This is a genomic window from Sphingomonas sp. Ag1, from assembly GCF_000980895.1.
Taxonomy (GTDB): domain Bacteria; phylum Pseudomonadota; class Alphaproteobacteria; order Sphingomonadales; family Sphingomonadaceae; genus Sphingomonas; species Sphingomonas panaciterrae.
The window spans coordinates 55,204-155,260 of record NZ_LAZX01000089.1 but is presented as its reverse complement, the minus strand read 5'-3'; the positions used below and the strand labels follow the sequence as shown (position 1 = coordinate 155,260).

Below are 100,057 nucleotides of genomic sequence, written 5' to 3'. Positions count from 1 at the left end.
CGACAAACCCGGGGCGGTTCACCCTGGCAACGGATTTGAGTGCGATGCAGTCGCTCCCGGCAGTTGATGAAAGACTTCCCTAGGGATCGGCACGTACCAACTGACATGCCCGCCGGCGACCCCAATGGGCGACGCTCCCGGCCCGATCCTTCGCCGCGATGTGCCACACGGCACTTCAACTCGGGGCCAGGCTGCCCACTGGCACACGTCAGCGCCCACCTCCTTGATGCTCAACAAAGCGGAAAGCCGCTCAGAGCTCCGTCCTTGCGGGGGCAGACACGACTCGGACCTTAGACGCAGGCGATTCTAATCAGCCGTTATTTATCGAGGCAGCGCTTGACCGCCGCCTTTCTGAGGAAGCGCTGAGATTCACGATGCCGGCCTCAGGATGACCTGAACAGACGGACGTTGTTCGCGAATCTTGAGGTTAAAAAAGGGACGCCCTAGATTTATCTCCGTGACAAACGGACGTTATCACCAACTAAATCACGACTTCCAAATATAACTACTCTTCATGTCCGGTAACGTCCCATTTAATGATAATAACGTCCCAAAGACGTCATTTTTTTTATCAATCTCAGAATATATGGCACAGCGACTCGTTTGAATGGTCTATTGACTCTCCATCCGCTATCCACATATTTTTCTTTCTCTAACAATGTTTCTCTAAGTGCATCACTTGGTTTTTAGGAGTAGGAGGTCGATAGGTGCTGGCAAGACGCGGCCGAAAGCCAAAGAGCCTCAGCGTTGCGCCCTCCGTCGCCGCCTTTGACGCGCTAATGGCGCGGGGGCTGAGCAGATGGCAGCATCACCATCATGAGCGGGAACAGCCTATTGACTGGTCATTCATGAAATGTGCCCCATCGTTCGGGCGCCTGGTGCTCAAGACGGTATATTCGATGTCGGGGGTCGGCAACGTTATAGAGAGCGGATCCACTGCACAATCTTACCCCGCCTATTCGGCACCATTCTTCCGATGGTTGAAAGCTTATCAGAAAGATAAAGGCACGGATACAGGTATAGATACGACGATATTTTCGCCAGAACTATGGCTGGCATACAAACGGAGCCTCGACGCTCAAGTCGCTGCAAATAATATTCAAAGCAAAACCGCCTATCAGTACAAGGGTGCGATGGGGCGCATTCTTCGAACTATCTGGAATGCAGATCCTACTGCTCTTGGTCCTGGATGGCACTGGCGCTTGTTCATGAGGGAGGACTTTGAGGATGATACGAAGCAGCGGGAGCCTTATTCAGCAGCCGAGGCGCGAAGGATCCTAGATCTTTCGACCAAACTTCTAGCTGAGGCCGCTGCCGACGGACGAGCCGAAGACCCAACGAACCTCCTTGTCAACGTCGCGTCCTATACCTGTTTGTCGCTTCGACTTGGCATCGAGAGCGAGTGCCTCGATACGCTCAAGGTCGGCGAAGTAAAGCCGTCGGAAGACGGCACAGTAATGCACGTCACATACAGGAGGCGTCGGGTACGAAAGCGGCAGGGCCGCTCACGCACTACCGATCCGATCGACCCACCGCCGGCGGGGGAGAAGCTGGCGGAACAGATCGGCAGCTTCGGCACGGCCGGCGGTCTGCTTGCGCTCATGCTTCGTCGTGCACAGTTGCGCGGCAAGTTGCTTGGAGACAGGCTGTGGAGCCGGCGGATCGATGCCAAAGACTTTGCTTGGTACACGGGCATCCTCGCTGGTCGCGGTCTTCGGTGCGATTACGGCCGCGAACTGAAGATCGACCGGACGAAGTTCCGCGTCACCTACAAGACCGCGAAGAACGTCAAGAGCAGAGGAATGCTGCCGCTCGTCGCGGACGACAACACGCCGGCCGTGCGCGCCCGTCACTACGATGGCAGCGAGCGCATGAAGCCGCTGTACGAGCAGGCGATCGAGGACGCCGCTCTCGAAGCACTCGCCTACGCGCAGCAGGGGCCGAAGATCGTCGATCTGCCGAGCAACGCCGACGACGAGGCCGTTTCAGCCACGTCAGACGAACTCGATATTCCAGTCGAGCAGATCAAAGCCGCGCTTACGGGCGAAACCGACGTCTGGCTCTCCTCCTGTCGAGACTTCTACAACAGTCCGTTCGATGCGCCGGGACGGCCGTGCAGCAAGGCGTTCTTCAAATGCCTCGGCTGTGGCAACGCGCTGGTCACCCGGCGAAATCTTCCACGTGTCATACGCTTTCTGGGCCACATCGAGGAGAAGCGCGCCGAGATGTCGGAGCTCGACTGGCGGCTGAAATTCTCGAAGACCCACGCATCGATCCTGACTGAGATCCTGCCGAGATTCCCTCCCGCGATCGTCGCCGAAGCCCGGATCGTGGCGCAGGGGACCGACGGCGCCATCCACATCCCGCCGGAACTGCTGACGTGATCGACGAGATCCTGAAGCTGACACCGGCCGAGGCACTGAGTGCGACGGTTCCGCACGACCGGTCGGTATTTCCCGCCCACGCGGGCGTCACCTCGGTGTTCGCGGACGATGTATGGGACCTGGCAGCGACTGAACTTGGCTCGCGATCGGCAAATCAACTGACGATCGACTTCACCTTCATCAGCCACAACAAGCCAGCGTGGAAGCTCGCCGCGAAGGAACTCGCCTTCTATCGCCTCAACACGAAGCTCTCCTCGACGGTCGACAAGATCCAGCCATACACCTGCGCCCGGGAACAGACCCGGCTGAAGCGCTTCATCCGTTGGCTCGATCGCCACTATCCTGACATGACGTCGCCCGCGGGACTGACGCAGACAATCGTCCACGCCTACCGCAAGTGGCTCGAGAAGCACGACGCCGATCAGGCCATTGAGACCCTGGGAGGTGGGAATCGGCGATCCGGCGTGAAGGCAAGCGTCGAGACGGTTTGGGCGTATTTGTCACCCATCAAGTCGATGGACCTCTATCGCGAGTTCCTGACCGAGCCACTGAACTTCTCGCCCTATGGTGGGCAGCTGACGGCGAAGTTCGTCGGAGTCGATACTAAGAAGGGCAACAACAAGACGCCTGTCATCAGCGACGACGTCCTCCATCCGCTGATCACCGTCGGCCTTCGATACGTCGATCACTACTGGCGCGACGTCAAGGCGATGACGGAGGATCGCCTACAGATCTGGGCCAGATACCATAGCGATGGGTGGTCCAAGTTCGACGGCTGGACAGCGAGGATCAGCGACTGCCCCGACACCGCCCGCCCCTGGCGCGAACCGTTGGGCTCGGCAGGCCGTCATCCAAATCACGAATTTCGGGATGAGATGGGCCACTTCATAGCAGCCTGCTCCACCATCGCCCTCTACCTGTCCGGCATGCGACCTCGGGAATGGTGCGGGCTGCGGGTCGGTTGCCTGCGCAAGGTGCTTGATCCGCTTACGGGCAAGGTCGTCAGATGGCGCGTCCGCGGCTTGCCCGCGAAAAAGAAGAAGAAGAAGAACAGGACGGAGCCCGTCGAATGGGTCGTACCGGAGCCTGTTGCAAGGGCGATCCAGATGCTGGAAGAGGTGCTGGCCCCCTTCCGGGAACGGTTGGGTACGGATCTGCTCGTGCTTAACTTCGACGCATTCCAGCGGGAGACCACCACCAGGCCTGGGGCCAAGGCCGGAATGGATGAGCGGTCCTTGGGCAATCGCCTCAAGGCGCTTCTCCAGGCTTGTCGTGACCGATACGGGTTCGAGATCAAGTCCGGCATCGCGCCCGCGCAGTTCCGCCGGACGTTGGCGCGACACATCGCGCGACAACCGTTCGGGATCCTCGCCGGCAAGCTGCAGTACCATCACGTCGAAACTGCAATATTCGAGGGTTACGCCGGGAGCGAGGACGATGGTTTCCGGCTCGAAGTCGCGGACGAGAAGCTGCTCGCCAACATCGATCTTCTGGAGGAGATGCGCGAAGACGCCCGCAACGGGTGCCTGTTAGGACCAGGGGCTGCATCGCTCGTTCGGGAATACGACGCTGCCCTGCTCGCCTCGACATCCGACGTGATGATCGACAGGTCGCCGAACGAGGCGGCGTTAGGCGCAGCGATGAAGAGCTTGGCCAAGCGCGTGCACGTCGGCGCGATCAACTTCTGCATCTGGGGAACGGCGAAGGCGCTCTGCCTGACCGAGGAGGAAGCAGCCAGGAAGGACGCACAGCCGAACATAAACATGTGCTCGCCGGACAAGTGTGGAAATTCTACGATCGGCAGCTGTCATATCCCGCGCTGGCAAGGCCTCCTGGACGATGTGAACGCCCTCGCAGCAACGGCGAGAAGCGGACCACAGAAGGTCTCGCTTCGAAAGCAGGCTGAGCGCTACCAGCGAGTTCTCATGGGGGGCACCGGGAATGGACACGCCTGAGCCGACCTTCGATAGCCTCGTTTCGGCGAACGCGTCGATAGTCGCCACCTTGAAGGCACTGAAGCAGCCGACCGCGGCGAACCAGACCGAACTTCCGATCCGGACGGCGATCGAGCGTTTCGTCGAGAAGCGAACGACCGAAACTGAGGGCGAATGGACCGCCATCAGCCTGGTGAAGGAGTCCGGCGTCCCCCGCGCCACGCTCTACCGGTACGAAGCGGTCCTCTCCGACTTCAAGGCGCTTGCCAGAATGGCACCCGTCGGCAGCGTCGGACCGCACGAGGAGTTGCGACGTCTTCGCGCCGAACTGCGTGCCGAGAAACGCGCGCGTATCGACGACCAGAAGAAGTACGAACGCATACAGGCGGTGCTCGTGCAGCGGCTGCACGCTCTGACCTTGGCGCTCGCCCAGGCGTCGGGGAATGCGAAGGTCGTCTCGTTGCTCAAGGGCGAAGCGCCTTCTACGGGAGAGGTGGATGCCTAAGCGCAACCCGGCAGCGGAGATCCTCGACCGCCTCGATAGGTTCATCGAGGGCGAGCAGAAGCTGCCCACGACGCTGAACGGCAAGGTGAACGTGACCGGGCTTTGCCGGTTGCTCGGCCTCCGATCGTCGGACGCCCAGCACTTCCACAAGAACGATGACGTCAAGGACGCGGTCAACGCCGTCTGCGAGGAGCAGGGGATTCTGAAGATCGGGAACAGGACGGTCGACCAGGAACAGGCCGCTATCGAGGCGCGGAGCGAAAGGGTCCAGCGCCAGGCACGCTCCGACGCGCGGGCGGCCGCCGAACAGTCGGGCGCGTCCGAATACCTGCTCGCCCGTCTCCGCGAGGTGCAACGTGAGCTCGCCCAGGTTCGATTGGAGCGCGACGCCGCGCTCGCCAGGCTGGCCATCATCGAGAACGGCGGCGTCCCCCCTTGGTTGTGATCGAACGGCTGGCGGTCACCTCCATTCTCAGCGACAGCTGGGGCGGTACCATCTTCGCGGGAAGGAATCCTTCCGGCCAGATCGTTCGTATCCGCACATGGGAGGCGACCAGTATCGCGATCGGCGACGTGGTGGAGATCGAGGGCACCCAGACGACCTTCTCCGACCAGCATGGCCGGCACCGCCAGATCGACGCCACCACATTGTCGCGGACGCGGACCTCGGGGCGCTTGATCGTGCCTTGGCTCATGACCTTGAACGGCATCGGACGAGCGCGCGCCCAGATGCTGTTCGATCACTTTGGCGATGCCGTAGTGGAGCTGCTGGGCAAGCCGTCCAACCTTGCGGAGCTTGCGCACGTCCTGTCGCCAACAAGACCCTCGATCGGTCGCAAGCTTGCGGAATACGTCCTCGCTCAGTTCGCCGCCCGGAGCGCCGCTGAGGACATCGGCATTTCCGAGATCCATTTCCTGCGTCGCTTGGAGCAGGTCGGGATCGCCGATCGTCGGGCCGCACGCGCCTTGTGGCGCCTAATTGGTTCGCGTGCCGCCTACGCACGCCTGCTCGAGAGACCATACGCAGCTGCGGCCGTGATCCCCTGGCGCGAAGCGGATGCGCTGGGTCTGAAGCTACTAAGATCACGGGGGGTGCGCGAGCCCGCGAAGGACGAAGAGAGATACGTAGGTGCGGTTGACGCGGCTTGGCGACTCCTGCTGCGCGACGGACACACCGCGGCCGATCGTAACCGTCTCGAACTGCTCCTGAAACGTTGGGGGATACCCGGCATCGCCGTCGACGCGAGCCTAACGCGCCAACGAACCGTCAAGTCGAGGGTGGGACAGCTTCGCGCACCCGGGGCATCATTCCTCGAGAGATCCGTTGCGACCGCCGTCGTCCGCCTCCGGCGTGCCGCCCCTTACCTGGACTGGATCGCGCATCCTCCCACAGGCAACGTGGAGCTGACCACCGAACAATCAAGAGCGATCGCGAGCGTTCGCGCACGCGGGTTCACCGTGCTTCAGGGCGGCGCCGGTGTCGGCAAGACCACCGCGATGCGGGCTTTATGCGATTGGCACGTAGCTTCTGGGGGGACCGTCATCCAAACTGCTATTGCAGGCAAGGCTGCGCTTCGCCTTTCAAGAGCGACCGGACGCTTGGCCCTCACAGTGGCCAAGCTCCTTTCGGGCCTGGAGAAGCGCCGCAGCGTCGAAGCCGAAGGGGGCATCCCGTCCGAGCAGCTGCCGCGCATGGACATGAACACGCTGCTCGTGGTGGACGAGGCGAGCATGGTGGATCTGGTTTCCTGGCGTCGACTCCTGGAAGCCGTTCCCTCCGGGGCCCGGGTGGTGGCGGCGGGCGATGTCGCACAGCTGCCGCCCGTCGGCCTGGGGAGGGTGTTCCACGATCTGGTTGCAGACGGCGCAGACACGGAAACGTTGTCTATGGTTATGCGACAGGCCGCCGGCAGCCCGATTGTGAGCGCCGCTGGCCACATTCGTGACGGCTCCGCGCCCCCCCCTGCCCGCGTTTGGTGGATGTGAGCGCGGTCTACAGCATGCCGACTGCGAACCCGACCAACTCGTCGCTACCGGGCTCAGGGTTCACCGGGAACTCGCCCGCACGACTTCGATCCGAGACATCCTCATCCTAGCTGCCCGCCGGGACACATGTGGAAGAGTCTCCAAGGCCATGCAGGCGCAACGGCAGTCGGATGGCGAATTTGGCAGCCGTCTGGGCCCTCTGATGCCTTGGGTAGCGGTGGGCGATCCCGTGGTCGCGACCGTGAACCGGTATGACGAAGCGCTAATGAACGGCCAGCTCGGCTGGGTCGAGGGGCTCGATCCCCTTCGGGTTTGTTTCGACGGAGACGATGCCGGGCGGGAGATCAGCGCCGCCGCCCGGCTCGAGCTCGCAAGCGGTTGGTGCCTGACCGCTCACCGTGCACAGGGCAGCGAAGCCAAGTGTGTCGTGGTCCTGCTCGACGGGGCGACCCTAATCTCGCGGGAATGGCTCTACACGGCCGTCACTCGCGCGGTGGAGCAGGTGGTGCTGGTTGGCCCTCGCGCCGTAATTTCAGCGGGCGTTGCCCGACGTGAGGAGCGAACAACGTCCTTCCGTTCGGACCTGCACGAAGAGATGGGAACCTGCCCGGCCTCGTTTTGATCGAAACCGCACGTCCGCCAGTGGGGCGCAATGCAGACCAGCAACTTCTGACGGAACCAGATCGACAGTTCCTGGGCCGCTTGCCGACTGGCACCTTTAGGTGAGCGACACGCGATAGCGGCCATCGCCGATCGATAGCCGGCAACGGCCGCTAACCACCCAATCTCGGCAGTTCACGATGGCGCCCGTCTAGTTTGAAGCGGCCAGGCAGCAACCGCCCCAATGATGAGCTTTCGAGGAAACAAGATGAGCTGCCGAAGACGGCCGTTCGTTCAGCGCGAGATTGCCGGTTTCTCGGTCACCGATTGAAAACTCTAGGAACGAGCAATCGCGACCAGCTCCCAGGAAAACTGAACCAATCGACGGTTGTCAGCGGGTCGGCATGCGGCGTTCCCACAATCGGTTCGCTTATGGGAGGACGCGGCAGGTTCGCCTACCGCGTCCGTGACCATCAGAAAGCGTGGCGCATGCCGATGACAAAGTTGCGGCCCCGCAGTGGTGACTGGTCCTTGACGAACGAAGTATGCGCGAACGCCAACTCGTTGAGCAAGTTGGTGCCGCGTACGTAGAGTTCCACCGCCCTCGCCTGTCCAAGGTCAAACCGGTAGCTCACCGTGGCATTGAGCATGTCGTAACCGGGCGTGCGCATCTCATATGAAGCCACCTTGTCCTGCTCAAAGGTATGGTAATATTCCACGTCTCCCGACAGCGGACCGGCGCTATGCTCATAGCGTGCGCCAAGGCGCCCCGGTGGGATGCGGGGAAGGTTGTCGTTTTCGCTTTTCAGCTTCGCGTCGACATAGTCGCCGAACACCGTCACGCGCGATGCGGGCGTGACTTGATAGCTCAATTGCCCGTCGATGCCAGCGAAGCGCGCGTTCGCAGCGGTGTAGACCAGGAAATTGTGAGGAACGCCGGTCCCGTTTTCGGTCTCGATCAGCCGCGCAAAGACGTAGTCGCTGACATCCTGGTAGAACATGCCGATCTCGAACCCTAGCGCGCCATCCGTCTTGCGGAACGTCAGGTTGATCGCATCGGTGGACTCCAGGATGTCCTCTGCCGACACGCCCCTGTTCTCGAAACCCTCAACCTCGGCCACCAGCCCAAGTTCGTAGCTGTTGGTCGCCAGGTTGTTGCCGCGCGCATACAGCTCACGAACGCTCGGCGCCCGTTCGGTATGCCCGTAAGAAAGGGCCAGCGAATACCCCTGCCCGACGTTCCAAGTAGCACCGAGCGATGCCGAGAGCGGATCGTGCCGGACCGTCGGGTTCCTGGTGCGGAAGCGCTCGACGTCCTCGCCTTCGAGCACAGCTTGCCAATCGGCTCCGTACCATTCGACGAACAGCGCCGCGAGTTCCGGACCGACAGTGGACCGCCAGGTTGGCACCCCAACGTCCATCTTCCGCCAGTCCTTGCGCACGGCGGCTTCGACATCGATCGCGCCGAACGAGCGGCGCTCGCTCAGGAAGATGCCTACATTCTCGGTGGAGTAGTCCGGACTGCCATCAAAGCCATAGGCACCGTCGGGGAATGGCCGGTGCAGATCATTCACATTGATGCCGCCGAACTTGCCGTCTGTATATTGTACACCCAGCGTGCCCGTGAAGCCGAGAACCGGCTTGTGCGTCAGCTCGAAGCGGCCGTCGTAAACCTTGTTGGTGAAGCGTGAGAACAGAAGCTCGCCATCGATCTCGTCATGCGCATAGTCGGTGTAGGAAAGACGCAGCCGCGCGTAGGCGAAGCCCGGAAGCAGGTCGTCATAGTCGCCGCGGACATCGACGCGATCACTGCGCAACTTGATATAGGCAGTGTGGTCGTCCGACCCGCCGAACGGGTCCTCGAACCCGCCATGCGCTTCGCAATGCAGGTCGAGACCGTGGGTGTGGCAGACGCCATTGATGTGGCTGTGGCCGGGTAGGCCATATTCACTGCTCATGCGCGTGAAGGCGGCACCGAGATAGCCCCTCGATGTGATCCACGACGCACCGACGCTGTAGCTGGTACTCTCCGCAAAGGAGTCGCGCAGCTTGTCAGAGCCGTAGGCGTCCGGCACGTCATAGTCCTCGGCGCTGCGGCGCACAGCCTCGGCATGTACCGCGAACTGGCCGATGCCGGCGGTGACACGCCCGACGACCGTCTTCTCCTCGTCGCCGGTGCCGTAGCGCACCTCGGTCGCGCCGCTCAGTCCGCCTAGCGGCACCGCTTTGGGCACCTTGCCGTCGATCAGGTTGATCGCGCCATTGGTCGCGTTGCCGCCATAGCGGATCGCCGCTGGCCCGCGCTGAATCTCTATCGCGTCGAGCAGCAGCGGATCGGTAGTGATGGCGTGATCGGGCGAGATCGAAGAGGCGTCGAACAAATTGGCTCCGTCGGTCAGCACCTCGATGCGGGGCAGCGTCTGTCCACGGATCACCGGGCGCGAAGCGCCACCGCCAAAATTGTCGAGATGCACGCCAGGCAGGCCGGCGAGCGTCTCCCCGAGGCCACCTTGCCGACGATGCGCAAGGTCCTCGCCGGCGAGAACCTGAACCGGCAATGCTGTGCTTTCCTTGTCCAGCGAACGGCCGGTCACGATGATATCGCTTGTACGGGCACCTCCGCGCTCGTCACGTTCCGTCTCTTTATGCTCGGACACCTCTTGGCTCCACGCAATTCGCGGAACGCCCAACGTCCAAGCGGTCGCAGCTAAAAACGCTGCGGCTCGTCGTTTCCTCTTCGTGCTCAAGATTCTTCCCCAGCTGACCCCAGAAAGCTTCGCGTATGATATGCTATAACATATAATCAAGGTTCATAGGGAGAGCCGAGAGCAGGCAGTAGTCTTTAGGCACGGTACGTTCGCCGGCTCGGACTCGCCCGCGTCGCCCGGCTGTCGCGATCGATCGCCTGCGCGCTGATCGCCTTTCCCGTAACTCGATCGCTTTTGGGAAAGGCGGTGCCGCGCTTTGTCGGCGATCGGCATCGACGTTCCCGTAAGCGGACATCCCGCTTTCCACCCAATCTCAGCCATTCAGGGGCCCGCGGGTAATCATCCAACGCCGACATTCATGCGGCCTGCCAGCGGCCGAGCTGAGGGTATCGCGCGGGTATCTATCCGCATCAGCGTGCCGGGCTCCCAGCTATTCTGCCCCTTTCCCTATATGATGGCGGGGACAATCTCCGCCGTGCCGACATCGTAGCAAGTCGATCGATTAGCTCTTGGAATGCACGTGCTCGTTTGCAAGCATCTCGAGCGTTCGATCGCTAAAGGAGGGTTGTGATGCGATTAACGGTTTTCCCGATTGTTCTAGCATTCGCTGTTCCCGGGCACTCGCAGGAGGTCTCGGTGCCGTCCGTCGCAACCGCTTCTCCAGGCGGCTATGCCAATCCGCTTCAACTGGACACGGACAGGTATAAGCGCGCCAACTCCAAGACCCGGCGCTCCTCTGCCCCTTTTGGGCTTTGCAATGGAAAACCGCTGAGCAAGGCCAAGCGCGCTGCTTTGGAAAGCGCCTACGCAACCCGAGCCAAGACGAATGAGAGGCAGGCATCCAGGTGGCTGAGGACGCAATGCGGTCCGAACGAGGCCTGGACAATCTCACGGGCTGTCCAACGACGCGGAGCGGTCCGCTGAAGTCCAACGCCATATGCGGGACAATAGCCAGCGCAAAGTGGAAGAAGCCGCCGCCGTCATTTGCGGTAAGACGTTCCGGATCCCGGACGGAGGAGACGATATCAATCAGGATCGAGTTGCGAAGTGCTTGAATTAGCTTTTAGAACATGAGAAAGAAAAGATATTCTTTAGGAGAAGGCACAATGAAATTTGTTAGACCGCTTTCGTTAGGTTTAATTGCGCTGTCATCATTCTCTATTACTAGTGTAGCATCGGCAGAGAGTGCTTCTTGTAGAACCAAGCGCCTTAATTTCGAGAACGCTGTGGCTGCCGTCAATGCATCACGAGGACCATGGAGGGAGCCGCTCTATCAAGCTTATTTAAAAGCTGCTGCGAGCGACTATTTCAATCATTGTGGCCTAACGTAACAGCATCAGTTTCCTGCCAATCCGCTGTTCTTTAACGGTCCACCGCGCGCCTGAGATTTGACGTGCGGTTTGCCGTTAAGACACAAAGCGGACCAGCGACGTATGAGAATGTGCAGCGCGCCTGCTGCGGGCCCGCCCCCGCTCCGAAGGTGGCACGAAAGCAATCGCCCGGCTCAACTCGACACAGTTACGTCGCCTCTTGGCGAGTTGTACTGGTTCCGTTCAGCACTTGTGATCAGATTGAGAGGCGCTTGTTGGAGAACGTTATGTTGCGAGGACTAGGCCGCCTGATCACTGGCTCAATGATGTTTTATATCGCACCGGCAAGCGCCCAGTATGCTCCCGTTGATACCACGCCTATGGGGCAAACCGCGACAGGCGTGATGGCCAACAAAATTTCCGGCGACATCGCTAGCAGAAATGTGCGCTCCAATTCGGTCTCAAGTCGATGCCTGGCGGACTCCGGCCCGGGTGCGGAACGTCGAGCAATGGAAGCCCAATATGATAAATTGCTCCGGTCGAACGGCCGGCAGCGCGCCGATGCATGGAGGGCTGAGCACGGGCGTCGCTATCGCGCGAAACTCAAAGCGGAAGGGAAGTGCAGGTAAGCGTAATCGGTTTAGATCGACCGCTTGCCGCCCAATCTTGATCGTACAGCCCCCTGCTCGCGATTACGCAAAACGTGCATTGGTATATGCTGCTACCAAGCGGGTGCGAGAGGGTGCGGTACGGGTATAATCACCGGAACAGCGAGTGCCGCACCCGTAAAGTTTCGTGCGCTGAAGGGCTGCAGTGCCCGAGGCAAACTCCTCCATCAATCTCACTCTCCCGAGCCAGACGGCTTGGCTCGGCCCAGAAAGAAATTAACGGTCCGTGCCTGCCGTGCCACCAATCAGGACGATCTGAGTTAAGAAGGAATGAAGAATTATGTTCGCCAGCTTCGTTCCAAAGCTCAAAAAGCTCGTCACGCCGCCGATGAGTTCGCGGGTGACAAGTCGGCATGCAGTATGCGCTCGTTCGCCAACGAACTGGAACGTCGCGCCGACGCGATCGAGCTCGACGGAGATACTCATCTTCGGCAAGTGACATACCAGAGCGAAGCTCGCGCTCGAGTAGCTCGCGCCGATCTAGATGCGATCTTAGTTAAGTCTCGAAGATACAACGGGATCGATGGCATTTCTGGCCTACTGTGGAGTGACGGTGATCGGTTCACTCAGCTTCTCGAAGGCCCGCCGGATAGCGTCGCGTCGACGTTGAGGCGTATCATCGCGGACCAGCGCCATCGCAATATTCAAATTATCGTTGATCAACTCGTGGAGGAACGCGCCTTTGGCGATTGGTCGATGGCCCACCTGTCGGCAGATCGCGGAGAAGCACATCAAGAAAGGGTGGCGGTCCTGCTGGCAGGAGCCCCGGCAAACGTCCGGGAGGCGTTTGCACAGCTGATGGGCTCGGCTTAGCAATTCGACCAGCACGCAGTTTGAGAAGGCCGTCGCCATGGCGGAGGCAACCTCCACGTCGATCCGGAGGGGGCTCAGGCGGGACAGAAGACGGGCTCGTTGTGCGCAGTGTCCATCGGGGTATGGTGAGCCATGCCGCTGCGCGTAACCGTTCCTGACGAACCCTCCGAATCGCACCAGGACCTCGTCTTGGCGCTGCTACACGCCCACAATGTGAGCCGGGCCGGTGATCCGCGCATTAAGCCAGTGGCCGTCCTGCTGACGGACGAAGACGGAGCCCACGTGGGCGGGCTATGGGGGCAGTGCGCCTATAATTGGCTGTTTGTGGAGCTGATCGCCATTCCCGAGGAGCATCGCGGCCACAACCATGGAACGGCGCTCATGGAGCAAGCCGAGGCCATTGCGCGGGCCAACGACTGTATCGGGGTTTGGTTAGATACCTTCGAGTTCCAAGCACGTGGCTTCTACGAAAAGCTGGGCTACGAGGTTTTCGGCGCGATCGACGATCATCCTGCGGGCCAAAAGCGGTTCTTCCTCAGCAAACGATTGTAGGGCGGATCTCGTTCAGGTCTCAGCGGCGGAGGGTACCTCCGCTGCGATCTGCGTAAAGGCGGACGTTCAATTACGTCGCGCGCCCGGTCGATTAGGGTTCGCTCACAAGTGTTTCGAGAGCGGTCGCAGGTTTGCTGAAACCCGTGGTCGAAACTGGGCCGGTAGTGGAAAGGCGGCTTGTGGCTCGAGAGCTTGGAAAGCCGCCGGTGGCCAGCCGCTTGGACGAAATGACGGCTTACGCCCCGTTTGGGTCGAAAAACTCCTGAGCACCCGACAGCCAGACCTCATCACGAAACGACATGTCAATGCGACGCCAGTATTATGCAGTTTATACTTTGGCGCTGAGGTCTTTATTGAGACATTATTGCGCTCAGTTGTCGAGGTTCGACCCGCCTTCTTGTTTTTCAACACAATCCACCCAAAGTCGGACATTCTTAGAGTATCGTGCTGGTATCTAAACACGAGAGGTAACGCGCGGGGTACAGCTTTCCTGTGCTTCTCGCCGACTGTTGGAGAGGAGTCTCCGCTGTCGTGGGTGCCTTCACGTCCGTTAAACCTTGAATGGGCGACGCCTAGATGGCAGCGCAGCCACTCCCCAAGGAAAGTATGTACATAATGGCTAATATTCCCGAAGACGATCCGAACTTCGACACGATTGATTTTGCGGTGCAACTGACCCCCGCTTGGCTGTCTAACCCGAACACTCGAGCATCTGAGACCGACGTTCTCGCCTTTCTGAAGGATATGCACCGAGCTGTGGACCAGCTCTCGGGTGTTGAGCGAGACCTGAAGCCAGCAGACGTGGCGAATGAATACACGCCAGCGGTTTCGGTCAGGCAGTCTCTCGCTTCCAAGGACCACATCATATCGATGATCGACGGCAAGCCTTACAAGACGCTCCGGCGCCATCTTGCCGGTCACGGGCTCACGCCACAAGATTATCGCGATCGTTACCGGCAGAAATCAGACTATCCTATGGTTGCTGAAAGCTACTCGGAAGCGCGTCGAGCCATGGCAAAGAAGATCGGCCTAGGCCGCAAGCCAGGTATGACGCGGAGCCCCGGCGGTGCGAACGGCGCCCCAGCCAAGTCCAAGTCCAAGCGCAAGTCGGCCACTTCCGACGCTTGATTTTCGATTGGTCGGGCCCTTCTCAGCCCGACCGCCTTGCTGGGATACGATCCGAAGTCGGGCCGACCTATATCGCAACGAGGGTACTTGTCCGCGCCCCCTAAAGCCGCAGAAAATGCTGGGCTGCAGAGCAGCACGACTGCGGCAGCGACCACGCCCGGCGGGACCCCGAAGCAGAACGACATGCGGGATCATCAATGGCCATCCTTTCACGACGCGTTGAAGCCCAGCCATAGGTCTGCGGGCTCAGATCAGCAGCCACACGACCGCGATGATCATCGTGGCTGCGGTGACGAGGACGCCCGCCTTGGAGAATTCGGCACCGGAGATCTTCACCCCGCGATCCTTCGCCTGTTCGACCATGATGATCCCCGCAAGGCTGCCAAATACAACCAGGTTGCTGGAAAAGTGCGTGCCGAGCGACAGCGCGGCACCGAGACAATTCGCGTCGCCTCCGACACGGAGATAGGGCACGAGCATCATGACGGCGGGGTTGTTTCCCACCAGGTCGCTGACGACGCTGCTGATGAGGAAGAGTACAGTCGGGTTATTAAGGTTGATGCCCTCCGCCGCGAGGTACGTCACGAGCTGCTGCGGCACACCGGTTGCAGACAGGCCGGCATTGACGACGAACAGCCCCATAATGAGGAGGATGAGTTCGCCATCTACTTCGTGCAGCAGTGACTTAGACGAGACGCGCCTGCTGAGCAGCAGAACTCCCGCCGCGGTAAGAGCGACCGTTTCGCGGGGCCAGTCGCTAAAGACGAATGCCACCACAACTGCGAATGCGGTGACGGCCGCCTTCAGCGTTTCCCCCACGGAGAAAGGAGGAGGCTCCGTCTCGCCCGGCGCGCCGTTCCCATCGGTGGAGGGCATGGCCAGTTTCCACCGATCACGGTAGAGGTAGGTGATGACGAGCCAGATCACTGGCAATGACAGCAGGGCGGGAACGGCGGTGATCTCTGACACGGCCGCGAAGGAGAGGTTCAGCTTCTGCGCGGCGATTATGTTCTGCGGGCTGCCGATGATGGTGCCGGCCGCGCCGGTATTTGCGGCAAAGCAGAAGCCCAGCAGGAACGGCACAGGGTTCAACCCCCGCGCCATGGTGATCGACAGGAGCAGCGGGCACATCGACACCGCGACGACATCATTGGTAAGAAAGGCCGCCATGACCCCGCCGACAACGATAAGGATAGCCAGCAATGCGCGCTCCGACACGTTGGAGCTTGCGGCCTTTCTGGCTAGCCAGCCGTAAAAGCCCGACACCACAAAAGCGGCGGAGACCACCATCAGGCCGAACAGCATTCCCATCGTGGAATAATCGATGGCGTTCCACGCCTGCTGCGGCGTGATGCTGCCGATCGTCAACATCGCCATGCCGCCGATCACCGCGGCACCGGTGCGCCCCACCCTCAAGAACGGCAGCGAGCCCAGCCCCATGGCAAGGTAGACGAGGAAGAAGATGAAGAGCGTCAGTTCCATGGCAGAAGCGGTTCACCTCCGACGGAAGAATGGATAGCGCGGTGGGCGGTATCGCCGGACCACCCGCAGATCGTCGCATCAGTCCGGCTTCCCCGCCTTCATGCCCCACAGGCTGTAGGCGCTTTCTCCGTAGAACGGCTCGTCCAGGCCCTCGCGCTGGACCTCCACCGGCACGCGCAGCTTGCTCAGCTTGTCAAGCAGGAAGAGGATGATGGTGGTGACGATCACGGCGTAGATGACGACGACCGCCACCGCGATTGCTTGAACCGACAGCTGCCGGCCTCCTGCCGCGACGGCATTGATCGCGGGGCTCGCCAATACGCCAATCAACAGCGAGCCGGTGATTCCGCCAATTCCATGCGCGCGGAACACCTCCAGCGTGTCCTCCGCCTTCAACCACGATTGGATGTACTTGGCGAAATAACAGCAGGTAGCGCCGATCGCGCCGATCAGCAGCGCCGACATTGGCTCAACATATCCCGATGCGGGGGTGATCGTGGCAAGACCCGTCACTGACCCGACCAGCACACCGGAGAATGTCGGGTGCCCGGCTTCCCGCCACTCCCAGAACATCCACACCAGCATCGCCATCGATCCGGCAAGCATGGTGTTGGTGAAGGCATAAGCCGCAAGGCCATCGGCAGCGTAAGCGCCGCCTGCGTTGAAGCCGAACCAACCGAACCATAACAGGCCCGCCCCAAGAGCAACCAACGGCAGGCTCGCCGGAATCGGCCCGCTATCTCCCGTTGGCCGCCGCCCAAGATAGATCGCGGTCACCAGCGCCGATGCGCCGGCTGAGGCATGGATCACGATCCCGCCCGCGAAATCAACCACGCCCAGCCGGGACAGGAACCCGCCACCCCAGATCCAGTGCGCCACCGGCAGATAGACGAAGATCGTCCACAGCGCGACGAACCACATGAACGGCGCGAACCGCATCCGGCCGACAAAGGCACCCGTCATCAGCGCGGGCGTGATGATGGCGAACATCATCTGGTAACCGAACACCAGGATGAACGGCACGTTCGAGGCATAGGCAGGGTCGGCCCCGACACCCACGCCATGCATCCCGAAATAGGTGCGGATGTCGCCGATGAAGCCGCCGATCGACGGACCAAAGGCAAGGCTGAACCCGCCGAACACCCAGATGATGCCGACCACGCCGATACAGACGAAGTTCTGGATCATTACCGACAGGACGTTCCGTTCCCGGACCAGTCCCCCGTAGAACAGCGCCAGCGCCGGCGTCATCATGAGGACCAGCGCCGTGCAGACTAGCAGAAAGGCGGTATCGCCTGGTTCAATTCCTCTCATCAGCGCTTCCTCTCTATTTTTACATATTCGATCCTGAGGCCCGACTATAGTCGCGTAGCGGATTATATGACCTGTGAATTCTTCTTACTCTTGCAGGCTGGGCTATTTTTTACTGAGCTCGAACAGTTGTGTGTCTTCTGTGGCTAACCCGCCGTCCTGATCAGATGAGGCGCCGCAAAAGATCAATGCCGATGCCGATTAGCAGCAGCGCGTAGGTAAGCTGTAATGTTCGCTCGTTCATCTTGTGGCTGACACTCACGCCGATCGGCGCGGCAACCATGACTGTCGGAACCATCACCAGGAATATAATAACGTCGACATAGCCGAGTGAGTAAGACGGAAGCTCCTTGGCATTCCAACCGCTGATGATAGCTCCGATTGAGGCCGCCGTGCCGGTGATCAGACCGGTGGCGGCAGAAATCGCGAGCGCGCGTTCCAGACGCATATTGAAGGCCGAGAGGATCGGTGTCGTTAGCGTGCCGCCGCTGGTGCCGGTCATCGCAGCGACGAAGCCGACGACCGAAGAGAGGCCGACCATCTTTGCGCCCTTTGGCGGCTGCTGGCCGAAAAAAAAGCGCCCGTGATTGAACGCGATGTAGAGACCTACTAGGACGATATAGATCGAAAACAGGGCCTGCAAAATCTCGGTCGACCCGAATGGCAGCAGGATCGATCCGATCACAACGCCGACGAGAAGGCCGACGGCCCAGGTCTTAAAAAATCCGACATCTAAATCGCCGAGCTTGTAGTGCTTGCGGCTCGAACTGATGGCGCTCGGTATGACGAGTGCCATTGAGGTCGCGGTTGCTACATGCATCATCACCGGATGGGCCACGCCGAGCCAGGGGAACAGGTAGATGAAGATCGGCATGCGGATGGTGCCCCCGCCGATACCGAACAAGCCCGCGAAGAAGCCCGATATCAAACCAACCAGTATGAATATCACGATGCGTAGGAGAACGTCATCCATCCGGTGGTCTCCTCTGCTCTTGCTTTCGAGCGCTGGTGCGGGTGATGCCTGCCGGCCCATGCCGGAACGGGTGCCTTCGCAGAGAGGGGGTAAACCGGCGCGCAGCCATCACCCGCAATCGTTGAGCGCCAGATCGGTCGACAACCGCAACCAGCCTCGCCCGCTCTCTGCGCTCGGCTATTTTACGCCCAGGCGTATACCGCCAACCTCAGCAAGGCGCTCCAGCTCCGAACCGAATTATAGTCGAAGCAACGGCAGAGGCCGCATTCGTCATCGATCTACTCGTCTCTGAAGCATGCGATGTGAAATGACCGGGCCGCAGGCTTGCCGCTCACGTCAAATGTATGCACCTGCATCTGACTTGGATCTTGCGTCAGTCCAACGGTTATGAAGCCGGGTTGGACTTCCTCTTCCATCGCGCTGCCGATCGTGCCCGCGAAGTTAGTCTTGGCCTCGCCCTGCAGCGGGATCTTCCAGCTTATCAGATATTCGTTGTCGCCCTTCTTTTCGCATTTGTCGATCATGTACCCGCGGGCGATGGTGCCATCAGACTTGATCACACAGGCCAACCGGTTCTCGAACTTTGCCATGATGCTTCTCCTGCGTTACTCGCGTTTGTCGGGAAGGTAGAGTATCGCGACGCCGCCAGTGTCCGGCACCGGGCCAGCGCGCGGCGACCGTTCCGGCGATGAAGCGTGTGCTCCGTGCCGGAACGATGACGCGGCGACTCAACCAGCGCGCAGTTGGCGCGCGCCGCCGGCGATCAGAGGACGCCGGGGAACAGCACGCCCTCGATCTGCCCGGCGAACATCGCCAGCCCCATGCCGGCAACGACACCGCCCGCCAGCCGCACGCTCATCTGGCGCGACGGATGGCTGGTCATCACCCAGCGGGTGACGAGACCGGCGAACACCGCGATCGCCAGCTGGATCAGGGTGAAGCCGCTGAGATAGGCCACCAGCGGCATTTCCTGCGCGCCCAGGATCGACCCTCCATAGGCCCAGCCATGGAACAGCCCAGCGCCTGTGAACAGCGTACCGAGCATGATCACGGGAAGCTGCCGGTTGGTGGCGATGATCGCGCCGAGCAGCAGCACGGTCGCGGCGATGACCAGTTCGGCAACCGGCAGGTTGACGCCCGCGATATGTACCAGGCAGCCCGCCAGGGCACCGACGACGAACGAGATGGTCAGCGGCAACAGCCGCCCCGCCAGCGCCGCGGCAATGCCGACCGCCACGACAAAGGCGAAATGGTCGACCCCGATGATCGGGTGCCCGATGCCGGAAAGCAGCCCGTCGCCGAACGTCGTCGGCGTCTGGCCGCCCGTCGGGTGGTGGGCGAATGCCGGCGACGTGCCCGCCAGGAAAAGAGGCACCGCACAGGCGGCACGTATGGCGGAAGAGCGAAGATTGGCCATGATATGTCTACCTCCTTGGAACTTAGACGGCTTCGAGCCGGTCGCGGACGGTGCGGATCTGGCGAGCGAGTTCCTCCTCGGTCACCAGCCCGCGGCTGAGCATGATGTGCGCGAGCGTCAGGAGCTGGCGCTCCGGGTTCGGGATCTCGCTGTACACCTCCTCCAGCTCGTCCTCGGCGTGCCGGCGCTCGAGCGAGTCGAGCGCGCCGACCGCCGACAGGGCGTCGCAGGTCGCATCGAGGCACACCTTCCATGGCGGCTCCGGATTGGTCACTGACCAGCGCGCCGCCAGCCGCTCCCACGTCTGGTCCTCGTCCTGCAGTGCCTCGAGCAGCTCGACGCGATTGAGGTCGACATATTGCCCCCGGGGGTAGCCGTGACCGGCGGCCTCGGCGGCGCTCATCGTGTCGCCTCCTTGGGCCGGCCGCCGCTATGCACGGGCCGGCTAGCCTTGTGGATCGGCCGCGGGCCGTCGGTCGTCCGGCCGGGCTTCGGCTGGGCGATGCCGATCATGCAATCGCGCGTGACGATCTCCGCGAGCTGATCCTCCGACCAGCCCTCGGTACCCTCGGGCCGCACGGGAAGGACCATGAAGCGGCTCTTGGCATTGGAATCCTCGACCCGCACCTCGACCTCGGCCGGGATGACCAGGCCGAATTCCGCCAGGACCTGACGCGGCCAGCGCACGATCCGGCGACGGTAGTTGGGCGCGCGATACCAATAGGGCGAATGGCCCAGCAGCGGCCGCGGATAGCAGGAGCACAAGGTGCAGACGATCACGTGGTGCAGCGTCGGCGTGTTTTCGAGCACGGTCAGGTGCATGTAGTCGCTGGTGGTGCCAAAGCCGCTCGGCTCGGCCCAGTCGACGCCCACCTCCTTGCTGGCATTCAGCGGGTCGGAAAAAACCCGCGCCTTGTACTCGGGGTCCAGCCAGGCCTTGGCGACCATGCGTGATCCCGCGGCCGGCGACCGCGCGTCGTTCCATTCCGAGAACACGCGATGATCTTCGGCGGTGAACAGGCCCTTCTCGATCGCCAGTTCACGAACCGCCAACTCGAGCACTTCGAAGTCGGAAATCTCGTCGACCATCGGCGCTGCGCCCGGATGGTCGTCGTCGTGATCGTGCGAATGGTCGTGGCCATGATTATCTGTCGTCGCCATGCTTAGCTCCTATGGCTGGGGCGATTGCGTCAGTTACTTGACGGGTTCGAGCCACATGTCCGGATATTCACTCTGCAGCGTGTCGTTCGGGAACGGATATTCCGCCCAGAGTTCGGTCTGCGGGAAGCGGACAATATAATATTGCTGCTGCGGCTGATCGTAGCGCTCCCAGGCCTCATCGGCAGGAACCAGGTCGGGATAGGTCAGCGCAGCAATCGTACCCGTCATGTTGCGGGCATATAATTGCGTGCGGGTGTAGAAGATCGCCGGAAGATCCTTCACCCGCACCTTGTCGCCCACCTTGAAACGGCCCGGCAGCGTCTCACCCGTCGGCTCCCAGGGGGGCTTGGGCCCGTAATCGGGGCGTTGCCCGCTGCTGGCCTGGCTGGGATCGCCATTATGGGTGGCGATGTCGACATGAGCAGACGCGCCGATGTTCGACTTGGCGTGTCCGTCGCGGGTGGCGTTGACGCCCAGCCGCTCGCGGATCTCGGCAATCTTTTCCTGCAGTTCGAGCAGCCCGATGTATTTCTTGTCGACCAGCATCTTTGCTGCGCCCCAGATCCAGCGCGCATTGTACGGAAAGCCGTAATAGAGCGTCATGCCAATATCATTGGCATAAATGCGACGCCGCTCTTCGGCATTCCACATGCCGCGAAAGCCCAGTACTTCGCAGGTGATGTAGACGTTGTTCTCCCAATCCTCGTCCTCTTTTTCTTCAAAGATCTGAGGAGCGGCTGCCTGACCGCCAACATCATGCGTCGGCCAGATATAGGATTCATACTGGATATGCGGGACTTCGTATGGCCAATCCCTTTCCTGATGGATCGCCGGCATCAATTGGGAGCCGGTCTCGTAGATCTGGCGGGTTTCCTTGGGTGACGGCATCGCGCTATCTCCGTTGTTCCGGGTCGAAACGAGGAAGCTTTGGGTCAGTCGTGACTTGTGGCTTCGACGCGCGCTGTTGTGGCGCCGCCAGCCCCATCTTTCGTGAAGCAACCAAATTCGTACCAAAGCCTCTGTCGGCCCTTTGGTTGTAGGGGACGCAAACTGACCGCTAAATACGCATCTTCCCCTAAAGCTTACCAAAAGCAGCGGCCATTTTAGCGAGATCATCGATCCCTGATCGGTGCACGCGCTCACCCTGAACCGCCGCGCAGGCGTCCGCACGGAGCATCATTCGTCAGAATTCGGCGCGAACGCCCAGGCGCAACGTGCGCGGCTCGACTACCCGGCTCAGCCGCCCTTCGATCGGGCCGTCCACATCAACCGAGGGGATGTAGGACTCGTAGAAATAGACTATGTCCTTGTCCCGGCTGTTCAGGATGTTGAGCAGCTCGCCATAGACCTGGAACCGTCCGATCTTCCGCGCCGCGCGAAAGTTGAACACGGTGCTTCCGCCATCTCTGACGCTATTGTCCTCGATCAGCGGATAGGGCCCAAGGTGGCGCAGACGCAGGCTGGCCTCCCATGGGTCAAGCACAAGAGCGATGCCGGCAGACGCCGCATCCTCGAACGCATTGGGGATCCGGTCGCCATTGTCATACCGTGAGCGGCTGGCCGTGTAGTTGCCGTCAATCGCCAGCCAGCGCAGCGGCCGCCAGAACGCAATCAGTTCATAGCCGCGCCGCTTACTCGCGCCGGTCGGCTCGACGGCGTTGGAATCGCCGACGAAGCGCAGCTCGCTGTCCACGTCCAGCCACCAATACGTGGCGGTCAGCGTCAGCGAGGACAATTGCCAGCGCGCGCCCACTTCCTTGCCCTCGCCGCGCACCAGCACCGGCACGGGCGTTTCGGTATTCACCGCGCCGCGAACGTCGTTGGAGTGAAAACCCCGCCCCCAGTTGCCGTACAATTCCAGGTTCGGCGTCAGCGAATAGGCGACCGAGGCCTTGGGGGAGAGGATGGAATCATGCCCATTCCCCGTGCCGGCCTGCGCTGCGGCCTCGTCGCGTGCACGGACGGAATAATGGTAATAATCGCCGCGCAGGCCGCCGATCAGCCGAAGGCCCGCCAGCGGCTCCCACGTCGCCTCGCCATATAGCGCGGCCGACGCCTCCTCGACATGATATCGGCCGAGCGAAAACAGGAACCGTCGCTCGCTCGTGCGCGACACACCGACATTACCGATATGATCATATCGCGCCTCTGTGCCGAGCGTGAGCGTCAGCGCCTGGGACACCGTCCAGTGCTTCTCGCCGCGACCACCGATGATCCATCGCCGGTCGAACTGGCGGATCTGCGCACTTGTCCCGTCCGGGTCGGTATAGGTCGGGTTGGACGTCATCGCCCAGTCGTAGAACTGGCCATAGATGTTCGCGCGCCAGTCCGTCTGGCGGAACGCGATATTGCCGACCAGCCGTGTGGTGCGCCCGCGTGCGGACGGATCGGGCGAACAGAAGACATCGGGGCAGATCCGCGATCCGATGACTCGCTCGGGGATCTGCTCAGTTGGACGCCATGTCGCGTGATAGGCATTGAGCGACGCCTCGATCGTTCCCTCGCCAAGTGGCGCGACATATTTGGCAAAGCCGGACGCGTGGCGAAGATGCTCTGGCTCCTGCCACGGCCCGTCATAGATTTTCGCTTGGCCGGCGAGCGTCAGCTTGCCCGCGCCGAGCCCGTCGGTCGTCCCGCCCGCCGCCAGCCGAGCATAGCCATAGGAACCGCCTTCCAGCGACACCCACGGGGCATTGAAGCTCTCGATCGTCGTCATATAGGCCGCGCCGGCCAGCGCGAAGTCGCCGCCATCGGCGCGGTACGGCCCTTTGCGGAAATCCTCCCGCGCAATGATCTCCGGGATCAGGCCGTTGAGGTCGAGATAGCCCTGACCGTGACCATGGGTCCTCAGGTTCATCTGCACGCCATCGATGTAGGTGGTGAAGTCCGACCCGTGATCCAGGTTGAAGCCGCGCAGAAAGTACTGGTTGGCCTTGCCGCTGCCGGAATGCTGCGCGGCCACCATGCCGGGCACTGCTTCAAGCAGTTCCGAGACGCGCAGCAGCGGCCTCACCAGCAGGTCCGCACCAGCCACAGTCCCCTCGCTGGCGGCATGGGCAACGCCGATCTTCGCCTCCCCGCGACCAAAGACCACGATATCGGCACCCGCCGGCTCGGTCGACTCCGGCGTCGGCTTGGCTGCTGGCTGTCCGCTCAGCTGAGCCTCGGCCGGTACGGTGAAAGCGCAAGCCAACGCCGCCAGGCACCCCCTTAAAATGGTTTTCATCGACATTCCTTGGTGTGGGAAAGAGTTCGGCGATTGTGCCCCGCCGATCTCGTGCTTCGATGATTCGACAGGAGAGGAGAGAGGTTCCCAGCGACGATCGATGTAGTACGACCAAGGATGACTCCGCGCGCTAGGAGGAGAAATTCGGCGCTAGGCAGTATGTTCATCAACGCAGTGTGCCGTGCGTTAAGCTTAGTCTTCGAATACTTCTTAACGAGCATATGATACTCGTCGATTCGTGACTTTACGTATGATTACAGAGAGCCTTTCTGAAATACGCGCTCCTAAATCCCCCTATTGTTCTATTTGGAGGCTGGTGGGAGGGTTGAACCTCTTCAAAGATGCGGTTCACCTAGCAAGGCCAGCTCACGTCTTCATGTGAGTGCCGCTTTCCTTCCACCTGAAATGCTATCGCCACAAAAGCGGCATGAGGATGGGCATGCCGCAACCATTTCGCCATTGATCAAGAGGCGCGATCGTCGCGGCCTACTGCTTAGCAAGGGAAAGCTGCGACCCCGGGCCATTACAGCGTCTGTCAGGTCCCGCGCCGATGCGGAACTTTAGCGGCTATGCGGGATACCTTCATGAAGCTCGCGCGGCCCGACGCTTTTAGATTTACCCGCCGCCACCCGCCAAGACCGCTGCCCCACCGCCTTCTTCTCTGCCATCGCGCTCGCCGCCACGTTCATCAGTTGCTTTGATCAGCGAGTACGCTGATGGAAGCGACTGCCGCACCGACCCGCTAGAAGCCACAGGCCAAGCTGAAAACCGTATCGCTTCACCTTCGTCTTTCAGGAAGCCCTTTAGGGCCAAGAGCGCGCGCAGGAGCGCGTCATGCCTCCTTTACGCCTCGGTGCGGCTGGTTGGCGCCGGCCTGTGTGAGGGTGCGGTCGAGTAGCTGTTCGTAGATTGGCCTGCCTCCCAGCCCCCGCGCCACTAGGCTGGCGGACAAGCAGGTGGCAACGAGCGGCAGCGTGACTGCGTAGGCGCCGGTCAACTCTAGTGTCAGCACCACCCCGACCATCGGCGAGCGGACTGAAGCGGTGAACAGCCCGCCCATTGCAGCGATGGCAAATGCGCTGGAAACTGGAGTGCCTGATGGAACGATCATGTGAACCGCCCCGGCAAAAGCCAGTCCGATGCAGGCCGCCAGAGATAGGATGGGCGCGAAGATACCACCGGGCGCGCCGACCGAATAGCTAGCAATTGTGGTGCAGAAGCGGATTGCCGACAACACCAGCAGCGCGAATGTGCCGGGGTTCGCGCGGGCCCACCCAGGGATTAATGCCTCTCCACCGGTCACTGCGTCCGGCATCAGCGCCAGCAGCACACCGACCGTCAGTCCGACCGCAGCGGGGTAGAGATATGGTGCTGTCCTCGCCAACGCGCCCGCCAGGGCAAGGGCACGGAGAATGCCGGCGTTGAGCAGAACGCCGATCCCGCCCAGCAAGCATCCGAGCAGGACGAATAGCGGAAGGGTGCTGAGCGGCATCTCGGCCGCCGGCATGGAGAGATCTGCACCTGTGCCGCCGATCAGCTGGGTCATGACTGTCGCCAACAACGCCGCCAGGATGACCGCCATGTAGGTGTCAAATCGATAGGGAAACTGACGCCTCGTCTCCTCGATCACGAACAGAACCCCGGCAACGGGTGCATTGAAGGCACAGGCAAGGCCAGCCGCCGCTCCAGATGCGAGCAGGCCACTTTGCCTGGTAGCATCCAGTCTGAATCGCCCCGCAAGCATGGACGCGATCGATGCGCCGATGTGGATCGTTGGCCCTTCGCGCCCCAGCACTAGGCCCCCACCGATCGCGGCGATTCCGCCGAAGAACTTGACCGGCAGCACCCTTGCCCCATGCACTTGCCGGAGCCCAGCCATCGCCCCTTCCACTTCCTGAACGCCGCTGCCACCGGCTTCCGGCGCGAGATGGCGGACCAACGCCACTGCTGTGACCGTCGCGATCATCGTGAGGAGCGCAGCTGTCGTCACCAGCAGAAAGCCACCCAGCTGCGACCGAAGCAGCATTGGCCATTGCTGAAGCGAATTGAGCGAGAGGTGGAACAACGATCCGATGGTGCCGGTCACCACCCCCACTATCGTCGCGAGGACAAGATAGTGGAACAAAGCTCCACGAGCTTCGGCTGCCGATTTTGCCGGAATAGGGTCGTTCATGTGCCCACCCCATGAGTTCACATCGTTGCGGCAGCAGGCACCAACGTTGCTTAACTCCACTGGTTCATCGGGCGGGCCGATGCACGGTGAAGTGAATGCCCGCGCGCTGCCCGTTTCAAATGTCGTTGATCACAGCCAGAAGGTGAACGTGGCAGCGCGCGCGAAGGCAGAGAAGAAGACGGAGGCGGTAAGGGATCGCGTTAACGGAGCGATCCGCGCCGAACCTAAGCCGTTCTCGCCCCCTACTAGGCTCAGCTGCTCACAGCGCGCCTTGAGCGCAATGGATGAGTGGCGGCTTTCACAATGATTGTGGAGGGAAGCGGACGCCGTCCGAAGGGTCGTTCCGACTGAACTTCCTGCGTCGCCAATAGCCGAACCATACCGATCTCGCGCCGTGCAACGCGAGCTGAAGCGGCTGGAATAAGCGATAAGCGCTTCTTGTCTGCCCTCCAGTCCTCGGCCTAGATCGCTTTGCTGATGCGGTCGCGAGTGCTCCGGCGCGCTGTCGGCCGTCAGCCCCTAACCCGCCCGAAAACAGTCGGGCGGACGATGAGCCGCCGCGCCAGATGCAGGGCTTGGCGGGAGCGGGATAACTCCCGAGCCCCGGCTATCTTCGCTGTCATTTGCTCCTGGACCGGCAGCTCGAGGGGCTTTCGGCACCTCGGCCTGCAGACGCCGGAACCCCAGCGCATGGCGCGGTCAGTTGATGTACCTGTTCTTGCAGGTTCGAGGCACGAGCAGCGTGATGAACGACGCCGAAGGTGAGCGTTATCAATGCGGGCACCACGCCGGGAGTGCTGGGTGGAGAACGACCGTGCTCGACATGTCCAAACCTCCCGCGCTGAACCAAGGACCCCCTCACCCTCCGCTATGCGCATATCCTGCGGACAAGCTGGCCGGTCTGACCGAGTTCGGTCGGGCAACCCGCCCGGTCTCAACCTCCAGCGGGTTGAACTTGATCGCCGGGGTGACGAAACACCATCTCTTCGACGATCTGTTCCTCGAATAGCACCGCATCTTCAACCAGCAGGTATTCCTGACTGCAGGGATAAGCGCGTTCTTCCCAGGTGCCGGAATAAAGGCGGCGTCGCGGGGAAGGCACCGACTTGGACAGGAGAATTCTTCAATGTCGTGGTCAATTTTTAGGGCGTCGCGTCCGCTCGCCGCCTTCACTCTCGCATTGATGCTCGGCACCGCCGTGGCCGCTCAGGAACAGACGACCTCGCTCGGTGGTGGCTCGCAGAAGGCGCCTTTGTCGGCGGCGGCATCCGACCCGCGCGTGATGGGATGGATGCAGGGATTTCCCCCGCCCAAGGACAAGCTGATCATGCAACCGCAATCCGATTACTTCAGCTTTCCCAAGCTGCGCTGGTCGGTCTGCCACATTCGCCAGTTGCTGCCGACGGTGGAGATCAACCGTGGCCTGAAAAACGCCATTCCGCTGACGTATCTGCCGCCTGCGGAGCTTGCACGAACGGCAAAGACGATCAACGCGCTGACGTTCACCCCGCTCAATTCGAACAAGCCCATGACATGGGAGCAGTCGCTTGGCGTCAACTACACCGATGGCATGTTGATCTTCCACAAGGGGCGGGTTGTCTATGAGTGGTATTCCGGCTGCCTGGAGCCCGACGGCAAGCATGCCGCCATGTCGATGACCAAGTCCATGACGGGGCTGTTGGCGGAAATCCTGGTCGCGGAGGGCAAGCTCGATCCGAACGCACTGGTGACCCGCTATGTCCCGGAAGTGGCAAAGAGCGCCTTCGGCACCGCAACGGTGCGCGAAGTGATGAACATGACGACCGGGCTGGATTACTCGGAGGATTACGCCGATCCCAATGCGGGCGTGTGGAAATATGCGGCCGCTACGAGCCCCCTGCCAAAGCCCGCCGGATACAAGGGGCCGAACGGCTATTTCGAGTTTCTGGAGCAGATCAAGCCGGAAGGGAAGAACGGCGAGGCCTTTCACTACAAGACCCCGAATGCCGACATGCTCGGCTGGATCATTTCGCGCGTCAGCGGCAAATCGGTAGCGAACCTTGCGTCGGACCGGCTGTGGCGGCGGATGGGCGCGGAGCAGGACGCCTATATGACGGTGGACGCCTATGGCACGCCGTTTGCCGGCGGCGGGCTTAGTGCGGGATTGCGCGACGTCGGCCGGATCGGGCTCCTCGTGCTGAACGAGGGGGTGATCAACGGCGAGCGGCTGTTCCCCGCCGCAGCGGTGCAGGCGCTCCGGGCCGGGGGCGATCCGAAGAAGTTCGGAACGGAATATCCAGCCCTCATCGGTGGTAGCTACACCGGCCTGTGGTGGATCTATCCGGGCAACGGCAGGATCATCGCTGCACGCGGCGTCTAGCCGGTTGAAGCCGTTCGCGATAAGAACCAGCGGCAATCGAACTAAGGGGGTATCGTGGAGCTCAGCGCGCGCAACCAGATCTCCGGCACGATCGTCTCCATCACACAGGGCGCCGTAAACGGCTCGATCAAGGTCGGCATCGAAGGCGGCAACATTGTCACCGCGAACATCACTGAGGAAGCCATTGCCGAGTTAGGGCTGGTGACCGGCGACACGGTCACCGTCATCATCAAGGCCAGCGACGTGATGATCGGCAAGTAGGATGAAGCTCGGCCCCCTCTGGCTCAAGATTCAGATCGCTTGCGGCGACGCTCCAAGCACGCAAGCAGGCTTACGCGCACGTCCGCGGTGAGCTCGAACTGCACCGGCCGCCCGGTCTTTTGCTGGATCACGATCGCGCGCGTTCGGACATCCGTGCCGGCGACCAAGTCGCCGATTGTTATCTTTACCAAGTCGCAGCCGCGCAGTTTGCTGTGGATCGCCAGGTCGAACAGGGCGCGATCCCGTAGCCGGCCCTCGCGATCGAGAAAGAAACGGATCGCCCAAATCTGCTTCTGCGTTAGCGGCCGCTTCGTGCCAACAGTCTTCCCGGCATTCCACGCCGAGCGCCCCTGCATCGCAGGATCAAATTGCGAGTAACCCATCGTCCTTCTCCGTGGCCGGGGTGGCCGCGACCGAAATAGGTGCGGGCTGCAGCTCTTGCGCCGTCAAGGGACAGGCAGGTTCAGGTGATCGATAGGGTAAAGCTGCCGTCTTCTCCCCATTCACTGCGCGTCCGCTGCGACCAACCTGCTAGCTGTACTTCATTCCAATTGCGCACTCTGCCGTTAGCTTTTCTTCGTTGTCGAAACACTCCGAACCTTCCTTGTCCAGCTTCGAGCCTTCTGTTCTCGATCACTATCACAGACAAGCTGTGAATTGTTACAGCCGACCCAGTCAGGTTGAGTTCCCGAGCACTGTCAGAATCGCGATAAGGTTAAACAAATAGTTTCATACATAGAACTATAGGATTGAATGATGCCGTTGGTCGAATCCCTCTCTCAGTGTAATCTGGACAGATTACAAGCGCAGACGGTCCATTCAAGCGCAATGTTTACCTTGGTTTGTCGACCCGAGTATATGTTCTTGTTTTCGTCTTGTAGCCAAAATGCTTTTAAGAATAGTATCTGCCGCTCCGTTTATTCGTTGACTTTGAAGAATAGGAGGGAGGATCAACATTTGTCCGTCACGTAAGTAGACTGATACTGGAAGGCCGGTTAGTCTGTACGAATGGTACGTCGTAAGAGGCTCTACCAAGTTTCTATAGAACACCTGCCAGTCGGCCAACCCTGATCGCCACTCACCATTCTGGCGAACGACAATCTTCAATCTGTAAGTAACCTAAACTGGTTCAGAGCAAGACGTCAATGACACCGAAAGAGAAAGCATTTCCAAAAGAATCAGAGTCTTGCACCAATTCCGATATCTTTGCCGAAGATTCATTCTCAAAGCGAAACTGCATGTCTCTGAAGGAACACTCTCAGTTAGCTATTTCATACAAGGCACTATGAGAGTAAATAGAACCTGTTAGTGATTGCATGGGGCAAAGCTTTTTTTTCAAGTCGCGCGGTCGACGCATGGTGCGTTGCCACGCCCCTCGCGCTGATCGGTGCCTCCAACTTCTTCGAGCTGGCGGTCGCCGCTACGACCAGCCTGTTCGAGCTCAACTCGGGGCAGCGCTGGCGACTGTCGACGATCGTTATTCCGAACGGAAGGCGGCGCAGGCAAGACGTGACGCCGCGGCCAATCTTGCCTCACGCGCGCTCGGCTGATGGTCTCGCGCGGTCCGCCACCTGAACTTGAAGTGAACGCCTATTATGAAAGTAGCCATCCGGCCTGACGCGTCTGAACGGCAGCTAGTCCCTGTCTCGGTCCGCCGCCTGCCGCATCAACGAAGGGCAGCTTCTAGGATCAACAGGATCTGTTCGGAATGACCGAACTTGGGCGCTTTGCAGACCTAGCACTTCTCACAATCAGCGCGGCGGTTCTAGGTACGGGAGCGGACCGGCGGCTTGCCGTGGAGAGCATCCCGGTACGGGGCGTTCGGTAAGCGAAGCCGGGCTGCCGACGCAGCACTGATACCAGCGCGCCTGCATGTCGCTCGGCTTCACGCTGCTTTGGCAAGTCTCCACCTGAGCTCTCGGGCTTCGTGGCGATCCTTTCGGCCATATGGACGAGCTTGGCGGCTCAGCGTTCCTACGGCAGCGCTAAGCAACTCAGCCCGGCCCAGGGTCGGAGTGTAGCTGCCGCCTCGGGCGGTTGCGCTCGTTCAAGCTCGAAGTGAACTTCGAGCTTGAACGAGCGCTGCGATGAATAGCATTTCTATGCCACGCGACTTAGCAAGCCAGAGTCCGGCTGAACCGGACGTCCGAGTTACGTAAACACTGTACCGTGCCGAACCCAGGGCCAGGGCCGAATGTTTACGAAAGACCTCTACTGAGAGCATGGATTTCAACGATTTAACGAGGAAATTCGCGCATTTTTAGACAATGTTTACGGTATCCACCGTCACATACGGTCAGTGAGGCGCTGCTCGAAAGCACGACCATGAACGGGGGCAGCCGGGCGACATGCTTTGGCTGCCCCCTCGCTATCGGCACACGGACACTAACCGGGACCGCACGCTGCGTACTTTCCCGAAGATAGACATTGCCCTGTGCGGGACCGAAGCAGTCACCGTCCCCTCCCGCGGCGCATCATCGCGCACTGTCGGCAAGTGCGGGACGGAGAACGGCAATGTGCACCGGACTGAGCTTCACCACCAAGGATCATTATTTCGGGCGCAACCTCGATTACGAAATGTCGTATGGCGAAGCCGTCACTTTCACGCCGCGCAACTTCCCGATCGCGCTTCGCAAGCTGCCACCGATCGAGGCGCATCACGCAATCATCGGCATGGCCACCGTCGCGAACAACTACCCGCTCTATTACGACGGCACCAACGAGAAGGGCCTCAGCATGGCCGGACTCGCGTTCAGCGGGAACGCCGCCTATCTGCCCGCGGCCGCCGGCAAGACGAACGTCACCTCGTTTGAATTCGTCCTCTGGGTGCTGGCCCAATTCGAAACGGTGGCCGAGGTCGAGGCCGCGCTTCCATCGGTAAACCTGTTCGATGAGGCGTTCAGCGAGGGGATGCCCACCTCCCCCCTGCACTGGATCATCGCCGATCGGGACCGCTCCATCACCGTCGAGCCGCTGCGTGACGGGCTCAAGGTCTATGACAATCCCGTCGGCGTGCTGACCAACAACCCCACCTTCGACATGCAATTGTTCAACCTGAACAATTACATGCACCTGTCGCGTTATCCGCCGACCAACAATTTCTCCAGCGCGATCACCTTCGACATCTACAGCCGCGGCATGGGTGCGCTTGGGCTGCCGGGTGACCTGTCCTCCCCCTCCCGCTTCGTGAAGGCGACCTTCACCAAGATGAACTCGGTCTGCGGAGACTCGGAATCAGAATCCATCAGCCAATTCTTCCAGATTCTGGGATCGGTCGCGCAACAACGCGGGTGTGCCAATGTCGGCGACGAAAAATATGAGATCACGATCTATTCATCATGCTGCAACACCGCCACAGGCATCTATTATTACACTACCTACGAGAACAGCCAGATTACGGCCGTCGACATGCACAAGGAGAATCTGGATGGCCATGACCTTGCGGTCTACCCGCTGGTCAGGGGTCAGCAGATAAGGATGCAGAACTAGCGGCGCGCAGCAGGAGGAACCGGCTGGTGACCGCAAGCAGCGCGATGCTGGAGCAGCAGGCCGTCCACGAATTGCTGTTCTTCATGGATCTGGTGGGCACGTTCGTCTTTGCGATCAGCGGCGCGATGCTGGGGGTCCATCGCCGGCTGGACGTGTTTGGCGTCCTGGTGCTGTCCTTCGCGGCGTCCAGTGCGGGCGGGATCATGCGCGACGTTCTGATCGGTGCCGTGCCGCCGACTGCGATCAGCGACTGGCGCTATCTGGCGACATCGGTCGCCGCGGGACTGGCGATCTTCTTCTGGTATTCGCCCTGGGCACGGCTGCACACCGCGATCCAGCTGTTCGACGCCGCTGGCCTTGCCCTGTTCTCGGTCGCCGGCGCGGAAAAGGCGCTGACCTACGGACTGGACCCGCTGATGGCCGCGCTGCTCGGCATGGTCACGGGGATCGGCGGCGGGATGGCGCGCGACATCCTCGTCACCCGCACGCCAACCGTGTTGCAGGCGGATATCTACGCGGTGGCCGCGCTCCTCGGCGCCGGGCTGGCGGTCACCGGCAGCTGGCTGCGCCTGCCGCTCGTCCCCACCGCCATCCTGTCCGCCCTCGCCTGCTTCGCGCTGCGCGTTGCGGCGATCCATTTCGGGTGGCGGCTGCCCGTTGCGCTGACCTCGCGCGATCCAAGAGACGACGCCGCCACTTGATACTTCGTTCAGCCCCGCCGCTGGCGCTGCCGCGGATGGCCCGCAGCAACGAAGCCGTTGGATCGCCGCGCCACCCAGGGATAGCGGGCCGCCATCGTGCGGGTATAGCCTAGGTTGAACACCGTGGCGCTTTTCAGCGGGCGTTCGCGGCGGGTGTAGAGCGTGCCGAACAGTCGATCCCAGGCAAAGTTGGTGATGCCGAAATTGCCGTCCTCGTCATGGAAATGATGTTCCATGTGGCGCACCTTCATCCGCGCCAGCCATCCCGCGCGCGGCTTGTACGACAGGTGCTGGATGCAGTGGAAAAACTCATAGAAGCACGTCGCCAGCAGCCCGGTGGCAAGACCGGCCGCCGCCCCGCCCACCCCGCCGATCAGATAGCCCGGCAGCGCCGACACCAGCAGCAGCGTCGGCAACGTGGTGTAGAGCGCGCCGAACAGCACCTCCAGATGGTTGGGATCCTGGTGATGGTCGTAGTGGATCCGCTTCCACGTGGCCGCCAGCCACGGCACCTTGAACATCCAGTGGCAGTGCAGCACCCAGCGGTGCAGGCAATACCATATCAATGGATAGGCCAGGACGATCAGCGCGATCGTGGCGATCGTCGGCAGCACCGGCGCCGGCTGCATGACGAACACGCCAATGGAAAGCGCGGTCAGCGCGAGGTAGCAGAGGATGGCGTAATGCTGGAAATAGGCGACCACCAGCTCGCGCAACGTCATCCGGTCGAGATGATGCGACCGGTGCCAAAAGCCCTTTGATACAATGTCCACGATACCCCCGACCTCTTGTTCGGGCGACGGGCTAGCGCCGCGGACCTGCGCGATCATTGACGGGGATCAACGCTGCATCAGCGAGCGGCTGATCAGCTGGCGGGCAAGCGGCAGGCGCGCGCCTGCCCGCAGCACCGCATGGCGTGCCACCCCGGCCAGTGGTCGATCATCGGTGTAGAGGCGCACCAGCAGATTGGTGCCGGTGTAAAGCGGGCGGGTGGCGAGCCGATGCGCCGCCTCGTAGCGGCGCAGCAGCAGCGCAGAGGCGATGTCGCGCCCCGCGCTCACCGCCTCGCGGATCAGCCGGGCCAGGGTCGCTTGCCCCTGCAATCCCAGGTTGAAGCCATGCGCCGTCACCGGATGCATCCCCACCGCGGCATCGCCGATCAGCGCCGCGCGCGTCGCGGCAAAGTGCTGGGCAAAAGTGGTGGCAAGTGGATAGACGTGCGGATCCTCCACCACCGTGCACCGCCCCAGCCGACCGGCCGACCGCATCGTCAGCTCCGCCCCCAGGGCCGCGCGATCAAGGCTGGCGATCCGCTCGATCTCCCCCGCCGGCAGCGTCAGCACGATGGACGAGGTGCGTCCCGGCAGCGGCAGCAGCGCGATGGTCTGCCCATGATCGAACCATTCGGTCGCCACGCCGCCATGGTCGCGGTCATGCGCCACGCGGCACACCATCATCGATCGGCCGAGCCGGTTGATCGACGCGGCAATGCCAAGCTGCTCGCGCACCTTCGAGAAGCGCGAATCCGCCGCCACCAGCAGGCGGCTCCGCAATTCACGCCCGTCGGCAAGTGTCACCCTTGCGGCCGCCAGCCCCGTGCGCACACGATCCACCGCAACGCCGGCGACCAGTTCCAGCCCCGCCGGTCCATCGCCGGCCTCGAACGCGGTTCGATAAAGCGCCCGGCGCAAGTGATGATTGGGCACCAGCTGCCCCAGCCAGTCCTGCGCACCGCCAGCCGGATCGAACGAGAGCGCGAACGGTGAACGGCCGTTCAGCACGCGTGCCGCGCGCAGGGGCGCGATCATCGCGGGGTCGAGATGCTGACACGCACCCATCTCCTGCAGCAGGCGCACGGAGCGATGGGTCAACGCGATCTCGCGCCCGTCGCTTGGTGGGTTGGCGAGCACGTCCGCGGGCTGGCGCTCCACCACGGCGATCCGCAGGCCGGTTCCGCGCAACGAACAGGCCAGCGCCAATCCCGCCGGCCCGCCGCCGATCACCACGACATCATGATCCATCAGACATGCCCCACCATCATCATCATTCTGATGGCGGCATCGCACGGCATGGCGGCCGGGCGGTTTGACCCCGGTCAATGCCGCGTGCGGACCGTACGCTAGCCTTGCGGCACAAAGGGAGTTTGCCCGTGACGAGGCATGATCGTTCTGCCGGCCTCGTGCTGGCGTTTTCGCGTGGCTGGCAGGTGGTGCAGGAAGTCGACCTGATGCGCCTCGTCGCCTTTCACACCGGCGTCGCCGGGCTGTGCGACGCACTGGAGCAATGCGCCGACGCCCTGCCCGGATTGCCGGATCCGGCAACGTGCGCGCGGCTGTGCAGCGGACTGGAGATGGTGATCGCAACTGGTGACGATGATCGCTGCCCGGTCGCCCCGTTCCTGCGCCCGTCCGGCACTGACCCGCTCGGCACGGCACTATCCCGGCTGATCGAGACGCGGCGCGTTGCCAACACCGTTTACGCGCAGGAACTGCTCGCCGCGCTTCGGCCCGATGACGAAACGCCTACGCCTGATGCGGCGACGCTCGGCTATATGCTGCGCTGTTTCTTCACTGGCTGCCGCGCATCGATCGAGCTCGAACAGCTGGCGATCCTCGCGGCCGCGCACCAGCGGCTCACCGCAGAGGGGCGCGCATTGCTGGTCGAGGCACTTGGCCGGCGGGCCGCCGCCGGCTAGCCCGCCGCCGCTGCCCTCAGGCCGCCTGTGCGCGCAGTTCCAGCGCGTTCTGATCGGCGATGGTGATCCCCCGCCCGCCGGGCAGCGAGATGACGCCGGCGCTCTTCAGCTTCGTCATTTGCCGGCTGACGGTCTCGATCGTCAGCCCCAGCACGTCGGCGATCTGACCGCGCGTCAGCGGCAGGTCAAAGGTCAATGGCCCGTCGGGCGTCGCGCGGCATCCGGTGCTACCCGCGCGTGACGCCATGTCGAGCAGGAAGCCGGCGATCTTCTCCTCCGCCGATTTACGCGCCAGCGTCAGCATCCGGCCGCGCGCCTCGTTCAGCGCGCGCAGCGTGCGTTGCAACAGCACGTGCTCCATGCGCGCATGATCCTCCAGCACCCGCTCGAACGCCTGGCGGGGGAAGACGCACAATTCGGCATCGGTCAGTGCGGTGATCGTGAAATCGGCGTGATCGGCAAAGGGCGTGCCGACGAAGTCGGAGGCATAAAGCAGACCGACGATCTGCTCGCGCCCGTCGGCGGTCGACGCCACCAGCTTCAGCACGCCGGACAGCAAATTGGCGCAGATCACGCTTTCATCGCCCGCCCACATGACGGTGGCGCCGCGCGGCACCCGGCGGCGCTGCCCGATCGAATTGAGCGCGACGAGTTCCTGATCGTCGAGGCTGCCGCACAGCGCCTGGTCGCGCACGGCGCAATCCGCACAAATATCCTTGGCCAGCATGGCTGCCATATAGGTCGGCGGCGCAGGTCTGTCGCCCCCGCCTTGTCATGCAAAACGGGGCGACGCACGCGCGTCACCCCGTGCTGCGTCGATCACCGGCGCGCCGGCGCCTCGTCGTCATCCTCGATCGGCAGATGGAATTCGTGCCAGATGCCGTTGAGGATGCCGAACAGGACGGCGAGGCCAAGGCCGAGAACCCAGGTGAAATACCACATCGTATCAGCCTCCTGTCAGTAGAAGTCAGGGTTGGTGCGGACTTCCTCCGTCGTCACCCGGCCGAACATCACCTTGTATGCCCAGGCGGTGTAGGCGAGCACGATGGGCAGGAAGACCACCGTAACGAACAGCATGATCCCCAGCGTCCGGTGCGTGGACGATGCATTCCACACCGTCAGGCTGGAATGCGCGTCGATGCTGGACGGCAGGATGAACGGGAACATCGAACAGCCAACGGTGGCGATGATCCCGACCGCGGCGGAGGATGAGCCGGCGAAGGCCAGCACCTCGGCGCCGCGGCGAATGCCGACAAACGCCAGCACCGCACCGACGAAGCCCATCAGCGGCGCCGCCACCATCCAGGGATAAAGCGCAAAGTTGGTGAGCCAGCCGCCCGCGACCTGTTCGGCGGTGGTGCGCAGCGGGTTGGACGGGCCGGCCGGATCGACGACGCTGGTGATGCGATACCCGACATCGCCATAAGCGACGAACACATAGCCGACCGCGAACAGCGCGATCGTCGCGATCGCCGCGACGCTGCCGACGGTGCGGGCGCGATCGTGCACTGGCCCACGCTCCACCTTGATCGCCAGCCACGCCGCGCCGTGCAGCACCAGCATCGCGACCGACAACAGGCCGCACAGCAGCGTGAAGGGCGTGAACAGGTCAAGGAAACTGCCCTCGTAGAAGGAACGCAGGTCACTATCGATGCGGAAAGGCGCGCCCTGCAGCACGTTGCCGACCGCCACACCGAACACCAGGGCCGGGACGAAGCCGCCGACGAACAATGCCCAGTCCCAACGGGTGCGCCATGCGGGGTCCGGCCGCTTGGAGCGATACTTGAACCCCACCGGCCGCAGGATCAGCGCCGATAGCACCACGAACATCGCCAGGTAGAAGCCGGAGAAGCTGACGGCATAGACGTGCGGCCAGGCCGCGAAGATCGCACCGCCGCCCAGGATGAACCACACCTGGTTACCCTCCCAGGTCGGTCCCACGCTGTTGATCACCATACGCCGCTCGGCGTCGGTCTTGGCGACCCAGGGCAGCAGCGATGCCACCCCCAGGTCGTACCCATCGGTGAGGGCGAAGCCGATGAGCAGCACGCCCATCAGCGCCCACCAGATGACGCGTAGCGTCTCATAGTCGAACATGGTTCGATCCTTTCGTTCAGGCGGTAATGGGCTCGGCGGGGATCGGTCCCGGCGCCGGCTGATCAGGCTCGCGCGCATCCGGCCCGTGCTTGATCGCGGCGAGGATCAGGCGAACCTCGATCACGGCCAGGCCGCCATACAGCGCGGTGAAGCCCGCGATCGTCGTCCACAGGGCGCCGCGGCTCAGGGTGCTGTGCGCCAGGAACGTCGGCAGGACGCCTTCGATCGCCCAGGGCTGGCGGCCCAGCTCGGCGACGATCCAGCCCATCTCGGCCGCGATCCACGGCAGCGGGATGGCCGCAACGGCCAGCTTCAGGAACCAGCGGCTCTGCAGATGCAACCGGAGTGAGCACAGGACGAATGCCGCACCGAACAGCGCGATCATCGCAAAGCCGATCAGCGCCATCACGCGGAAGGTCCAGAACATCAGGCCGACGTCAGGCACTGTGTCCCACGCCGCCGCCTCGATCTGCGCCGGGGTCGCCAGGCGCGGATCGTCCAGATGCCGCTTCAGCAGCAGGGCATAGCCAAGGTCGCGCTTGTGCGTCTCGAACCGGGCGCGCTGCTCGGCATTGGTGGGATCGGTCTTCAACCGTTCGACCGCATCATAAGCGATGATGCCCGACGCGATCCGCTCCTGCGCCTTCAGCACCAGTTCCGACATGCCGGCAACGGTGCCATCCAGGCTGCGCGTCGCGATCAGGCCCAGCAGCCACGGAATCTCGACCTTGTAGCGCGTCTCGCGTGCGACGGAATCGGGATAGCCGACCAGCGTCAGGCCACTCGGGCCAGGCTCGGTGTGCCAGACCGCCTCGATCGCGGCGAGCTTCATCTTCTGGTTGTCGGTCAGCGCATAGCCGCTCTCGTCACCCAGCACGACGACCGACAGCGAGGAGGCAAGGCCGAACGCCGCAGCGACCGTCATCGACCGACGCGCCACGGGGATGAAGCGGCCTTTCAGCAGGTAATAGGCCGATACGCCCAGCACGAGTGCGGAGGCGATGACGTAGCCGGCGCTGACGGTGTGGACGAACTTGGCCTGCGCAATCGGATTGAACAGCACCGCGCCAAAGTCGCTCACCTCCATCCGCATGGTTTCGGGATTGAAGGTCGCGCCGACCGGGTTCTGCATCCAGCCGTTGGCAATCAGGATCCACAAGGCGGACAGGTTGGTGCCCAGCGCCACCAGGAAGGTGACGATGAGGTGGCCCAGTTTCGACAGCCGGTCCCAGCCGAAGAACATGATGCCGACCATGGTCGCCTCGAGGAAGAAGGCCATCAGCCCCTCGATCGCGAGCGGCGCACCGAAGATGTCGCCGACATAATGCGAGAAATACGACCAGTTGGTGCCGAACTGGAACTCCATGGTGAGCCCGGTCGCGACACCCAGCGCGAAATTGATGCCGAAGATCTTGCCCCAGAACCGAGTCGCGACCCGCCACACCGGGCGGTTCGTCATCACATAGATCGATTCCATGATGACGAGCATGAACGACAGGCCGAGCGTCAACGGCACGAACAGGAAGTGGTACAGCGCGGTCAGCGCGAATTGCAGCCGCGACAGGTCTGTGACCCCGAGGTCCATTGAAATGTCTCCCCCGTGGGGCCGCACGTCCGGCCCCTGGATGGCCGCGCGGTAGGCCCGGGCCGCACGCGCAACATTGACCGTGGTCAAAGACCTGGCGCTGTTTCGCAGCGACCTGCCGTGCATGACTGCGATCCCATCGACAAAGGCCATGGCCCGTGCGCGCGGCCGGTGGCTCACCGCCGCGGCCGGCACGGGCGCGGGCGCTGCCGGTGCCGTGCTGCTGCTGGATACGCTCGCCGCCATCGGCTTTGCCGCCGGCCTCGCGGGCGGCGTCGTCGCAGTACCGGATGGCCTCACCGCCGTCCTCCCCTGGGCGGCGCTGGTCGCGGTGACCGGCGCGGCGCGCGGGCTGTTCGCCATGGCATCGGCGCAGATCGGCGCCGCTGCGGCCGAGCGGTCGAAGGCGCAGGTGCGCCGCCGCGTGGTGGAGGCCGCGCTTCACCGCGCGCCGGGTGGCGCCACCACCATGGGCGGCTGGATCACTGCCGCGGTTGACGAGGTGGAGGCGCTCGACGGCTATGTCGCCCGCTTCCTCCCGGCGCGACGCGCGGCCGGGCTGGCGCCCCTACTGGTACTGGCCGCCACCGCCATCGCCAGCCCGGTATCGGCGGCGATCCTGCTCGGCACGCTGATCCCCTTCGTCATCGCAATGGCGCTCGCCGGCGGCGCCGCGGCGGATGAATCGCGCCGCCAGTTCGTCGCCTTGTCGCGCCTTTCCGGCCGCTTTGCGGATCGCGTGCGCGCCCTGCCGGTGGTGCTCGCCTTCGGGGCGGAGCAGCGCGAGGCGAATGCGCTGGGCGAAGCGGCGGACGAGCTCGCCAAACGAACGATGCGTGTGCTGCGGGTCGCCTTCCTGTCCTCCGCGGCGCTCGAATTCTTCGCCGCGCTATCAGTGGCGCTGGTCGCGGTCTATTGCGGCTTCAACCTGCTCGGCCAACTCCCCTTCCCCGTGCCCGAACAGCTCGATCTCGGCCGGGCCTTCTTCGTGCTGGCGCTGGCACCCGAATTCTATGGTCCGATGCGCCGCCTCGCCGCCGCCTATCACGACAAGCAGTCGGCCGAGACCGCAGCGGAGCGGTTGATGACGCTCCCCGCCCCGCTCGCCCCGGCGCGCCCGCGGCCGATTTCCGCCCAGCCCGCACTCGCCTTCCACGATGTGACGATCCGCTATCCCGACAGCGACCGCCCAGCGGTCGCCAACCTCTCCTTCACCGCCGCGCCCGGACAGACGATCGCGCTGGTCGGCCCGTCGGGCAGCGGCAAGTCGAGCCTGCTCCACCTGCTGCTCGGCCTCGCGCCGATGGAAAGCGGCACGGTGCTGGTGGACGGCGTGCCGCTCGACACGATGGGGACGATCGCGCCGCTCGCCAGCTGGGCCGGGCAGCACCCGCTGCTGCTCGCCGGCACGATCCGCGACAATCTGCTGCTGGCCAATCCGAAAGCGACGCCCCGCGATCTCGACGCCGCGGTCGAGGGCGCGGGGCTTGGACCGATGCTGGCACGCCGCCCGGCGGGGCTGGACAGCGAAATCGATTCGCGCGGCAGCGGGCTGTCGGGCGGCGAACGACGTCGGATCGCACTCGCCCGCGCGCTGCTGAAGCCGGCGCCGTTGCTGCTGCTGGACGAGCCGACCGCGCATCTCGATCACGCCAGCGAAACCGCGCTGATCGCCACCATCGCCGGCGCGTGCCGTGGACGCACCACCCTCCTCGCCACCCATAGCGAGCGCCTTGCCGCCATCGCCGACCAGGTCGTCCGCCTCGGAGACAGCCAGTGACCCTCGCCACACTGATCGCCGCCGAACGTCGCGCCCAGCATCGCCTGCTGCTGCGCGCATCACTCTTTGCCGCGCTGGTCGCCGCGGCCTCGGTCGTTCTCCTGGGCCTGTCGGGCTGGTTCATCACCGCCGCCGCGATTGCCGGCGCAGCGGGGCCGGCGGTGGCGCTGGCCTTCAACTACATGCTGCCATCCGCCGGCATCCGCCTGCTCGCGATTGTCCGGACCGGCGCGCGCTATGGTGAGCGGCTGGCCAGCCACGAGGCGGCGTTCGGCGCGCTCGCACGCATCCGGCCCGCCTTGTACCGTGCGCTGGCCGCCGCGCCGGTCCACCGCGCGATGGCGCTCGGGACCGGAGAAGCGACCGCACGCCTCGTCGATGATGTCGGCGCGATCGAGACCCGCTTCGTCCGCCTATCGGCACCCGGGGGCATCGCCGCCGCAATCGGCGCGGGCGGCTGTTTGGTAATCCTCGGCGGTATCCCCGCCGCGCTGGCGACACTGTCTTGCGCCGCAGCGACCTTGGTGATCGGCGCGCTATTGTCCCGCCGCATGGATGCGCCGGGCCGCGCGGTTCAGCAGGCGGCCGGCGCGCTGCGCGAGGAAGTCGCCCGGCTGGTCGATGCCGCGCCGGAGCTTCGCTGCTTCGGGCTGGAGGATTGGGCCGCAGACCGGATCACCGTGGAGGCGCGCGCACTGGGTCATGCGCATCGCCGGCATACCGAAGCGGCAGGCTGGTTCGAATGGCTTCACGCGGGTGGGATCGGCCTGGCCGCCGCCAGCGCGCTGTTCCTTGCCGCCCCCGCCGGCGCGCCGATCGCGGCAATGGCGGCCTTGGCCGCAGCGATGACGATCGATGGCCTGGGGCCGCTGCTGCGCGCCCTGGTCGAGCAGGGACGCGTGCGTGAGGCAGAGGTCCGGCTCGACGCCATCCTGGAGAATGCTTCCGCGCAGATCGCCCCTGCCCCTGCCCCTGCCCCGGCCACTGCGCTTGTCGCCGCGCCGACACTCACCCTCGCCAGCCCGTGCAGCGCCGTCCTTCGTCCCGGCGAGCGTGTCGCGTTGGTCGGCCCGTCGGGCGCCGGCAAGACGACGCTGCTCGAAACGCTGCTCGGCCTGCGAGATCCCGCGCCGGGCAGCATGGCGCTCCATGGGCATGACGCGGCACAGATCGATCCCGTCATTCGCCGCCGCTGCTTCGGCTGGGCGCCGCAAGATGCCGCCCTGCTCTCGGGCACTGTGCGCGACAATCTGCTGCTCGCCGATCCGGCGCTGTCCGACGACGCGCTGTGGCAGGCGCTGCACGATGCCGCGATCGACGATCGCGTGCGCGCGCTCGGCGGGCTCGACGGATGGGTCGGTGAGAATGGCGCGCGGCTATCCGGCGGTGAGCGCCGGCGGCTCGCCCTCGCCCGCGCTTATGCGAGCGCGGCGCCCTGGCTGTTGCTCGACGAACCGAGCGAAGGGCTGGACGCGGCGACCGAACAGCTGGTGGCCGCGCGGCTGGCGCAGCGGCTGAATCGCACCGGTCAGGGGCTCCTGCTGGTCAGCCATCGGCCCGCGATGGTCGCCACCTGCCAGCGCCGGATCGATCTTCTCGCCGGCGATCACCCGCTGCCGCAACTCGCTGCCTGATCCGGTCACCCAGCGATACGGGCGAGCGCCGCGCGGTCGAGCAGCCGCACCTGCCGCCCGCCCGGCAGCGCGATGAGCCCGGCGGCCTTTAGCGCCGTCATCTGCCGGCTAACCGTCTCGATCGTCAGGCCCAGCACCTCACCCACCGCGCCGCGCCCCATCGGCAGGTCCACGCGGTCACCCACGCCCAGTCGGCGATGCATGTCGAGCAGGAAGGCGGCGACCTTCTCCGGCGCGTGCCTTCGCCCCAGCATCAGCATCCAGCGCCGCGCCTCGGCCAGCGTCCCCAGCGCGCGGCGCAGCAACAGCCCCTCGGCACCCGGCTGGGCCGCCAGTACCGGCTCCAGCGCACGGCGCGAGTAAAGGCACAGATCGGCATCGACCAGCGCCACCACCGTCTCGCGCGCCTGTTCGACGAACAATTCGCCGACGAAATCGCCGGGAAACAACAGGCCGACGATCTGCGCCCGCCCGTCCGGATCCTCGCGCACGACCTTCAGCACGCCGGAAACCAGATTGGCGCAGACCGCCGCCGGATCACCCGCCCAGATCAGCACGTGGCCGGCCTTCAGCATGCGCCGGCGGCCGATGCCGTGCAACGCAGTCAGCTCCCGATCGGCAAAGCTCGCGCACACCGACGTGTCGCGCGCGGCACAGGCGGCGCAGCGTGGCGGGGCGCAGCCGGGATCGTTGGCGGCGATCGGCATGGGGCTCAGACGGCGCTGCTGAAGCGCGCGGGTTCCTCACCGCGATAGGCGTCCAGCGTCGCCGCGATCACCCGCGCATAGGGGCGGGCGTCGTCCTGCAGCAGCAGGCGCTCGCCGTCCCAGCGGACCAGCCCGTGCGCGACGAACGGCGCCAGCCGCGAATGAACCGTTCCCAGTTGCGGCACCCCCGACAGGTCGGCTTCGCCACGCGTCAGGATCGCTTCGATCGCCCGTCCGCGGAGCCGGTCCTCGGCGCTGCGCCGCAGCCCGCGTGTGACCGCGAAGCGCCCGCTGCCGATCGCCATGTGATAGCGGCCGGTGTTCTTTTCATTCTGCAGCAGACGATCGGGAAATTCGCTGATCGCGCTCGCGCCCAGCCCAACCAGCGTTTCCGCCGGATCCTCGGTAAAGCCCTGGAAATTGCGCCGCAGTGTGCCCGCGGCCGCCGCCTGCGCCAGCGCGTCGTCCGGCCGCGCGAAATGATCGAAACCGACCGCGCGATACCCCGCCCCGGTCAGTGTCTCATGCGCCAGTGCCGCATGCCGAAACCGTGCCGCCGCGTCGGGCAGCAACGTGGCGTCGATCCGCCGCTGCCGCGCGATCATGTGCGGCACATGGGCGTAGCCGAATACCGCCAGCCGATCCGGCGCCATCGTCAGCGCCGTGGCCAGCGTCGCGCGCAAACTGTCATCGTCTTGTGCCGGCAGGCCGTACATCAGGTCGAAGTTGATCGATGACACGCCGGCCGCGCGCAGGATCGCGACGGCCTCACGGATCTCCGCTTCGGGCTGCACCCGGCCGATCGCGGCCTGAATCGCGGGGTCGAACGTCTGCACGCCCAGGCTCGCCCGCGTGACCTGCGCGCCGCGTAGCACCCGTGCCCATCCCGCGCCGAAGCCGCGCGGATCGATTTCGACCGAGACGATCGTGTCGTCATCGCACTGAAAGGCGTCACGGACCTGCGCGGCCAGATTAGCAAAGGCGTGCGGGGGTAGGGCGTTGGGGCTGCCCCCGCCGAAGGCGATGCGCCCTACCCGTCCGCGTCCGTCCAGCCGGCGCGCGACCAGCGCAATCTCCTCGCCCAGCCGCGCCAGATAGTTGGACAGCCGCGCGCTGCGGTTCGCCGCGCCCGTGTTGCACCCGCAATACCAGCAGATTTCCCGGCAATATGGGATGTGGAGATAAAGCGAGATCGCCTCGTCCGGCGCGACCCGGTCAAGCGCCACGGCCATGTCCTCGCTACCCACCGTGTCGCCGAATTCGGCCGCCGTCGGATAGCTGGTATAGCGCGGCACCGCGCGGGCGAGCAGGTCGGGATGGTAGGTCCACATGCCAACCGCGTGGGGCACGGCCAGTGGCGCATCCTTGATCGCGGTCAAAAACTTGCTTGGCGCCGATCAACGCCGACCCCCGCCGGCGCGCCTACCCCGGTCGCATTCCGAACAAAGATGCAAAGGGGAATGACGATGAAGAAGCGGTTGGTCGCGGCGCTGGGTGTCATGGTTGCCGGCGTGGCTGCCATGCCCGCCGCGGCGCAGGACGATGCGGCGCGGGTCGAAACGCGCGCCGGCGACGTGCTGCTGCGCGCCCGCGCCATCACGGTTGCGCCCAATGAGCGCTCCGGCAGCATCCTGCCCGCCTTCCCGGGAGAGAAGGTGCGGATCGACAACAGCGTCATGCCCGAACTCGACCTCACCTATATGGCGACCGACAATATCGGTTTCGAACTGATCGCTTCCACGACGAAGCATCATGCCGACGGTCGCACCGGCACCACCGGCGGTATCGGCCGCCTGGCCTCCACCTGGGTGCTGCCGCCGACGCTGACCATGCAATATCACTTCATGCCGCGCTCCACCGTGCGGCCCTATGTCGGCGCGGGGATCAACTACACGATCTTCTGGAACGAAAAGGCCTCGCCCGCGCTGGAGGCAGCAGTCGGGCGCACCCGCGTGCACATGAAGGACAGCGTCGGCTGGGCCGCCCAGGCTGGCATCGACATCGACCTGTCGCGCAAGGTGTTCCTGAACCTCGACGTCAAATATATCGACATTGATACGACCGCCCGGCTGGATACCGCAGCCGCCGGTACGCAGCGCGTGCGGTTGAACGTGGATCCTTTGGTCTTCGGCGTCGGCCTCGGCCTCCGCCTCTGATCCTCGTCTCTCCCGCCGCCGCGGCGGTCGCCCTCCGGGACAGCCGCGGCGGCTTCGCGTCGTTCATCCTGACGGCAGCGTATAACCCACGGTCGCCTGCGCCACGATCCCGGCCTCGCTTCCCTGCCAGATCCGGACATCGACAGTGACCAGCCGGCGCCCCATCTTCAGGATGGTGGCATCCGCGACGATCCGCTCGAACCGGCAAGCGCGCAGGAAGCTCATGGTCAGGGTGTGCGTAACCGCCATCAGCATCGGTCCGGTGTGCGCCAGGATCACCGCATAGGCGACATGATCGGCCAGCGTCATCAGCGTCGGGCCGGAGACGATGTTGCCCGGCCGCGCCATCGCCGGCAGCGGATCGAGGATCATGCGCGCGGTTCCGGGGCCAAGCACCTCGACCGTCCCGCCCTCGCCTGCCCGCCCCGGGAAGGCACCGGCCAGCAGCGTGCGCAATTCCTCCACGCTCAGGATCGGGCCGCCATCTGTCCTGCCGCGTCCCACGCCATCCGCACTCATCCTCGCCGCTCTCCCTTTCTGTTGCCGCCACGCGGGCGCCCGAAGCGGCTTTGGCAAAGCGGCAGCGCGACGAGAAGAGGCATGGCGCCCCTCAGCAGGTAAACAGCGACGGGAAAGGTGGCGCAGCGGCGCGGTCAGCGTGTTTCCATCCAAACTCCCCATCAGGGAAGTGGCGCGCCCGGAACGATTCGAACGTCCGACCCTCAGATTCGTAGTCTGATGCTCTATCCAGCTGAGCTACGGGCGCGTGGAACTTGTGCTGTAAATAATGGCGCGCCCGGAACGATTCGAACGTCCGACCCTCAGATTCGTAGTCTGATGCTCTATCCAGCTGAGCTACGGGCGCGTTGGAGTGGCGCTGATAGAAGCGACTTTTGGATTAGGCAAGAGCGTTGCGCATAACTTTCTCGCTACCTAACACATTCTCATGCTGCTCCGTGCCCTCCCCGCCCCGCTCGCCCTCCTCCTGATCGCTGCCGGGTGCACCGCGCAGGGCGATTATCCCTCGCTGCTTCCCCGGCCCGCCGAAACGCAGAACCTCGATGAACCGCCACCCGCCGCGCCCGAGCCGCCGCAGACGGACCCCGCGCTCGACGCACAGATCGCCACCGTCATGGCCACGCTGACAGAACGGGTGAGCGCGTTCGACGCGGCCGCGACGCGCGCCGCCCGGCTGGTCAGCAGCGCGCGTGGTGCCGCCGCGGGCAGCGATCGCTGGCTCGATGCGCAGGTGGGGCTGGCGGAACTGGATTCGCTGCGCTCTTCGACTGGCGATCTGGCGATCCAGCTCGGCGACATGGCGCAGGAGCGCGCGGTGACGGTGGGCTCCGAATATCCTGCGCTGACCGCCGCCTCCGCACAGGTCCGCGAGGCGGTCGCCGCGCAGGTCGCGCGAATCACGGCGCTTCAGGGGCAGCTCGCCCCCGCCTGAGCATGATCGCGACGGGGACGAGCGTTGCCGCTCAGCGCGTCGTGCCCTCGACCGGGCGAAGCGCCCCATTGCGCAGGTACATGGCGGTCACGGTAATCTCGGTCACGCCATTGCCGACATGCACCGCCGTCACCTTGGGCGATGGCTTGCGGCCGAGGATGAAGTCCAGCAGCGTCACCTTGGGATCGCCCGACGCGCCGCCGCCGTCCGACTTGTCGGTCTCGCCATTGCCGTTCATGTCGTGCCGCAGGTCGACGGCGTAAGTGCCGGGTGCCGACACCGGCAGGCAGATCCGCACGGGCCCGGAACTTGGCGCCGGCACTTCGACGCGCGTGATCCAGCCCTTCTTCTCGAACCAGGTGGAGGTCGCCCCGCCAAAGGTGCGGGCGCGCAGCGCCCCGTTGCGGTTCTTCAGCCCCACCACATTCACCAGGATCGACGGCTCATTCCCCGCCGCGCAGCGCGCGGCATAGGGGCCAAGGATGGTGCCCTTGCCCTGCGCTGCCACCGAGGGGGCAAGCAGCAGGAGAGCGGCCGAAGCAATGATACGCACAGTGTTCATGCACCCCCTTTGACAGCATCTCGTGGCGCAATCAGGGCGATTCGTCGACGAAACCGGTCGGCAGGAAGGTGATCCCGCTCGCCCGCCGCCACGCCAGAAGGGATATCGCGTAGGTGCCCAGGCCCGCGACCAGCGCGGCGGGCGGCAGGCGGTGCAGCGCCAGCACGGCCCCCATCGCCGCCGCGCCGATCGCCAGCGGAATGGCGGCGACGCCCGGGGTCGCGACGATCCCGAAGACGCGACGCAGCACGATCCGTCGCGCCAGCGCGCGCGCGGCATAGCCGCCCAGCACTGCCCCGGCCGCGCCTGCCATTCCGAACGCCGGGATCAGCACGCTCGCCAGCAACCCGGCCACCGCCACCCCAAGCAGCGTGACCCGAAGGCCGAGCCGCGGCCGGCGATAGGCGAAGATCAGGTCCGCCACGCCAAAGCTGCCTTGCACGATCTCCGCACCCGTCAGCAGCAGCAGCGCCCCCGCCCCGGCACCAAACCCCTTGCCGAACAGCTCCAGCAGCGGTGCACCCACGACGGCGAGGGCGATCAGCAGCGGCAATTGGATCACCAGCAGCAGGCGGATCGCGCTGCCGATCGCCCGCCCCGCGCCAATCTCCCCGGCCTGCGCGAGCGTGTTGGAGACCAGCGGCACCAGCATTCCGTCGATGCTCTGGCGTACCTGGCGGGGCACGATGGCGATCTGCTTGACCACGCCATAGATGCCCGCCGCCGCCTGCCCCAGCAAAGCGCCGACCAGCCACAGGTCGATCCGCGCGACCAGCCCGTCGCTCACCTCGCTGATCATCGTCGGCAGGCCCTGCGATGCCATCCGACGCAGCCGCTGACGGCTCGGACGGTAGGGCGCGTCGCTCCTCGGGAGCACCCGCCGCACGGCGAGCAACGCGTACGCCAGCACCACCAGCGAGGCGACCAGATAGGACAGCGGCAGGCCGATGGTCCGCGCCCCTGCGACCCAAGCGAGCAGCGCGACCACGATGCCTATCCAGGGCTGGATCACGCTCTTTCCGATCACGTCATAGCGTATCTCCCGTCTCCAGCGCGTCGCGGCGAGCAGCACTTCGATCAGCACCTGGATCAGGATGGTCGGCGCCAGCCACAGCAGCGCCGTCGCCGTCTGCGGCGCCAGCGTAGTGGCGGGCACGAGCAGCGCAGCCGCCGCCACCGCGATCCAGAGGATCGTCGACGCGCACCCCGCCAGCAGCACCGCATCCATCACCACATGCCGCGGCGCACGGCCCCGGCCGCGCTCGTCGATCCACTGGAAGATCAGCCAGCGTGCGCCGACCCCGCCCGCCATCACCCCCAGTTCGACCACCGCCAGGGCAATGGCATAGGCGCCCAGCAGCGAAGCGCCGTACAATTGCGCGCCCGCAAACAGAAAGCCGAAGCGCGCGCCGAAGCGGATCAGGAAGCCGAGCGCATTGACCCCGCCACCGCGCAGGATCAATTGTCCCGCCCGGTCGCTTGTCGGTGGTCCAGTCTCAGGCGGCGACGAGGGCACCGGGGCCGAGCGCCGCCTGCTCGATGAACAGCGCCTGATAGGCCGCGATCATCGCCGTCATGCCGAACGCCTCGACGCGCGCCGGCCCCGCGGCGCCCAGCCGCGCGGCGAGCGCCCGGTCCTCGATCAGGCGATCGATCCCGCCGCGGATCGCATCGGCATCCGGCGTGACGCACCAGCCCGCCACATCATGGCCGACCAGCTCGCGCGATCCGAAGCGGCAATCGGTGACCAGTGTCGGACACCCCAGCGCCAGCGCCTCGCCGGCGGTCGTCGGAAACCCTTCCCATCGCGACGGCAGCACCACCATGTCGGCCCGCGCCATCCACGCCCAGGGATTGTCGTCGAACCCGACGAAGCTGACGCTCCCATCAATGCCAAGCGCTGCCGCCTGTTGCCGCAGTTGCGCCTCGCGCGATCCACGGCCGACAATCACCAGGTCATGCGTGCCCCGCGCGCGGCTGGCGGCATAGGCCGTCAGCAGCATGTCATGGCCCTTCTGATATTCCAGCCGGCCGACCGACAGGATGAACGGCCGCGCCTCCGATGTTCGCGCGATCGGCCCGTCCGACTCCCGGCGCGCGCGCGCGGCATCGATCGGGTTGCGGATCATCCGCATGCGTGCTGGGTCCAGCGCCAGATCGTCTATCAGGCCGTCCGCCATATGCTGCGAATTGGCGAGCAACACGTCGGCCGCGCGATAGGTCCGCGCCGTATACCAGGTAACCAGCCGCTGCGCTGCCGGTGAGCGAAGCTCGTCACCAATCACCGCCAGCGTATTGTTGCCTTCGCGTGCGATCCAGCGCGGCCGCGCGGCGCCAAGCCCCGCCAGTGCCAGTTGCGTGATCAGCGTCGTCCCCTTCAGGAAGCTCATCACCACGTCGGGCCGCCATTCCTGGATCATGCGCCGAAACGCGATCGGCGCCTGCATCGCCCCCGCGATCAGCCGATCCGGCCGGTAGAAGCCCGCGTTCGGCCCCTCGAACACGAACCGCCGCTCCCCCTCCGGGGCCACCATCAACCGCGCGGGGTCGACATCCTTCACGAACGGCCCGGCTGCGCGAAGCAACCCGATGCGCACGTCGACCAAGGCGGGATCGCAGCGATTGGCCAGATGGACCGCGACGCGCTCGGCCCCGCCCCCATGAAGCGATGTCAGCAGCAACAGAACGCGTGCCGGAGGGATCCGTCGCCTGTCATCCTCCTCGCCGCGCCCCATCGTGTTTCCTTGTCTTCCCCCTCACGCTACAACCAACCGGCCCGCGTGAGCCAAGCTCCGGAAAAAATGCCGGAACCGTCGCGCTTTGTTGGGGGGTGGTCCGGGGTTGGTCAAGCATCAGCTGCTCGTCGGCGCGGCCGAATTCTGGACCGCTGCGGCGGACGACATCGCGGCGGCGCGCGATCGCGTGCTGGTCCAGGCGATGACGTTCGAGGCGGACGCCGCCGGCACCAGCGTCTTCGATGCCCTTGCCGCCAGCACCGCCACGAATCGCCGCATCCTGGTCGACAGCTATTCGCGCATGGTGGTGAACGACCGTTTCGTGCTGTCCCCGCAACGCCTGTCCAATGCCGCCTTCCGCCAGGAGGTGCGCGCGACACGCGAGATGTTCCGCGATGCCGGGCGCCACGGCATCGCCGTGCGGCGGACCAATCCGATCGGCCGCAACCCGCTGCGTTATGGCGTGCGCAACCACAAGAAGCTGCTGATCACCGACGACGTCGCCTATCTCGGCGGGCTGAACTTCAGCGACCACAATTTCGCCTGGCACGACATGATGGTGCGGATTGACGACGCAGAGGCAGCCGCCTTCCTCGCGCAGGATTTCGAAGCGACCTGGGCCGGAACGCCGCACCATGCGCGCCGCGACGCGCCCGGCCTCACCCTCGTCGCGCTCGACGGGCGAACGAACGATCAGGGCTATGCCCCGCTCGCCGACGCGATCGGCGCAGCGCAGCGCGACATTGTCGTGATCAGCCCCTATCCCAGCTTTCCGTTTCTCGACTGGCTGGAGGCAACCGCCCGCCGCGGTGTCGCGGTCGAAATCCTCACCCCGCGCGACAGCAACAAGCCGATCGTGCGCGACGCACTGCTCGCCAGGCCGCCCGTGTCCAACCTCACCATCCGCCTGACGCCGGGCATGAGCCACCTGAAAGCAATGCTGATCGATGGCAAAACGCTGGTGACCGGATCGACCAACTTCGATTTCGCCAGTCATGTCGCGAATGAGGAATATCTCGCGCTCGTCGGCGATGCGACGCTGGTGGCTGATTTTTGCGCGCGCGTCCTCGATCCTGTGCGCGCCGCGAGCATCGACGCCGCGCCTTCGCGACCGTCCCGTCTGCGCGGCATGGCCGCCACCGCCGGCCTGCGCATTGCCGCCGCCGCGATCGCCCCACTGGCCCGCGCGCGCCGCACCGTCACCGACTGGCGCTGAACCGGCTCAGGCGACCAGCTGCGCCGGCCCGTCCTGCCGCGGCTGCGCGCGCCAATTGTCGGCAAAGCTCGCCTGATGAACGCAGCTCACCGTGCAGAACGGCGCGCATGCCTTCACCGTCGCATATTCCCGCGCGACGTCGTCCCGCGAATAGATCTCCAGCGGGATCGCCGGGGCACCGCGCCGCTGCGAGCAATAATGCACCAGCCCGTCCTCGCAGATGTACAGATACCGCCCGCCCGCGCGGCAGCGCCAGCGGTTCGGCCGCCCGTCCATCAAATTGCGCTGGAACGTCCAGTAATTGAACCGGTGCGGGATCCCGCCCTCGTGCATCAGCCGCGCGTACACCGCGCGCTGCGTCGGCGACAGCGGCGCCAGCGATCCGCTGTCATCATGCATGACGCCGACGGTGTGGGAAAAGCCGTGCCCGCGCGCGACCTCCGCCACCTCGATCGCATCCTGCGTGCGCTCCTCGCTGATCCCCAGCACCGAATTGATGTTCACCGCGAACTCGGCATGGTCCGCCAATAGCTGCAGCTTCCCGCGCAGCGACTTCAGCGTCTTCTTCGACACCTCGTCCGGCTCCACCCCATCGATCGAGATCTGCAGCGCATTGAGACCCGCAGCGTTCATCGCCTCGATCCGCTCACGCGTCATCAGGAAGCCGTTGGTGATGGTGGTGACGATCATGCCGCGCGACCGGGCATGCGCAATGACCGCCTCGTGCGCCGGATTAGTCAGCGGTTCGCCCCCAGTCAGCGTCAGCACGCGTGTGCCCAGCGCCGCGAGCCGGTCCACCCGCGCCAGCAGCACCTCCGCCGCGATCGGCTTCGATACCTTGTCGAATTCGTTGCAATAGGTGCAGTCGAGATTGCAGTATCGCGTGACGACGAGATGCGCGAGCAAGGGACGGTGCGGCTCCAGCAGCGCGGTCGCCACATAGCGCGCCATGTCGCTAAACTGCGCCCTAGCCATGCACGGGCCTGCCGCTGCCAACGCAATGCTGGTCGCTCATCACTCCCCCTATCGCCTCCGGCGCTCTCCGTCGGTTATCGTGTTCGCGCCTGTGCACCGTAATAGAATCGTGACTGTGCCCGGCATGTGCAAGAGAGGAAAGGCCACCTCCCCGAAACGATTGATTTACTCGGGCGGATAGGGAGCGTGCGGTCTCCACAACAAGATCAGCCACAATCGCGGCAGGTGGCGAATTGTGCCGTCCCATCAAAGATACTGATCCGGATCAAAGGCGAGGCAGCCTTTTGCAGTGCAGATCCATGCTAAGCTGCCTCGGGCGTTTGCGCAGAGGATCGTCGCAGCTAGGCCAAGCGCTGTCCGCAGGAGCGCCAGCGCATTCACTCGTGACACGAGCATATCTGCGCAAAAGCTCCGAGAACCGCGGCAACAACTGAAAGCCGCGGAGCGCATGAGGTCGACCAAAGCACGGTTCCCGGCGCGGCTTTGCTCCCGACGTTTTCGCAGCATCCGTTTCAACGAAGGGCGCGCCGGCGATCCCGAACGTTATCCCTTCCCATTCATCGCTTTCTTCATGCCAGACCAACTGACCTGCCTCACGGCTTCTGCGGAGCACCCTTTGGCAGCCGGCGGGGCAGCATGTCGCTTCCGCACGTCGGCGACATTGCCTCGGGACGAACACGGGAACAAAGCTGACGGCTGTGTGTTCTAAGCCGCGCTCCACCCCGCCCATTTTGTCCGTCCGTAATCCGGGGTGGGGCAATCAATTTATACCCGTGATCTTCCCGTCGCCCGACGCGCGATCCGGGAACGCATTTCGACCGTTGTAACGCTGGGTTGGCCAACGGCTTTCCGCCACGTGCGACAGCGTTGGCCTGCTCCTGAGTGCAGGCCAGGTACCGCTATCCTCACGCGTCGCGATACCATCCGTCGTGACGCCGCCGGACCAAAGCCGTCCGCTTGCTTGCAAGCACATCGAAGCGCGCCGACTGGAGTCTGACGTCGATCAGCCAAGATCCAAATTCACAAACGATCCGTCACCCTGTGCAGCGCATGGACCGAAGGAAGCGAGGAAGGCTTTGGCGCACTAGTCCCATTGTGCAGTGCTCGGATCCTCGCACCGTGGGAGAATCCGTCACCATCTCGATATCCGGGAAAGAGCACAACAAAACTGCGCGCGGCACATTTCCCAAGCTGTCTGCTAAAGATCGAGCGGTGAGAGTCCGCGCCGATCACCACATAGGAATACTGCGGCTTTGCAGGTGGTGGGCGCTGACGGGTTCGAACCGCCGACCTACTCGGTGTAAACGAGCCGCTCTACCAGCTGAGCTAAGCGCCCCCTTGCGGGAGGATGCTCCTTTAGCGTCCCGCGCCGATCGCACAAGGCTCCTTGAGACGCCAACGCCACCTCCGCGCGCCGGCCCGGGGGCGCGTCAGATGATCGGCAGCCCCAGAGTGCGCGCCATCGCGACATAGCGGCGCATCGCGTCCAGACCGCTTTCGGTCAGCGACATGAAGGCACGGCGTCGATCGAACGGGTCCGGGCGGCGTTCGAACAATCCCGCCTCGGTCAGGCGGGAGATCCAGCGCAACGCCGTCGTCGGCGCCACCGCCGCCGCGATGCACAGGCTGGACACCGAAACATGCGCGCGCTCCAGGTGCGCGGCATACAGGTCCAGCATCATGTCCCAGGCGGGATCCTCGAACAGCCCGGGCCCGACATAGCGATCGCGCAGCCGGCGCGAGCGAACGATCTGGCGGATATCGGCCGCGGTGATCGAATCGGTCCGCTGCTCGGCTGCATAGTCAAAGCTGGGTTCAGCCACGATCGCCGTGCGCATCGGCTCGTCATGCTTGGACAGTTTCGCCAGCACGTCGGCGATCCGCGCTACTTCCGCGTTCAGCTTCGCCAGCCGCGCCGCCTCGCCCTCGTTGATCCGATCATGCAGGACCAGCCGGTCTGCGCCCTGAGCGCCGGCCATGGCGGCGATCCAGTCCGCCGGCTGCGGATCGCACAGGATCTGGTGACGCGACAGGACGAGGCCAGCGGCCACCACATCGATCTGCGCCGGGGTGATGGCGGCGACCATCGCCAGGTCGCGCCCGGCCGCCATGCCGTCCAGCCGGGACAGGCCGGCACTGATCGCCTCATCCTCGACCTGCCGCAGATCGAGCAGGATCAGCGGCCGCGTCGCCAGTGTCGCGAGGCGGGCGGGCGCATCGCTCAGCGTGCCGCTACCGACCACCCGGCCGCCACACATCTCCAGCGCGGCAGCTGCGTCCTCGCCCCCGCCCTCATCCTCACCCCAGCCCTTATCCCCGCCAGGGTGCCGATCGCCACCGATGATCAGGGCGTCAAAGCCCGACGACTCCCCCCCGGCGTGATAATCACGATGGATCAAATGCATCTTCTGACTCCGAACGGCGATTTCCGACATTCCTGTAATGTTTTACGCCATTCGACAATCCATCATCCGAAATGGATGACAATTGATGGTCGGTTTTGCATCCAATCCGGACCGGATCAGGTTAGTCCAGCGCCTTGACGATCTCCTCGACCATCTTCTTGGCGTCGGCCAGCAGCATCATCGTGTTGTCGCGATAGAATACTTCATTGTCGACGCCGGCATAGCCGACCCCGCCCATCGATCGCTTCACGAACAATACCGTCTTCGCCTTTTCCACATCCAGCACCGGCATGCCGTAGATTGGTGAGGTCTTGTCGGTCTTTGCCGCGGGATTGGTCACGTCATTTGCGCCAATGACGAACGCAACGTCGGTCTGCGCGAACTCGGAATTGATATCCTCCAGCTCGAACACCTCGTCATACGGCACGTTGGCCTCGGCGAGCAGGACGTTCATATGCCCGGGCATGCGGCCGGCAACTGGGTGGATTGCGTATTTCACCCGCACGCCCTGCTCCTTCAGCTTGTCCGCCATCTCGCGCAGCACGTGCTGCGCCTGCGCGACCGCCATGCCGTAGCCGGGGACGATGATGACCTGCTCGGCCTGGCTCATCAGGAACGCCGCGTCCTCGGCCGAGCCGCGCTTCCACGGCCGGTCGATCTGCGCCCCGCCGCCGCCGCCCGACGACGCTTCCGCGCCGAAGCCGCCGGCGATCACGCTGATGAAGCTGCGGTTCATCGCGCGGCACATGATGTAGCTCAGGATCGCGCCCGAGCTGCCGACAAGCGCGCCGGTGATGATCATCGCGGTGTTGTGCAGCGTGAATCCCATCGCCGCTGCGGCCCAGCCGGAATAGCTGTTCAGCATCGATACCACGACCGGCATGTCGGCGCCGCCGATCGGGATGATCAGGAGGAAACCGATCGCGAACGACAGGGCGACCACGATCCAGAAATCGAACGGCGATTGCGTTAGCCAGAAGGAGAAGGAGAACCACAGGATCATCAGGGCGACGCCCAGGTTGATCGCGTGGCGTGCCGGCAGCATGATCGGCGCGCCGCCCATGTTGCCGTTCAGCTTCAGGAAGGCGATGACCGAGCCCGAAAAGGTGATCGCGCCGATCGCGACGCCCAGGATCATCTCGATCCGGCTGACACCGTGGATCGCGGCGAAAGGCGCGCCGATCAGCGGCGTCACCACGTCGGCGATGCCGAAGGCGACCGGGTTGAGGAAGGCGGCGATCGCCACCAGCACCGCGGCAAGACCGACGAGGCTGTGGAACGCCGCGACCAGCTGCGGCATCGCCGTCATCGCGATCCGCCGCGCGGTCACCACGCCGATCACCGCACCCAGGCCAATCGCCAGCAGGATCTCGATCACCGACAGCGTGTCGACCCGCCGCAGGATCGTCGCATAATCATAGCCGGCGACTTCGCCCACCGCGAGCACCGGCATGGTCGGCACGTGCGTCACCAGCGTCGTCACGACGGCGATGGCCATGCCGATCATGCCATAGCGATTACCGCGACGGCTGCTTTCCGGGCTCGACAGGCCGCGCAGCGCCATGATGAAGCACACGCCCGATATCAGGTAGGCAAGCGCCACCCAGGGATTGTCCGCGACGTGATCCACTATCCTCTACCCCCTGTTCGTCGTCCCGGCGTTCGTCGTTCCTGCCGAAGCCGGAACCGCCCTGCCCGAGCGCGACGTTGTTGGACGTGGCCCCGTCTCGTTAGATCGGAGCCGCTTGTTGTCGTCAGTGCTTGGCCGCCGCCGGCCGCTCCTTCTTCTTGTACATCGCCAGCATCCGCTGGGTGACGGCAAAGCCGCCGAAGATGTTGACGCTGGCCAGCACCACGCCCAGCAGCCCCAGCCACTTGGCGGTGGGCGATCCGCTCGCCGCGGCGGCGATCAGCGCGCCGACGATGATGACGGAGGAAATCGCGTTGGTCACCGCCATCAGCGGCGTGTGCAGCGCCGGCGTGACCGACCAGACCACGAAATAGCCGACGAAGCACGCCAGCACGAAGATCGACAGGATCGCTATGAAAGACATGATCTACTCCTGATCCTTCCGCGCGCAGAAGGGCTGACCCCCGGCGGCGCGCCGGTGGTGGAGATGCGCCGCGACCGGCGCCGACAGTTCCGAAACATTGCCACGGCGCCCCGCGCCGCGGCCCCCTCCCCGATGTGGGGAGGAAGGATCACGACAGCAGCCTCTGACTGACGATCTGGCCGTCGCGGGTCAGCCGCACGGCGTCCCCGATCTCCTCGTCCAGCACCGGCCGGCCGAGGTCCTTGTCCCAGAAGGCGGACAGGAAGTTGAACAGGTTGCGCGAAAACAGCGCGGAGGCATCCGCCGCCAGCCGCGAGGGCACGTTGCGATGCCCGACGATCTTGACGCCATGCCGCTCGACAATTTCGCCCGCGACCGCGCCCTCGACATTGCCGCCCTGCTCCACCGCCAGGTCGACGATGACGCTGCCCGGCCGCATGGTCGCGATCTGCGCGTCGCTGATCAGGCGCGGCGCGGGCCGTCCCGGGATCAGCGCGGTGGTGATCACGATATCCTGCTTGGCGATATGGCTGGAAACCAGCTCGGCCTGCGCCTTCTGATATTCCTCGCTCATCTCGGTCGCGTACCCGCCCGAGCCTTCGCCCTCGATCCCCTTCACATTCTCGACGAAGATCGGCTTGGCGCCGAGCGAGAGGATCTGCTCCTTGGTCGCGGAGCGCACGTCGGTGGCGGAGACCTGTGCCCCCAGCCGCCGCGCCGTGGCAATCGCCTGGAGCCCGGCAACGCCGACACCCATCACGAATACCTTGGCGGCCGATACCGTGCCCGCCGCGGTCATCATCATGGGAAAGGCGCGGTCATATTCCGCCGCGGCATCCAGCACCGCCTTGTAGCCCGAGAGATTCGACTGCGACGACAGGATGTCCATCGACTGCGCGCGAGTGATTCGCGGCATGAACTCCATCGCCAGCGCCTCGAGCCCGGCGGCGGCATAGGCGTCCACCCGTGCCCGTCCGCCCTGCTCGCCCGTGCCGAACGGGTTCAGCCCCGCAACCAGCCAGGCGCCCCGCTTGGCATTGGCGATCGAGGCCGGATCGGGGCCTTGGACGCCCAGGATGATGTCCGCCCCGTCGACCACCCCTGCCCGGTCGGCGACCGTGGCGCCCGCATCGCGGTACGCCTGGTCGGCGATCGAGGCGCTGGCGCCTGCGCCAGCCTCCACGGCCAGATCAGCGCCTAGCTGAATGAACTTCTTCACCGTTTCCGGTGTCGCCGCCACTCGCCGTTCGCCGTCCGCCCCCTCCTTGAGGACAGCGATCTTCATGGCTCAGGCGATCAGCCAGACGACGAACGCAACCAGCGCCACGCAGACGATCGTTCCCCACTTCAACATGCCCATGACTCTGCCATAGGTTGCTTCATGCGCCTTCATGTCGCCATGGTGATTTGCGCTGTGCTGGGCCATTGTAATCCTCTTTCCACTGCTTTGAAGTTCGTCTTAGTCCGGTCGGCGCCTTCGCCTCAAGCCTGCTTAAGCGAGCTTTTACTTGCATGCCATAAAGTGGGGCACTGGATGAAACGGGACGAATCATGACGCGAAACGGCCAGCGCATGCTGATGCTGATCGATGACGAGCCCGCGCAGCGCCGGCTGGTGGCGGCGCTCGCCTCGCGCGGTGGATGGCGCACCTTGTTCGCCAGCGATGCCGAAACGGCGATCGCCATGCTCGGCACGCAGGAGGGGATGCAGCTCGACGCCATCCTGTTCGATCATTGGGGGGAGGATGCCGATGCCTCCGCGTTGATCGCGGAACTGCGCGCCCGCCGGCCCGCGCTGCCGGTGCTGGTGGTGACCGCCAATGGCTCGGTCGCCCATGCGGTGAACGCGATGCGCGCCGGGGCGACCGACTTCCTCGTAAAGCCGCTCGCGCCCGAACGACTGCTCCAGGCGCTCGACGCCGCGGTGGCGGATACGGCGGCAGGAGAGCTTCGCCCGCTGACCGAAAAGATTCCGGCGATGCTTGGCTTCGACGAGATCGTCGGCTCCGCGCCGCAATTCCGCGCCGCGCTGGCGGTGGCGGCCAAGGCGGCCCGCGCCCGTGTCGCCGTCCTGATCGAGGGCGAAAGCGGCGTCGGCAAGGAAGTGGTGGCAGAGGCGGTGCACGCCGCCAGCCCGCGCGCGAAGAAGCCGATGCTGTCGGTGAATTGCAGCGCTTTGCCCGCCAATCAGCTCGACAGTGAATTGTTCGGCCACGAGACCGGTGCCTTCGCCGGCGCCTTCGATCGCAAGATCGGAAAGTTCGTGGAGGCCGATGGCGGTACCCTGTTCATCGACGATATCGGCGAAATGCCGCTGGAAACGCAGGCACGCCTCCTCGACACGATCCAGACCGGACTGGTTCACCCGCTCGGCGGCCGCCACCCGCGCGAGGTGGACGTGCGCGTCATCGTCGCCACCAGCAAGCGGCTGGTGGATGAGGTGGAGGCCGGCAATTTCCGCGAGGACCTGTACTTCCGCCTCAACATCGTGCCGGTCACCATCCCGCCGCTGCGCGAACGCGCGCAGGATATCCCCGCGCTCGCCCGCCACCTGCTCGCCCGCATCGCACTTCAGCCCGGCCTGCGTCAGCTGGGCATCACCGACGACGCGCTCGCGCTCCTGATGGACTATGACTGGCCCGGCAACGTGCGCCAGCTTCAGAACGCCCTGTTCCGCGCCGCAGTGCTGTGTGAGGGCGATGCGCTGACCCGCACCGATTTCCCGCAGATCGCGACGCTCAACACCCGCCGCGTCCGCACGCCCCAGCCGCAGCAGATGGCGACCTCAGGCGGCGTGGAGCTGTTCCGCCCGGACGGCAATCTGCGCATGCTGGAGGAGATCGAGGCAGACGTCATCCGCCTCGCCATCGGCCATTATCGCGGCCGAATGACGGAGGTCGCCCGTCGCCTCGGCATCGGTCGCTCGACGCTCTACCGCAAGCTGGGCGAGCTGGGCATCGACAACGCCGCCTGATTGGCGTCGGTCGCCCCTATTCGGCGGTCCCCGCCGCCTCCTTGCGCAGCCGTGCCGCCAGTGCGCGCTCCGACGCCTCAGCCAGCGCGCGGCAGGCGCCCGGCTCGGTCAGATAGCGCCCTGTCGCCCCGCCCTGGTCGGCATGGGCGGTGATCAGGATGTCGCACGGCATCGCCTTCATCGTGGCATAGGTCTGCGCAAAGGCATCACGAATCCCCGCACTCGTCGGCGCACTGTAACGATACCCCTCGGCCGACACCGGGTTGAGGCTCGAGGCAAACACGATCGTCCGGCATGTCGCGCCCTCGCACGCAGGCCAGCTCCAGCTCATGCTCCCGGTCGTATGCCCCGCGGTGCGATGCCCCGTCACCGTCACCTTGCCCAGCGTCAGCCGCTCGCCGTCCGCCAGCGTGCGCACCTTGGCCACGGGCGGAAAGCTGTGGTCATAGGCGAGTTGCGGATCGTCCTTGCCCAGCCGCCCCGTGCGCAGCCCCTCGGCGGCGCGATCGCTCGCCACCACCGTCGCGCCGGTATCGCGCACCAGCGCGGCAAGCCCGCCGGCATGGTCGAAATGCGGCTCGGTGCTCAGGATGTATTTGATGTCGCGGGGCTTGAACCCGAGCTTGCGAACATTGTCGAGGATTCGCGGCGCCGCCTGCGGCAGCGCGCCGTCGACCAGGATCAGCCCCGCGCCCGTATCGATCAATGCGACGCTCAGCCCGCCGAACCCGACCAGATAGGTGGTACCGAAGATCTTCTCCGGCGCGCGCGGTGCCAGCCACGTCGATTCGCGCTCAACGGCCAGCGGCCGGGTCAGCGGATCGCTCGCTTGCTGCCCGGCACCTGTACCCGGTCCGGTCGCCACGACGGGCCCAGCGGCGCTGCCGCCAATCAGCAGCGCGGCAACAACAATGCCGGTTCGGCACACCATGTAATGATCTCCCTTTCCCCGCCTTGTCGCCGCACGCCAGCGCGGCGACAAGAGGAGACGGGAGGGATGCGATGAGCGCTGCGCCGCCCGCGGCCAGTGACGCGCGGGCGGCGATACGCAGACTTACTGGTTCGCGTCGCCGCTCGCCTCGATCCGCGCCCAGCGCGCTTTGCGTTCGGCTCGCTGATATTCCTTGTTACGCCGCAGTTGATCGAAACCGGCGATCTTCTTCTTCGACAGCTTGGCGCCCAGTTCCGGGAACATCTCGTCCACCATCTGCGCGCGTTCCAGACGCTCGCGATACATGACCGGCGTTGTGGCAGTCGGGATCAGCACGGTGGAACTGAACGCCGGATCATTCAGGCCGCCGAAGGTGCCGAGCGGCGTCGGGGAGCCTGGCGCGGTGCCTGGCACGGAGAACGTGCTCTGCGCACTCGCGCTTCCACCAACGACCAGCAATGCTGCGGCTAGGACAACCTTCATCCGACCTCTCCTGCTACGATGTCTCGCCCCGTATCAGACGTCTGTCGGCCGAAGCTGTTCCAGTTTTGCTGCAGGGTCAACAGCTTGGCGACGATTTCGGGCGCCGGCCGCCGCTATCCTTCCTCGATCGCCCGCACCCAGTCGGGCAGCTCCGCCAGGTTCGCCAGCTCGCGAAATCGCGCCGCGTCGGTTGGCGGCGGCGCCACCTCATGCGACCAGGCGCCCGCCTGCGGCACATATGCGGCCCATGCCCCCGCGGCGAGCGCCGGCAGGACGTCCGAACGCATCGAATCGCCCGCCATCAGTGCATGGTCGGGCGGCACGCCGTAGCGTTCGAACAGCCGCGCAAAGGTTTCCTCCTTCTTGTCGCTGACGATCTCGATGCCGTGGAACATCTCGCCCAGTCCCGATGCGGCCAGCTTCATTTCCTGGTGCAGAAGGTCGCCCTTGGTGACGAGGACGAGCCGCGCGCGCTCCGCGAGGGCAGCCAGCGTGTCCTCGATGTCATCCAACAGCTCGACCGGATGCGCCAGCAGCGCGCGCCCTGCCTCCAGCACGTCGCCGATCGCCCGCGCGTCCGCGCCGAATTCCAGCGCCGTCTCGATCATCGACAGGGTGAAGCTCTTGGCGCCATAGCCGTACAGCGGCAGATTGCGCACCTCGACCGCCGCCAGCCGGTCGCGTGCGATCCCCGCCTCGGCAAAGGGTGCCAGCATCGCCACAAAGGCGTCCTCCGCCGCGGCGAAGAAGCGCATGTTGTGCCACAGGGTATCGTCGGCATCGAGGCATATGAGGTCGATCGGCATGGCGGCCCCTTTAACAGCGGCGCCGGCCGCGTCGCCAGCCGGGTTCATCTTTGGAACCGTCGCGTAACGAATTGTGTGAGCCGTCGCCGGGAACAATTGACGCCCCTCGTGCGATGATTTATTGACATGCCTGTCAGTAAGGAGCCGAACACATGGCCGCTAAGCTACCTCCCTTCCCCGGCAGCACCGGCCGGCGTGACTGGAACACAGCCTTCGACGCAATCAAGAAGCTGCTCAACAACGGCGACGACACGGTGCAGGTGTTCCGCATCATGCGCGCGTTGAACGTCGGCAGTACCGAATGGGGCTATGCCAAGCTGCTCGGCACCGAAGAGGGTGGCCGCATCGCCCGCGAACAGGCCGAACTGTCGGAGCGCTTTTCCGATCGTGCCTGGGTCGACAGCTTCGCGCCCGGCACTGTCGGCGCCGCCTATCGCGATTTCCTCGACAGCACCGGCTATTCGGCCGACGGCCTCGTCGCGGTCAGCCGCGAAGGCAATGACAATGTCGAGATCAACCATCCCTACGCCTGGTTTGGTCGCCGCACCCGCGACATCCATGACATCTGGCACGTGCTGACCGGCTACAAGGCCGACGAAAGCCTGGGCGAGGCGGCACTGGTCGCGTTCAGCTACGCCCAGGTCGGCGGTGCAGGCTGGGCCTTCATCGGCTCGGCCGCCGCGCTCAAGAGCCTGCGCATTACCAAGGGCACGCTGTTCGCCCGCGCCGTGCTCGAGGGATATCAGCGTGGCAAGGCTGCGAAATGGCTCGCCGGCGAGGATTATCTGAAGCTGATGCACGAGCCGCTCGGCGCCGCGCGCAAGCGCCTCGGCCTGACCGAGCCAGTGCTCTATCGCCGCGCGCAGGCGGAACTGGGTGAGGAAATGGCATCCTATCTCAGCCAGCGCCGCGAAGAGGCACAGCAGAAGGACATGCCGCTCGCCGCCTGACCCGCAGCATGGACGCAGGGCCGCCGGCAGCGGCGGTCCGCGACTGCATCAAACGCGACGCCTTTTAAAGGCAGCGCCTTTGAAGGCAGCGTCATCAAGAAAGGAAAAAAGCGCCAGCGCCCGGCTGTTCTCAGCCGGGCGCTGATCGCTGTTGGTGGGTCAGCCCTCGGCGGTCCGCTGGGCGGCGGTGGCCGCCTCGCGCTCCATCCGCTGGGTGCTCACCCGTTCGGCGCGGTCGGCCATGACGCCCCACGCCCGCGCTGCCCGCTCACATCGCTCGCGCACATTGTCGAGCGTTGCGGCGTTCGCATTGGCCGTTTCGGCGGCCGCGCGAGCGCGATAGGTGACGGCATCATCGGCCATGGTATCGCTCCTGAAAAAAACGGGCCGGCGATCGGCCGACCCGCATGTCCTTACTCCGCGGCTTCAAGCGCCACGGCGCTCGAACGGCCACGACGATCGGTCTCCATCTCATAGCTGACGCGCTGGTTCTGCTGCAGCGTGGCGAAGCCCGCGCGCTCGACGGCGGAGATGTGCACGAACGCGTCCGCGCCGCCATTGTCCGGCGCGATGAAGCCGAAGCCCTTGTCCATGTTGAAAAACTTTACGGTGCCGATCTGAGCCATGTGCTTATTCCTTCATTTTTGGCTGGCCGATCCAAAGAGCGGATCGTCCGGTGCCGCGGCAGCAGGGAAAGAAGGAAGAAGGTGCCGCAAAGCGCCAAAGACCGTTCGATTTGCGACTGTAGCCCCGCCGATATAGACAATATTCCTGAAAATAGCCAGCCCCGGCCCAGGCCGATATATTTTGGCGCGACCGTTGCGGAAATTACCCCGTTCCCCATGTAGATTTCATCGGTGGCAGTTCTGATCTGTAGGCGTCATCGGCTGAGAGACCGACGTGCTTTCGCTTACCCCTTCTGAAGGCACGATGATGGACCTCAACGAACTGTATTTCCGCCATCAGCTATCGATCGTGCGCGCCACGTCCGCGCCGACATTCGAGGCGCGCCATGCGCATCGCGGCCTCGCCGCCGGCTATGCTCGCCGCATCGCCGCTCTCCAGTCGGGCGACGCCATCGTTGCACTGGCGAGTGCGACGCTCCTGCGCCGCGATCGCCCGCGCCTCCGCCACTAGGCGCGCGCCGGCGCGCACAACACGGCGCTTTCGCCTTTTCCCAAGCCACAGTAGAGCGGCGGCGATGATCCGCCGGCTCGTGCTGACCGACGTGCGCAGCCATTCCGCGCTGGCGCTGTCCCCCGGGGCGGGGTTCGTGCTGCTCACCGGCCCCAATGGCGCGGGCAAGACCAATGTGCTGGAGGCGGTCTCGCTGCTCGCGCCCGGTCGCGGCCTGCGCCGCGCCAGCCTCGGCGATATCGCGCGCCGCGACGGGCCAGGCGGCTTCGGCATCGCCGCCACGCTGGACGACACGACGGAAATCGCCACCGGCACGCTGGCGAGCGCCCCCGAGCGCCGCGTCATCCGCATCAACGGCGCCGCCGCTCCTGGCAATGCGCTGGCGGAATGGCTGTCGGTGCTGTGGCTCACCCCCGCGATGGACCGGTTGTTCGTCGAACCCGCGAGCGAGCGCCGCCGCTTCCTCGATCGGCTGACGCTCGCGCTGGTGCCCGGTCACGCCACCGAATCGACCCGCTACGACGCCGCGATGCGCGCCCGCAACAAGCTGCTGGCGGAGCCCTTTCCCGACCGCGAGTGGCTCTCAGCGCTGGAGGCGCAAATGGCGCAGCATGGCGCGGCGATCGACGCCGCCCGGCGGGAGGCGGTAAGCGCGGTTTCCGCCCAACTTGCCGGCACCTCAGATACCGACTTCCCCCGCGCCACATTGGCCCTGGAGGGGTGGAGCGGCGACCTCGACGCGCTGCTCGCCGCGCTTGCCGCCGGCCGCGCGCGCGATGCCGCCGCCGGTCGCACCCTCGTCGGGCCGCACCGTGCCGATCTCCACGTCACCCATCGCGACAAGCAGATCGCCGCCGCTCAGGCCTCCACGGGCGAGCAGAAGGCATTGCTTCTGTCGATCGTCCTCGCCCATGCCGCGCTCGTGGGTGAGCGCCGCGGCCAGCCCCCGATCCTGCTGCTCGATGAGGTCGCCGCGCATCTCGACCCCGCCCGCCGCGCCGCGCTGTTCGACCGGCTCAGCGGCCATGCGCAGGTCTGGATGACCGGTACCGAGCCTGCGCTGTTCGCCGCGATCGGCGAGGATGCGACCCGCATCGCGCTCGGTTAGGCGCGCGACCCCACGCCCGACCCCGCCATAATCGCTGGACGCGCCCGCCCCGCGCGCTACCATCACCGTCATGGAGAGGAACACGCACCGCCCGGCCCGCGCCGGCGAGTGGCGTCTCGGCTGGCCTGTGGTCGTCGCGGCGATGATCGGCATCGGCACCGGGCCGGGGCTGTTCCAGAATCTGTCCAGCCTGTTCATCGCCGGCCCGGTGGGCGAATTCGGCTGGACGCGCGGCGACATCGCCACTGCCGCCGGCCTCGGGCTGCTCGGCGGCCTCACCGTCCCGTTCCTCGGCCGCCTCGCCGACCGCATCGGGGTGAAGGCGATCATCATCCTCGCCATGCTGCTGCTTGGCCTCGTCTATGCCGGAATGGCATCGCTCTCGGGGCCGCTGTGGCAATATCAGGTGCTGGTGTTCGGCCTCGCGCTCACCGTCCCGGGCACCAGCGCGATCGTCTATGGCAAGCTGATCGCCCAGCGGTTCGAGGGGCGGCGCGGCATTGCGCTGGGCGTCGCCACCTCCGGCATTTCGATCTCGTCGCTGGCGCTCGCCCCGGTGCTCGGCATCATCATCGCCGCTTATGGCTGGCGCGCGGGCTTCGTCGCACTCGGCCTCATCGTCGCGCTGCTCGCGCTTCCCGCCGTCCTTTACCTCCTGCGGCACGAACGGACTGCCCCCACCCGCCCCGATCCCGATGATCCCGCCGCAGCGCTGCCGGTCGAGGGCATGACCGGCGCGGAAACCCGGCGCGACACCCGCTACTGGCGGCTCGGCGCCACTGCGGCGCTGATCAACATCGCCAGCGTCGGCCTCGTCACCTCGCTCGTCCCGCTCGGCACCGATCGCGGCCTGACGCCCGCCGCCGCCGCCTTGCTCGTCACTGCCTTCGCCGCCAGCCAGGTCGTCGGCCGGCTCGTCATGGGCGCGCTGGTCGACCGCTACCGGCCGCAAGCGACCGCCGCCGCCTTCGCCACCGTGTCGGCGCTCGCCTTTGTCGGACTGCAACTCCCCGCGCCTGGCCTGCCGCTGATGCTGACGCTGGTGTTCCTCGCCGGGCTGATGAACGGCGCGGAGCATGATCTGCTGCCCTATCTCGCCACCCGCCTGTTCGGCCTGCGCGCCTTTGGGGAGCTTTACGGCCTGCTTGTGATGATCGGTCTGTTCGGCACCGCCACCGGCATCACTGCCTTCGGGCGGCTGTACGATGCCACCGGCAGCTATGGCGCCGCGCTCGCCATGGCGGCGATCGCGCTGGCGCTGGCGGCGGTTTTGTTCCTCACCCTGCGCGAACGGCCGCTCCCGCACGTCCAGGCGCACGCGCAACCGGCCTGAACGCGCGCCATTTCGCTTTCGTTGCAGCGCCGCCATGCCTATATGATTGGCATGGCAGATCAGCAGAATTCGAACGACTACGGCGCCTCCTCGATCAAGGTGCTGAAGGGCCTGGACGCGGTGCGCAAGCGGCCGGGCATGTACATCGGCGATACCGACGACGGATCGGGCCTCCACCACATGGTGTTCGAGGTTTCGGACAATGCGATCGACGAGGCGCTGGCCGGCCATTGCGACCGGATCGACATCACGCTGAACCCCGACGGCTCGGTCAGCGTCACCGACAACGGCCGCGGCATCCCGACGGGCATCCACCCGGAGGAAGGCGTCTCGGCCGCCGAGGTCATCATGACCCAGCTGCACGCCGGCGGTAAGTTCGAAAATACCTCGAACGACAATGCCTACAAGGTCTCCGGCGGCCTCCACGGCGTCGGCGTCTCGGTCGTCAACGCGCTGTCCGAATATCTCGATCTCACCATCTGGCGCGACGGTGAGGAGCATTACATGCGCTTCACCCATGGCGACGCCGTCGCTCCGCTGAAGGTCGTCGGCAAGGCGCCTGAGGGGAAGAAGGGCACCCGCGTCACCTTCCTCCCCTCGCCCGCCACCTTCAAGATCACCGAGTTCGACTTCGAGAAGCTGGAGCACCGCTATCGCGAGCTCGCCTTCCTCAACTCGGGCGTCCGCCTGTTCCTCACCGACGCACGTCACGAGGAGCCCAAGACGGTCGAGCTCTATTACGAGGGCGGCATCGCCGCGTTCGTGAAGTGGCTGGATCGCACCAAGGCCGCGCTGTTCCAGGAGCCGATCGCCATTTCCGGCCAGCGTGACGATATCGGTATCGACGTCGCGCTGCAGTGGAATGATTCCTACTACGAAAACGTCCTGTGCTTCACCAACAACATCCCGCAGCGTGACGGCGGCACCCACCTCGCCGCCTTCCGCTCGGCACTGACGCGTACGCTCAATGCCTATGCCGACAAGTCGGGGATGCTGAAGAAGGAGAAGGTCTCGCTCACCGGCGACGACATGCGTGAGGGGCTGACCGCAATCGTCTCGGTCAAGCTGCCGGACCCGAAATTCTCCTCGCAGACCAAGGACAAGCTGGTCAGCTCCGAGGTGCGCCAGCCGCTCGAAAGCCTGCTCGCCGACAAGATGGCCGACTGGCTGGAGGAAAACCCCCAGAACGCGCGCCAGATCATCCAGAAGGTGATCGACGCCGCCGCCGCGCGCGAGGCGGCGCGCAAGGCACGCGACGCCAGCCGCAAGACGGTGATGGGATCGATGGGCGGCCTCCCCGGCAAGCTGCACGATTGCCGCGAGAAGGATCCGGCCAAGTCCGAACTGTTCATCGTGGAGGGCGATTCGGCCGGCGGCTCTGCCAAGTCGGGCCGCAACAGCGAGTTCCAGGCGATCCTGCCGATCCGCGGCAAGATCCTCAACGTCGAGCGCGTGCGCGAGGATCGCATGCTCTCGTCGAAGGAGATCATCTCGCTGATCCAGGCGATGGGCACCGGCATCGGCCGCGACGAGTTCAACCTCGAGAAGCTGCGCTACCACAAGATCGTCATCATGACCGACGCAGACGTTGACGGCGCGCACATCCGCACGCTGCTGCTGACGTTCTTCTATCGCCAGATGCCCGATCTGATCAGCGCGGGGCACCTCTATATCGCCCAGCCGCCGCTTTATAAGGCGACGCGCGGCAAGGCCGTCGAGTACCTCAAGGACGAGGCGGCGCTCGACGATTACCTCGTCCGCAACGGGACGCAGGCGACGACGCTCGATGGCGTCGGCACCGGTGCGCCGCTGTTCAACCTCGTCGATCACGCGCGCCGCATGCGCACGCTGATGCGCTACGTGCCGCGCCGCTACGATCCGGTGATCATCGAGACGCTGGCGCTCGGCGGCGCGCTCGATCCGCAGATCGCGCCGGATGAACGCGCCACCCGCCTCGCGCAGGTGACCCGCCGGCTCGACCAGGGCGACCCCGAGGCCCGCTGGACGGCACAGATGACGCCGGAGGGCGGCTTCCACTTCCAGCGCTTCTGGCGCGGCGTGACCGATCACCACATCGTCGAGGCCGCGTTCGTCGCGTCGGCGGAGGCGCGCAAGCTGCACGGCCTCGCTGCCGAACATGCCGACCTCTACGACAGCGCGCGCAAGCTCGTCTCGCTCAAGGCCGGCGACCGCACCGAGGAACCGGCGCCCGATGCGACGCTCGACGGCGCGATCGTCGATGAGGGCGAGGCGGATGAGGCGCTGGTGATCGGCAAGGGCGAAACGCTCGTCGCCCGCCCGTCGCAGCTGTTGGAGGCGATCCTCGCCGCCGGGCGCAAGGGCCTTGCGATCCAGCGCTACAAGGGTCTTGGCGAAATGAACGCCGAGCAATTGTGGGAAACGACGCTCGATCCCAACAACCGCTCGATGCTGAAGGTCGCGATCGACCAGGCCGACGTCGCGGACGAGATCTTCACCCGCCTGATGGGCGACGTGGTCGAGCCGCGCCGCGAGTTCATCCAGGAGAACGCGCTCAGCGTCGCCAACCTCGACGTCTGATCGCACATCGCGAACGAAGGGGGCGCCGGCGCGGCCGGTGCCCCTTCCCCGCGCACGCCGCGTCGCTCAGCCCGCGTGCCGCCGCACCCAGCCGGCAAAGCGGTCCATCCAGCCTTGCAGGAACGCACGACTGCCAGCGGCGATCGTGCCGTCCGCATCCAGCATCGCGTCGCTCCACTGGATGAACGCCTCCGGCTGCCCCAGCGTCGGCATATCGAGATAGGCCAGGATGTTGCGCAGGTGCTGCTGCGCCAGCGCCGTGCCGATCTTGCCCTGCGACACCCCGATGATGCCGGCCGGCCGCCCCGCCCACACGCTCTCCCCCGGCGGGCGCGATCCATGGTCGAGCGCGTTCTTCAGAACCCCGGGGATCAATCGATTATATTCGGGCGTGACGAACAGCACGCCGTCGGCCTCCGCAATCGGGCGCTTCAGCCGCCGTACCGGCTCGGCCGGGTCTGCCTCCTCGTCCTGGTTGTAGAGTGGCAGGTGGCCGATGGGCACGTCGTGAAAGGAAAGGTCGGCCGGTGCCAGGCGAAGCAGCGCGTCGTGCAGTCGCCGGTTGAGCGAATCGCGCCGCAGGCTGCCGACGATCGAGGCGATGCGCAAAGCCATGACATACTCCTGTTGGCCGCCACCCCGACATGAAAGGCGCGGCCACGGCTACGGTTCCCCTATCCAGCCCCGCCCCAGCGGAACGATTGCCGCCCCCGCCAGTCGTAGCGGGATGACCGACGATCCTTCCGATCCGTTCCTTCCCGATCCCCACGCCCCCGATCCTGCCACCCCCGGCCGCGCGATCCCGTCGGGCCGCATCGCCCGGCTCGGCACCTACGGGCGGCTTGCCGGCGGCGTCGCGGGCGGGATGCTGGCGGAGGGCGCACGCCGCCTCGCCGCCGGAGAGCGGCCGCGCCTTGGCGATCTGGTGCTGACCCCGGCCAACGCCACCCGCGTCGCCGATCGCCTGTCGCACCTGCGCGGCGCGGCGATGAAGCTTGGCCAGATGATCTCGATGGACGCCGGCGACATGCTGCCGCCCGAACTCGCCACCATCCTCGCCCGGCTGCGCAACCAGGCCTATCGCATGCCCCCGCAACAGCTCAACAAGGTGCTGAAGGCCGAATGGGGCGCCGACTGGCGCCGCCGCTTCGCCCGGTTCGAGGCAACGCCGATCGCCGCCGCCTCGATCGGCCAGGTCCACCGCGCCACCCTGCCCGACGGCCGGCGCCTCGCGATCAAGGTCCAATATCCCGGTGTCGCGAACAGCATCGACGCCGATGTCGACAATGTCGCGACGCTGCTGCGCGTCTCGAACCTCCTCCCCTCGACGCTCGATATCGCCCCGCTCCTCACCGAGGCGAAGCGCCAGCTGCGCGAGGAGGCGGATTACCTGCGCGAGGGCGAACAGATGCGCGCCTATCGCGATCGTCTGGCCGGCGACGATCGCTACGTCGTCCCCGGCCTCGAACCCGCGCTCACCACTCGCCGCGTGCTCGCGATGGAGTTCATCGACGGCCGCCCGATCGAGACGCTGGAGGGCGCCGACCAGCCCGCGCGCGATGCCGCGATGGATGCGCTGGTCAGCCTCGTGCTGCGCGAATTGTTCGAATTCCGGGTGATGCAGACCGACCCCAATTTCGCCAATTACCGCTGGCAACCCGACACCGGCCGGCTGGTGCTGCTCGATTTCGGGGCCACCCGCGCCGTGCCCGCCGCCACCGCAGAGGCCTATACCCGCCTCATCCACGCCGGCCTCGCACGTGATCGCGACGCGATGCGCGATGTCGCGATCGAGACCGGCTTCATCGGCGCCCGCGCAGCGGCGGCGCACCGCCCGGCAGTCGACCGGATGATCGCGGCGGTCGACGCCACCATCCACCGCCCCGGCCCCTTCGACTTCGGCGACCGCGCCTTCGTCCCCGTGATCCGCGAGGAAGCCAAGGCGATGATCGAGGATCGCGCCACCTGGCACGTCCCCGACGTGGAGACCTTGTTCGTCCAGCGCAAGGTCAGCGGCACCGCCCTCCTCGCCGCCCGGCTGAAGGCGCGCGTCGACGTGCGCACCCTCGCCGCGGAGGCAACCGACGCGCCCCCGCCGCCCTGACGATCCGGCCCGCCGGGCGACTCCCTCGACAAAGCAGGACGCGCGCTCCACTCTGCGGGCCGCCGTTCTGGCGATCCCACGTCCCTGCCTTCAGGAAGCCTCCGCGTGCCCGCCCGATTCATCCCCGCCGCCCTCATCCCGCCCGCCCTGCTTAGCGCCGCACTGATGCCGCTCCCCGCTGCCGCCGCGCCGGCATCGTTCGACCGCGCACTCGGCGAGTTCCGGGACACGCACCGCCGCGTCGTGGCGGAGGCGGGGATCGTCGGCAGCAGCTTCTATTTCCTGCGCGACGGGCGCACCGCCGTCGCCGACCATATCGGCTATCAGGACGCCGCCACGCGTACCCCGGTCGATGCGCGCACGATCTTCCACTGGGCGTCGATCACCAAGACGATGACCGGCATCGCGATCATGCAATTGCGCGACCGCGGCCTGCTCACGCTCGACGATCCGATCACCCGCTACGTGCCGGAGCTTGCCGCCGTCCATAATCCGCACGGCAGCAACGATGCGATCACGCTTCGCCACCTGATGAGCCATTCCGCCGGCTATGGTGGCCCCACCTGGCCGTGGCGCGAGGCCGCGTGGCAACCGTTCGAGCCGGCGCGCTGGTCGCAGCTTGTCGCCATGCTCCCCTACACCCAGGTCCAGTTCCGCCCCGGCAGCCGCTTCAGCTATTCCAACCCCGGCATCGTCTATCTCGGCCAGGTGATCGAACGCCTCTCGGGCGAGGATTGGGAGGTTTATGTCGACAAGAACATCCTGCGCCCGCTCGGCATGTACGACAGCTATTTCGATCGCACCCCGCCGCACCTCCTGCCGCACCGCTCGCACAGCTATCTGATCCGCGATGGCAAGCGGGTGGAGGCGCCGTTCGACGCCGACACCGGCGTCACCGTCTCCAACGGCGGCCTGAACGCGCCGATGCCCGACATGGCAAAATACGCCACCTTCCTCCTCGGCGACCCCGCCGCCGCAGCGCGGCACGATCTGGTGCTCAAGCGATCCTCGCTGGAGGAAATGTGGGCGCCGCAGATCGCCGCCGGCGAGGATTATTCGCAAGGCCGAATGGCACCCGCGACGAAGGCCGGCCTGTCCTTCTTCATCGACCAGGCCCCCGGCGGCCTCACCTTCATCGGCCACAATGGCGACCAGAACGGCTTTCGCGCCTATCTCAGCCTCTGCCCCGCCCGCCGCGCCGCCAGCCTGCTCGCCTTCAACACCGAAACGCGCGCGGTCGAAAACACCCCCTCCAACCGCACCACCGCCGAATCCCGCATCGCCCTGGCCACCGACCGCCTGTGCGAGGCGCTGCCCCTACCGCCGCGGCAAAACCGTGATCCCGCTAGCGACCGCTTCCAGAACGAGGGCTGATGGTCCGAGATTGGGAGGTTAGCTGCCGTTTTGCTTGAACAAGCGTCGGAAGGACGCCTGTCGTCGAGCGGACCGCGCCCGATGTTCGGCCGCTGCCCGCTCTTGGAACTCGGAACGGCTGTAGCCGGTTGCCCAACGGTAAAGTGAGATGAGCATGATGGCGAACGTCCCGGCAACGCCCAACACAAGGGCGCCGAAAACAGCCGGACCGTCGCGTGAAAAGCCTAAAGCCTCAAGTGCGCCGATTACCGCAAGGCTCAAGAAGACCGGGACGCCCCAGACGAGGCGTTGACCAAAGGCGAACACCGGGTTGTATTTGCGGTGCGCCCAGTCTCGATCCATCCAGTTGATCAGCGCGCGCAACATAAAGGCTCCCTCCCTGCCACCGTCTTAACGGTTACCGCCAAGGTCCGCTATTGGGCGACAGCTGCCTGTCTGCTTTAAACGCCCCGCGCGCGATAGCGAACGGCCGAGATTGGGTGGAAAGCGGACGTTCCTTATGGGTGGTCAAACGCTTTAACTTGACGCGCCACCGGGCACGCATGTGGCGCAAGTTCAAGCTTGACGATCTCGCGTCGGCCAAACGCGGGGCTAACAACAAACGAGACTCGCACTCGCGAGTCGGGTCGGACCAAACCGCCCGCCGTTGAGACTGAGTGGAATGTCGGGCGGATTTCTCCCGAACCATAGTTGAATATAAGTCCGTTGACACTCCACTCTTCATTCCCTGTGGCAATCTTTGTTCCGTAGGGAGAGCCGGGACGAAAGTATTGCAAACAGCCTTCTACTGACTGTGCCTCTCCTGCCACAACGGCATTGCGGATTGCGGCGGTATCTCGGACTTCAGTCGTGATGATACAAGCGCAGATCACTAACCATATAGCCGCAAATATCGGCAGTGAGCGACGCGAACGCCAACGCCCTCTGACTGCCAGCCATGCCAACATCACGAGAACGACGCCCGGAAGCAAAAAGATCGCGAAGAACCAGTAGGCCGGTTGAATGAGGTTTGTTTGCCCGGTCAGATCGAATACGGTCTGGAAGGTCGGGTTCATGGCTCAATGCTAGGCGCCAGCTCGAATGTCCGCAATTGGGGCGGAAGCAGAACGGCCGCTTTTGGAGTCGACAGCGTCGATGCGGAACGGCCGACAACGGGTGGAGAGCTGCCATTAGCCAGCCAACGCCAATGCGAAGAGCAGCGTCGAGGCTGCTCCAAGCGCACTCCTGACGTTGTGCAGCTTTCCCCAACGCACCAGCATCGCTCGGCTTCCAGGGCCCGCCTCACCAACCTGCATCGCCATCAAGCGTTTGTTGACCGGCATGATAGCGAGGAGCGTGAATGGCCAGTTGGCGAGCAACAGGATGCTTCCAGCAAACCAGCGCCAATCAGCCGAGTAATACCCAACGATCAGCCCCGCCGCGCCCCCGAGGACCGCTAAGCCCGACTGGATCGGAAGCGCTCGCTTGTAGCTGGGCTGCCACTGCGCCAGCAATGGACCATCTGCTAAACCAAGACGCGCAGGATGTTCGACGAGACTTATGTAGAGTGCAGCGCCCGCGAAGAGCGTGGCAAGAACGAGAGCAGCGGTCGCAAGTTGAACCATGATCATTCCTCAGCATCAGCCGGGAAGACGCGAACCTCATGTGTCAGCGCCTTCCCAAACGCGTTGGGTTGACGCCGCGGCTGGGAAGAACCCGATGAGCGGGCGCAGGAGCTACCGACCTGCCACTCTATTTTCGGCGTCCGCAGGATGCCCCGCGAGGGCGCCAAATACAAGGCGGCGAATGCCTGCTCGTGGGGCGCTTCCCGTCCATCCGCTTCGATGAATCTGCCACCCGCGCCGCCCCCATCCTGCCGGCGCGCGCGAGCGGCCGCTCACTTCCCCGCGCCAGCAACCCACGGCAGCACCTTGTCCAGCGGCAGTTGCTCGGCGGTGCCGCGATGCCCCGTCACCGTCCGCGCGGCGAACAGCGAGTTGATCACCGCTTCCTCGGTCGCCTCCGCCGCCGCCTGGAACAGCGGCGACATTGCCTCGTTGCGCAGCTCGGCCGCCGTGGCACCGACCGCCCCCGCCTTCCCTTCCTCGCGGCGCACCGCCGCATGGGTGGAAAAGGCAATCGCATAATCACCCGATCCGTTGGAGAAGGATGATCCGGTCCGCCCGATCCCGATGAACGCGCGCTCGGCGATCCGGCGCAGGTTGCGGTCGGAAAGCGGCGCGTCGGTCGCGATCACGATCACCACCGATCCATCCGCCGTGCCGCGTTCCACCCGCCCGGCGAACTCGTGCCGCCCCAGCCGCTGGCCCACCGGCACGCCCGCGATGTTGAGCACCCCGCCGTAATTGCTCTGCACCAGCACGCCGAGCGTCCAGCCGCCCATTGCGGCCGGCAAGCGGCGTGACGCCGTGCCGATCCCGCCCTTATATTCGAACGCGACCGTTCCCGTGCCCGCGCCCACCGCGCCCTCCGCCACCGGCCCCTCGCGCGCGGCCTCGATCGCGCGGCGCGCATCGGCGATGGTCACGCGCCGGCGGCGGATGTCGTTCAGGAAGCCGTCGTTGGTCTCCCCCACCACCGCGTTCACCGATCGCACCTTTTCGTTGCCCGGCTGCGCCAGCGTCCATTCGACCGCCGCCGCCATCGCCTCGGGCACGTTCAGCGTGTTGGTCAGCAGGATCGGCGTCTCGATCTCGCCCAGCTCCACGACCTGAGTCGACCCGGCGAACTTGCCAAAGGCGTTATAGGCGACGAACCCCGCCGGCACGCGCGATCGGAAGACGTTGCCGCCATGCGGCACGACGGCGGTGACGCCGGTATGCACGTCGCGCCCCTCCTCGATCGTGACATGCCCCACCCGCACGCCGGCGACATCGGTGATCGCGTTGCGCGGCCCTGCCGGCAGCACGCCGATCGTCACCCCCGCCTCCCGCGCGCGCGGCGCCTCCGCCTTACCGCCCTGCCCCGCGATCGCCGCGGCGGAGGTGATCGCCAGCAATCCGGCCGCCGCGATTGTCTTGCCCAAGGTCAAATCCTCTTCCCCCTCTGTCGCCGCAACGCGGGGCTCGGCATCATCCGCCCCCCGCTCCGCGCCTTGTCGTTCCTGTTGCATCACGCCCACCTATGAAAAGCATCGCCCGCCTGCGCCAATGCCAAAAGTGACAGGCCCTCCAATCTGGCGTCCTGCCCCCCGACGCGGCTAGGCTCCTCCGCGACAAGAACGATGGGAGAGAGAGACCATGGCCTATACACCCTTTGACCTCAGCGGGCGCGCCGCGCTGATCACCGGCGGCAATGGCGGGATCGGCATCGGCATGGCGGATGCGCTGGCGCAGGCCGGGGCCGATGTGGTCATCTGGGGCAACAATCCGGCGAAGAACGAGGCGGCCGAGGCGCGCCTCGCGCAGCATGGCACCCGAATCATCGTCGACCGCGTCGATGTGGCGGATGAGGCGGCGGTCGATGCGGGCGTGGCGCGCGCGCTGGAGGCGCTCGGCCGGCTCGATTTCGTCGCCGCCAACGCCGGCGTCGGCGAAGGCGCCGACAGCTTCGACACGATGAGCACCGATCTGTGGCGCCGCGTGCTGGCGGTCAATCTCGATGGCGTGTTCTGGACGCTGCGCGCCGCCGCCCGCCACATGGTCGCCCGCGCACAGGATGGCGATCCCGGCGGCTCGCTGCTCGCTACCTCCTCCACCTCCGCGGTGCACGGCGCGCCACGCAACCAGGCCTATGCCGCGACCAAGGGCGCGCTGCTCCCGATGATGCGCGGCCTCGCGGTCGAATATGCCCGCCACGGCATCCGCGCCAACGCCATCCTCCCGGGCTGGATCGCCACCGACATGACGGCGCGGGCGCAGGGCAATCACCGCTTCAATGAAAAGGTCATTTCCCGCGTGCCGATGCGCCGCTGGGGTGAGCCGGAGGACTTCGGCGGCCTCGCCGTCTATCTCGCCTCCGATGCCTCGCGATTCCACACCGGCGACACGTTCACGATCGACGGCGGCTACACGATCTATTGATCGCATTTGGCGCGAAAACCGGCCTGTTCGCGCGATCTGGCCACGACAGGCCGCGAACAGGCCAATTGTCGCCAGTGCGGTCGCACGCGAGGCCGCCGGCAGGCCGCGGGTCGGGCGCCGGCGGCCGGCCGTTCGCGACAGGGTGGCGGCCGGTGGCGCGATCTCCTACATGGCCGCGCATGACCGAAATCACCGTCGCCGCGCTTCAGCTCGCCTTTTCCGCCGACATGGACGCCAACATCGCCAACGTCTCCCGCCTCGTTCGGGAAGCGGCGTCGCGCGGTGCCCAGGTCATCCTCCCGCCCGAATTGTTCGAGGGCGAATATTTCTGCCGGGTCGAGGATGAAGGGCTGTTCGCCAACGCTCGCCCCACGGCCGAGCACCCCGCCGTTCTTGCCATGCAGTCGCTGGCATCGGAGCTAAAGGTCACTATTCCCACCAGTTTCTTCGAAGCCGATGGCCCGCACCATTACAACAGCCTCGCGATGATCGGCCCCGACGGCAAGGTGCAGGGCGTCTATCGTAAAAGCCACATTCCTGACGGCCCGGGCTATGAAGAGAAATTCTACTTCCGCCCCGGCAACACCGGATTCAAGGTCTGGGACGGCCCGGCCGAAAGCAAGGGCGCGAAGCTCGGCGTCGGCATCTGCTGGGACCAATGGTATCCCGAAACCGCCCGCGCCATGATGCTGATGGGTGCGGAAGTTTTGTTCTATCCCACCGCGATAGGCAGCGAACCTCATGACACGTCGCTGGATACCGCACGCCTCTGGCGGCGCGCGATGGTCGGCCATGCCGTCTCCAACGTCGTGCCCGTGGTCGCGGCCAACCGCATCGGCGTCGAACACGATCAGACCTTCTACGGCACCAGCTTCATCTGCGACGAACGCGGCGACATCCTGGCGGAGCTTGGCCGCGAGGAAGAGGGCGTGATTACCGCCACGATCGACATTGATCGCGTGAAGCGCCACCGCGCCGCCTTCGGCTTCTTCCGCGATCGCCGGCCGGAACTGTACGGCCGGCTGACCGCGGACGTCTGATCCCAACCGGTCAGCGCCGGCTCAGGCTGGCGGCCAGTTCCACATGGGTTGACCAGCGGAACTGGCCGACCGGCTGGATCCAGTCGATCTGCCAGCCGCCCTCGACCATTGTCTTCACATCACGTGCGAAGCTGCTGGGATTGCACGAAACATAGGCGAGCTTCGGCGTCTTCGATCCCGCCAGTGCCTGCGCCTGCTCCTTGGCGCCGGCGCGGGGCGGATCGATCACGACGGCGCTGAACCGGTCAAGCTCGGCCGGGGTCAGCGGCCTCCGGTACAGGTCGCGATGCTCGGTGAACACCGTGCGATGTGATCGCGCCGCCGCCGCCTTCAACGCCATGATCGCCTCGCGCCCCGCCTCCGCGGCATAGACCCTGCCGGGCAGTGCCAGTGCAAAGGTGCCCAGCCCCGCAAACAGGTCCGCCACGACGCCCTCGCCGGTCACCACCTCACGCACCGCGGCAACCAGCGCCGCCTCGCCCTCGCGCGTTGCCTGCAGGAAAGACGCCGGCGGCAGCGGCACCGGCACGCCGCCAAGCGTAATGGTGACCGCTTCCGGCTCCCAGCGCACCTCGGGGCCGTAGCCCTCGTCGAAGGCCACGCGCGCCAGTCGGTTACCCTCTGCGAACGCTGTGATCGCCTCTGCCGCTGCCAGCCCCTCCGGCATCACGCCATTGATCAGCAGGTCGACGCCCTGATCGGCCAGCGTCAGATGCACGTCCAGCCGACGGCGCGGTCGCAGAACATGGATCAGCCGCCGCAGCGGCGCGACCAGCGCGAACAGTTCTGGCGCCAGCACATGGCATTCGGCAAGGTCAACGATCGCATGGCTCTTCTCCATCGAAAAGCCGATCCGGCCCGAGCTTTCCGCATGAAGCGTGGCACGCCGCCTGGTTCGCGGTGGCGACAGCGCCGGCGCCCGGATCGCCGCCTCCAGCCCCTGAGTGGCCAACGCACTGCTGATCCGATCGAGGATGAACTGGCTCCAGCTGGCGTCGTCCAGATGCTGCAACTGGCAACCGCCACATTCGGGGAAGTGACGGCACGGCGGCACCTGGTGATGTGGCCCCGCCTCAATGTCACCGCCGGGCAGCACGCGATCGCCGGGCGCCGCAAAGGGCACATGGCGCCCATCCGCCGTCACGCCTTCGCCGCGGGCGGCAACCCGCACGATCTCATCAACATCAATCACAGCTATTACTCACAAATCATCGTTTTCACGGCAGGTCATGCCGTGAGTGTCAGGTGGCCCACTAGGTCGTCGGCGATGAAGGCTGCTCCCGCCCGTCGTGCCGCCTCGGCGTGAAGCCACACCCCTTGGACTGCCGCCTCCATCGGCTCAAGCCCTGCCGCCAATCGCGCGCCGATCACGCCGGCAAGCACGTCGCCGGTACCCGCCGTCGACAGCCAGCTACTGCTGCCCGAATGAACGATGACCCGGCCGTCCGGGGCGGCGATCACTGTGTCGGGGCCCTTGTGCACGACGACCGCCCCGGTCCTTTCTGCCGCGGCGACGGTCCGGTCGATCTTGCTGCCCGAACCCCTGCCGAACATCGCTTCGAACTCGCCAGCATGCGGCGTGAGGATCGCGGCGCCGGCACATCGACGATCATCCATCAGGCGCAGGGCATCGCCATCGATCACCAGCGGTCGCCCGCTGGCGAGCGACGCAACTAGGCGCTCTTCGGCACGTTCGTCCCGCCCCAGCCCCGGCCCAATCACGAGTGCGCCGATCCGTTGATCCTCCAGCGCCTCCGCCGTGAACCGCCGCCTGACGATCGCATGCGGCAGCCGGTCGGTCGCGCTGCCGAGCAGCAGGACATAGCCGGCGCCAGCCCGCGCCGCCGCACTGGCCGCCAGCGCCCCCGCGCCCGGCATCGCGCCCGCAACCACGGCAACCATCCCGCGCGAATATTTATGCGCCGACGCCGCGGGCGGCTCGATCACGGGCGCTGCTGCCGCGCGCACCCGGCTCGGCGCCTCGAGCCCAATGTCGACGAAGCGCACCGTGCCGCACTGCGCCGCGGCAGGCTGGAGCAGATGGGCCGGCTTCACCGCCCCCATCGCCAGCGTCAGGTTCGCGGGGGGCAGATCGGAGAGGCAGACGCCATCGTCCGTCGACACCCCGCTCGGCACATCGACGGCAATCGTGAGCCGCGCCGCCGTCATCAATCTGCGCAGCGGGCCCGACACCCCCTCGTCCAGCGCACGCGACAATCCGATGCCGAAGATCGCATCGACCAGGATCGGCGCCGGGAGCGCCTCCGCCAGGGCCTCCACCTCCTCGCCCCAGCGTTCGCGCGCGGCACGCGCTTGCGGGGTCGTCGCCGGCGCAAAGGTAGCCACGCGGACCGGCAGCCCGGCGCGGCGCAACGCGGCGGCCGCGACATAGCCGTCGCCACCATTGTTGCCCGGCCCGCACAGAACCAGCACTTCCGCGCCTGCCGCCAGCCGGCGCACCTGCTCCGCCACGGCTGCGCCCGCTCGCGCCATCATTTCGTCGGCGCTGACCCCCGCCGCTATAGCGCGCGCCTCAGCCTTGCGGGTGTCCGCCGCCGTCAGCATCGCCTGCCCATCGATCGGGATCATTGCGCCTCTCCGCTGATCCTGGCGGGCAGCCGGTAACGGTCACCCGCCACGGACACTTCGATCACGTTCTTGCCCACCAAGGCGACCTGCGCCGGCTCCGCACCGTCGGCCGCCCGAACGCCGCGGCCATCCTCCGTCACCAGAAGCCGGCGAAACCCACCGTCCGGGTGTCGCAGCGTGAGGACGACGCCGGCATCACGCTCGGCGCGATCCACCGTGCACGAGGGGGTAAACGCCCCCGCGTTCGCCAGCGCGCAGGGCAGCCGCGCCGGTCCGGCCGCCGCGGCCTGTTCGCCGCCTCTCGCAACCGCGGTCGGCTCGCCGCCAACCGGTGCGTCCTGTCGCGCCTCGCCGCACGCGGCGAGCATGACCAGTAGCGCGCTAGATATCCGCGTAGACATGGCTTTCGGCGGCGGCTCCCGGGTGCGTGACAGCTCCCTTGTACGCCGGCCCTACGTTCTGCGCATAGCGCCACAACGCGCCCGACCCGTAATCAGTGGGACGCGGCTGCCAGGCCGCGCGGCGCGCCTCCAGCACGTCGGCCTCGACCAGCAGGTCGATGGTGCCCGCCTCAGCATCGATGCGGATCGTGTCGCCGTCCTCGACCAGCGCGATCGGGCCGCCCTCCGCGGCCTCGGGGCCGACATGCCCGATGCAGAAGCCACGCGTTGCGCCCGAGAAACGCCCATCGGTGATCAACGCCACCTTCTCGCCCATGCCCTGACCATAGAGCGCCGCGGTGGTGGACAGCATCTCGCGCATGCCGGGGCCGCCCTTCGGCCCTTCGTAGCGGATGATGATCACCTCACCTTCGCGGATCTCGCGATTCTCGACCGCCTGGAACGCATCCTCCTCGCAGTCGAAGCAGCGCGCTGGCCCTTCGAATTGCAGGCGGTGCATCCCTGCCACCTTCACGATCGCGCCATCCGGCGCCAGCGAGCCGCGCAGGCCAACAACACCGCCCGTGGGCGTGATCGGCGATTTGGCGTCATAGATGACCTTCTGGTCCGGGTTCCACGTCACCTGCTCGATATTCTCGCCCAGCGTCTTGCCGGTGACGGTCAGGCAGTCGCCGTGCAGCAGGCCTTCGGCGAGCAGCGACTTCATCAGCATATAGGCGCCGCCGGCCTCGTACATATCCTTCGCCACATACTGGCCGCCGGGCTTCAGATCGGCGCAATAAGGCGTCGACTTGAAGATCTCGGCCACGTCGAACAGGTCGAACTCGATGCCGGCCTCATGCGCCATCGCCGGCAGGTGAAGCGCGCCGTTGGTCGACCCGCCGGTCGCCGCAACGATGCGGGCAGCATTCTCGAACGCCTCGCGCGTGCAGATGTCGCGCGGGCGGATGTTTCGCGCCAGCAACTCCATCACCTGTGCACCGGCAGCAACCGCGATCTGCTCACGCGTCGTATAAGGTGCTGGCACCATGTTGCTGTTCGGCAGGGACAAACCGATCGCTTCGGCAACGCATGCCATGGTGTTGGCGGTATATTGGCCGCCGCAGGCACCATGCCCCGGGCACGCCACCTTCTCCAGCGCGTGCACTTCCTCGATCGGGCAGGCACCCGCCGCATGGCGCCCGACGACCTCGAACACGTCGACCACGGTCACGTCGCGGCCCTCGAACCGCCCTGGGAGGATCGAGCCGCCATAAACGAAGATCGACGGGATGTTCAGGCGCAGCATCGCCATCATCATGCCCGGCAGCGACTTGTCGCATCCCGCAAAGCCGACCATCGCGTCGTAGCAATGGCCCCGGACGGACAGTTCGACCGAATCGGCGATCACCTCGCGGCTGACGAGACTCGCCTTCATGCCCTGGTGGCCCATGGCGATGCCATCGGTCACGGTGATCGTGTTGAAACGACGCGGCATGCCGCCGCCCTGCTCCACCCCGCGGCGCGCGGCATCGGCCTGCGCATCGAGCGTGGTGTTGCACGGCGCGCTGTCATTCCCGGCGCTGGCGAGCGCCACGAAGGGCCGGGCAATCTCTTCCTCGGTCAGGCCCATCGCATAATAATAGCTGCGGTGAGGCGCCCGCTCGGGGCCGACGGACACATGCCGGCTGGGCAGCCGGGCCTTGTCGAAACGTTGGGTCATGGACCGCTCGCTATGCCGCAAGGCGCCGACGAGCAAGCATTGAACGTTACTGCGGGCCGGAAAGACCGAAAATATCCGGCCGCTGCCTCAGAGCGCGTTGAGCGCCTTTTCCACCCCGTCCAGCGTGAACGGCTTCTGCAGGATCGGGCGGGCGCGAAATTCCTCCGCGATCATGTCGTCCGCACCCCCGGTGGCGAACACGAACGGCACGTTGCGTTCAGCCAGCGCGGCCGCGATCGGCCAGCTCTTCTCACCCCCGCGCAGGTTCACGTCGAGGATGGCGCAATCGAAGCCGCCCGCCTCCACGAGCGGCAACGCCGCCTCCACGCAGTCTGCCGTTCCGGCACACTGACGATCCAGCGCATCGAGAAAGTCCTCGAGCATCATGGCGATAAGCGGCTCATCTTCGACGAGCAGAACGCGGCTAGTCATGATCAACCCTTAGAACGCGCAAGCTGTTCCCGCAATGTCCCCACACGCCGATCGTGTGACATTGCGTGTCAGCCCTGCTGGCCGAGCGCCTCGCGCGCTGCTTCGGCGAGCTGCTGGACCGAAAACGGCTTGGGAATGAAGGCGACATTCTCGATGTCGATCGACCGGCGCAGCTGCTCCTCGGCATAGCCGGACATGAACAGGATCGGCAGGTCAGGGTAACGCAGCCGGATACGCCGCGCCATCGTCGGGCCATCCATCGCCGGCATCACCACATCGCTGACCAGCAGATCGGGGCGCGGATGCTGCTCGATCAACTCCAGCGCGATCTCGCCGTTTTCCGCCGCGATGACGGTATAACCCTGCCGCGTCAGCGCACGCTCCGCCACCGCGCGCACCATGTCCTCGTCTTCCACCAGCAGCACGGTACCGGTGCCCCAGAGTTCGGCGGGCTTTGCCTTTGGCGCGGCCTTCCGCGGGGCTACCGGCTCACCGCTGGCGTGCACCGGTAGATAGATGGTGAAGGTCGCGCCCTGCCCCGGCTTGGAATCGGCAAAGATATAGCCGCCGGATTGTTTGACGATGCCATAGACCGTCGACAGGCCGAGCCCCGTCCCCTTGCCGACCTCCTTGGTGGTGAAGAACGGCTCGAAGATCTTGGGCAGTGCGTCCGGCGCTATGCCCGAGCCGGTGTCGGAGATCTCCAGCGCGGTATATTCCCCGACCGGCATGACGTCGGGACCGCGGCGCCGGATCTCGGCCGTTGTCGCCGACCGCGTCTGGATCATCAGCTTGCCACCGCCATGCGGATATTTCGCTGCCATGGCGTCACGCGCATTCACCGCCAGATTGACGACCACTTGCTCCAGCTGTCCGGGATCGGCGCGCACCGGCCCCAGGTTACGCCCGTGCCGCACCTCCAGCGTGACCATCTCGCCCAACAGCCGCTTCAGCAGGTTCGACACTTCGGACACGACATCGGGCAGTTGCAGGATCTGCGGCCGCAGCGTCTGCTGGCGCGAAAAGGCGAGCAGCTGGCGCGTCAACGCCGCCGCCCGATTGGAGTTGTTCCGCACCTGCTGGATGTCGTCATAGTCGCTGTCGCCCGGCGAATGGCGCATCAGCATCAGGTCGCAGTGACCGATGATGGCGGTCAGGATGTTGTTGAAATCGTGCGCCACGCCACCGGCCAGCTGGCCGACCGCCTGCATCTTCGTCGCCTGTGCGACTTCGCGTTTCAGCCGCGATTCCTCGTTGTTTTCCTTGAGGCTCAGCACCACCGCCGCATCGCCCAGCCCCCGCGCGCCGGCGATCGACAGCACCACCGGTTCCTCCGGCAAATCGCGCAGACGGACCGCAATGTCGGTGACATGGGCGGCCCCGCCGCCGGCAAAGCGGCGCACTGCATCCGCCACCGCGGCCTTGTCCTCACGCACCACCAGGTCGCCCGGATACAGCGGCGGGGCGTCGCGATCGACGGCAGCAGCGCGGATGAAGGCGTCGTTCATCTCGATGAACCGGCCGTCCCGATCGACGAGCGCGATGCCCAGCGGCATGAGCTGCACGAGCGTACGGATATGCGCCGCCGCTCCGCTGCCCAGGCTGACCGGCGCCTCGTCCTCATCGAGCAGCGCGACCAGGATCGGCGCGCCGTCGATGTCGGAGAACGGCACCTGCACCAGCCGCAGCGGATTGCCGTCGCGGCCCTCGCGCTCGAACCGGATCAGGCCCCGCTCATCCGTGATCAGGAAGCGGGCGAAATCCGCACCCTCCACGGCGGCATCGGCATGCCCCATCGCACGCATCCGCAGCACCGGATCGGCGGCAATGACCCGGCCGTCCGGCGTGAGCAGCGCGGCCATGATGCCCGATTCCGCCAGTCGCCGGCCGAGCGAGCCCGTCAGCGCCTCCGCGAGCGCACGCCCGCTGTCGGACCCCATCAGCGATGCCGCGCGCCAGATCAGCAGATCCTGCCGCTGGCCCGCGCGCAGCACGTCGAAATAGATCGCCCGTCCCGCGACTTCGGCATGCTCGACCCGCGCGCGCCCGTCGCGCCAGGCGGCGCGCCCAGCAGCCGCCAGCGCACCCACACCCGCTTCGCCAATCGGCAGGCCGGGTGGCGCGGACAGGCCGCCGAACAGCTCCTCGAAACGATCGTTGGCGCAGACAAGGCGCCCGGCACGATCCGTCACCGCGATCGCATCATCGCTTTCCTGCGCCAGCGTGCGGACCAGCTGCCAATCAACCGCCGGACCCGGTGCGGGCGGTTCGGGCGCCAGCGCGCGCCACGCCACCAGGGTGCCGCCCAGCACGATGGCCGCGGCGAGGAAGCCCGTCGCAACCGCCGTGTCCCCGATCACCCACAGGATCAACGCCGCGGACAACACGCCAGCGCCCACCGCGGTCGCCAGCGCAGCGCGCGGCGTCAGGCGGGGCATGGTATCGGGAAACAGCGTCGCCATTCCGGCAACCCTTCAATCCCCGCCGCGGCCGCGTCAAGCAGCGCGCGGCGGGCATCGCGTCACCAGATCCGGATGCGCTGCTCGTTCGTCAGGTACAGCTTCTGGCCCGGGCGGACGCCGAACGTATCATACCAGGCATCGAGATTGCGGACGATGTTCGCGCGCTGCATCCCGGGCGCGTGCGGATCGGACAGCAGGATCTGGCGCAGGATCGGCTCGCGATACTTGGTCCGCCACACCTGGCCCCAGCCCAGATAGAAACGCTGATCGCCCGTCGTGCCGTCGATCACCGGCGCCTTCTTGCCGCCCAGCGACAGGCGGTAGGCGTCATGCGCGACGACCAGCCCAGCGAGGTCGGCAATGTTCTCGCCCAGGGTCAGGGCGCCCTGCACGTGCTGGCCGGGCAGCGGCTCATAAGCGTCATATTGCGCCACGAGGCGGTCGGTGAAGGTCTTGAACTGCGCGACGTCCTTCTCGGTCCACCAATCGGTCAGCTTGCCGTTCACATCATATTTGCGGCCCTGATCGTCGAAATGGTGGCTGATTTCATGGCCGATCACGGCGCCGATCCCGCCGTAATTGATTGCCGGGTCAGCCTTCGGATCGAAGAACGGCGGCTGCAGGATCGCCGCCGGGAAGACGATCTCGTTCATCGTCGGATTGGCATAGGCGTTGATCGTCATCGGGGTCATGAACCACTCGCCCCGATCGATGGGCTTGCCCAGCTTGTCGATGTTGCGCTGGAACTCGAACTCATTGGCGCGCGCGACATTGCCGACCAGATCGTCGCGGCGGATCTCCAGCGCGGTATAGTCGCGCCAGCTGTCGGGATAGCCGATCTTCGGCGTGAAGGCGGCGAGCTTCGCCAGCGCCTTCTGCTTCGTCTCGGGCGCCATCCATTCCAGCTTCTTCAGGCGCTCCCCCATCGACGCGATGACGTTGCGCACCAGCTCGTCGGCCGCGGCCTTCGATTCCGGCGGGAAGTATCGGGCGACATACGCCTTGCCGAGATCCTCCCCCAGATGCTCGCTCGCCAGATCGACGCCGCGCTTCCACCGCGCCTGCTGTTCGGGCGCGCCGGTCAGCTCGGTGCCGTAAAAGGCGAAGCGGGTGTCGTCGAACTCCTTCGGCAGGAAACGCGCATAGCTGGACAATGTGCGCAGCAGCAGATGGTCCTTCAGCACCGGCAGCGGCGTTTCCGCCCACACCTTCGCCTCACCGGTAAAGGCGGACGGCTGCGACACCAGCATCGGCGCATCCGTGGGAATGCCCGCGCCTTCGAAATACTGCGCCCAGTCATAGCCCGGCGCACGGGCGTTCAGCTCCTCGAACGTCAGCTTGTTATAGACCTTGTCGGCGTCCCGGCTGTCGACGCGGGTCCAGTGCGCCGCGGCGATCGCCTTTTCCATGTCGACCACGGCCGCTGCGCGCGCCTCCGCGTTCGGCTCACCCGCCAGCGTCAGCATCTTCGTCAGATACGATTGGTAGGCGGTCCGGTTGGCCGCCAGCTTGGCATCATCCTTCAGGTAATAATCACGGTCCGGCAGGCCCAGGCCCGACTGGCTGAACACCACGGCATAGGTCTCGGGATCCTTGTCGTCCTGGTTGACGTACATGCCGAACAGGGTGCCGACGCCGCGGCGCTGCATCCGCCCGGCTTCTTCAGCCAGCGCCGCCTTGCTCGGCGCGTTCTTGATCGCGGTCAGCCACGGCTGGACGGGCGTGACGCCCTTGGCATTCACCGTCGCCTCGTCGAGGAAGCTCGCGTAGAAATCGCCCGACTTGCTGCCCGGCTGGCGACGCTGCTCCTCCAAGATCGTGCGGGTCTGTTCGCGCGACAGGTCCTGCAGCACGTGGAACATGCCATAGGTCGATCGGTCCGCCGGGATTTGCGTATTCTTCTCCCAGGTGCCGCTGGCATATTGGTAGAAATCGTCGCCCGGCGGCACGCTGGTGTCGCGTCCGGCCATGTCGAAGCCGAAGGTCCCGATCTTCGGCCCGTTCGCCTTCGCGGCTGCCGGCTGACCCTGCACCGGCTGTCCCTGCACCGTCTTGCTGGGGGCGGCGGCCGTTTTGGGCGTGTCCGCCGCGGTCTGGGCAATCGCCGCAGCCGCGGTGGTGGAAAGAATCGCAGCAACCAGGAGGGACGAGCGCATCAAAATCGCCTTCAAGGGAATGAAAGGCGGCGTTTTATCCGCTCAAGACGCCTCGTCAACGTGGTTACGAATGTGACGGGACCGCCACTTGCGCGCGATCCACAAACGCCATCCCAGCATCGACAGCCCATAGCCTGCCAGCGACAGCACCGCGGTGACGATCAACAGGCCGAGCGCCGTCGCTGGCGCCGCATCCGACATCAGCCACTGCATCCAGCCCGATTGCGCGGCGTTGACCGCGGCGTCCTGCATCGGATCGCCGGGCAGCGCCCGGTCGAGGTGCAGCGTCCACTTGCCGATATAATAGGCCGCCACCCACAGCGGCGGCGTGGTCACGGGATTGGTGATGAACGTCGTTAGCGCGGCGGAGGGGATGTTGGCGCGAAACGGCAGCGCCAGCATGGCCGAAAAAGGGATCTGGGCGACCGGGAAGAGGATCCCGGTCACCATGCCCAGCGCCACGCCGCGCGGCACCGACCGGCGGGTGAACCGCCAGAGCTGCGGCGCGAGCACACGGTGCGCGACGGGGCGAAGCAGGCGGCTTTCCTCCATCGATTCGCGGGTCGGCAAATTGCGATGGCACCAGCCGGTGAACCGCTGCCAGATGCCGGGGTTGCGCGTGGCCACTAGCCGCGCTCACGCATGAGGCGGCCGGCCTCGCGCTTCCAGTCGCGCTCCTTGATCGCGTCACGCTTGTCGTGCGCTTTCCTGCCCTTCGCCAACGCCAACTCCACCTTGGCCCGACCCTGACTGTTGAAATAGATCATCAGGGGCACGAGGGTCATACCCTCCCGCGCCACGGCGCCGTGAAGCTTTCTAACTTCGCGCTCGTGAAGCAGGAGTTTACGGGGACGCTTGGGCTCGTGGTTGAAACGATTGCCGTGGCTGAATTCCGGGATGTTCGAATTCACCAGCCAAACGCCGCCCTCACTGACCTCGGCGTAGCTTTCCGCGATTGATCCCTCGCCGAACCGCAGGCTCTTCACCTCTGTGCCGGTCAGGACGATCCCGGCCTCATAGGTGGTGTCGATCGAATAATCGAAGCGCGCGCGGCGGTTCTCGGCGACGATCTTCTTCTTGTCGAAGATGGCGGGTTTGGGACGTGGCATGGACGGGGCGATGTAGGGCGTTGCGTCGTCCGTGGGAAGGCGGCGTGATCAGCGTTTGACGGTGCCGATCGGAACGCGGAGGCGGATCATCGCGCGATTGATCGGCGCCCCCTGCGCATCCGCCGCCCGCTCTGCTTCCGCGGCAAGCGTCCCGACCCCGTTAATCGCGGTTTCTGCCTTGGGCGGGGCGCGTTCGGGCGCGTAGCGATCCGGCATCGGCTTCAATCGGAAGGCATCGCCTGACCGGCCGCAGACGATGATCTCTTCCCCGGGCTTGGCGACCGGGCATGGGCGTTCCACGGGCGCGCGGGCGACCGGGGCCGGCGGTCCGGCAACTGCCTGCACGGTCAGCATCAACCAAGCCGCCACCGCTTTCTCCCCTGTTCGTTCGGGAACGTGCGGGGAGAATGCGGCGGGATTAAGAGCGCTTAGCCGATGCGTCCACGATGGCGCGATCAGAGCAGGCCAGCGCGCTCCAGCCCAGTGTCGACCGCGGCGCGGCTCGCCTCGTTCGGCCACGTCATTGGCAGGCGAAGTCCCTGCGGGAAATCAGGGCGGACACGGCTCATGGCATATTTCACCGGCCCGGGAGAGGCATCGGTGAACAGCGCGGTATGAAGCGCGAACAAACGATCGTGCAGCGCCAGCGCCTCGACCCCCGTGCCCGCCGCCTGGAAATCGGCGCACAGCCGGGGCGCGACATTGGCGGTGACAGAAATGCACCCCACCCCGCCCATGGCGTTGAATGCCAGCGCCAGATCGTCATTGCCGGACAGTTGGCTGAACCCCTCGCCCAGCGCCGCGCGATGCTGCGACACACGCTGGAGCACGCCCGATGCATCCTTGACCCCAACGAACACCTTGGGAAACGCCTCCACGATACGGATCAGCGTTTCCGGCTGGATGTCGGTCACCGTGCGGCCCGGCACGTTGTACAGCACGATCGGCAGCGGCGAGCTTGGCGCCAGCGCGGCGAAATGCTGGAAAATGCCGTCCTGCGAGGGTCGGTTGTAATAAGGCGGCACCATCAACGCGGCATCCGCCCCCGCCTCCTTGGCCGCCGCGATATTCGCCGCCGCGACGCGCGTGTCGTTGGATCCGGCACCGGCGATCACCGGCACGCGCCCGCGCACCTGATCGACGCACACCTTCACGATCGCGAAATGCTCGTCTTTGGCCAGCGTCGCGGCCTCGCCGGTCGTCCCGCAGGGGACAAGCGCGTTGGAACCCTCGCTGATCTGCCATTCGATCAGATCGCGATAGGCGCGCTCGACGAAGCGGCCGTCGGCTTCGAACGGCGTGACGAGCGCCGGAATCGATCCGAAAAACATGTGTTGCTCCTGAAACGGATTGTGGTGCGTTGGGTCGTTCAGGACAGATACGGGTGAGCCGGCTATTCTGTCCACAATGGTGACTGGTTTGAGGGCAGGGGCATTGATCGCACTGGGAATAGGGTTGGGCGCGGCGCTGGTCGTCGCTCAGGGGCAGGACGATGCTGCACGCACGCGGGCAGCCAACGCACTGGCGCAGTCGCAGCCTGCCGCCATGGCGCAGGTAACGAACAACGCCGATCTCGCTGCCGCGCTCGCGCAATGGCGCGCGTTGCAGCAGACCGACGGGTTGCCGTTCGACAGCTACGCCAGCTTCGTGATGGCGCATCCCGGCTGGCCGAACGAGGCCGCCAATCGCCGCGCGGCGGAGCGGCAGGCCAGCAACGGCTATGCCGCGCCCGCGAATGTCGTCGCCTTTTTCCGCCGCTATCCCCCGCTGACCACGGCGGGCGCCGTGGCGCAGGCGAAGGCGCTTCAGGCGACGGGAGCGATGGCTGAGGCCTATGAGGCTGCGCGCAATGCATGGCGGCGCGGCGCGCTGACGCCGACCGATGAATCGACGATCCTCACCAGCTTTGCCGGCGCCCTCCGGCCCGAGGATCATGACGCGCGGATGGACGCGCTGTTGTGGCAGGGATCGACCAGCATCGCTGCTCGGCAGATCGCGCTGACCTCCCCTACCAGCCGCCCGCTGTTCGAGGCGCGGCTGGCGTTCCGCACCAAGGCGGAGAATGCCTCTGCGCTCGCCGCCGCCAATGACGCCGCGGGCGCGTCGGACGCAGGCTATATCGCCGACAAGGCCGTATGGCTGCGCAACAGCGGCGCCAGCGCCAGCGCGCGGTCGTGGCTCGCCCGCACCCGCCGGCCCGGAATCGCCCTGCCCGGCAATGTCGAGAAATTCTACGAGGTGCTGCTGACCAATGCGCGCGCCGCGGCCGCCGATGGGCAGTATCAGCTCGCCTATGACATCGCGCGGCAGGTCGACGACGCCTATCCCGCCGGCACTGACGTGTCGAAGAAGCCCTATGGCGAGCGGGACGATTACACGAGCCTCGTCTGGCTGGCTGGCCAGACGGCGCTGAAGCAATTGAACCGCCCGGCTGACGCGATGACGATGTTCGATCGCTATGGCCGGGGCAGCCAGTCGCCGCAGACCCGCGCCAAGGGCTTTTACTGGGCCGGCCGCGCCGCCGAGGCCGCCGGTCGCAGCGCCGATGCCAGCGCTTTCTTCAACCGCGCCGCTGGATATCGCGATCAATTCTACGGCCAGTTGGCGCTCGAGCACCTTCGCCGCCCGCTGACCGCCCCGCGCGACGTGGCCTCCCCCGCCATCGATCCGGCCGCCCGCCAGGCATTCTTCGGCCGCGAAACGGTGCGCGCCGCGCAGCTTCTGGGCACTATTGGCCAGTACCAGGATCAGACCGCTTTCGTCCGCACCATCGCCGCCGACGTCGAGACCGATGCCGAGCATTTCCTGGCGGAGGAACTCTCCCGCTCCATCCGTCGCCCCGACCTGGCGGTGATCGTCGGGCGAAAGGCGATGCAGAACGACCAGACCGAATATAGCGCGATCGCCTTCCCCACCGTGTCGGTGCCTTCGGGCTATGACAGCCAGTGGACGATGATCCACGCCATCGCGCGGCAGGAAAGCCAGTTCGACCGCGCCGCCATCTCCTCGGCCGGTGCGCGCGGGCTGATGCAGCTGATGCCGGGCACGGCGCGCGAACAGGCGGGCAAAATGGGGCTGCCCTATGACGCCGGCCGCCTGCTGACCGACACCGGCTACAACACGCAGCTCGGCTCCAGCTATTTTCAGCGCATCTTCGGCATCTACGGCAGCTATCCGCTGGCGATCGCGGCGTATAACGCCGGGCCGGGCAACGTGAACAAGTGGCTGCGCGCCAATGGCGATCCGCGCACCGGGGCGATCGACATGGTCGAATGGATCGAGGCGATCCCCTACGGCGAAACGCGCAACTATGTGCAGCGCGTACTGGAAAACGCCGTGGTGTATGACCTCATGAACCCGCCGCGCGCCAAGAGCCGTGGCCCCGCCAACCTCAGCTGGTATCTCGGCCGCAATCGCACCGGCTGACGCATCGCGACCTTCCCTCGCCACGCGACGGGAAGGTCGCGGATCCGCTGCGGCTTGGCTAAGACGCCGCGATGGATCGCCCGAACTACATCACCCCCGCCGGCTATGCGACGTTGCGCGCAGAATACGACCAGCTGTTCGCCAAGGAGCGGCCGGCGCTGGTCGAGACGATCGCCTGGGCCGCCGGCAATGGCGACCGCTCGGAAAACGGCGACTATATCTACGGCCGCAAGCGGCTGCGCGAGATTGATCGCCGGCTGGGCTTCCTGTCGCGCCGCATGAAGGCCGCCAAGGTGGTCGATCCTGCGCAGGCGCCTGATCGCACCCGCGTCTATTTCGGCGCCAGCATTACGATCGCCGACGAGGACGACAATCACCGCGAACTCACCATTGTCGGCGATGACGAGGCGGATGCCGGCAAGGGGCTGATCGGCTGGAATGCCCCGCTCGCCCGCGCGCTGCGCGGCGCAGCGGTCGGCGATCTGCGCCGCGTCACGCTGCCCGCGGGCGAGAAGGAATATGAAGTGATCGCCATCGCTTATCCGGACGCCTGACGAAACTCGGCACCCTGCCCACTCGTTCTTCCACGCAGTGAAGGAGAGTAACAATGGCAGAGAACCCCCGCACCACCAGCGCCCGCGATCATGACGACAAGGATGTGATCGAAGGCATGATCCCCGCGGGTGACGCACAGGCCGGCACCAGCGGCGGCGCGCTGGCCCGCGACCTCGGCTCGCGCGCTGACCTGAAGCAGGTGGATGATCCCGACGGTTCGACCCCGCTGACCAAGCAGGCGGATATCGACGCCGATCAGGCGTTCCGCAGCTCGCGACCCGTGGGTGGCTGAACGCTGCGTCCATCAACGAACCGGGGGCGATTGACGCGGGCGGATGGAGCGCCGATGGCTTGACCCATGGCGACCGACGACACCCCCACCCGCAACATCGCCCTCCTGATCGACGCGGACAATGCCAGCTGGCACGCGATCGATCCGGTGCTGACCGTCCTTGCCGAACTGGGGACGGTCAACATCCGCCGCGTCTACGGCAATTGGTCGAAGCCGGCGCTGAGCGGCTGGCGCGAGATGACGATCAAGCACGGCATCGAGCCGCAGCAGCAGTTCGATATCACCAAGGGCAAGAACGCCACCGACATGAAGATGACCATCGACGCGATGGACCTGCTGTTTCGCGGGCGCGTCGAGGGGTTCGGCATCATGTCGTCGGACAGCGACTTCATGCCGCTCGCCACCCGGCTGCGACAGGATGGCCTGCCCGTCTATGGTTTCGGCCAGGCCAAGACGCCCGAGGGCTTCAAGCGCGCCTGCACCCGCTTCATCGATGTCGACAAGCTGATGGCCGCCGAGGAGGAGAGCCCTGCGCCTGCGACCCGCCCCGCTCCGGCCAGGGAAGCGCCGGCGGCACCGGCAAACGGCAAGGAGCAGGCCGCGCCGGCCTCCGCCCCTGCCCCCACCGACACGGGCGCGGCTGAGACGACCCCGCTTGAGCCCGCCGCATCGCAGAGCCCGGCACCAATCGACGATGAATTGGTGAAGCTGCTGATCGACGCCTATTCCGCGGTGAAGCGCGACGAAAAGGGCTTCGTCAGCCTGTCCGCCATGGGACAGCTTGCCGCCAACCGGTCGAGCTTCGACGTGCGCAACTATGGCTACAAGCGCCTGTCGGACCTGATCGCCGCCGTTCCCAATTTCCAGACCGAGCGGCGCGAGGATGGCCGTGTATTCGTGCGAAGGTTGCGTTGATGAAGAACAAGACGATTGCCTGTCTCCTCCCGCTGATCGCCATTGCGGCCGCCGACCCACCAAAAACCGACCCCGCCAAGCTTTCCGAGATGACCAAGGTGCTCGCCTCCGATGAATTCGGTGGCCGGTCGCCGGGGACGGAGGGCGAGAAGAAGACGATCGAATGGTCGATAGCGCGCTTCAAGGCGCTGGGGCTTGAGCCCGGCGGGCCGGACGGCGCCTGGACGCAGAAGGTGCCGCTGATCCACACCCGGCTTGGAGATGGTCCGGTCAGCTTCGGCGCGACCAGCCTGAAGCAGGGCACCGACGTCGCACTCACCACCGTTCGCCCCGAGGCGACCGTTGCGATCGAGAACGCGCCGCTTGTCTTTGTCGGCTATGGCGTCAGCGCGCCCGAGGCGCAGTGGGACGATTTCAAGGGCGTCGACCTGAAGGGCAAGGTCGCGGTCTTCCTGGTCAACGATCCCGATTTCGAGGCGGTCGCGGGCGAGGACGCCAAGGGCCGCTTCGGCGACAAGCGGATGACCTATTACGGCCGCTGGACCTACAAATACGAGGAAGCGGCACGGCGCGGCGCGATCGGCGCGTTGATCGTTCATGACACCGCGGGCGCCGGCTATCCCTGGTCCACCGCCAATGCCTCCAACGGCGAGAATTACGATATCGTCCGTGGCCCCGAGGATCAGCGCATCGCGCTGCAGGGCTGGCTGTCGGGCGAGGCGGCGAACCGCGTCTTTGCCGCCGAGGGCCTCGATCTCGCGGCGCTTCGCAAGCAGGCCCGCTCCGCCGCGTTCCGCCCGATCGCGATGAAGGCGCGCTTCACCGCGAAGCTGCCCGTCAGCGTCGAGCGGATTGAAAGCGCCAACGTCCTCGCCAAGATTCCGGGCAAGGTGAAGCCGGACGAGACCGTCCAGTTCGCCGCGCATTGGGACGCCTATGGCGAAGGCCCGCCCGATGCGCAGGGCCGTACCATCCGCCCCGGCGCCAACGACGATGCGCTCGGCGTTGCCGGCGTGATGGAGCTGGCCCGGCTGTTCAAGGCCGGCCCGGCGCCCGACCGCACGCTCGTTTTCGCGCTGTGGACCGCGGAGGAGCGCGGCCTGCTGGGCTCCGAATGGTATGCCACTCGCCCCACCGCGCCGCTGGAGAAGACCGTCGCGAACCTGACGCTCGACATCCTGCAGACCGCGGGCGAGGCGAAGGACGTGATCCTCGTCGGTGCTGGCCAATCCTCGCTCGAAGACCTGCTGACCGACGCGGCGCGTGCGCAGAACCGCGTCGTCACGCCGGAGGAGGCCAGCGAGCGCGGGCTGTTCTATCGGGCCGATCATTTCTCGGTCGTGCGCCGCGGCGTTCCCGCGCTTCAGCTGATGGCGCTTGGCGGTGCGAGCGACATGCGCGTCGGCGGCCGCGAGGCGGGGCAGAAGTGGCTCGACGGCTATATGGCCTGCTACCACAAGACTTGCGACGCCTGGGCGCCCGACTGGAACTTCACCGGCGCGGCGCAGGACGTCGACCTGTTCTATTCGATGGGCCAGCGGCTTTCGAAGGCGGGCGTCTGGCCCGAATGGCGGCCGTCATCGGAGTTCCGCGCGATCCGCGCCAAGAGCGCCGACCAGCGCCAATAAGAAAAATGGCCCGCCACGGCATCTGCCGGGCGGGCCTTTCCTTGATCCGCCGTCACCCCGGCGATGCGCCAGGGTGACGATCGCGTCGGATCAGCGCGTCAGCTTCTTGTAGGCAAGCCGCGTCGGACGATCCGCCGCGTCGCCCATGCGGCGCCGCTTGTCCTCCTCATAAGCCTCGAAATTGCCCTCGAACCATTCGACATGGCTGTTGCCTTCGAACGCCAGGATGTGCGTGCAGAGGCGATCGAGGAAGAAGCGGTCGTGGCTGATCACCACCGCGCAGCCCGCGAAGCTTTCCAGCGCCTCTTCCAGCGCGCGAAGCGTTTCGACGTCGAGGTCGTTGGTCGGTTCGTCGAGCAGCAGGACGTTGCCACCCTCCTTCAGCATCTTGGCGATGTGAACGCGGTTGCGCTCACCGCCCGACAGCTGGCCGACCTTCTTCTGCTGGTCCTGCCCCTTGAAGTTGAACGCACCCACGTACGCGCGCGTCCCCAGTTCCTGCTTGCCGAAACGGAACACGTCGAGCCCGTCGGAAATCTCTTCCCAGACATTCTTGTTGGGGTCGAGCGCGTCGCGGCTCTGGTCGACATAGCCCAGCTTCACCGTCTGGCCGACCTCGATCGTGCCGCCGTCGGGCTGCTCCTGACCGGTGATCAGCTTGAACAGCGTCGACTTGCCGGCACCGTTCGGGCCGATGACGCCGACGATGCCGCCCGGCGGCAGGTTGAAGTCGAGGTTTTCGAACAGCAATTTGTCGCCATAGGCCTTGGTCAGCCCCTTCGCCTCGATCACCTTGCCACCTAGACGCTCCGGGATCTGGATCAGGATTTGCGCCTTGCCGATCGCGCGATTCTCCTGCTTCTCGACCAACTCGTCGAACGCACGGATACGCGCCTTGCTCTTGGTCTGACGCGCCTTGGGGGTCTGGCGCATCCAGGCGAGCTCGTCGGCGATCGCCTTCTGGCGGCCGGCCTCTTCGCGCTCTTCCTGCTCCAGCCGTTTGGCCTTCTTCTCCAGGTAACCGGAATAGTTCGACTCGTAGGTGTAATAACGCCCACGATCGAGCTCGAGCACCCAGTTCACGACATTGTCGAGGAAGTAGCGGTCGTGCGTCACCAGGATGACGTTGCCGGTATATTCCTTCAGGAAATTCTCGAGCCAGCTGACGCTTTCGGCGTCGAGGTGGTTGGTCGGTTCGTCCAGCAGCAGGATGTCCGGCTTCTCGAGCAGCAGGCGAACGAGCGCGACGCGGCGCTTCTCACCACCCGACAGGTTGGTGACCGGGCTGTCGGACGGCGGGCAGCGCATCGCCTCCATCGCCTGTTCCAGCTGCGAATCGAGACTCCAGCCGTCGGCCGCGTCGATCTTCGCCTGAAGCTCGCCCATCTCCTCCATCAGCGCGTCGAAGTCGGTATCGTCCTTCGGATCGCCCATTTCGGCGGAAATGGCGTTGAACCGCTCGACCATCTGCACGACCGGCCCGGCGCCCATGCGGACGTTCTCGATCACCGTCTTGTCGGGGTCGAGCTGCGGCTCCTGCGGCAGGTAACCGACCTTGATCCCCTCGGCGGCCCAGGCCTCACCGGTGAAATCGGTGTCGATCCCGCCCATGATCTTCATGAGCGTGGACTTGCCCGAGCCGTTCGGGCCGATGATCGCGATCTTCGCGCCCGGCAGGAACTGCAGGTGGATGTTGTTGAGCACGGGCTTGTTGGCGCCCGGGAAGGTCTTGGTCAGACCCTTCATGACGTAGGTATACTGGACGGCCATGGGTCGCCTGTCGCTCCGTAGACTGGAATGGCTGGAAAATGTCGCCGCGCATGTAATGATGCGACGGGCCGTTGGCAAACTTGCTGCGCCGACCTACGCGGTGGGCATGACCAGTCGTTACGCCCTCGCCGCCCTTCTCCTCGCCACATCCGCTGCCGTGCCGGCCGTCGCGCAGCGCGCCGCACCGGCCGCGCCCGCCGGTGTCGACCCGCGCGTCGCCGCGCTGCGCGATGCCGCGCTGAAGGACGATGTCGCCTACGACATCGTCGAAGGCATGACGACCGAGGTCGGCCAGCGCCTGGCAGGGACCGAGGCGGAGGCCCGCGCCCGCACCTGGAGCGCGGCGAAGCTGAAGGCGCTGGGCTTCAAGAACGTTCGGATCGAAACCTACCAGATGCCGGTCTGGGTGCGCGGTGAGGAACGCGGCGAAGTGGTCGCCCCCGTGCCGCAGAAGCTGCACCTGACCGCGCTCGGCAATTCGGGCGCGACCCCCGCCAACGGCATCGAGGCGGAAGTGGTGATCTTCCCCACCTATGCCGATCTCGCCGCGGCGCCTGACGGCAGCCTTACCGGCAAGATCGCCTATGTCGGCAACACGATGATGAAGACGCAGGACGGATCGAGCTACGGCCAGGCCGGCGTCGCACGCTTCGCCGGCCCTGCGCTCGCCGCCAAGAAGGGCGCCGCCGCCATCGTGATCCGCTCGATCGGCACCGACACGCATCGCCTGCCGCATACCGGCACCACCTATTTCCGTGACGGCCCGGCGATCCCCGCCGCCGCGCTGTCGGTACCCGACGCCAAGCTGATCGAGGCGCTGGCGAAGCGCGGCAAGCCGATCCGCATGAAGCTGGTCCTCACCCCGCGCCAGGTGGGAGAGCAGGAATCGGGCAATGTCATCGCCGAGGTGCCCGGCACTGATCCCAATGCCGGCATTGTCCTCATCGGCGGCCACCTCGACAGCTGGGATCTCGCCACCGGCGCAATCGACGACGCCAGCGGCGTTGCGATCACTGCGGCTGCCGCCAAGCGAATCCTCGACAGCGGCAAGCGCCCGCGCCGCACGATCCGCGTCGTCTGGTTCGGCGCGGAGGAAGTCGGCGGCTTCGGCGGCCGCGATTATGCCGCGAAGCACGGCAAGGAACGCCACGCGCTCGCAGCCGAAAGCGATTTTGGCGCGGACAAGATCTGGCGGCTCGGCATGACGCTGCCGGAATCAGCGAAGCCCGTGGGTGATCGCCTTGCCGCCGCTCTCGCCCCGCTGGGCATCGTGCGCGGCAACGGCCCGGGCGGCAGCGGCGCGGATATCGGCCCGACGGTGGCGCTGGGCGTTGCGGGCGTCGACCTCAATCAGTCAGGCCTCGATTATTTCGACGTACATCACACGCCTGACGATACGCTGGATCGCGTGGACCCGGACAACCTGCGTCAGAACGTCGCGGCATGGACGGCGATGCTGGCGATCGTGGCCGATGCGCCGGAGGAAATCGGGCCGGTTGAGCGTCCCGCGCGCTGAATCCGTTCGTCGCGAACCTTGCTGCCAGATGAATTTCATCATTGACCCATCAAATTGCTGCGGTATTTGCCGTGGCTCGCGACGGCAAACGGGTCGGCCGCGAAATGAATAAATGCTTGGGAGCATTCGAATGAAGAAGATCGTTCTGATCGCTGCCGCCGCCGGCCTGATGTCCGTGGCTGCTTGCTCGAAGTCGCCGGAGGCCGCCGCGGTCGAGAACAACGCGGACATGATGGCCGACAACATGGAAATGATGGCCGACAACCTTGAGGACCTGGCTGACAACTCGGCGAACGCCGTTGCTGCCGAGGGTCTCGAGAATGCAGCTGACAACCTTGAGGACGCAGCGGACAACGTCCGTGACGTCGCCGAGGAAAAGGCTGACAACATGCAGTAATGCGCTGCGGGCCATCAGGCTCGCCGCTTTGCTGAATGATGAAACGGGCGTTTCCGCTTTGCGGAGGCGCCCTTTTCTTTTGTCACTTTCCTAGGGGGCCGCGTACCATTTGAGGCATTGCCGCCCCTGCGACGCTCCGCCTATAGGCGGTCACTCACGCGGAGGGCCTGTAGCTCAACGGTTAGAGCTGGCCGCTCATAACGGCTAGGTTGCGGGTTCGAGTCCTGCCGGGCCCACCGCGTGATCGCTTGCACTCGGGCCGGTAACCGCCTAGGCGCTCGCACGCGTCGGGGAGTGGCGCAGTCTGGTAGCGCGCCTGCTTTGGGAGCAGGATGTCGCAGGTTCGAATCCTGTCTCCCCGACCATCACACAAAAAGCGTTATTTTACAGTGGGTTAATCGAGAGCGCTGTAGCAACTTCCGTAGCGTTTGCTGTAGCGACTATGTGATCGGGGTTGTCCCTTGGAACTCTCCCGTCACCGGCGGCAACAGGTCACCCAACTGACCATAAAGCGAGTCGACGGATCGGCTTAGCCGGGTTGTTCGATAGACGCGCACGCGCAGCGTCTTGAGCGTATATTGATCCCGCCGAAACTGGATGAACTCGCCGGCAGCGCTGTAATCCTCCAGCTTGATGCTGGCGTCATCACCCGGCCCCGTGAGCACCTGCATCCGTCCGTGCGCCATTATGTCACG

89 protein-coding genes, 5 tRNA genes and 2 pseudogenes (1 of these 96 cut by a window edge) are annotated in these 100,057 nt (G+C 65.3%); 40 read left to right on the top strand and 56 right to left on the bottom strand.

Annotated features, from left to right (window positions below):
* Positions 1-878 precede the first annotated feature (878 nt).
* The 6 genes from XM50_RS08905 (at position 879) to XM50_RS08880 (ending at position 7,431) form a co-directional block, all read left to right on the top strand.
* Positions 879-2,384 carry a hypothetical protein gene (locus XM50_RS08905; protein ID WP_156167218.1) on the top strand — a complete coding sequence of 502 codons (1,506 nt, stop codon included), beginning with the start codon at positions 879-881 and terminating at the stop codon, positions 2,382-2,384.
* Positions 2,381-4,339 (top strand): hypothetical protein, encoded by a 1,959-nt coding sequence (locus XM50_RS08900; protein WP_046408943.1) that lies wholly within the window; start codon positions 2,381-2,383, stop codon positions 4,337-4,339. Before XM50_RS08905 ends, XM50_RS08900 begins: the two co-directional genes overlap by 4 nt.
* A complete protein-coding gene (locus tag XM50_RS08895; RefSeq protein WP_046408942.1) occupies positions 4,326-4,823 on the top strand; it encodes a hypothetical protein in 498 nt (165 codons plus the stop codon). The genes XM50_RS08900 and XM50_RS08895 overlap by 14 nt, the downstream gene beginning before the upstream one ends.
* Positions 4,816-5,268 carry a hypothetical protein gene (locus XM50_RS08890; RefSeq protein ID WP_046408941.1) on the top strand — a complete coding sequence of 151 codons (453 nt, stop codon included), beginning with the start codon at positions 4,816-4,818 and terminating at the stop codon, positions 5,266-5,268. The genes XM50_RS08895 and XM50_RS08890 overlap by 8 nt, the downstream gene beginning before the upstream one ends.
* Positions 5,265-6,809, top strand: a complete 1,545-nt coding sequence (locus XM50_RS08885) for an ATP-dependent DNA helicase (RefSeq protein WP_046408940.1) — start codon at positions 5,265-5,267, stop codon at positions 6,807-6,809. Before XM50_RS08890 ends, XM50_RS08885 begins: the two co-directional genes overlap by 4 nt.
* 148 nt (positions 6,810-6,957) lie before the next feature.
* Positions 6,958-7,431 (top strand): ATP-dependent DNA helicase, encoded by a 474-nt coding sequence (locus XM50_RS08880; RefSeq protein WP_156167216.1) that lies wholly within the window; start codon positions 6,958-6,960, stop codon positions 7,429-7,431.
* 451 nt (positions 7,432-7,882) lie between these two features.
* Here the strand turns inward: XM50_RS08880 and XM50_RS08875 are convergent, their stop codons facing one another.
* Entirely contained in the window at positions 7,883-10,003 is a 2,121-nt protein-coding gene (locus XM50_RS08875; protein WP_231621909.1) for a TonB-dependent receptor domain-containing protein, read from the bottom strand.
* Positions 10,004-12,365: 2,362 nt separating this feature from the next.
* Here XM50_RS08875 and XM50_RS19665 point away from each other — a divergent pair.
* The 3 genes from XM50_RS19665 to XM50_RS08855 all read left to right on the top strand — a co-directional run bounded on the left by XM50_RS19665 (position 12,366) and on the right by XM50_RS08855 (position 14,588).
* Complete coding sequence (locus XM50_RS19665) at positions 12,366-12,908, top strand: BLUF domain-containing protein (protein ID WP_082102912.1); 543 nt, start codon at positions 12,366-12,368, stop codon at positions 12,906-12,908.
* A 132-nt stretch (positions 12,909-13,040) separates the two neighbouring features.
* On the top strand, positions 13,041-13,460 hold the full coding sequence (locus XM50_RS08860; RefSeq protein ID WP_046408935.1) for a GNAT family N-acetyltransferase: 420 nt from the start codon (positions 13,041-13,043) through the stop codon (positions 13,458-13,460).
* A 615-nt stretch (positions 13,461-14,075) separates the two neighbouring features.
* A complete protein-coding gene (locus XM50_RS08855) occupies positions 14,076-14,588 on the top strand; it encodes a MucR family transcriptional regulator (RefSeq protein ID WP_197075482.1) in 513 nt (170 codons plus the stop codon).
* A gap of 246 nt (positions 14,589-14,834) precedes the next feature.
* Here XM50_RS08855 and XM50_RS08850 read toward each other — a convergent pair whose 3' ends face one another.
* The 10 genes from XM50_RS08850 to clcA form a co-directional block, all read right to left on the bottom strand.
* On the bottom strand, positions 14,835-16,070 hold the full coding sequence (locus XM50_RS08850) for an SLC13 family permease (protein ID WP_046408934.1): 1,236 nt from the start codon (positions 16,068-16,070) through the stop codon (positions 14,835-14,837).
* 78 nt (positions 16,071-16,148) lie between these two features.
* Complete coding sequence (locus tag XM50_RS08845; RefSeq protein ID WP_046408933.1) at positions 16,149-17,384, bottom strand: ammonium transporter; 1,236 nt, start codon at positions 17,382-17,384, stop codon at positions 16,149-16,151.
* Between the two features lie 160 nt (positions 17,385-17,544).
* Positions 17,545-18,354 carry a sulfite exporter TauE/SafE family protein gene (locus XM50_RS08840; protein ID WP_046408932.1) on the bottom strand — a complete coding sequence of 270 codons (810 nt, stop codon included), beginning with the start codon at positions 18,352-18,354 and terminating at the stop codon, positions 17,545-17,547.
* Positions 18,355-18,632: 278 nt separating this feature from the next.
* On the bottom strand, positions 18,633-18,944 hold the full coding sequence (locus XM50_RS08835; protein WP_046408931.1) for a hypothetical protein: 312 nt from the start codon (positions 18,942-18,944) through the stop codon (positions 18,633-18,635).
* Between the two features lie 173 nt (positions 18,945-19,117).
* Positions 19,118-19,771 carry a HupE/UreJ family protein gene (locus XM50_RS08830; protein WP_046408930.1) on the bottom strand — a complete coding sequence of 218 codons (654 nt, stop codon included), beginning with the start codon at positions 19,769-19,771 and terminating at the stop codon, positions 19,118-19,120.
* 22 nt (positions 19,772-19,793) lie between these two features.
* Complete coding sequence (locus XM50_RS08825; protein WP_082102911.1) at positions 19,794-20,174, bottom strand: hypothetical protein; 381 nt, start codon at positions 20,172-20,174, stop codon at positions 19,794-19,796.
* Entirely contained in the window at positions 20,171-20,932 is a 762-nt protein-coding gene (gene scnC, locus XM50_RS08820; RefSeq protein ID WP_082102909.1) for a thiocyanate hydrolase subunit gamma, read from the bottom strand. Before scnC ends, XM50_RS08825 begins: the two co-directional genes overlap by 4 nt.
* 33 nt (positions 20,933-20,965) lie before the next feature.
* Positions 20,966-21,820 carry an SH3-like domain-containing protein gene (locus tag XM50_RS08815; protein ID WP_052742514.1) on the bottom strand — a complete coding sequence of 285 codons (855 nt, stop codon included), beginning with the start codon at positions 21,818-21,820 and terminating at the stop codon, positions 20,966-20,968.
* A 295-nt stretch (positions 21,821-22,115) separates the two neighbouring features.
* Positions 22,116-24,158 (bottom strand): TonB-dependent receptor, encoded by a 2,043-nt coding sequence (locus XM50_RS08810; RefSeq protein ID WP_082102921.1) that lies wholly within the window; start codon positions 24,156-24,158, stop codon positions 22,116-22,118.
* An 832-nt stretch (positions 24,159-24,990) separates the two neighbouring features.
* Complete coding sequence (gene clcA, locus XM50_RS08805) at positions 24,991-26,331, bottom strand: H(+)/Cl(-) exchange transporter ClcA (protein WP_046408929.1); 1,341 nt, start codon at positions 26,329-26,331, stop codon at positions 24,991-24,993.
* A 745-nt stretch (positions 26,332-27,076) separates the two neighbouring features.
* Between clcA and XM50_RS08800 the strand changes: the two genes are divergently transcribed.
* The 3 genes from XM50_RS08800 (at position 27,077) to XM50_RS08790 (ending at position 28,951) form a co-directional block, all read left to right on the top strand.
* Complete coding sequence (locus XM50_RS08800; RefSeq protein ID WP_156167214.1) at positions 27,077-27,340, top strand: hypothetical protein; 264 nt, start codon at positions 27,077-27,079, stop codon at positions 27,338-27,340.
* Between the two features lie 117 nt (positions 27,341-27,457).
* Positions 27,458-28,690, top strand: a complete 1,233-nt coding sequence (locus XM50_RS08795) for a serine hydrolase domain-containing protein (RefSeq protein ID WP_231621908.1) — start codon at positions 27,458-27,460, stop codon at positions 28,688-28,690.
* 54 nt (positions 28,691-28,744) lie between these two features.
* On the top strand, positions 28,745-28,951 hold the full coding sequence (locus tag XM50_RS08790; protein WP_046408927.1) for a TOBE domain-containing protein: 207 nt from the start codon (positions 28,745-28,747) through the stop codon (positions 28,949-28,951).
* 44 nt (positions 28,952-28,995) lie between these two features.
* On the opposite strand, the pseudogene XM50_RS08785 reads toward XM50_RS08790, so the two are convergent.
* Positions 28,996-29,334, bottom strand: a pseudogene (locus XM50_RS08785) (integrase); the annotation flags it as partial.
* Positions 29,335-30,271: 937 nt separating this feature from the next.
* On the opposite strand from XM50_RS08785, the pseudogene XM50_RS20500 reads away from it, so the two are divergent.
* The 3 genes and pseudogenes from XM50_RS20500 to XM50_RS08775 all read left to right on the top strand — a co-directional run.
* Positions 30,272-30,430 (top strand): annotated as a pseudogene (locus tag XM50_RS20500) (arsenical-resistance protein); the annotation flags it as partial.
* 1,035 nt (positions 30,431-31,465) lie between these two features.
* A complete protein-coding gene (gene bsh, locus XM50_RS08780) occupies positions 31,466-32,440 on the top strand; it encodes a choloylglycine hydrolase (protein WP_046408925.1) in 975 nt (324 codons plus the stop codon).
* A gap of 26 nt (positions 32,441-32,466) precedes the next feature.
* The gene (locus XM50_RS08775; protein ID WP_231621907.1) at positions 32,467-33,141 is read left to right on the top strand and encodes a trimeric intracellular cation channel family protein; all 675 of its coding nucleotides are present in this window, start codon (positions 32,467-32,469) and stop codon (positions 33,139-33,141) included.
* Positions 33,142-33,149: 8 nt separating this feature from the next.
* Here XM50_RS08775 and XM50_RS08770 read toward each other — a convergent pair whose 3' ends face one another.
* Both XM50_RS08770 and ubiM read right to left on the bottom strand, forming a co-directional pair.
* Positions 33,150-33,863: a sterol desaturase family protein gene (locus XM50_RS08770; RefSeq protein WP_231621911.1), complete on the bottom strand. Its 714-nt coding sequence runs from the start codon at positions 33,861-33,863 to the stop codon at positions 33,150-33,152.
* A 117-nt stretch (positions 33,864-33,980) separates the two neighbouring features.
* Complete coding sequence (gene ubiM / locus XM50_RS08765) at positions 33,981-35,162, bottom strand: 5-demethoxyubiquinol-8 5-hydroxylase UbiM (RefSeq protein WP_046408923.1); 1,182 nt, start codon at positions 35,160-35,162, stop codon at positions 33,981-33,983.
* A gap of 128 nt (positions 35,163-35,290) precedes the next feature.
* On the opposite strand from ubiM, the gene XM50_RS08760 reads away from it, so the two are divergent.
* Positions 35,291-35,836, top strand: a complete 546-nt coding sequence (locus XM50_RS08760) for a hypothetical protein (protein WP_046408979.1) — start codon at positions 35,291-35,293, stop codon at positions 35,834-35,836.
* Positions 35,837-35,852: 16 nt separating this feature from the next.
* Here the strand turns inward: XM50_RS08760 and XM50_RS08755 are convergent, their stop codons facing one another.
* The 4 genes from XM50_RS08755 to XM50_RS08745 all read right to left on the bottom strand — a co-directional run bounded on the left by XM50_RS08755 (position 35,853) and on the right by XM50_RS08745 (position 39,518).
* Entirely contained in the window at positions 35,853-36,563 is a 711-nt protein-coding gene (locus XM50_RS08755; protein WP_046408922.1) for a Crp/Fnr family transcriptional regulator, read from the bottom strand.
* Positions 36,564-36,655: 92 nt separating this feature from the next.
* A complete protein-coding gene (gene cydX, locus XM50_RS19655) occupies positions 36,656-36,778 on the bottom strand; it encodes a cytochrome bd-I oxidase subunit CydX (RefSeq protein ID WP_082102901.1) in 123 nt (40 codons plus the stop codon).
* A 15-nt stretch (positions 36,779-36,793) separates the two neighbouring features.
* Entirely contained in the window at positions 36,794-37,933 is a 1,140-nt protein-coding gene (cydB, locus tag XM50_RS08750; protein ID WP_046408921.1) for a cytochrome d ubiquinol oxidase subunit II, read from the bottom strand.
* A gap of 16 nt (positions 37,934-37,949) precedes the next feature.
* On the bottom strand, positions 37,950-39,518 hold the full coding sequence (locus tag XM50_RS08745; RefSeq protein ID WP_046408920.1) for a cytochrome ubiquinol oxidase subunit I: 1,569 nt from the start codon (positions 39,516-39,518) through the stop codon (positions 37,950-37,952).
* 151 nt (positions 39,519-39,669) lie between these two features.
* Here XM50_RS08745 and cydD point away from each other — a divergent pair, with 151 nt between their 5' ends.
* A complete protein-coding gene (cydD, locus tag XM50_RS08740) occupies positions 39,670-41,298 on the top strand; it encodes a thiol reductant ABC exporter subunit CydD (protein WP_197075478.1) in 1,629 nt (542 codons plus the stop codon).
* The gene (locus XM50_RS08735; RefSeq protein WP_046408918.1) at positions 41,295-42,932 is read left to right on the top strand and encodes an ATP-binding cassette domain-containing protein; all 1,638 of its coding nucleotides are present in this window, start codon (positions 41,295-41,297) and stop codon (positions 42,930-42,932) included. The genes cydD and XM50_RS08735 overlap by 4 nt, the downstream gene beginning before the upstream one ends.
* Before the next feature lie 5 nt (positions 42,933-42,937).
* Here the strand turns inward: XM50_RS08735 and XM50_RS08730 are convergent, their stop codons facing one another.
* Together XM50_RS08730 and hemN are read right to left on the bottom strand one after the other, a co-directional pair.
* Entirely contained in the window at positions 42,938-43,639 is a 702-nt protein-coding gene (locus XM50_RS08730; protein ID WP_046408917.1) for a Crp/Fnr family transcriptional regulator, read from the bottom strand.
* Positions 43,640-43,644: 5 nt separating this feature from the next.
* On the bottom strand, positions 43,645-44,970 hold the full coding sequence (hemN, locus tag XM50_RS08725) for an oxygen-independent coproporphyrinogen III oxidase (RefSeq protein WP_046408976.1): 1,326 nt from the start codon (positions 44,968-44,970) through the stop codon (positions 43,645-43,647).
* A gap of 129 nt (positions 44,971-45,099) precedes the next feature.
* Between hemN and XM50_RS08720 the strand changes: the two genes are divergently transcribed.
* Positions 45,100-45,795 (top strand): OmpW/AlkL family protein, encoded by a 696-nt coding sequence (locus XM50_RS08720; protein WP_046408916.1) that lies wholly within the window; start codon positions 45,100-45,102, stop codon positions 45,793-45,795.
* Between the two features lie 63 nt (positions 45,796-45,858).
* Here XM50_RS08720 and XM50_RS08715 read toward each other — a convergent pair whose 3' ends face one another.
* From XM50_RS08715 to XM50_RS08705, 3 genes are all read right to left on the bottom strand, one after another.
* Positions 45,859-46,314: a PaaI family thioesterase gene (locus XM50_RS08715; protein ID WP_046408915.1), complete on the bottom strand. Its 456-nt coding sequence runs from the start codon at positions 46,312-46,314 to the stop codon at positions 45,859-45,861.
* A 170-nt stretch (positions 46,315-46,484) separates the two neighbouring features.
* Positions 46,485-46,561 (bottom strand) — tRNA-Arg (locus XM50_RS08710).
* Between the two features lie 22 nt (positions 46,562-46,583).
* A tRNA-Arg gene (locus tag XM50_RS08705) sits at positions 46,584-46,660 on the bottom strand.
* Positions 46,661-46,741: 81 nt separating this feature from the next.
* Here XM50_RS08705 and XM50_RS08700 point away from each other — a divergent pair.
* Positions 46,742-47,245 (top strand): hypothetical protein, encoded by a 504-nt coding sequence (locus XM50_RS08700; protein WP_046408913.1) that lies wholly within the window; start codon positions 46,742-46,744, stop codon positions 47,243-47,245.
* Positions 47,246-47,276: 31 nt separating this feature from the next.
* Here the strand turns inward: XM50_RS08700 and XM50_RS08695 are convergent, their stop codons facing one another.
* The 3 genes from XM50_RS08695 to XM50_RS08685 are packed head-to-tail and all read right to left on the bottom strand — an operon-like array spanning position 47,277 to position 50,542.
* On the bottom strand, positions 47,277-47,807 hold the full coding sequence (locus tag XM50_RS08695; RefSeq protein WP_052742512.1) for a DUF2141 domain-containing protein: 531 nt from the start codon (positions 47,805-47,807) through the stop codon (positions 47,277-47,279).
* Positions 47,808-47,838: 31 nt separating this feature from the next.
* Entirely contained in the window at positions 47,839-49,269 is a 1,431-nt protein-coding gene (locus XM50_RS08690) for a lipopolysaccharide biosynthesis protein (RefSeq protein ID WP_046408911.1), read from the bottom strand.
* A gap of 34 nt (positions 49,270-49,303) precedes the next feature.
* The gene (locus XM50_RS08685; protein ID WP_082102895.1) at positions 49,304-50,542 is read right to left on the bottom strand and encodes a glycosyltransferase; all 1,239 of its coding nucleotides are present in this window, start codon (positions 50,540-50,542) and stop codon (positions 49,304-49,306) included.
* Between the two features lie 106 nt (positions 50,543-50,648).
* Here XM50_RS08685 and XM50_RS08680 point away from each other — a divergent pair, with 106 nt between their 5' ends.
* Complete coding sequence (locus XM50_RS08680; protein WP_046408909.1) at positions 50,649-51,758, top strand: phospholipase D-like domain-containing protein; 1,110 nt, start codon at positions 50,649-50,651, stop codon at positions 51,756-51,758.
* 6 nt (positions 51,759-51,764) lie between these two features.
* On the opposite strand, the gene XM50_RS08675 is transcribed toward XM50_RS08680, so the two are convergent.
* The 7 genes from XM50_RS08675 to XM50_RS19650 form a co-directional block, all read right to left on the bottom strand.
* Complete coding sequence (locus XM50_RS08675) at positions 51,765-52,733, bottom strand: radical SAM protein (RefSeq protein ID WP_046408908.1); 969 nt, start codon at positions 52,731-52,733, stop codon at positions 51,765-51,767.
* Positions 52,734-53,993: 1,260 nt separating this feature from the next.
* Positions 53,994-54,069, bottom strand: a tRNA-Val gene (locus XM50_RS08670).
* Between the two features lie 94 nt (positions 54,070-54,163).
* Positions 54,164-55,138, bottom strand: a complete 975-nt coding sequence (locus tag XM50_RS08665; RefSeq protein ID WP_156167212.1) for a winged helix DNA-binding protein — start codon at positions 55,136-55,138, stop codon at positions 54,164-54,166.
* A 121-nt stretch (positions 55,139-55,259) separates the two neighbouring features.
* On the bottom strand, positions 55,260-56,702 hold the full coding sequence (locus XM50_RS08660) for an NAD(P)(+) transhydrogenase (Re/Si-specific) subunit beta (protein ID WP_432431008.1): 1,443 nt from the start codon (positions 56,700-56,702) through the stop codon (positions 55,260-55,262).
* Positions 56,703-56,892: 190 nt separating this feature from the next.
* Complete coding sequence (locus XM50_RS08655) at positions 56,893-57,192, bottom strand: NAD(P) transhydrogenase subunit alpha (RefSeq protein ID WP_046408906.1); 300 nt, start codon at positions 57,190-57,192, stop codon at positions 56,893-56,895.
* Between the two features lie 148 nt (positions 57,193-57,340).
* The gene (locus XM50_RS08650) at positions 57,341-58,477 is read right to left on the bottom strand and encodes an NAD(P) transhydrogenase subunit alpha (protein WP_046408905.1); all 1,137 of its coding nucleotides are present in this window, start codon (positions 58,475-58,477) and stop codon (positions 57,341-57,343) included.
* Positions 58,478-58,480: 3 nt separating this feature from the next.
* Positions 58,481-58,618, bottom strand: coding sequence for an aa3-type cytochrome c oxidase subunit IV (locus XM50_RS19650; RefSeq protein ID WP_082102894.1), 138 nt, complete (start codon positions 58,616-58,618; stop codon positions 58,481-58,483).
* A 125-nt stretch (positions 58,619-58,743) separates the two neighbouring features.
* On the opposite strand from XM50_RS19650, the gene XM50_RS08645 reads away from it, so the two are divergent.
* The gene (locus XM50_RS08645) at positions 58,744-60,165 is read left to right on the top strand and encodes a sigma-54-dependent transcriptional regulator (RefSeq protein WP_046408904.1); all 1,422 of its coding nucleotides are present in this window, start codon (positions 58,744-58,746) and stop codon (positions 60,163-60,165) included.
* 16 nt (positions 60,166-60,181) lie between these two features.
* Here the strand turns inward: XM50_RS08645 and bla are convergent, their stop codons facing one another.
* The 3 genes from bla to XM50_RS08630 form a co-directional block, all read right to left on the bottom strand.
* Entirely contained in the window at positions 60,182-61,096 is a 915-nt protein-coding gene (gene bla, locus XM50_RS08640; protein WP_052742510.1) for a subclass B3 metallo-beta-lactamase, read from the bottom strand.
* Positions 61,097-61,219: 123 nt separating this feature from the next.
* Positions 61,220-61,579: a hypothetical protein gene (locus XM50_RS08635; protein ID WP_136451846.1), complete on the bottom strand. Its 360-nt coding sequence runs from the start codon at positions 61,577-61,579 to the stop codon at positions 61,220-61,222.
* Positions 61,580-61,692: 113 nt separating this feature from the next.
* Positions 61,693-62,385, bottom strand: a complete 693-nt coding sequence (locus XM50_RS08630; protein WP_046408972.1) for an HAD family hydrolase — start codon at positions 62,383-62,385, stop codon at positions 61,693-61,695.
* A gap of 152 nt (positions 62,386-62,537) precedes the next feature.
* Between XM50_RS08630 and XM50_RS08625 the strand changes: the two genes are divergently transcribed.
* The gene (locus tag XM50_RS08625; protein ID WP_046408902.1) at positions 62,538-63,335 is read left to right on the top strand and encodes a Coq4 family protein; all 798 of its coding nucleotides are present in this window, start codon (positions 62,538-62,540) and stop codon (positions 63,333-63,335) included.
* Positions 63,336-63,494: 159 nt separating this feature from the next.
* On the opposite strand, the gene XM50_RS08620 is transcribed toward XM50_RS08625, so the two are convergent.
* Positions 63,495-63,698, bottom strand: coding sequence for a hypothetical protein (locus XM50_RS08620; protein ID WP_046408901.1), 204 nt, complete (start codon positions 63,696-63,698; stop codon positions 63,495-63,497).
* A 50-nt stretch (positions 63,699-63,748) separates the two neighbouring features.
* Positions 63,749-63,961 (bottom strand): cold-shock protein, encoded by a 213-nt coding sequence (locus XM50_RS08615; RefSeq protein WP_046408900.1) that lies wholly within the window; start codon positions 63,959-63,961, stop codon positions 63,749-63,751.
* 274 nt (positions 63,962-64,235) lie between these two features.
* On the opposite strand from XM50_RS08615, the gene XM50_RS08610 reads away from it, so the two are divergent.
* The 4 genes from XM50_RS08610 to gyrB all read left to right on the top strand — a co-directional run bounded on the left by XM50_RS08610 (position 64,236) and on the right by gyrB (position 69,472).
* Complete coding sequence (locus XM50_RS08610) at positions 64,236-64,472, top strand: hypothetical protein (protein WP_156167211.1); 237 nt, start codon at positions 64,236-64,238, stop codon at positions 64,470-64,472.
* Between the two features lie 64 nt (positions 64,473-64,536).
* Positions 64,537-65,580: a DNA replication/repair protein RecF gene (gene recF, locus XM50_RS08605; protein WP_046408898.1), complete on the top strand. Its 1,044-nt coding sequence runs from the start codon at positions 64,537-64,539 to the stop codon at positions 65,578-65,580.
* Positions 65,581-65,650: 70 nt separating this feature from the next.
* The gene (locus XM50_RS08600) at positions 65,651-66,913 is read left to right on the top strand and encodes an MFS transporter (protein WP_046408897.1); all 1,263 of its coding nucleotides are present in this window, start codon (positions 65,651-65,653) and stop codon (positions 66,911-66,913) included.
* A gap of 51 nt (positions 66,914-66,964) precedes the next feature.
* A complete protein-coding gene (gyrB, locus tag XM50_RS08595; protein WP_046408971.1) occupies positions 66,965-69,472 on the top strand; it encodes a DNA topoisomerase (ATP-hydrolyzing) subunit B in 2,508 nt (835 codons plus the stop codon).
* 66 nt (positions 69,473-69,538) lie between these two features.
* Here the strand turns inward: gyrB and XM50_RS08590 are convergent, their stop codons facing one another.
* A complete protein-coding gene (locus XM50_RS08590; RefSeq protein ID WP_046408896.1) occupies positions 69,539-70,087 on the bottom strand; it encodes an NADPH-dependent FMN reductase in 549 nt (182 codons plus the stop codon).
* Between the two features lie 112 nt (positions 70,088-70,199).
* On the opposite strand from XM50_RS08590, the gene XM50_RS08585 reads away from it, so the two are divergent.
* The gene (locus XM50_RS08585) at positions 70,200-71,576 is read left to right on the top strand and encodes an ABC1 kinase family protein (RefSeq protein ID WP_046408895.1); all 1,377 of its coding nucleotides are present in this window, start codon (positions 70,200-70,202) and stop codon (positions 71,574-71,576) included.
* A 105-nt stretch (positions 71,577-71,681) separates the two neighbouring features.
* Entirely contained in the window at positions 71,682-72,950 is a 1,269-nt protein-coding gene (locus XM50_RS08580) for a serine hydrolase domain-containing protein (protein WP_052742509.1), read from the top strand.
* 18 nt (positions 72,951-72,968) lie between these two features.
* On the opposite strand, the gene XM50_RS08575 is transcribed toward XM50_RS08580, so the two are convergent.
* From XM50_RS08575 to XM50_RS08565, 4 genes are all read right to left on the bottom strand, one after another.
* Complete coding sequence (locus XM50_RS08575) at positions 72,969-73,316, bottom strand: hypothetical protein (RefSeq protein ID WP_046408894.1); 348 nt, start codon at positions 73,314-73,316, stop codon at positions 72,969-72,971.
* A gap of 131 nt (positions 73,317-73,447) precedes the next feature.
* Positions 73,448-74,005 carry a hypothetical protein gene (locus XM50_RS20080; RefSeq protein WP_156167210.1) on the bottom strand — a complete coding sequence of 186 codons (558 nt, stop codon included), beginning with the start codon at positions 74,003-74,005 and terminating at the stop codon, positions 73,448-73,450.
* Between the two features lie 114 nt (positions 74,006-74,119).
* Positions 74,120-74,554 (bottom strand): DUF1772 domain-containing protein, encoded by a 435-nt coding sequence (locus tag XM50_RS08570; RefSeq protein WP_082102919.1) that lies wholly within the window; start codon positions 74,552-74,554, stop codon positions 74,120-74,122.
* Positions 74,555-74,826: 272 nt separating this feature from the next.
* Positions 74,827-75,975 (bottom strand): DmpA family aminopeptidase, encoded by a 1,149-nt coding sequence (locus XM50_RS08565; protein ID WP_231621906.1) that lies wholly within the window; start codon positions 75,973-75,975, stop codon positions 74,827-74,829.
* Positions 75,976-76,189: 214 nt separating this feature from the next.
* Here XM50_RS08565 and XM50_RS08560 point away from each other — a divergent pair, with 214 nt between their 5' ends.
* Complete coding sequence (locus XM50_RS08560; RefSeq protein WP_046408892.1) at positions 76,190-76,972, top strand: SDR family NAD(P)-dependent oxidoreductase; 783 nt, start codon at positions 76,190-76,192, stop codon at positions 76,970-76,972.
* A gap of 179 nt (positions 76,973-77,151) precedes the next feature.
* On the top strand, positions 77,152-78,012 hold the full coding sequence (gene aguB, locus XM50_RS08555) for an N-carbamoylputrescine amidase (RefSeq protein WP_046408890.1): 861 nt from the start codon (positions 77,152-77,154) through the stop codon (positions 78,010-78,012).
* Between the two features lie 10 nt (positions 78,013-78,022).
* On the opposite strand, the gene XM50_RS08550 is transcribed toward aguB, so the two are convergent.
* From XM50_RS08550 to dapA, 11 genes are all read right to left on the bottom strand, one after another.
* A complete protein-coding gene (locus tag XM50_RS08550) occupies positions 78,023-79,201 on the bottom strand; it encodes a class I SAM-dependent RNA methyltransferase (protein WP_156167220.1) in 1,179 nt (392 codons plus the stop codon).
* A 38-nt stretch (positions 79,202-79,239) separates the two neighbouring features.
* The gene (locus XM50_RS08545; RefSeq protein ID WP_046408887.1) at positions 79,240-80,601 is read right to left on the bottom strand and encodes a bifunctional ADP-dependent NAD(P)H-hydrate dehydratase/NAD(P)H-hydrate epimerase; all 1,362 of its coding nucleotides are present in this window, start codon (positions 80,599-80,601) and stop codon (positions 79,240-79,242) included.
* Positions 80,598-80,969 carry a hypothetical protein gene (locus XM50_RS08540; protein WP_052742508.1) on the bottom strand — a complete coding sequence of 124 codons (372 nt, stop codon included), beginning with the start codon at positions 80,967-80,969 and terminating at the stop codon, positions 80,598-80,600. The genes XM50_RS08545 and XM50_RS08540 overlap by 4 nt, the downstream gene beginning before the upstream one ends.
* A 13-nt stretch (positions 80,970-80,982) precedes the next feature.
* Positions 80,983-82,704, bottom strand: a complete 1,722-nt coding sequence (ilvD, locus tag XM50_RS08535) for a dihydroxy-acid dehydratase (protein WP_046408966.1) — start codon at positions 82,702-82,704, stop codon at positions 80,983-80,985.
* Between the two features lie 87 nt (positions 82,705-82,791).
* Positions 82,792-83,136: a response regulator gene (locus tag XM50_RS08530; protein WP_046408965.1), complete on the bottom strand. Its 345-nt coding sequence runs from the start codon at positions 83,134-83,136 to the stop codon at positions 82,792-82,794.
* A gap of 68 nt (positions 83,137-83,204) precedes the next feature.
* Positions 83,205-85,598: a response regulator gene (locus XM50_RS08525; RefSeq protein ID WP_046408886.1), complete on the bottom strand. Its 2,394-nt coding sequence runs from the start codon at positions 85,596-85,598 to the stop codon at positions 83,205-83,207.
* Positions 85,599-85,657: 59 nt separating this feature from the next.
* Positions 85,658-87,754, bottom strand: coding sequence for a M13 family metallopeptidase (locus tag XM50_RS08520; protein ID WP_082102917.1), 2,097 nt, complete (start codon positions 87,752-87,754; stop codon positions 85,658-85,660).
* 42 nt (positions 87,755-87,796) lie between these two features.
* The gene (locus tag XM50_RS08515; RefSeq protein WP_417158923.1) at positions 87,797-88,381 is read right to left on the bottom strand and encodes a DUF2062 domain-containing protein; all 585 of its coding nucleotides are present in this window, start codon (positions 88,379-88,381) and stop codon (positions 87,797-87,799) included.
* The gene (gene smpB / locus XM50_RS08510; protein WP_046408884.1) at positions 88,381-88,863 is read right to left on the bottom strand and encodes an SsrA-binding protein SmpB; all 483 of its coding nucleotides are present in this window, start codon (positions 88,861-88,863) and stop codon (positions 88,381-88,383) included. Before smpB ends, XM50_RS08515 begins: the two co-directional genes overlap by 1 nt.
* A gap of 48 nt (positions 88,864-88,911) precedes the next feature.
* Positions 88,912-89,232 (bottom strand): hypothetical protein, encoded by a 321-nt coding sequence (locus XM50_RS08505; RefSeq protein ID WP_052742507.1) that lies wholly within the window; start codon positions 89,230-89,232, stop codon positions 88,912-88,914.
* 86 nt (positions 89,233-89,318) lie between these two features.
* On the bottom strand, positions 89,319-90,194 hold the full coding sequence (gene dapA, locus XM50_RS08500) for a 4-hydroxy-tetrahydrodipicolinate synthase (protein WP_046408883.1): 876 nt from the start codon (positions 90,192-90,194) through the stop codon (positions 89,319-89,321).
* Between the two features lie 76 nt (positions 90,195-90,270).
* On the opposite strand from dapA, the gene XM50_RS08495 reads away from it, so the two are divergent.
* The 5 genes from XM50_RS08495 to XM50_RS08475 all read left to right on the top strand — a co-directional run bounded on the left by XM50_RS08495 (position 90,271) and on the right by XM50_RS08475 (position 95,679).
* Positions 90,271-92,289: a lytic transglycosylase domain-containing protein gene (locus XM50_RS08495; RefSeq protein WP_046408881.1), complete on the top strand. Its 2,019-nt coding sequence runs from the start codon at positions 90,271-90,273 to the stop codon at positions 92,287-92,289.
* Positions 92,290-92,360: 71 nt separating this feature from the next.
* The gene (gene greB, locus XM50_RS08490; protein ID WP_046408880.1) at positions 92,361-92,843 is read left to right on the top strand and encodes a transcription elongation factor GreB; all 483 of its coding nucleotides are present in this window, start codon (positions 92,361-92,363) and stop codon (positions 92,841-92,843) included.
* Positions 92,844-92,896: 53 nt separating this feature from the next.
* Positions 92,897-93,136 carry a hypothetical protein gene (locus XM50_RS08485; protein ID WP_046408879.1) on the top strand — a complete coding sequence of 80 codons (240 nt, stop codon included), beginning with the start codon at positions 92,897-92,899 and terminating at the stop codon, positions 93,134-93,136.
* Positions 93,137-93,202: 66 nt separating this feature from the next.
* Positions 93,203-94,051 carry an NYN domain-containing protein gene (locus XM50_RS08480; protein WP_046408878.1) on the top strand — a complete coding sequence of 283 codons (849 nt, stop codon included), beginning with the start codon at positions 93,203-93,205 and terminating at the stop codon, positions 94,049-94,051.
* On the top strand, positions 94,051-95,679 hold the full coding sequence (locus XM50_RS08475) for a M28 family metallopeptidase (protein ID WP_046408877.1): 1,629 nt from the start codon (positions 94,051-94,053) through the stop codon (positions 95,677-95,679). Before XM50_RS08480 ends, XM50_RS08475 begins: the two co-directional genes overlap by 1 nt.
* A gap of 90 nt (positions 95,680-95,769) precedes the next feature.
* Here XM50_RS08475 and ettA read toward each other — a convergent pair whose 3' ends face one another.
* Positions 95,770-97,449, bottom strand: coding sequence for an energy-dependent translational throttle protein EttA (ettA, locus tag XM50_RS08470; RefSeq protein WP_046408875.1), 1,680 nt, complete (start codon positions 97,447-97,449; stop codon positions 95,770-95,772).
* A 106-nt stretch (positions 97,450-97,555) separates the two neighbouring features.
* Here ettA and XM50_RS08465 point away from each other — a divergent pair, with 106 nt between their 5' ends.
* From XM50_RS08465 to XM50_RS08450, 4 genes are all read left to right on the top strand, one after another.
* The gene (locus tag XM50_RS08465) at positions 97,556-98,965 is read left to right on the top strand and encodes a M20/M25/M40 family metallo-hydrolase (protein ID WP_046408962.1); all 1,410 of its coding nucleotides are present in this window, start codon (positions 97,556-97,558) and stop codon (positions 98,963-98,965) included.
* Positions 98,966-99,095: 130 nt separating this feature from the next.
* The gene (locus tag XM50_RS08460) at positions 99,096-99,362 is read left to right on the top strand and encodes a hypothetical protein (RefSeq protein WP_046408874.1); all 267 of its coding nucleotides are present in this window, start codon (positions 99,096-99,098) and stop codon (positions 99,360-99,362) included.
* A 163-nt stretch (positions 99,363-99,525) separates the two neighbouring features.
* Positions 99,526-99,598, top strand: a tRNA-Ile gene (locus XM50_RS08455).
* A gap of 52 nt (positions 99,599-99,650) precedes the next feature.
* Positions 99,651-99,727, top strand: a tRNA-Pro gene (locus XM50_RS08450).
* 75 nt (positions 99,728-99,802) lie between these two features.
* On the opposite strand, the gene XM50_RS20075 is transcribed toward XM50_RS08450, so the two are convergent.
* Positions 99,803-100,057, bottom strand: partial view of a hypothetical protein gene (locus XM50_RS20075; protein WP_156167209.1) — the final stretch only. The gene runs 360 nt beyond the window's last position; 255 of the gene's 615 nt are visible here — the last part of the coding sequence; the start codon falls outside the window, past its right edge; it ends in the stop codon at positions 99,803-99,805.

Coding starts and splice junctions, on each gene's coding strand:
- XM50_RS19665 (WP_082102912.1), top strand. CDS start 12,366: ATGAAGAATTATGTTCGCCAGCTTCGTTCCAAAGCTCAAAAAGCTCGT.
- XM50_RS08830 (WP_046408930.1), bottom strand. CDS start 19,771: ATGGCCAATCTTCGCTCTTCCGCCATACGTGCCGCCTGTGCGGTGCCT.
- XM50_RS08685 (WP_082102895.1), bottom strand. CDS start 50,542: ATGGGGCGCGGCGAGGAGGATGACAGGCGACGGATCCCTCCGGCACGC.
- greB (WP_046408880.1), top strand. CDS start 92,361: ATGGATCGCCCGAACTACATCACCCCCGCCGGCTATGCGACGTTGCGC.
- cydB (WP_046408921.1), bottom strand. CDS start 37,933: ATGTTCGACTATGAGACGCTACGCGTCATCTGGTGGGCGCTGATGGGC.
- gyrB (WP_046408971.1), top strand. CDS start 66,965: ATGGCAGATCAGCAGAATTCGAACGACTACGGCGCCTCCTCGATCAAG.
- XM50_RS08700 (WP_046408913.1), top strand. CDS start 46,742: ATGCTGCTCCGTGCCCTCCCCGCCCCGCTCGCCCTCCTCCTGATCGCT.
- XM50_RS08495 (WP_046408881.1), top strand. CDS start 90,271: ATGGTGACTGGTTTGAGGGCAGGGGCATTGATCGCACTGGGAATAGGG.
- XM50_RS08465 (WP_046408962.1), top strand. CDS start 97,556: ATGACCAGTCGTTACGCCCTCGCCGCCCTTCTCCTCGCCACATCCGCT.
- XM50_RS08460 (WP_046408874.1), top strand. CDS start 99,096: ATGAAGAAGATCGTTCTGATCGCTGCCGCCGCCGGCCTGATGTCCGTG.
- XM50_RS08520 (WP_082102917.1), bottom strand. CDS start 87,754: ATGCGCTCGTCCCTCCTGGTTGCTGCGATTCTTTCCACCACCGCGGCT.
- XM50_RS08825 (WP_082102911.1), bottom strand. CDS start 20,174: ATGAGCGCCGCCGAGGCCGCCGGTCACGGCTACCCCCGGGGGCAATAT.
- XM50_RS08675 (WP_046408908.1), bottom strand. CDS start 52,733: ATGGCTAGGGCGCAGTTTAGCGACATGGCGCGCTATGTGGCGACCGCG.
- XM50_RS08615 (WP_046408900.1), bottom strand. CDS start 63,961: ATGGCTCAGATCGGCACCGTAAAGTTTTTCAACATGGACAAGGGCTTC.
- XM50_RS08645 (WP_046408904.1), top strand. CDS start 58,744: ATGACGCGAAACGGCCAGCGCATGCTGATGCTGATCGATGACGAGCCC.
- XM50_RS08655 (WP_046408906.1), bottom strand. CDS start 57,192: ATGTCTTTCATAGCGATCCTGTCGATCTTCGTGCTGGCGTGCTTCGTC.
- XM50_RS08630 (WP_046408972.1), bottom strand. CDS start 62,385: ATGCCGATCGACCTCATATGCCTCGATGCCGACGATACCCTGTGGCAC.
- XM50_RS08695 (WP_052742512.1), bottom strand. CDS start 47,807: ATGAACACTGTGCGTATCATTGCTTCGGCCGCTCTCCTGCTGCTTGCC.
- XM50_RS08480 (WP_046408878.1), top strand. CDS start 93,203: ATGGCGACCGACGACACCCCCACCCGCAACATCGCCCTCCTGATCGAC.
- XM50_RS08835 (WP_046408931.1), bottom strand. CDS start 18,944: ATGGCAAAGTTCGAGAACCGGTTGGCCTGTGTGATCAAGTCTGATGGC.
- cydD (WP_197075478.1), top strand. CDS start 39,670: ATGGCCCGTGCGCGCGGCCGGTGGCTCACCGCCGCGGCCGGCACGGGC.
- XM50_RS08560 (WP_046408892.1), top strand. CDS start 76,190: ATGGCCTATACACCCTTTGACCTCAGCGGGCGCGCCGCGCTGATCACC.
- XM50_RS08810 (WP_082102921.1), bottom strand. CDS start 24,158: ATGAAAACCATTTTAAGGGGGTGCCTGGCGGCGTTGGCTTGCGCTTTC.
- XM50_RS08650 (WP_046408905.1), bottom strand. CDS start 58,477: ATGAAGATCGCTGTCCTCAAGGAGGGGGCGGACGGCGAACGGCGAGTG.
- XM50_RS08815 (WP_052742514.1), bottom strand. CDS start 21,820: ATGCCGTCACCCAAGGAAACCCGCCAGATCTACGAGACCGGCTCCCAA.
- XM50_RS08730 (WP_046408917.1), bottom strand. CDS start 43,639: ATGCCGATCGCCGCCAACGATCCCGGCTGCGCCCCGCCACGCTGCGCC.
- clcA (WP_046408929.1), bottom strand. CDS start 26,331: ATGAACGACCCTATTCCGGCAAAATCGGCAGCCGAAGCTCGTGGAGCT.
- aguB (WP_046408890.1), top strand. CDS start 77,152: ATGACCGAAATCACCGTCGCCGCGCTTCAGCTCGCCTTTTCCGCCGAC.
- XM50_RS08660 (WP_432431008.1), bottom strand. CDS start 56,702: ATGGCGCTGCGCGGCCTGTCGAGCCCGGAAAGCAGCCGTCGCGGTAAT.
- smpB (WP_046408884.1), bottom strand. CDS start 88,863: ATGCCACGTCCCAAACCCGCCATCTTCGACAAGAAGAAGATCGTCGCC.
- XM50_RS08600 (WP_046408897.1), top strand. CDS start 65,651: ATGGAGAGGAACACGCACCGCCCGGCCCGCGCCGGCGAGTGGCGTCTC.
- XM50_RS08855 (WP_197075482.1), top strand. CDS start 14,076: ATGGCTAATATTCCCGAAGACGATCCGAACTTCGACACGATTGATTTT.
- XM50_RS08525 (WP_046408886.1), bottom strand. CDS start 85,598: ATGGCGACGCTGTTTCCCGATACCATGCCCCGCCTGACGCCGCGCGCT.
- cydX (WP_082102901.1), bottom strand. CDS start 36,778: ATGTGGTATTTCACCTGGGTTCTCGGCCTTGGCCTCGCCGTCCTGTTC.
- XM50_RS08845 (WP_046408933.1), bottom strand. CDS start 17,384: ATGAGAGGAATTGAACCAGGCGATACCGCCTTTCTGCTAGTCTGCACG.
- ubiM (WP_046408923.1), bottom strand. CDS start 35,162: ATGGATCATGATGTCGTGGTGATCGGCGGCGGGCCGGCGGGATTGGCG.
- XM50_RS08880 (WP_156167216.1), top strand. CDS start 6,958: ATGCAGGCGCAACGGCAGTCGGATGGCGAATTTGGCAGCCGTCTGGGC.
- ettA (WP_046408875.1), bottom strand. CDS start 97,449: ATGGCCGTCCAGTATACCTACGTCATGAAGGGTCTGACCAAGACCTTC.
- bsh (WP_046408925.1), top strand. CDS start 31,466: ATGTGCACCGGACTGAGCTTCACCACCAAGGATCATTATTTCGGGCGC.
- XM50_RS08475 (WP_046408877.1), top strand. CDS start 94,051: ATGAAGAACAAGACGATTGCCTGTCTCCTCCCGCTGATCGCCATTGCG.
- XM50_RS08635 (WP_136451846.1), bottom strand. CDS start 61,579: ATGAAGGTTGTCCTAGCCGCAGCATTGCTGGTCGTTGGTGGAAGCGCG.
- XM50_RS08545 (WP_046408887.1), bottom strand. CDS start 80,601: ATGATCCCGATCGATGGGCAGGCGATGCTGACGGCGGCGGACACCCGC.
- recF (WP_046408898.1), top strand. CDS start 64,537: ATGATCCGCCGGCTCGTGCTGACCGACGTGCGCAGCCATTCCGCGCTG.
- scnC (WP_082102909.1), bottom strand. CDS start 20,932: ATGGCGACGACAGATAATCATGGCCACGACCATTCGCACGATCACGAC.
- XM50_RS08715 (WP_046408915.1), bottom strand. CDS start 46,314: ATGAGTGCGGATGGCGTGGGACGCGGCAGGACAGATGGCGGCCCGATC.
- XM50_RS08895 (WP_046408942.1), top strand. CDS start 4,326: ATGGACACGCCTGAGCCGACCTTCGATAGCCTCGTTTCGGCGAACGCG.
- bla (WP_052742510.1), bottom strand. CDS start 61,096: ATGGTGTGCCGAACCGGCATTGTTGTTGCCGCGCTGCTGATTGGCGGC.
- hemN (WP_046408976.1), bottom strand. CDS start 44,970: ATGTGGACCTACCATCCCGACCTGCTCGCCCGCGCGGTGCCGCGCTAT.
- XM50_RS08575 (WP_046408894.1), bottom strand. CDS start 73,316: ATGTTGCGCGCGCTGATCAACTGGATGGATCGAGACTGGGCGCACCGC.
- XM50_RS08540 (WP_052742508.1), bottom strand. CDS start 80,969: ATGCTCGCCGCGTGCGGCGAGGCGCGACAGGACGCACCGGTTGGCGGC.
- XM50_RS08795 (WP_231621908.1), top strand. CDS start 27,458: ATGTCGTGGTCAATTTTTAGGGCGTCGCGTCCGCTCGCCGCCTTCACT.
- XM50_RS08755 (WP_046408922.1), bottom strand. CDS start 36,563: ATGCTGGCCAAGGATATTTGTGCGGATTGCGCCGTGCGCGACCAGGCG.
- XM50_RS08530 (WP_046408965.1), bottom strand. CDS start 83,136: ATGACTAGCCGCGTTCTGCTCGTCGAAGATGAGCCGCTTATCGCCATG.
- XM50_RS08620 (WP_046408901.1), bottom strand. CDS start 63,698: ATGGCCGATGATGCCGTCACCTATCGCGCTCGCGCGGCCGCCGAAACG.
- XM50_RS08745 (WP_046408920.1), bottom strand. CDS start 39,518: ATGGACCTCGGGGTCACAGACCTGTCGCGGCTGCAATTCGCGCTGACC.
- XM50_RS20080 (WP_156167210.1), bottom strand. CDS start 74,005: ATGAACCCGACCTTCCAGACCGTATTCGATCTGACCGGGCAAACAAAC.
- XM50_RS08800 (WP_156167214.1), top strand. CDS start 27,077: ATGAACGACGCCGAAGGTGAGCGTTATCAATGCGGGCACCACGCCGGG.
- dapA (WP_046408883.1), bottom strand. CDS start 90,194: ATGTTTTTCGGATCGATTCCGGCGCTCGTCACGCCGTTCGAAGCCGAC.
- XM50_RS08860 (WP_046408935.1), top strand. CDS start 13,041: ATGCCGCTGCGCGTAACCGTTCCTGACGAACCCTCCGAATCGCACCAG.
- XM50_RS08840 (WP_046408932.1), bottom strand. CDS start 18,354: ATGGATGACGTTCTCCTACGCATCGTGATATTCATACTGGTTGGTTTG.
- XM50_RS08590 (WP_046408896.1), bottom strand. CDS start 70,087: ATGGCTTTGCGCATCGCCTCGATCGTCGGCAGCCTGCGGCGCGATTCG.
- XM50_RS08890 (WP_046408941.1), top strand. CDS start 4,816: ATGCCTAAGCGCAACCCGGCAGCGGAGATCCTCGACCGCCTCGATAGG.
- XM50_RS08485 (WP_046408879.1), top strand. CDS start 92,897: ATGGCAGAGAACCCCCGCACCACCAGCGCCCGCGATCATGACGACAAG.
- XM50_RS08850 (WP_046408934.1), bottom strand. CDS start 16,070: ATGGAACTGACGCTCTTCATCTTCTTCCTCGTCTACCTTGCCATGGGG.
- XM50_RS08625 (WP_046408902.1), top strand. CDS start 62,538: ATGGCCGCTAAGCTACCTCCCTTCCCCGGCAGCACCGGCCGGCGTGAC.
- XM50_RS19650 (WP_082102894.1), bottom strand. CDS start 58,618: ATGGCCCAGCACAGCGCAAATCACCATGGCGACATGAAGGCGCATGAA.
- XM50_RS08770 (WP_231621911.1), bottom strand. CDS start 33,863: ATGACGTTGCGCGAGCTGGTGGTCGCCTATTTCCAGCATTACGCCATC.
- XM50_RS08585 (WP_046408895.1), top strand. CDS start 70,200: ATGACCGACGATCCTTCCGATCCGTTCCTTCCCGATCCCCACGCCCCC.
- XM50_RS08720 (WP_046408916.1), top strand. CDS start 45,100: ATGACGATGAAGAAGCGGTTGGTCGCGGCGCTGGGTGTCATGGTTGCC.
- XM50_RS08570 (WP_082102919.1), bottom strand. CDS start 74,554: ATGGTTCAACTTGCGACCGCTGCTCTCGTTCTTGCCACGCTCTTCGCG.
- ilvD (WP_046408966.1), bottom strand. CDS start 82,704: ATGACCCAACGTTTCGACAAGGCCCGGCTGCCCAGCCGGCATGTGTCC.
- XM50_RS08665 (WP_156167212.1), bottom strand. CDS start 55,138: ATGCATTTGATCCATCGTGATTATCACGCCGGGGGGGAGTCGTCGGGC.